Below are 112,888 nucleotides of genomic sequence, written 5' to 3'. Positions count from 1 at the left end.
CTCCTGCTCGTCATCGTCCTCGCCGCCGTCGCGTCCGCCTTCTGCTGGGTGGCGTCGCTCGTCAGCGGGGACACCTCCTGGGTGGACCGTCTGTGGTCGATCGTCCCCGTGGCGTACGTCTGGGTGTTCGCGGTGTCCGCGGTCGCGGACGACGCAGACGCGGGGCGCCTGATTCTGATGGCCGTCCTCGTGACCGCGTGGGGTGCGCGACTGACCTTCAACTTCGCGCGCAAGGGCGGCTACTCCGGCGTCGAGGACTACCGTTGGGCGATCCTGCGCGGGCGCATGTCGCCTGTACTGTTCCAGGTCTTCAACCTGCTGTTCATCGTGCTCTATCAGATGACACTGCTCGTGCTCATCACGCTGCCTGCGGCGATGGCGAGGACTCATCCGGCTCCGCTGACGGCGGCCGATGTGATCATCACCGTGCTCTTCGTCGGTTTTCTCCTCGGCGAGAGCGTCGCCGATCAGCAGCAGTGGGACTTCCACCGGGCGAAGGCACGCGGTACTGCGGACGGCTTCCTCACGACGGGCCTGTTCGCCTACAGTCGGCATCCGAACTTCTTCTTCGAGCAGGCGCAGTGGTGGGCGTTCTACGCGTTCGGTGCCACCGCCGCCGTCGCCTCCGGAGGCGGCGTGTGGGGCGGCGTGATCAACCCGACGATCGTCGGCGCGATCCTGCTGACGCTCCTGTTCGTGGGATCGACCGTGTTCACCGAGTCGATCTCGGCCGAGAAGTACCCCGCCTACGCGCAGTATCAGCGCACGACCTCGATGCTGGTGCCACTGCCGCGCCGCCGAGACGGCGCGCGCGTCAGCTGAGCCGGCCGTCCGACTCGCGCAGGTAGCACTCCGCACACATCGACTCGTAGGTGACCTTCTCGTGGGAGAGCTCGTCGATGGCGACCTGATCGCCGTCGAAGACGAATCGTCCTCCGACCAGGCGCGCATTGAACAGCGCCTTGCGCCCACAGCGGCAGATCGTCTTGAGCTCTTCGAGGCTGTGGGCGAGCTCCAGAAGCCGGGCCGAGCCGGGGAAGGCGCGCGTCTGGAAGTCGGTGCGGATGCCGTACGCGAGGGCGGGGATGCCGTCATCGACGACGATCCGCAGCAGGTCGTCGACCTGGGCCGGTGTGAGAAACTGCGCCTCGTCGATGAGAAGACATGCCACCCGTCCGTCGTAACGAGCTGCGTGCTCTACGACGAGGGCGCGCAGATCGGCATCCGGAGCGATGAGGAAGTCGACCTGGCGCTCCACGCCGAGTCGGCTGGAGATCTGATCGGCGCCCTTCGTGTCGATCTCGGGCTTGGCCAGCAGAACGTGCTGCCCGCGCTCTTCGTAGTTGAAGGCCGCCTGCAGCAGAGCCGTCGACTTGCCGGAGTTCATCGCTCCGTAGCGGAAGTACAGCTTCGCCATGCGCGTGCCGCCCCGATCCGGCTCAGCGGTTGATGCCAAGCACGCCGGCCGTGGCGTCGAGCGACGCGTCCGCGGCGGCGGGGTTGCCGTTGAGGGTCGACCCGTAGCTCGGGATGAGCGCCTTCAGTTCGGGCTCCCAGGCGGAGATACGGTCGGGGAAACACGTCTTCAACAGGCCCAGCATGATGGATGCCGCCGTCGAGGCGCCCGGGGAGGCTCCCAGCAGACCGGCGATCGATCCGTCGGCGGAGGTGACGACCTCGGTGCCGAACTGCAGGACGCCACCCTTCTGCGGATCCTTCTTCATGACCTGTGCACGCTGGCCGGCCTGCAGCAGCTCCCAGTCCTCCGCCTTCGCGGTGGGCATGAACTCGCGAAGCGAGTCGACCTTGCGCTTGTGGCTCTTGAGCAGTTCGCTGACGAGGTACTTGATCAGCCCCGGATTGTCGACGGCGACCTTCAGCATCGGACCGATGTTGCCCGGACGCACCTGCGCGACGATGTCCGTGATACGGCCGTTCTTCAAGAACTTGGGGCTGAACGTCGCGAACGGCCCGAACAGCAACGACGTCTCGCCGTCGACCACGCGGGTGTCGAGGTGCGGCACCGACATGGGCGGCGCCCCCACCGAGGCCTGCGAGTACACCTTGGCCTTGTGCTGCGCGACGACGGCCGGATTGGAGGTCTTCAGCCACTGCCCGCCGATGGGGAAGACGCCGTATCCGGAGATCTCCGGAATGCGCGAGGACTGCAGCAGCTTGATCGCCCAGCCGCCCGCTCCCACGAACACGAAACGCGCCGACAGGCTCCCCGGGGTGCGCCCGAGCGTGTGACGATAAGACACGTTCCATGTGCCGTCGGCGTTCTTGCGGAGCTTTCGCACCTCACGATTGGTGACGACGTCGACGCCCTGGTCGGCGAGGTGAGAGAACAGCTGTCGCGTGAGCGCGCCGAAATCCACATCGGTGCCGGCGGGCACCCGCGTGGCCGCGAAAGGCTCGTCGGACTTCTTGCGCTTCTGCATGAGCAGCGGCGCCCACTGGTTGATGACGCGGGAGTCCTCGGAATACTCGATGCCCTCGAACAGCGGCTGCGTGCGCAGCGCCTCGTAGCGCTTCTTGAGGTAGGCGACGTCCTTCTCCCCGCGCACGAACGTCATGTGCGGGGTCGCGTTGATGAAGGTGGACGGCGCATCGAGGATGCCGCGTTCGATGAGGCTCGCCCAGAGCTGGCGGCTCTGCTGGAACTGCTCGTTGATCGAGATCGCCTTAGCGGGGTCGACGGAGCCGTCCTTGGCCTCGGGCATGTAGTTGAGCTCACAGAGCGCCGCGTGCCCCGTGCCGGCATTGTTCCAGGCGTTCGAGGACTCCTCGGCGACGTCGCTGAGGCGCTCGAGCACCACGATCTTCCAGTCCGGCTGCAGCTGCTTCAGCAGGGTTCCGAGGGTGGCACTCATGATGCCACCGCCGATCAGGACGACGTCGACGGGTTCACTCACAATCACCCAGTCTAGGCGCCGTTTTCTCCGGCCTCCGCGACTCGCGGCATCCCCCGCCGTCAACTCTTGCGGTTCTTTCACCCCGCTCAACTCCGCGAGAAGCGAGTTCCGCACCGAGACACGCGCCGTCCGACGGTTCTTCGGTGCGCGGACCGTGTCTCGCAGTCAGGCGGTCTCGCGGTGGGCGGTGCTCGGACCGCCGTCAGGCGGCGGGGGCGGCCAGACGCGCCGCGACGATCTCGGCGATCTGCACGGCGTTGAGCGCGGCGCCCTTGCGCAGGTTGTCGTTGCTGATGAACAGCACGAGACCCTTGCCCTCGGGGGCGGACTGGTCGGCGCGGATGCGGCCGACGTAGCTGGGGTCGTTGCCGGCCGCCTGCAGCGGCGTCGGCACCTCCTCGAGCACGACGCCGGGAGCGGATGCCAGGATCTCGCGCGCCTGCTCGGGCGTGATGTCGTCGCGGAACTCCGCGTGGATCGACAGCGAATGGCCGGTGAAGACGGGAACGCGCACGCACGTGCCGGCGACGCGAAGGTCGGGCAGCTCGAGGATCTTGCGGCTCTCGTTGCGGAGCTTCTTCTCCTCGTCGGTCTCGTTGTCGCCGTCGTCGACGAGGTTTCCCGCGAACGGGATCACGTCGAACGCGATGGGCGCGACGTACTTCTCCGGCTGCGGGAAGTCGACGGCCGACCCGTCATGGACGAGGTCGAGCGTGTGTCCCTGGGCCAGCACGCCCTCGACCTGGCCGAGGAGCTCCTGCGCCCCCGCCAGACCCGAGCCCGAGACGGCCTGGTAGGTGCTGACGATCAGGCGCTCGAGGCCGGCCGCGGCATCCAGCGGCTTGAGCACGGGCATGGCCGCCATCGTCGTGCAGTTCGGGTTGGCGATGATGCCCTTCGGCGGGTTCACCGTCGCGTGCGGGTTGACCTCGCTCACCACGAGCGGAACCTCGGGGTCCATGCGCCACGCGCTGGAGTTGTCGATGACGACGGCACCGGCCTCGGCGAAGCGCGGGGCGTGCGCGCGGGAGCCGGTGGCGCCGGCGCTGAACAGCGCGATGTCGATGCCCGCCGGGTCGGCGGTGGCGACGTCCTCGATGATGACCGTCTGTCCGCCGAACTCGACCGCCGTGCCCGCCGAACGGGCCGTCGCGAACAGGCGCAGCTCGCGGATCGGGAACGCACGCTCCGCGAGAATCTCGCGCATGACCGTGCCGACCTGTCCGGTGGCGCCGACGACGGCGACAGAGAGTCCTGAGTCAGAGATGCGGGTCATGAGGGATCCTTGCAGCGTGAGAGGGGTTGAGTGATTCTATCGCCGGCCGGAAACAGGCGAACCGCCGACGTCAGGCAGATCCCTGCCAGATCCGCCTCTGTTGGGCCGATCGCCTGCGCGCGGCAGCGGCGGGCGAGAGGCGACGACGGCGAGAGGAGGTCAGCGACCGGTGCCGGCGTAGACCGTGGCCTCGGTGTCGCTGTCGAGCCCGAAGGCGGTGTGGACCACGCGGGCGGCCTGAGCGAGTTCGTCACCGCGGAGCACGACCGAGATGCGGATCTCGGACGTCGAGATCATCTCGATGTTCACCCCCGCCGTCGACAACGCCTCGAACAGCGTCGCGGACACACCGGAGTGGGTGCGCATGCCGGCGCCGACGACGGACAGCTTGCCGATCTGATCGTCGTGCACGAGGCTCTCGAAGCCGATGCCCGCCTGCTCGGCGGCAAGCGCCCGCAGGGCGGTCGCGGCATCCGACTTGGGCAGCGTGAAGGAGATGTCGGTGCGACCGGTCGCTGCTCCCGACACGTTCTGGACGATCATGTCGACGTTGGCGCCCGACTTGGCGATGACGGTGAAGATCTCCGCCGCCTTGCCGGGAACGTCGGGCACGCCGATGACCGTGATCTTGGCCTGGCCGAGGTCGGTGGCGACACCGGCGACGATGGGCTCTTCCATGGAGGACTCCTCTGTGCTGTCGGGAGCGAGGCTATCGGGAACGCTCATGCCCGGGCCGAGCACGAACGTGCCTCGTCCGGAGCTGAACGTCGAGCGGGCGTTGATCATCACGCCGTGGCGACGCGCGTACTCGACGGCGCGGATGTACAGCACCTTGGCACCGTTGGCGGCGAGCTCGAGCATCTCCTCCGCGGAGATGACATCGAGCTTGCGGGCCTTCGGCACGACGCGGGGGTCGGCGGTGAAGATGCCGTCGACGTCGCTGTAGATCTCGCAGACGTCGGCGTCGAGCGCCGCGGCGAGCGCGACGGCGGTCGTGTCGGAGCCGCCGCGGCCGAGCGTGGTGATGTCGCGGGTGTCGCGGTTGAAGCCCTGGAAGCCGGCGACGATGACGATGGCTCCCTCGTCGAGCGCCTCGCGCAGGCGCACCGGGGTCACGTCGACGATGCGAGCCGAGCCGTGATCGGCGGTGGTGATCATGCCCGCCTGGCTGCCGGTGAACGAACGCGCCTCGAAGCCCATCGAGTGGATCGCCATCGCCAGCAGCGCCATCGAGATGCGCTCGCCGGAGCTCAGCAGGATGTCGAGCTCGCGGGGTGCGGGGATCGGTGCGACCTGCGAGGCGAGGTCGATCAGCTCGTCGGTCGTGTCGCCCATCGCGCTCACCGCCACGACGACGTCGTGCCCGGCGCGGCGCGCGTCGACGATGCGCTTGGCGACCCGCTTGATGCTCTCGGCGTCGGCGACGGACGAGCCGCCGTACTTCTGGACGATCAGCGCCACGTGTGGAACTCCTGAAGACATGTCGACGGGCACTCGGATGCCGCGCCCACCTCCCCATCCTAGGGATCGGCGCATGCTCCCCGAGCCATGTGACGACGGCCCCGGCGTGCAGCGCCTGCGCACGAACTCCGCAGAATGCCGCGAACTCCGCAGCCCAACGACGCGTGGGATGCGGAGTACGTGATCTTCTGCGGAGTTCGTGACTGCCGCCTCGCAAGCTCGGTCATCGTCTTCTCGATGACGCGCGTGGAGGTCGGGTCCAGCGCCGAGCGCGGCGCGTCCATCAGCAGCACACGCCGCCGGGCGCGCGCAGGCAGCCCTTGAGCTCGCGCCAGAGCCCGGCCTTGGTGAGGCACGTCTCGACGAGCTCGTCCTTCTCGCTGCGGCTGGATCGGATGCCGGCGAGCTTGAGCCCCGCAACGACGTTGTCGCAGATCGACAACGCGGGGAGAGGATTGGGCTCTGGAAGACCACGCCGACCTTCTTGCGGGCGTCCACGAGACGGTGTCCGGCGTCGTAGACGTCGTCGTGGTCCGGCAGCACCTGACCGGCGAGGGATGCCGAGGGCACCAGCGCGTGGATGCGGTTGAGGATGCGCAGCAACGTCGATTTGTCGATCTGGCGGACGAGGAGTAGCGCCTCAGGTGGCCGACACCCACCGTCGGCAGGGCGAGGGTGCGGCGGGCCGGTTCGTCGGCGCCGCGGTCAGATGCTCCGGCGCCCCTCGAAGGCGCGACCGAGGGTGACTTCGTCGGCGTACTCGAGGTCGCCGCCGACCGGAAGACCGGACGCCAGCCGCGTCACGCGGATCTCGAGGGTGTGCAGCAGCCGGCTGAGGTAGGTCGCGGTGGCCTCGCCTTCGAGGTTCGGGTTGGTCGCGAGGATGACTTCCTGCACCGTGCCGTCGGCGAGGCGCTGCATCAGCTGCGTGATGCGCAGGTCGTCGGGCCCGATGCCGGCGATCGGGCTGATGGCACCGCCGAGCACGTGGTAGAGCCCCCGGAACTCCCGCGTCCGCTCGATGGCCGAGACATCCTTGGCATCCTCGACCACGCAGATGAAGGTCTGATCGCGGCGGGGGTCGCGACAGATCGCACACCGCTCCTGCTCGCTCACGTTGCCGCAGATCTCGCAGAAGCGCACGCGCTCGCGCAGCTCGCCGAGCAGCTGCGACAGCCGCGCGACATCGAACGTCGGCGTCTGAAGGATGTGGAACGCGATGCGCTGCGCGGACTTCGGCCCGATGCCGGGAAGGCGGCCGAACTCGTCGATGAGGTCTTGGACGATGCCGTCGTACATGGCTTAGTTGAACCTCGTCGGGGGCGTGTACGGCTCTTCGCGCACGAATGCGGCCCCCAGCACCTGCCGCACGACGGCCTCACCGACGCGCTCGATGCCACCGGGACGGGGCACGCGGGGCGGCGCAGGGCGTTCGACCGCGACGGGAGCGCGCGGCGGCAGCGGAGCGTCCTCGAGCGGCGGCGGGAACTCCTCTTCGTCGGGAGCGTCGTCGTCGGTGTGCGTGTACTCCACCGAGGCGGGCAGAACGGCGCCGTCCCGGGGGATCGTCAGCGTGCGCACCGTCTCGGCGGTGGCGTCCTCGGGCTCGTCGTCGACCGCCAGCCCGACCGCCGCCGGAGCAGGGGCGAGGAGTGCAGATGCCGCCGGTGCACCCGGAGCAGGATCGTTCGGCGCCGAAGCGCGCGGCGCGGGGTCGCTCGGAATCCGCGCCACCGCCCACTCCGTCACCGGAGCGGCTGCGGAGGACGCGACGGTAGGCGTCGACCGCGGCCGCTCGCCGCCGCCGGCGCGAGCAGACCCGGAGGGGCCGTCGTCGGTGCGCCGCCCGTCGTCCGACGCCGCCGCACCGCCCGAGGCCGACGGACCCGCGGCCGCATCGGCATCGAAACGCGCCACGTACTTCACACGGATGCCGAGAACGTCGCGGATCGCACCGCGCAGGTCTTCGCTGGGGCCCTTGCCGGCCGCGAGCTTCTTGAACGCGGCGACATCCGCCTGCGTGCGGAAGCTCAACGTCAGCACGTCGTCGGCGAACGCGACCGGGGTGGCATCGACGGCGATCATCCACGACGACCGGCTCACCGGCTCGAGGCGCTGGAGGATCTCGGGCCACGCGTCACGAACCTGCGCGAGGGTGACCGGACCGCTCGGCGCGACCGGGGCGGACGCGGGCGATGCGGGCGTGGGCTCGGGATCGACGACAGCCGGCGCGGGGTCCGGGCGTTTCGACTCGCTCGCTGCGCTCGCTCGCTCAATGACCGGAGTCGTCGGCGCCTCGGGGGCGGGCGCGGCGGGGGCGGCAACGACCGGGGCGGGAGCAGCGACAGCCGGGGCGGGAGCAGCGACAGCCGGGGCGGGGGCGGCAACGACCGGGGCGGGAGCAGCGACAGCCGGGGCGGGAGCAGCGACAGCCGGGGCGGGGGCGGCAACGACCGGGGCGGGAGCAGCGACAGCCGGGGCGGTGTGCGCGAGCACTCGCGCCACGAGCAGCTCGAGCTGCAGACGGGGAGAGGTCGCCCCGCTCATGTCGTCGAGGGTGCCGACGACGAGGTCGGCGATGCGGGAAAGGCGATCGGTGCCGAACGCCGAGGCCTGACGGCCCATCCTCTCGAGCTCGTCGGCGGGGATGCCGCGCAGCACCGCTCCGGCGCCCTCGCCCGTGGCGGCCACGATGATGAGGTCGCGCAACCGCTCGAGGAGGTCGTCGACGAACCGCCGGGGATCCTGTCCGGTCTGCACGACCCGATCGATCGCGGCGAACGCCGCGGCGGCGTCGTGCGCCGCGAAAGCCGTGACCACTTCGTCGAGCAGCGCCCCATGGGTGTACCCGAGCAGCGCGACGGCGCGCTCGTATCGCACGGTCGCGCCCTTCTCGCCGTCGACCGGATCGGAGCCGGCGATGAGCTGATCGAGTAGCGACAGCGTGTCGCGGGGCGACCCGCCGCCGGCCCGCACCACCAGCGGGAGAACACCGGCCTCGGTCTGCACCCCTTCCTGGACGCAGAGCTGTTCGACGTACTCGAGCATCGCCGCGGGGGCGACGAGGCGGAACGGATAGTGGTGGGTGCGCGAGCGGATCGTGCCGATGACCTTCTCGGGCTCGGTGGTCGCGAAGATGAACTTCACGTGCTCGGGGGGCTCTTCGACGAGCTTGAGCAGCGCGTTGAACCCCTGAGCCGTCACCATGTGCGCTTCATCCAGGATGAAGATCTTGAAGCGGTCGCGCGCGGGGGCGAAGATCGCGCGCTCGCGCAGATCGCGGGCGTCGTCGACGCCGTTGTGGGATGCCGCGTCGATCTCGACCACGTCGAGCGAACCCCCGCCGCCGCGGCTGAGCTCGACACAGCTATCGCAGACGCCGCAGGGCGTGTCGGTCGGACCGGCAGCGCAGTTCAAGCAGCGCGCGAGGATGCGGGCCGACGTCGTCTTGCCACAGCCGCGAGGACCGCTGAAGAGGTAGGCGTGGCCGACACGATCGCTGCGCAACGCCGTCATGAGCGGTTCGGTGACCTGCGCCTGCCCGATCATCTCGCCGAACGTCTCGGGACGATAGCGGCGGTACAGGGCGGTGGTCACCAGAACAGACTACGGCGTGCCCCCGACATGCGGCACGAGAAGCGCGGCGCACGGGAACAACGGCGCCGCCGCCGCGTTGTGATCGGCATGCACGCCGCCACCCCTCCCCGGACGGTCGACGTGCTCGTCATCGGCGCCGGGCAGGCCGGACTGTCGGCCGCGTACCACCTGCGTCGCCGCGGATTCGTCCCCGCCGACGACCCGAGCGTGGCCGGCGCGCCGACCTTCGTCGTCCTCGACGCGGAGACGGCTCCGGGCGGCGCATGGCAGCATCGCTGGCGCTCGCTGCGCATGGCGACCGTCAACGGCATCCACGAACTGCCCGGATTCCCCGTCCCGCCGGCCGATCCGGCGTCCGCGAGCGTCGACGTGCTCCCGGCCTACTTCGCCGACTTCGAGAGCCGGTTCGACCTGCGCGTACGACGTCCCGTCGTCGTCGTCGCCGTTCGCCGGGCCGACGACGATCCGCACGGTGCGCTGCGGGTCGAGACCGATCACGGCGTCTGGCTCGCGGGCCACGTCATCAATGCCACCGGAACCTGGCGCCGCCCGTTCTGGCCCCACTATCCGGGGCAGGAGACGTTCACGGGACGCCAGCTGCACGTGCACGACTACGTGTCGGCGGCGGAGTTCGCCGGGCGCCGCGTCGTGATCGTCGGCGCCGGGATCTCGGCCGTGCAGCTGCTCGAGGAGATCTCCCGGGTGACCGACACCTTCTGGGTGACGCGCACGGAGGTGCGGTGGGATGCCGCGGAGTTCGACACCGCGGCGCGGGTCGCCGCGATCGCGGGGGTCGAGGAGCGCGTGCGCCGCGGCGAGGCGCCCGGCAGCGTGATCTCGGTGACGGGACAGCACTGGACGCCCTGGGCGCGCACGGCGCAGGAGCGGGGCGTTCTGGTGCGCCATCCGATGTTCGAGCGCATCGAGGAGCACGGCGTGCGGATGCCGGACGGCTCGTTCGAGCCCGCGGACGTCATCCTGTGGGCGACCGGCTTCCGTGCCGACATCGCCCACCTCGCGCCCCTCGGGCTGCGCACGCCCGCCGGCGGGATCCGCGTCGCGAACGGCCGCTCCCTCGACGAGCCGCGGCTGTTCCTCATCGGCTATGGCCCGTCGCAGTCCACCGTCGGCGCCATCCGCGCCGGCCGCGACGCCGTACGGGCGATCGTGGCCGAGCGCGGCTGAGAGGTGCCACCCGCCCCGGGCGCTACGCGAGCAGGGGCTCGAGGGCCATCAACGCGACCGACGCCGCCATCGCGCCGTACTGCGCGCGGTCCAGTCGCGAAGGTGAACGCATCGCCACGGCGATCGATCCGGCGACATAGGCGGCCGCCAGCACGGCAGCGATGACGCCGAGCCCCACGACCCCGGTCCCGTGGTGGTGGCCCGCCGGCGCACCGGCTCCGCCCGTTCCCGTCATGGCAAGCAGCAGCGCCGCCATCACGACGAGGCCGCTCGCGGCGTGCGCCCCCATCGCGGCACCGCCGAGGCCTCCGCCGGCACCGGCGACGGCGGTGACCGCGCGACGGGGTGCGGCGGCCATCGGCATCCCGACGGGGCCGCGGGCGCGGCCGCGCACCGCTCCGAGGACGATGGCCGTCAGCAGCAGCACCGCGCACCACCACACGGGCGAGACGACCTGCCCGATCGCGGTGTCGGCCATCGCCGCCATCATGATCACCGCGGCGGACAGTTCGAGCGCGCGGGCCCGCCGCCGGTCGGCCGCAAGGCAGCACAGACCGACGGCGGCGGGCGCGAGGGACACGAGATGGAGGTTCACGGCACCATCAGTGGTGGTGGTGGTCGTGACCGTGACCGTGGTCGTGACCGTGTGCGAGCGACGGGGCGCAGTGGGCGGACTGCGGTGCGGGCACGTGCAGGGCGGGGTTGCGCTCGAAGAAGTTGTACGGCTTGAGCGTGAACTTCGCGTAGTCCATCGGCATGACGGGCCAGTCCTCGTTGCGCGGGAAATGCGTGAGACCGAAGGTGTGCCACAGCACGAGGTCCTCGCCCACGAGGGGCTCGTCACCGGAGATGAAGTCGGGGATGCCGGCCCCACCGGGGTGCTGGTTCACGAAGTCGCCCGCGGCGTAGCGCTCGTCGGGGTCGTACTTCGTCACGAACAGGTTCTTCGTCGCGAACGTGGCGCGCGCCGCGATCGACGAGTCGTCGGCCGCGAGCAGCACCGGCGTCTCCGTCGGGAACAGCACGTACGACGTCGGCTGGCCGAGCGAGGTCGTCCGCTCCGTCGACGCGATCTGCCACACACGATTGACCGCACCGTCGGCGACCCGCCCGGATGCCAGCTCCGAGACGATCGGCGTCACCTTCTTCGTGAAGGCGTTGCCCGCAGGGTTGGTCGCGGAGATCGGCAGGCGCACCGCATCGATCTCGTTGACGACGTTCGCCAGCCCGTCCACCGTCATGTCCAGTCGCGCGGAGAAGAGGTGCTGGTGGTACGGCGCCCCCAGTCCGGGCGCGACCTGCGACGCGAACGGGTACTCTTCGCCCGGATAGGCGGACGTGAAGAGGATGCCGGTCAGCTTCGCCTCGCACTCGATGGTGCCGTCGAGGTAGAGGTACCAGAAGAAGCCGTAGTCGTAGTTGCCGACGGTGGTGAAGAACGAGATGACCAGCCGGCGCTGACGCCGCACCTCGCTGGATCCGGTGAAGATGTCGGTGTGCTTCCACAGGGTGCCGAAGTCCTCCTCGTGCATGCACACTGCATTGCGGACGGTGCGCGGCGCCCCCAGCTCGTCGGAGAGCACGGCATCCACGTACGTGATGTCGCCGACGCAGTCGCAGCCCAGTTCGAGCTCGTTCGTGTACCGGCCGAACAGGTACTCGCCGGTGTCGAAGTAGTTCTGCCAGAAGCGGTTGGGGGCGGGGTCGGCGTAGGGGACGACCATCTCGCTGATCGAGCCGCGGTACATGACGGGCCGATCCTGGAAGCTCAGCTGACGCAGGATGAGTCCTTCGCGCGTGTCGAACCCGATGCGCAGGTCCCAGTCGCCCCAGGTGACGTGCTCGTCCTCGACGGTGAAGCTCGCACCCTCCGGCTGGGTGATGACGATGGGCTTCAGCCCCTCCAGCGGCGCGCCCTGCAGTTCGGGGTCGTCGAAGTTGCCGCTCGTCTCGGGGATCGCGAACCCGGGGTTGCCGACGATCTCGATGACGCGGCGCGCAGCGACGTCGATGTACGCCGTGAGACCGTCGACCGGGTGCGCCCAGGGGTGATCCTTGGGGTGGTCCTGACGGAACGCGAACGTGCGGAGGATGCGCCGGCCCTCCTCCGCAGGGTAGCCGTAGTGACCGGCGGACAGCGGCACGAGCACCACGTCGTCGACCGTGAGGCCGCGCGCGGCGAGCGCCGCCACCCAGCCCTCGTCCGCGTTCGCGATGATGCCGACCTCTTCGAACTCGGCGTCGAGGATGGGGAGCTGTCCGCCCGTGCCGTCGAGCACCGTCTCACGCAGGATCCGTCCGCTGTGCAGAGAGACGATCAGATCGCTCGAGCGCGTCGTCGTGAGGTCGAGCAGCTGAACCCGTGCCCGCCGCTCGGGGAGGCTGCCGCCCTGCTCCCAGGCCAGGATCTCCCCCTTGGCCGGCTCCTCCAGGCCGACGTAGGCGAAGCGGAGTCGGTCGGTCGTGGAGGGCAGCGCGAGCACGACGGCACGGACGGCGTCGATCTCGGCCGCGGTGAGGGAGGACAGCGGGTGGGCGGGCGCCGCGGGAGCCGTGAAGCCCGGCGCGGCGAGGTCGGTGAGGGTCATGATGATCTCCGTGGTCATTCGGGTCAGCCGGCGATGGCGTCGGTGAGCTTGGCGTAGGCGAGCGGTCGGCGCGCACGGATCCAGCGGGCCTGCACGTAGCCGGCCGCGGGGAACACGAGCACGAGGGCGAGCAGGAACCAGCTGACGCCCCCGAAGGCGGGCGCGCCGTCGGCGTCGACGTCGCCGACCATGATCGGGAAGTACGCGACGATCAGCGCGGCCGACAGGACGAGCCCGACGAACCCGAGCGCGGGGGCGAGGATGGTGTTCCACAGCCGGCGATCGGTGCGCGTGCGTGCGAAGTAGACGATCACGGCCACCGACGTCAGCGCCATGAGGATCGCGATGGCGAGCGTCGCCACGCCCGCGAACCAGGTGAACACCTGCAGCACCGGGTCCAGCTGGAAGAGCGCGAAGGCGGCGATGAGCACGACCGAGGTGCCCGTCTGCACGAGCGAGGAGACGTGGGGCGACAGGTGGTGGTGGTGCACGCCCGACAACCGCTCGGGCAGCACGCCCGCAGCCGCCATCGAGTGCTGGTACCGCGTGAGGACGTTGTGGAAGGAGAGCACGCAGGCGAACATCGACGTGATCAGCAGCACGTTGGTGATGATCTCGCCCGCCGCCCCGAGGTACGTCGCCATCGTGCGGAGGATGAGGCTGCCCGGGTCGGCCGCCGCCGCGTCGACGATGCCGCTCGACCCCCACGCCATAACGAGGCCCCACGAGGCGACTGTGTAGAAGATGCCGATGCCGATGACGGCCATGTAGGTCGCTCGCGGGATCGTGCGGTCCGGATCGCGTGCCTCGTCGCGGAAGATCGCGGTCGCCTCGAAGCCGATGAAGGCGGCGATGGCGAACATGAGGCCCACGCCCGGCGACCCGCTCGCGACCTGGGCCGGGTCGAACGGGGCCAGGCTCAGCCCTTCGGGCGCGCGGAACAGGACGACCGCGACGAGCACCGCGACGACGCCCACCTCGGCGATCAGGAGCACGGCGAGCACCTTGCTCGACAGGTCGATGTGCCGGTAGCCGAGGATCCCGACGAGCCCGACGACGAGGAGGGCGAACAGCCACCACGGCAAGGACACGCCGGCGTACGTCTGCACCGTGTAGGAGAGGATGTACCCGATGTAGCCGTACACCGAGACCTGGATGGTCGTGTACGTCAGCATCGCGATCCACGCCGCCGCGAGGCCGGTCGAGCGCCCCAGACCGTAGCCGACGTAGGTGAAGAAGGCACCCGGGCGCGGGATGTGACGCGACATCGCCGCAAGGCCCACCGAGAACAGCAGCAGGATCACGGCGCTGACGGCGTACAGCGCGGGAAAGCCTACCCCGTTGCCGAGCAGGATGCCGAGCGGGGCCGCGCCGCCGATCACGGTCAGCGGCGATGCCGCGGCCACCACCATGAAGACGATCGCGGTGGCGCCGAGCGAGCCCGCGAGGGCGCGCGGGGCGCCGGCCGCGGAGGCGGGGGCGCCGGGGGAATCGAGTTTCGTCATGGGACCTCTCCTGAATCGGACCGGGAAAAACCGATGAGCCGATGCTCGCTCGGCCGCGTCACACGCCCGTCTCCGCCAGATGAAACCTCTCGGCATCCGAAACGGGACCGCCCCGGGCGGCTGTCTCATTCGCAGAAACGGCCGCGAAACACCGCGGACCTGCCGAGGCAACGCCCCCGTCCTAACATCGGCGGGCGAGGAGGAACCATGACCGCACTGGAGCGCGCGATCCGCAGTCCCGCGCCGGTGCGCGCCTTCGGCGGCAGGTCGCCTCTGGACGGCCTCGACCGGCGCAGCGTGGGTTTCGTCGACGTGATGGCGCAGTCCGTCGCCGCCGTGGCCCCCGCGGCCGCGGCCACGACGGTGACGGTCATCGTCGCGGGGGTCTCCCCGGGGTCGGTGATCGCCTCCGTGCTGATCGCCGGCGTGCTCAGCCTGCTCGTCGCGTCCACCGTGGGACAGTTCGCGCGGCGGCTGGCGGCATCGGGCGCCCTCTACACGTACGCCGCCCGTGGACTCGGCCCGGTCGGCGGCCTGGCCACGGGCGCCGCCGCGATCGTCGGCTACGCGGCCGTCGCGATGTTCGCACTGCTCGGTGGCGCCTACTACACGGCACTGCTGCTGCGTCCGCTGTGGCCCGGCATCGACCGACCGCTCGGCATCGCCGTGGTCCTGCTGGCGGAGGCGGCCCTGCTGACCCTGCTCCTCGTCCGCGGCATCCGGATCTCGGCGCGGGTGGCGCTCGTCGTGGAGACGGCATCCGTCGTGCTCATCGTGGTCCTGCTCGTCGCGCTGTCGACGCGGATCGGGCCGGTCGATCCCGCCGTGTTCCTGCCCACCGGTCCGGACGACTCCCCGCTGGGGGTGGGCGCCGGCGCGCTGATCGCGCTCACGGCGTACGTGGGGTTCGAGAGCGCCGCGACCCTCGGCGTCGAGGCGCGCTCTCCGCTGAAGTCGATCCCTCGGGCCGTGCGGGCGACGGTGGTCATCTCACTGCTTCTGTATCTGCTGTCGGCGCTCGCCCAGGTGGCCGGTTTCGCCGCCGTGGGCCGAGATTTCGCAGCGAGCGCCTCCCCGCTCAACGACCTCGCCGACACCTTCGGCATGGGGGCGTGGGCGAACGTGGCCGACCTCGGCATCACGGCCTCTTTCCTCGCCTGCGCGATCGGGTCAACGACGGCGCTCGCGCGGGTGGTCTTCGCGATGGGCCGCGACGACGTCATGCCCCGCGTCGCGGGGCGCACCCATCCCCGATTCGGAACGCCCATCGGCGCGATCGCGATCGTGCTGCCGCTCGTGATCGGCGTGCCCCTCTGCCTGGTGGTGGCCGGAGTGGATCTGCGTTCGGCGATGCACCTCACCATCGCCGTGGGCGGCATCGGCTACATCGTCTCGTACGTGTTCGCCTGCATCGCCGCCCCGCTGTTCCTCCATCGCATCGGAGAGCTGACGGCCGGGGTGGTGATCGTCTCGGCGAGTGCCACGGCGGCGCTGGTGTCCGCGGTCGCGGCGTTCGCCGCCGCGGACCTCGCCGCGGGAGGCGCGGCCATGTGGGTCGCGATCGCGGTGGCGTCGGCGTCCGCGGCCCTCATCGCCTGGCGACGGCGGCGCCCACTGGGCGTGCTGGGCGCCTACGACGTCCCCGTGGCCGATGCGGTCCTCGGCGGAGTGCCCCGAGATGATCGGGATGGCTGACGCGCGCGCATCCCGTCCGCAGGCGGCGCTCTCGGCGCGGCAGCCCCGCGCGATCCACAGCGCTCTCACGGTCCTCGAAGCCGTCGCCGAGCTGGGTGCTGGCGTGACAGCCCGCGAGCTCTCCGAGCGCCTCGGCCTGCCGCGGGCGACGACGTACCGCCTGCTCAACCTCCTGGTCGAAGACGAGTACCTGGTGCGCACGCCCGATCTGTCCGGGTTCACACTGGGCGCGAAGGTGGCCCAGCTGGCCGCGGCCGCCGCACCCTCGCACGTGCCGGCGCGCCTGCCGACGCTCGCGCGGGATCTCGTCGCCGACGCGCGGCTGTCGGTGCGCGGCGGCGTCCACGTGGCCGCGTACGACGATCGGCGCCTGCAGCTTCTGGACGAGGACCCCGACTTCCCGTTCAGCGACCCCGCCCGCCTCGCCCGGGAGCCGGAGCGCTTCGCCCTGGGCGTGCTCATGCTCGTCGCGGTCGGCGACAACGGCCCCGCGGCCTCCGCCGGCGCGGCCGAGCTCGCGCAGTCCGGCGGCATCCGCCGGGTCGACATGACGTCGCCGGGCTACGGCTGCCTCGCGGTCCCGCTGCGGCGCAGCGACGGGGGCATCGCCGGCGGGCTCGCCTTCTCCGGCCCGCGCCACCGCGTGCTCGACGGCGACGACCTGCTCGCGCGCCTGCGACGCGTCGCCGACGGCGTCGCCCCCTACGTCACATGAGCGCGATGGGCACGCCGCCGCGCCCCGCCGTGCGGGGGCGGCTCAGGAGTCGACGCCGAAGTTCCCGTCATCCCCCGCCACCGTGCCCACGATGGGGATGCTCCCGGTGACCACCGGGATCGAGGTGGTCAACGTGGGGACGGATGCCGACATCAGCGTGCCGTCCTCGCGGAGGGCGCCGCCGATGTCGCTGATCGTGGGACGACCCGACAGCTCCGGCCCCTGACCGCGCAGCGGCACCGTCAGCGTCGACTCCGGGGCCACGACGAACGCCTCGCCGCGCACCGAGAAGGAGACCGGCTCGCCGGCCCCGGCATCCACCCTCAGCTGCTCCGCCGTGATCTCGATCTTCAGCGGCGTGCCCTGCCAGTGCAGGGTGAACGCCAGCGACGGCCAGTCCTTGGGCAGACGCGGATCGAAGCTCAACTCGCCGTAGTGATCGCGCATGCCGCCGAAGCCGGCGACCAGAGCGGTCCACACGCCCCCCGCCGAGGCCACGTGCACGCCATCGGAGGCGTTGTGGTGGAGGTCGCCGAGGTCGACGAAGATCGACTGCGAGAAGTACTCGAGCGCCAGGTCCTGGTACCCGACCTCGGCCGCAAGAATCGCCTGCACGACCGCCGACAGCGTCGAGTCGCCGGTGGTCAGCGGGTCGTAGTACTCGAAGTCGGCGAGCTTCTCCTCGTCGGAGAAGTGGTTTCCCTGCAGGTACAGCGCCAGCACGACGTCGGCCTGCTTGAGCACCTGGTAGCGGTAGATCACCAGCGGGTGGAAGTGCAGCAGCAGCGGACGTTGCTCGGGCGGGGTGTTCTCCAGGTCCCACACCTCGCGCTCGAGGAACACCTCATCCTGCGGATGGATGCCGAGGCCCTCGCTGTACGGAATGTGCATCGCCTCCGCGGCGGCATCCCACGCGTCGCCCTCGGCGGGGTCGAACGAGAGCCGCTCGACCATCTGCGCGTAGTACTCCGGGGCGTCCTCTGCCATCTCGCGCACCACACGCGCCGCGAAACGCAGGTTGAAGCGCGCCATCACGTTGGTGAAAAGGTTGTCGTTGACGACCGTCGTGTACTCGTCGGGTCCCGTGACGCCGTGGATGTGGAACACCTCGGGCTGGCCGTCCTCGGTGTAGCGCCAGAACCCGAGGGTGGCCCACAGTCGGGCCGTCTCGACGGCGATGTCCACGCCCTCGCGGTAGAGGAACTCGTCGTCGCCCGTCGCGCGCACGTACTTGGCGAGGGCGAAGCTGACGTCCGCGTTGATGTGGTACTGCGCGGTGCCGGCGGCGTAGTAGGCCGAGGCCTCCTCGCCGCTGATCGTGCGCCAGGGGAAGAGGGCGCCCGCCTCGTTCAGCTGCGCCGCGCGGCGCCGCGCCGCCGGCAGCATGAGATAGCGCATGCGCAGCGCGTTGCGTGCCCAGATCGGCGTCGTGTACATCAGGAACGGGAGCACGTAGATCTCGGTGTCCCAGAAGTAGTGACCGCTGTAGCCCGAGCCCGAGACGCCCTTGGCGGGAACGCCCTGACCGTCGGCGCGGGCCGCCGCCTGCGCGAGCTGGAACAGGCACCACCTGCTCGCCTGCTGCAGGTCGTCGTGACCCGCGATGACGACGTCCGAGCGCTCCCAGAACGCGTCCATCCACTCGCGCTGTCGCGTGAACTGGTGGGCGATGCCCTCCGCGCGGACGCGATCGAGGGCACGGCGGCCTCGGTCGACGAGCTCGCGCGCCGGCACCCCGCGGGAGGTGTGATAGCTGACCAGCGTGGTCACCGTGGTCGGCACGCCGGCCTTCGCCTGCACGCGGTACACGTTCTTGGCGATATCCGGCTCGACCAGCGTGCGCGACGAGTACTCGTTCTCCGTCTCGACCACATGGTCGGCCACGACCGCCATCGTCATCCCGGACGCGGTCACGCGATACGCGAGGGCGGCACGGTCGCCGTCCTGCCAGTACTCCTCGGGCTGGAGCACACGGTCCTCGATCTTCTCCGCCTTGCGCGGATCGAAGCCCTTCGCCGTCCCGCGCCCGGGAGCAGACCCGCCGTACACGTCTTCGCCGTCCTGACGGTTGAGGATCTGGCAGCTCACCGTCACCGGGGCGTCGCTGTTGAGCACCGTCACGGTGACGCGCATGACCGCGAGATGCCGCTCCTCGAAGGAGACCATCCGCTCGAAGTCGAGCACGACGTCCTTGCCGCTCGGCGTCACCCAGCGGACGTGGCGGGTGAGCACGCCGGCGCGCATGTCCAGAGCCCGCTCGTACTCGCGGATGTCGGCGACATCGAACGACAGAGGCTCGTCGTCGACGTAGACGCGCATGATCTTGGCGTCCGGGGCGTTGATGATCGTCTGCCCGACCTCGGCGAAGCCGTAGGCCTGCTCGGCGTGACGGATCGGGAAGATCTCGTGGAAGCCGTTGATGAACGTGCCGTGCTCGTGGGCGTGGCGTCCCTCGGGCTGATTGCCGCGCAGGCCCAGATAGCCGTTGCCGAGCGCGAACAGCGTCTCGGTGACCCCGACGTCGTCGAGCGAGAAACGCGTCTCCACGAGGCGCCACGGGTCGATCGGAAAACGGTCGCGATCCATGCTGTCCATCCTTCCGGTGAAGGGACCGGTCATCGGGTGACGAAAGCGGAGAGGTCGTCGACGACGAGCGTCGCGCCGAGGTCGAGGAGCGCCTGGGCGCCGGCGCCACGGTCGACGCCCACGACGATCCCGAAGCCGGCGGCCGCCGCCGACGCGACGCCGGAGTGGGCGTCTTCGACCGCGGCGCTGCGGGCGGGATCGACGCCGAGCATGCGGGCACCGGCCGCGAACATGTCGGGGGCGGGCTTGGAGCGCAGCCCCTCTCGCGCCGAGACCACCCCATCGACGACGACGGCGAAGAACTCACGGATGCCGGCGATCGTCAGCACCTCTTCGGCGTTCTTCGAGCTCGACACGACGCCGATCGGAGTCCCCGCGGCGCGCAGCTGCTCGATCAGCGCGAGAGAGCCCGGATACGGGGCGATGCCGTCGGTGCGCAGCACGCGGGCGAACACCTCGTTCTTGCGGTTGCCGATGCCGCAGACCGTGTCGGCGGTGATCGGGTCGGACGGGTCCCCCCACGGCACTTCCACGTCGCGCGAGCGCAGGAGGCTCGCGACGCCGTCGTAGCGCTGCTTTCCGTCGAGGTAGCGGAAGTAGTCGTCCTCCGTGTACGGCGGCTCGATCCCCCACGCGGTGAACAGCTCGGTGAACATCGACTGCCACGCGTGCATGTGCACGTCGGCCGTCGGTGTCAGCACACCGTCCAGGTCGAAGAGCACGCCGTCGAGTGCGCGCAGGTCGGGAAGCTCGGGAAGCTCGGCTGTCACGGGTTCAGCGTAGTGGCCCGGTGTGACCCGCGCGTCACGAAGCGACGACGGCGAGCGTCTGCCGGGCGATCTCCAGCTCTTCGTTCGTGGGGACCACGAGGACGGTGACCGAGGAGTCGTCGGCGGAGATGGTGCGGATGCCGCGCTCACGCGCCTCGTTGCGCGTCGGATCGAGACGGATGCCGAGGAATCCCAGCGTCGCCATCGCCTCCACCCGCACGAGAGGGGAGTTCTCTCCCACCCCGGCGGTGAACGAGATGACATCCACGCCGCCGAGCTGTGCGATGTAGGCGCCGATATAGGCACGCAGTCGGTGGATGTAGACGTCGAAGGCGAGCATGGCCGCCCCCGCACCCTCGGCGCGGCGCTCCTCGATGTCACGCATGTCCGACACGCCGGCCAGCCCCAGCACACCGCTGCGCTTGTTGAGGAACTCGTCCAGCTCCCCGGGGCTCATGTCCTCGCGACGGGCGAGCACGAGCAGCACCGAGGGGTCGAGGTCGCCGGAGCGGGTGCCCATGACCAGGCCTTCCAGGGGGGTGAGGCCCATGGAGGTGTCGACGGAGTGCCCACCGTCGATCGCGGTGATGGAGGCGCCGTTGCCCAGGTGCAGCACGAGCTGCTTGAGCTCTCGCAGAGGCCGTCCCACATACGCCGCGGCGGCCTCGCTGACGAACTTATGACTGGTGCCGTGGAAGCCGTAGCGGCGGATGCGGTGCTTGCGCGCGATCGTCTGGTCGATCGCATAGGTGTACGCCGCCGGCGGGAGCGTCTGGTGGAAGGCCGTGTCGAACACGGCGACGTGCGGCAGGGCAGGGAACGCGGCGCGCGCGGCGCGGACGCCCTGCAGCGCCCCGGGGTTGTGCAGGGGGGCGAGCACCGACAGCTCGTCGATGTTGATCTCGACCAGATCGTCGATCAGCGTCGGGCGGAAGAAGCGGGCGCCGCCCTGGACGACGCGGTGCCCCACCGCGGACGGCGGGGTCTCGACCAGCGACGGACCGTACTCCTCGAACGCGTCGAGCATCACGCGGAAGCCGGCGGTGTGGTCGGGGATCGGCAGTTCGCGCGAGTGATCGGCATCCCCCACCTTGTGACGAGCCGAGCCGCTCTCCTGGCCGATCCGCTCGACGAGCCCCGACGCGAGCGCCGTCTGGGACTCGACGTCGACGAGCTGATATTTGAACGACGAGGAGCCGCTGTTGATGACGAGGACGACGGTCATGCGTTGATTCCCTGCTGCTGGTTCTGCGCCTGGATCGCGGTGATGGCGATCGTGTTGACGATGTCTTCGACCAGCGCTCCGCGCGACAGGTCGTTGATGGGCTTGTTGAGTCCCTGGAGCACCGGTCCCATGGCGATGGCTCCGGCGGAGCGCTGCACCGCCTTGTAGGTGTTGTTGCCGGTGTTGAGGTCGGGGAAGACGAACACCGTCGCCCGGCCCGCGACCGCGGAGTCGGGCATCTTCGCCTTGGCGACGGCGGCGTCGGCCGCCGCGTCGTACTGGATCGGTCCTTCGACGAGCAGCTCGGGTGCGCGCTCGCGGACGAAGGCCGTAGCCTCGCGCACCTTGTCGACGTCCTCACCCGATCCGGACTCGCCGGTGGAGTAGGAGAGCATCGCGATGCGGGGCTCGATGCCGAACTGACGTGCCGTGGCGGCCGACGAAATCGCGATGTCGGAGAGCTGTGCGGCGGTCGGGTCGGGGATCACGGCGCAGTCGCCGTAGACGAGCACGCGGTCGGCGAGCGCCATGAGGAACACGCTGGAGACGACCGAGACGCCCGGGCGGGTCTTGATGATCTCGAACGCGGGCCGGATGGTGTGCGCCGTCGTGTGGGCGGCGCCGGAGACCATGCCGTCGGCGAGACCCAGGTGCACCATCATGGTGCCGAAGTACGACACGTCGGTGATGGTGTCGGCCGCCTTCTCGTAGGTGATGCCCTTGTGCTTGCGCAGCTCCGCGTACTCCTCGGCGAAGCGGTGCACGATCTGCGGGTCGAACGGGCTCAGCACCTGCGCGGCGCTCAGGTCGAGACCGAGCTCGACGGCGCGGCCGCGCACCTCCGCTTCGTCGCCGAGGATCGTCAGGTCCGCGATGCCGCGGGCAAGCACGGTCGCCGCGGCCCGCAGCACCCGATCATCGCCGCCCTCGGGGAGCACGATGCGCTTGCGGCCGGTGCGGGCATGCTCCAGGAGCTGGTACTCGAACATGAGCGGCGTCACCACGGTGGAGTGCGCGAGTCCCAGAGCACGCGTGAACTCGTCGGTGTCGACGTGCTGCTCGAACAGGGCCAGCGCCGTGTCGTAGCGACGCTGCGAGCCGGCGGCGAGGCGGCCGCGCGTGCTCATGACCCGGACGGCCGTGTCGTAGGTGTCCAGGTCGGTCTGGATGATCGGCAGCGGCGAGTCGAGCCCCACCATGAGGTCCTGCACGGCCGGCGGCAGCGGGAACGGTCCGTTGAGGATGATGCCCGCGATCGAGGGGAATGTGCCCGACGAGTTGGCCAGCAGCAGTCCGAGCAGCACTTCGGTGCGATCGGCCGGGACGATCACGATGGCACCCTCGGTGAGCCGCGGAAGGATGTTGTTGAGGGACATTCCCGCGACGACCACGTCGAGCACTTCGCGCACGAGCAGCTCCTCATCGCCGCGCAGGAGCGTGCCGCCGAGCGCGAGCATGATGTCTCGCACGGCGGGCGCGACAAGGAAGACGTCCTCGGGGATGGACCACACCGCGACCTCGGCTTCGCGGTTGCCGTCGACCGCGGGCAGGCCGCGCACCACGTCGCCGATCGCGGCGTTGATCTCGTCGAGGTGCGCCGGGTCGGCGCGGTTGGTGATGACGGCGAACAGCTCGGCGCGCTGGTGCGTGATGTCGGTGAGGGCGAGCTCGGTCAGCTGTGCCAGCTGCTGCGGCGTGCGCGGCACGCTCACCCCGAGGCGATCGCCCTGGTCGGCCCGGCCGTTGAGCACGACGAGCACCGGCGCGCCCAGGTTCGCCGCGATGCGGGCGTTGTAGCCGAGCTCGCTCGTGGAGCCGACGTCGGTGAAGTCGCTGCCGACGACAACGACCGCGTCGCACTTCGCCTCGACCGCCTTGAACCGCTCCACGATGCGCGAGAGCGCGGCATCCGGATCGCGTCGCACGTCGTCGTAGGTGACACCGACCGCCTCGTCGTAGTCGAGGTCGACGCCGATGTGATCGAGGAGCATCTCGAGCACGTAGTCGCGTTCGTCGATCGAACGGGCGATGGCCCGGAACACGCCCACCCGGGGGGTGGATCGGGTCAGTGCGTCGAGCACTCCGAGGACGATGGTCGATTTGCCGGACAGTCCCTCGGTGGAGGTGATGTAGATGCTCTGCGCCACGGGTTCCAGCCTAGGTGGGGGTCGCTGGAGGCCGGGAGGGATCTGCCGGAGAAAACCTTCCGCCGGGACGGAAGCAGCGATCCGGACGGGTGGCGCACGCCGACGCACGCGCCGAAAGCCCCCGGGCAAAAGAAAGACTCTCCGCGAACCCGGCAGAGCCTGGTTACCCTTGCTACGTTTCCGTCCTGGGGGAGTTGGCCTGGGTGCCGCCTCGCGGAGAGCTGTATGCGAGTTTACCCGACGACGGGCTCCCGCCTCGCCAGTCGGGTTAGCATCGAGCGAGCACCGCCGCTGAGACAGGGAGACGCATGCCCGACCACCCGCTCACCGCCGAATCGTTCGCTCGCGCGGCCGAGGCCGTCGAGTCCTCCATCACGCGCGTCATCGACGGCAAGCCGGATGCCGTGCGCGCCGCGCTCGTCTGCCTCCTCGCCGAAGGACACCTCCTCATCGAGGATGTGCCCGGCGTCGGCAAGACGATGCTGGCGCGGGCGCTGGCGGCATCCGTCGACGCGAGCGTACGCCGCATCCAGTTCACGCCCGACCTCCTCCCGGGCGATGTGACGGGGGTGAGCGTCTACAACCCGGTCGATCGCGAGTTCGAGTTCAAGCCGGGTGCCGTCTTCGCGCAGATCGTCATCGCCGACGAGATCAACCGGGCCTCTCCCAAGACGCAGTCGGCGCTTCTGGAGGCGATGGAGGAGCATCAGGTCACCGTCGACGGCACCAGCCACGCCCTGGCCGACCCGTTCCTGGTCGTCGCGACCCAGAACCCGCTCGAGATGGAGGGCACCTACGCCCTGCCCGAGGCGCAGCGCGACCGCTTCATGATGCGGATCTCGATGGGCTATCCGGATGCCGAGAGCGAAGTCCTCATGCTGCGTCAGCGCGAGCACGTCAACCCTCTCGACGCGCTCAGGCCCGTGCTCGGCGCCGCCGACGTGCGGGCGCTCATCGCCTGGGTGCGCGGAGTGCACGTCTCCCCCGCCGTCGAGGAATACGCCGTGGGCCTGTCGCGGGCGACACGGGAGCACCCCGACCTGCGCCTCGGGGCGAGCCCCCGAGCCACCCTGCAGCTCGTGCGCGCCGCGAAGGTGCGCGCGGCGCTCGACGGCCGAGAGTTCGTCATCCCGGACGACGTGGCGGCGCTCGTCGAGCCCGTCTTCGCCCATCGACTGATCGCCTCGCGCGGCACCGCATCGTCTCGGGGTCGCTCCGGCTCCGAGACGATCGGCACCGTGCTGCGCGCGATCGTCGGCGCCGTGAGCGTTCCGCTCGCGACCCGCTGATCGAGAGCACGCGATGCCCCGCTGGCCCCTGCTGTCCCGTCTGCCGCTGACGCTGCGCGGCGTGGGCACACTGGTGCTCGCGGGCGTGTGCGGCGCGCTCGCCCAGCGCTTCGGCATCGCCGAGCTCGCCTACGTCGGCGCGCTGCTGGCGGCAGCCGTGGTCGTCAGCGCCGCCACCCTGTACCTGCTCCCGAGCTCGGCGCGGGTGACCCGCGCCTTCTCTCCCGACGTCGCCGCCACCGGCAGCGAGGTGCGGGTGCGGCTCACCGTCGAGATCCGCGCCTCGCTGCCCTCCAGCCAGGCGCGGTGGCGAGACGCCGTGCCCGACGGCGTGATCCCGGCATCCGTTGTCGACTCGGCGCCGGAGGGCATGCTCCCCGCGACCGGCTCGGCGATGGCGGGCCCGTCGCGGGTCGAGGTGGACTATGCCGTGCGGGCCGAGCGCCGTGGCCTTCGCCGCGTGGGGCCGCTGGCACTCGTGACGACCGATCCGTTCGGCTTCACGCGACGCCGGCGCACGGTCGGCGACACCTCGCCGCTGGTGATCGTGCCGGAGATCGTCGACCTCGACGAACTGCATGATCTCCCCGGTGACGCTGGCGGGAGCACCCGCAGCGTGACCGATCGGATGGGCCAGGGCGCCGACAACCTCATCCCGCGCACGTATGCGCCCGGCGACTCGATGCGACGCATCCACTGGCGCGCCAGCGCCCACCGCGACGAGCTGATGGTGCGCCAGGAGGAGCAGGAGACCACTCCCGAAGCCGTGGTCGTGCTCGATCGCGGCGCGGCGCGCTGGTCACCGGCCGCCGGACGCGCGGCGGGCGCGGACCCCGCCTTCGAGACGGCGGTCTCCGCCTGCGTCTCGGCGACGGCGCGACTGGTCCGCGAAGGCTACCTCGTCACCGTCATCGACGCCGACGGCGCCGTACTGTGCGACCCGATCGAGGGCGCCGACACGGCGGGCGTCGAACATCTCGCCGTCGCCCTCGCCACCATCACCGCGCGGCGCGATCTCCCCCTCGACGCGCTCGCCCGGTTGTTCAGCGGGATCGCGGCCGGTCCCGTCATCGTCGTCACCGGTGGCCTGGCGGCTGCGGATGTCGTCGCGCTCGCGCCCGTGCCGCACCACAGCACGATGCCGATCCTCCTCCTCGTGTCGGAGGCACAGGAGGTGGAGGCACGGGAGGTGGTGGCGGCCACCGCCGACACCGGGTGGCGCGTCGGCGCGCTGACCGCGGGCGGCGACGTCGCGGCCGCCTGGAGCGACGCCCTGGCGTCGCGCGAGACCCGGAGCGTGCACCGTGCCGCCTCGTGAGCGACGCCGCCGCGGAGAGCTGCGCCTCGCACTGGCGCTGTGGCTCGGCATCCTGAGCACTCTCGTGCCGCTCACCCGCGTCGTGCAGAGCGGCTCGTGGCTGTGGGGCGCGATCGCCCTTCCGTTCGCGCTGCTGGCGCTCGGCTACGGCCTGCGCCGACTGCGCCTGCCGGTCATCGTCGTCACGATCGTCGAGCTCGCCGCGTGGACCGGGGCGGTCACTGCCGTCTTCTTCCCGGCGAACGCGCTGCTGGGTGTGATCCCGACCGGCGGCGTCGTCGAGGCGCTGCCTCGGATGATCACCGCGGCATCCGCTCTCATCACGGACGGTGTCGCTCCCCTGACGCCGACGCGGCCGCTCGTGTTCCTCATCGTCGCATCGCTCGGGCTTCTGACCGTCGCCCTCGATCACGTCGTCGTCACGGCGCGGATGCCGCTTCTGGCCAGCATCGCCCTGGTCGCCGTCTGGCTCATCCCCGCCATCGCCGTGCCGGCCGGGGTCGACATCGTGGCGTTCGTGGTGCTCGCGGCATCCGTGCTGCTGCTCATCCGCGCCGAGACCCGCACCCGCGAGGCGCGTACCGCCGGCGCATCCGCGCGCACGGTCAACGCGGGAGGGGTGACGGTCGTCGCCACCGCGATCGGCGCCGTCGCGATCATCGCCGCTCTCGCCGTCGGCCCCACGCTGCAGGCGTCGGTGCCCGCGGCGGGGTTCGGCACCTCCACGATGATCGATCCGTCGCTCGATCTCGGCAAGGACCTGCGCCGTCAGGACGGTGCGACCGTGCTCACCCTGCGCACCGACGGCACCCGTGTGCCGTACCTGCGCGTGGCGACGCTGTCGCTGTTCGACGGCACGGTCTGGCAGCCCGACCGCACGAGCACCGTCGATCTGAGCGCGGCACCGCTCGAGCCCGTCGATGTGTCCCCGGACATCGCGCTCACCCCGACGCGCACGACGGTCTCGATCAAGAACCTGGCGTCCGCCTACGCGCCCGTCCCCTACCCGGCCACCGAGGTCGACGGATTGGCCGGCGCGTGGCAGTTCGCCCCGTACAACCGCACCGTCGCCGGCGCGGCCGGGGCGACGCAGGGCCAGGAGTACACCGTCGTCTCCGACATCGCCCAGCCGACGCTCGAGCAGATCCGCGCGTCGTCGGCGGGAGGCGCGGGTGTGAGCCTCGACGTGGACTCCCTCCCCGCCGGCAGCCCGCCGATCATCGCGCAGCTCGCCCGTCAGGTCACCGCGCAGGCAGACACCGACTACGACAAGCTCATCGCGCTGCAGGATTGGTTCCGCGGTCCGGAGTTCACGTACTCGCTCGACGCGCCCGTGCAGGAGGGCTTCGACGGGCAGGGCGTCGACGCCGTGGCCGCCTTCCTCCAGGCCAAGAGCGGATACTGCGTGCACTTCGCGGGCGCCTTCGCCCTCATGGCACGCAGCCTCGGCATGCCGACCCGCATCGTCGTCGGGTTCCTCCCGGGCTCGTTCACCGGCCAGGTCGTCGACGGTCAGCGCGTCATCGACGTGACGGGTCGCCAGCTGCACGCGTGGCCGGAGGTCTCCTTCCGCGGCATCGGCTGGGTCCCGTTCGAGCCGACCAAGAGCCTCGGCACCGAGACGCGCTTCGACAGCGCCGCCTCGGCCCCGACCGCGGCGCCGACGACGTCGCCCCGTCCAGAGACGACCTCCGCGGCCACGACCGCCCCGCCGGCCGACGTGAACGACTCGCAGCAGGGGGCGCAGACGGATGCCGCGGGCTCCGGGCCCACCCTGATGGACCTCCGTCCGCTCCTCACCGTTCTGGGCGGCGTCGTCGTGGTCGCCGCACTGCCGGGACTGGCCGGGGCGGTCCGGCGGCTGATGCTGCGCCGGCGCGCAACGGTCGCCGCCGCCTGGCGACTCGTGCAGGACACCGCGATCGATGCGGGACTTCCCGTGCCCTCGTCGCGCTCTCCGCGTGCTTTCGGCGCCTTCCTCGTGGCATCGGGCAGCGCGCCCGCGGAGGAGATGTCGCGGCTCGTGGCCGCCGTCGAGCGTGCGAACTACGCGGCGGACGCCGCGAGCGGGGGCCCGGATGCCGCGGCGATGAGCGCCGCCCTCGGCATCCGATCCGCCATGCTCGCGGCGATGCCGGCGGCGCGGCGGGCGCGCACGCTGGCGCTGCCGTGGTCGCTGGTGGTGCGGCCGGGCTCGGGATTCGCCGATCGCGGCGCGGCGGTCTGAACCGGCGCGCCGCGATCCGGCGTCAGCTGCGCGACAGCGCGGGGGCCTGCTCGTCCACGTCGTCGGCGGAGTCGTCGGCGAACGGCTCGCCGTCGCGCGGAGCGTCGTACAGCTCGCGGTTCAGGATGCCCTCGCGCTTCGCGACGATCGTCGGCACCAGGGCCTGGCCCGCGACGTTGACCGCGGTGCGGCCCATGTCGAGGATCGGGTCGATCGCGAGCAGCAGCCCGACGCCCTCCAGCGGCAGGCCGAGCGTGGAGAGGGTCAGCGTGAGCATGACCGTCGCGCCGGTGGTGCCGGCCGTGGCCGCGGAGCCCACGACCGAAACGAGGGCGATCAGCAGGTACGACACGATGTTCAGCTCGATGCCGAAGAACTGGGCGACGAAGATCGCGGCGATCGCCGGGTAGATGGCGGCGCAGCCGTCCATCTTGGTCGTGGCGCCCAGCGGCACCGCGAACGAGGCGTACTCGCGCGGCACGCCGAGGTTGCGCTCGGTCACGCGCTGGGTCAGCGGCAGGGTGCCGATCGACGAGCGCGAGACGAAGCCGAGCTGCACGGCCGGCCAGACGCCGGAGAAGTACTGCTTGATCGACAGGCCGTGGCTCTTGACGAGGATCGGGTAGACGACGAACAGCACCAGCACGAGTCCGGCGTACACGGCCACGACGAACCAGACGAGCGTGAGCAGCTTGTCGGTGCCGTACTGCACGACCGCCGAGGCGATGAGACCGAGCGTGCCGAGGGGCGCGATGCGGATGATCCACCAGAGCACCCGCTGCACGATCTTCAGCGACGACTGCGTGAACGAGACGAACGGCTCGGCGCGCTTGCCGACCTTGAGCGCCGCGATGCCGACGGCGACCGAGATGACGATGACCTGCAGCACGTTGAAGCCGACGGTCGAGGTGATCGCACCGGTCGACTCGCTCGCCGAGCTCGACACGGTGAGGCCGAGCACGTTCTGCGGGATCAGGCCTTTGAGGAAGTTCCACCACGTGCCGACGGTGTAGGGGGCGCCGGTCGTGAGCTGGTCGTGCGCGACGCGGTTGCCGGGCTGGATCGTGATGCCCAGGACGATGCCGATCGTCACCGCGATGAGAGCCGTGATCCCGAACCACAGCAGCGTCTGACCCGCCAGGCGGGCGGCGTTGGTGACGTTTCGCAGCTGAGTGATGCTGGCCACGACCGCGAGGAAGATGAGCGGGACGACGGCCGCCTTCAGCAGCGTGACATAGGACGAGCCGATGGTCGACAGGGTCGCGGCCAGGCCGTTGGGATTGCCCGCGGCATCCGGACCCAGATTCAGGGCGAGGATGCCGAGCAGGATGCCGGCGATCAGCGCGACCGTGATCTGGAAGCCGAACGACCGGTAGAAGGGCTTCTTCGGCTGGGGCGGACTCGCGGCGGGCGCGGTGGTGGAGGTGGAACTCATGAGGGGGGATATCTCCTGTTTCGGCGGATGCCGGGTGGAACTTCGCAGGGTGTCGACGTTACGTCGCGGCCGGCGCACTCGCGAGTCACGATGACGCACGATGACGCGGGTGACACGCGAGCGCGGACCGCCCGTCAGCCCAACGACGGCGATGACCGGTGCATTCCCGGCGGTCGGGATTCGGTTCCCGCTCCCCTCGAGAGCCGCAGCTTCTCAGCTCAGACTGGCGATGAGTTCCTGCACGCGCCCCTTGATGTCGTCACGCACCCCGCGGACGACCTCGACGGGCTGGCCCGCCGGGTCGGTCAGCTGCCAGTCCTCGTAGCGCTTTCCGGGAAAGATCGGGCAGGCGTCGCCGCAGCCCATCGTGATGACGACATCGGCCTGGCGCACGGCATCCGTGGTCAGAATCTGCGGTGTCGCCGAGGACAGATCGATGCCTTCTTCGGCCATCACGGCCACGGCGGCCGGGTTGACCGCGTTGCCCGGCTCACTGCCGGCCGAGAACACATCGATGCGGTCCCCGGCGAGCGCGCGGAGGTAGCCCGCGGCCATCTGCGAGCGGCCTGCGTTGTGCACGCAGACGAAGAGGACGGCGGGCTTGGTGGAGTCGGTCATGGCATTCCTCGTTCGGGTGTCAGGAAAGGGCGGATGCGGTCGGGATGATCGAGACGGGCTGAGGCGGCGGCGCGCAGCAGGCGCCGCCCAGTGAGACGCCTGAGGCGTCGAAGAGCCCGGCACCGCCGCACACGCCAGTATCGGGCAATATCAGCTCGACACGCCGCGCGGCCTCATGATCGCCCGCCACGTCGGCCACGACGCTGCGCACCTGCTCGTACCCGGTGAGCGCGAGAAAGGTCGGCGCGCGGCCGTACGACTTCGCACCGACGATGAAGAAACCCGGTTCGGGGTGGGCGAGGTCGGCGGCGCCGGTGGCGGCGACCGAGCCGCACGAGTGCACGTTGGGATCCACCTCGCCGGCCACGCGAACGGGAGCCTGCAACGTCGGGTCGAGCTCCAGGCGCAGCTCCGACAGGAACGACAGGTCGGGGCGGAAGCCGGTGAGAACGACGACCCGGTCGGCCGCGAGGCGACGGCCATCCTCTGCCACGAGGACGACACCGTCACCGTCCGCCGCGACGCGCTCGACACGGAACCCCGTCACGAGCGACACCAGACCGGCATCCACGAACTCCTTCGCACGGATGCCGAGGGCTCCGCGCGCGGGCAGCTCGTCTGCCTCGCCACCTCCGAAGGCGTTCCCCGCGCTCGCACGCCGCAGCGCCCAGGTCACCCTGGTGGACGGGTCGCGGCGCGCCATTCGCGCCAGCGCCAGCACGGCGGTGATGGCGGAGTGTCCGGAGCCGACGACGACGGTGCGTCGGCCCTCGAAGCCGGAGCGGTCGCGGAAGTCGGGGATGCGGTAGGTGAGCCGGTCGGCCGCCGCGCGCTCGCCGAGGGCGGGCAGGCCGTCCGCACCGGCGGGGTTGGGCGCACCCCACGTGCCCGAGGCGTCGATGACGGCGCGTGCCGTGAGGCGATATTCGCCGCCCTCGCTCGGCTGGACGTGCACCGTGAAGGGCTGGTCGCCACGACCCGCATCGACGAGGCGGTCGCGTCCCAAGCGGGAGACGCCGATGACGCGCGCGCCATAGCGAACGCGGTCGCCGAGCACGTCGGCCAGGGGCGCGAGATAGCGGCTGATCCACTGTGCGCCGGTCGGATAACCGGTCGACGGCGCCGTCCACCCGGTGGTCTCCAGCAGCCGGGCACCCGCGGCGTCGACGATCTCGGACCAGTCGGAGAACAGCCGCACATGCCCCCACTCGGCCACGGCGGCGGCGGGCGTCGCACCGGCCTCCAGCACGACGACCGGCATCCCGCGTTCGATGAGATGGGCGGCAGCGGCGAGGCCCTGGGGCCCGGCGCCGATCACGACGACGGGCAGCGTGTCATCCACCGGGCTCCTCCTTCGTATCGACACCTGTCGATGGATAAAGATTCCGGCATGCATCGACAGATGTCAATACGAGGTGCACAATCGAAGGATGCCGACGCTGCTGCCCCTCCTGACGACCACCGCCGACGGGTGCAGCTCAGCCGCGCCCGCGAACGCGCTGACGGCGGAGGAGGCAGAGACCCTCGCTCGCACCTTCAAAGCGCTCGGCGACCCCACGCGGGTGCGCCTGCTGTCGCTGATCGCGGCGTCACAGGGCGGTGAAGCCTGCATCTGCGACCTCACCGAGCCGGTCGGCCTCTCCCAGCCGACCGTCTCCCACCACATGAAGCTTCTCGTGGATGCCGGACTCGCCACGCGTGAGCAGCGCGGCCGCTGGGCCTACTTCCGGGTCGTCACCGACGCCCTCGACCAGGCCGCGAGCGCCCTCCGCCCGTGAACGCTGTCGACATCCGCCCGATGCGGCCCGAGGACTGGCCGGAGGTCGAGGCGATCTATCGCGAAGGACTCGCCACGGGCAACGCCAGCTTCGAGGCGGAGCCGCCCACCTGGGACGCCTTCGACGCCGGCAAGCTGGGCGTCGGCCGGTTGGTCGCCGTCGACGCCGACGGCGGCGTCACGGGATGGGTCGCGGCATCCGCCGTCTCGACCCGCGCGGTGTACCGCGGCATCGTCGAACACTCCGTGTACGTCGCCGCCCGGGTTCGCGGGGGCGGCGTGGGACGGGCGCTGCTTGCCGCGTTCGTCGAGGCGATGGATGCCGCCGGAGCGTGGACCGTGCAGTCGAGCATCTTCCCGGACAACCACGCGAGCCTCGCTCTTCACGAACGGGCGGGTTTCCGCCGCGTCGGTCACCGGGAGCGCATCGCGCTCATGACCTACGGACCGTGGGCGGGTCAGTGGCGCGACACGATCCTGGTGGAACGGCGTCGCCCCGACGGAGCGCCGTAACGCGAGAACCCCGCCCAGGCTTTCGCGTGGACGGGGTTCTCGGTTGAGCGGAAGTGACAGGATTTGAACCTGCGAGGCGAGTTACCCCGCCTACATGGATTCCAGCCATGCTCCTTAGGCCGCTCGGACACACTTCCGTTGACGATCCTATCAGCCGCCGCGAAGCGCCGATGTCGCGTCCGAGGTCACGGCGCCCTGCTTCGGGGCGCAAACGGTGGCCACGACGTCGCGCAGACCGCAGATCGCGCCACCGATCCGCCGGCAACCCCGACCGGCGACCCGATCGGGGTCGCAAACCGCGGTCACGACGTCGCGCAGACCGCAGATCGCGCCACCGTTTCGGGCCCGCGCCGCCGCGGGCACACGGCGCCCGGTTCAGATCGGCAACGGCACGCGCCGGGTCTGGGCGCCCAGGTCCCACGGCTCGGTCCAGCCGAGCCGGTCGAACAGCGCGTCGAGCACCATCGCGGTGAAGCCCCACACGAGGTGGCCCTGCACCTCGAAAGCCGGCCCGCGCCACGTCTGTCCGTCACGCTCGATGACGGTCACCCCGCGGTTGCGCGGGTCGAGCAGGTCGGCCACCGGGGCGCGGAACACGGCGGCTGACTCGGCGTCGTCGACGACGCGGACGGGAGACGGATGCCGCCACCACCCCAGCACCGGGGTGACGAGGTGACCGGAGAACTCCAGAGGTACGGGCGGCAGCGCACCCAGAACCTCGACGCCGGCGGGATCGAGCCCCGTCTCCTCCTCGGCCTCGCGCAGCGCGGCCGCGATGGGCCCGGAATCGCCGGGATCGAGCCGTCCCCCCGGGAAGGCGACCTGACCCGGGTGAGCGCGAAGCGTGGTCGCACGCTCCAGCAGCAGCACGTCGAGATCGCGCGAGACCGCGGCATCCTGCGCCGTGTGTGCGCTCGGTACGGCATCGAGCACACCGAACAGAATCAGCACCGCGGCGGCGCGCGGCGAGACGGCTGCGGGCAGGTGCCGCAGCGGCACTGTCCAGTCCCGGCCATCGCGAGCCAGAGCGGTCAGCTCGGCGCGTGCCCCGACGACGGGAACGGCGGAGTCGGAGGGCACCCGTTCAGGCTACGACGCGCCGACCGCTACGGCGACGCACGGAACTCACCCGAAGCGAAAGGGAACGGGAAGACGATCGCGTATGGCCCGGCGGGGTCCGGCACCGGAACCAAGGCGAGCCACGTCAGCGACACGACCGTCGCGACGACGAAGAGCACGACGACGCCCGTGGCCGCGCGCCCGAGAATCCGCCGCGCATCGTCGTCGGATGCCGCGTGATGAACAACACGCTTCAGCGAGATGAGCACGATGACGGCGGCCGCGACGAAGACGAGAGGGCTCGGACTCATGATGAGTTCCGTGCACGCGGCCGGCCCCGAGGGCTGACCGATGCACGACTGCTTCTGACCGCGCACGAACATGCCGTAGCCGCACGCGAGAAGCACCGACAGCAGGATGAGTCGGCGCACGCGCTCGACGAGGACGACGCCGGGGAGCGTACTGCTCTCGACGAGGGGAACGGCCGTGGCTGCCATGAACACCTCCGTGGTCTTCCCGCCAGCCTGCCGCCCGGGAGGGGGCCGGTCAAGGCCGCGACCCTCAGTAGGGTGGTCTCCCGTGACCTCGCCTGCACCGCGGATCGGCATCGTCGTCGCCGACGCCGCCTTCTACTCCGACGAAGACCCCGACCACGACACCCCGGTCCTCCTCGATGCACTCCGTGCTCGCGGCGCGGCGGCCGAGCCCGTCGTCTGGCACGACGACACCGTCGATCTCGCCGCCTTCGATCTGCTCGCGGTCCGCTCCCCGTGGGACTATCCCGAACGCCCCGCCGAGTTCCAGGCATGGCTCGAGCGCGCGGCGGCATCCACCCGCGTCGTCAACGCTCCGGCGACGATGCGCTGGAACCTCGACAAGCACTACCTCTCCGACCTGGAGGGCGCCGGCATCCGCGTGGTGCCGACCGCGTACGCGACGAGCGTCGATGACGTCCGCGCGGCGCTGGCCGCGCACGCCCGGGTCGTCGTGAAGCCGGCGGTATCGGCGGGGGCACGCGACACCGGTCTCTTCGACGCCGACGACGAGCGGGCGCTCGAACTGGCGACACGGATCATCGAGGCCGGCGACACCGCGATGATCCAGCCCGAGGTGCCTGAGCTGTCACGCGGGTGGGAGAAGGCGCTCTACCTGATCGACGGACGCTTCACGCACGCTATCTCCAAGGGTGCTCTGCTGGAGGTGGGCGGCGGACTCATCGGGGGTGTCTACGAGGAGCATCCCGAGCAGGTGCCCGCCTACGACGACGAGATCGCCTTCGCCACCGCCGTCGTACAGGCCGTGCAGACGGTCACCGGCGGCCCGCTCCCCCTCTACGCCCGCGTCGACACGGTGCGCTCGCGCGCATACGGGCTGGCGCTGCTGGAGGTCGAACTCGTCGAGCCCGCCCTCAACCTCCATGTCGCGCCGCACGCGACGGATGCCGTCGTCGACGCACTGCTCACCGCGGCAACGGGCTGAGCGACCTAGCGGCGCCGGCGCCGACCGCGCGGCAGGAGGCTGACGGCCAGCGGCAAGAGCGACGCGATCATCATCGCGACGCCGAACGCCTCGTCGGTCATTCGCAGCAGGATGCCGCCGATGAGCAGGATGCCGAAGACCACCGCCGCCAGTCCCCGTTGAGCGATCCGCTCCAGGCGGTCCAGTCGGCGTTCGAGGCGCGACATGTCGACCGACACCGTCCCCTCCTCGAACCCGGTGATGAGGCCGTCGAGACGGCCGGGCAGGCGCCAGGCGGTGGTGGCGACCTCGGAGATCTGAGCGAGCGCGTCTCTGAGCACGTTGCCGCCCTCATCGCGCAGCACCTGGCCGGCGAACGGCTCGACGCTCTCCCAGATGTTGTACTCGGGCTCCAGCGTGCTGCACACGCCCGAGGTGAGCGAGATCGCGCGCACGATCAGGAGGAAGTTCTCCGGCAGCTGGAACGGCAGGTTCCGCACGACATCGCCGAACTCCTCCGCGAAGTCGCGGAACTCGCGCGGGTCGACCTCGCGCAGCTGCGCGAACCCCATGCCGCCGAAGCGGGCGAACAGCTTCGCGTACGCGCGCTCGAGCTCGCGGGTGTCGGCGCCGGGCAGAAGAGCGCCCACGTCGAGAATGCCCTGCACCAGCCGCTTGCTGTCGCGGGCCGCGACCGCCAGCAGCACGGTGCGAAGCCCCGATCGCAGCCGATCGTCGACCGTGCCCATCATGCCGAAGTCGATGAAGGTCAGCGTCCACGCCGGAGCCGCGGGATCGGCACCGGCCGGTCGCGGCGTCACGAACACGTTGCCCGGGTGCGGATCGGCGTGGAAGAAGCCCGTCCGGAACAGCTGGGTGAACATCGTCGTGGCGAAGGTCTCGGCCACCTGGACGGGATCGATGCCGGCCGCGCGCAGCCCCGCGACGTCGGAGATCTTGATCGCGGTGACGTCCTGCAGTGTCAGCACCTTGCGCGTCGAGCGCTCCCATACGACCTCCGGCACCGCGATGGCGGGGTCATCCGCCATGTCGGCGGCGAAGCGCTCCGCGTTCTGCGCCTCGTGGAGGTAGTCGATCTCCTCCCGCGATGTCGCGGCGAACTCCTCTGCCAGTGCGGGCGCATCGACGCGGTCCGAGACCAGCCGCACGCGGCTCAGCCACCCGGCGACCCGGCGGAGGGCCGCCAGGTCGACGTCGACGATCTCGTCGATCCCGGGGCGCTGCACCTTCACGACGACGGCGCCGAAGCCGCTCAGCGTCGCATCGGCCGGGGTCAGTCGTGCCCGGTGGGCCTGCCCGAGGGATGCCGCGGCCACCGGCGTCTCGTCGAACCAGGCATACGCGCGCTCCAGCGGCATCCCGAGCTGCGTCTCGGCGGCGGCACGGATGTCGGCGAACGGCACCGGCGGCACCTCGTCCTGCAGCCCTTCGAGTTCTTTCGTGATCTCCGGCGGCAGCACGTCCAGACGCGACGACATGAACTGGCCAACCTTGATCATGAGACCGCCGAGGTCGACGGCGAGCGCGTGGAAGCGACGGGCGATGCGCTGCAACCGCGCGCTGCGCGACCGCTCGGCGAGGCGCCCGAAGCCCACGCGCGGCAGGAACAGGTCGTACCACCAGGTCTGCGCCAGCGACAGTGCGGCGAAGCGGAGGATGCGCCGGTACCGCGCGCGTGAGCCCGACTGCACCGCAGATCAGCCCTGGGCGAGCAGCGCGTAGACGCGTCGGCGTGCCTCGTCGAGGATCTCGACGGCGCTCTGCACCTGCTCCGGCGTGCCGGTGCGCCCGACCTGCCCGACGGCCTGGGCGAGCGCGAAGCCGGCCTTGGGCAGGGCGCTCATGCGGCCACCGTCGCGCTGGCCTGGGGTCTCCCAGGGTGCCGGACGGTCGGCGGAGGCCTCTGCCTCGGCGCGGCCGACGTCGGTGAGCGCGTAGGTCTTGCGGCCGTTCGCCTCGTCGGCGACGATCAGGCCCTCGTCAGCGAGCATCTGCAGCGTCGGATACACCGAGCCGGCACTGGGCTTCCAGGCGCCGTCGCTGCGCTGCTCGATCTCCTGGATGATCTGGTAGCCGTGCATCGGCTGCTCGACGAGCAGGGCCAGCACCGCCGCGCGTACGTCACCGCGTCCCATGCGGGGTCCGGTGCGCTGTTCGAAGGATGCGCGGAGATTCTCCATCGCGTCCCACATGCCCGCCGACCCGGCCGCGAAGGGGCCGGAGCCGAACCCGCGTCCGCCGAAGCCCGGACCGGAGAATGAACCGTTCATGATGCCTCCCGAAATCGCGCCGACCACTCGGCGATAGTGAACGATATATCGTTCACCTGTGTTCGCGCCGTGAGTTCGCGCGTCCTCAGCCGAGGAACTCGGCGGGGTCGAACTCCTCGATGGGGATGACGCGCACGCGCGGCAGCTGGGCGTCGAAGGCGTGCACGTCGTACTCGAGATCGAAGAACTCGATGCCGGGAACGGCGGCGAACTCGCTGCTGCGGAACTCGTGGAACCCGATCAGCCCGACGCGGCGGTCATCGTCGACGAGGGTTGCGAGGTCGTCGACGAAGTCGCGGTCGTGACTGACGAGGACGACGTCGCCGCTGCGATCCTCGAGAGCCCGGAGCGTCCGCTGGATGGCGAGGTCGACGACCTTCGCATCGGCCGGACCCGACAGCGGCACCGGGGTGTAGCCGAGCGCCAGCAGCGCCTGCACGAACGGCATGGGCAGATGCGTCGACGCGTTGAGGAAGAAGAGGCCGCGTACCGGCTGCTGCCAGCGCTCCTCGATGAAGCTCAGCAGGCGATCCCACCGGGGGCGCTCATCGGGCTGCGGGCGACGGCCCAGGATCGATCCGCCGAGCGTGGCATCGATGTTCTCGCCGTCGACGAGGATCCAGCTGGTGCGATCCGTCACGTTGCCTCCCTCGGCATCCGCGCGCACCTACCCGGGCCGCGCCCTTCGACGCTAGCAGGGGCGCGCAGACTCACCCGTCGTTGCGGGCGAACATCCGCTGCAGCACGAAGAAGACGATCACCGCGACGACCAGCACCACGACGAGCTTCGCCACGAACCACAGCACGCTGAAGATGACGTTGACGATCACCCAGGCGATCGCGATCGCCACGACCACGCCGACGATGCTCCAGAGAGTGCTCTTGCTCATGCCTCCAGCGTACGGGCGCCCGCGCGGATGCCGCCCCTCACCCGGCCGCCAGCGCGTGCGTGATCGGCGTCGAACCGGCGTTGAAGCTCACGGTGCGCCCCCGCGTCGCGGGCTCGTCGACCGTGGCCGCGAGCACCGCGGCGACGTCGGCGCGCGACACCGACGTGCCCGACGGGGCAGCGGTCTCGATCAGCCCGGTGGGGTCATCGTCGGTCAGGGTCGACGGAGCGAGGATCGTGTGCTCGACACTGCTGGCGCGCAGATGCGCATCCGCGGCGGCCTTCGCCTCGGCGTAGGCGAAGAAGTCGTTGCCGGGGTCGACGCTGTGGTCGGGCCCGGCACCGAAGTACGACACCATGACGAACCTGTCGACGTTCGCCGCCGCGGCAGCGTCGATCGTGCGGATCGCCGCGTCGCGGTCGACGGCGTACGTGCGTGCCGCATCGCCGCCGCCGGCACCCGCCGACCAGACGACGACGTCGAAACCGCGGACGAGGTCGGTCAGCTGCGCGAGGTCGAGACTCGCGACGTCGGCCACCACGGGATGCGCACCCGCCGTCATCACGTCGTCGACGTGGTCCGCGGTGCGGATGACCGCGCTGACCTCGTGGCCGGCCCGAGCGAGCAGCGGCTCGGCCTTCAGCGCCACCTTGCCGTGTCCGCCGATGATGAGGATGCGTGCCATGGCTCCAGCGTACGCGGCGCCGCCTACGCTGGAACCATGACCGCCACGACTGCCCTCGTCCTCGTCGCCAACGCTGCAGACGGCTCCCTCTCGACCTTCCGTCTCACCGACGGCGCACTGGAGCGCATCGCCGTGACCGACGGACTGACGGGGTGCTCCACGTTCGCCGTGGATGCCGCGCGCGACCTCGTCTACGCGGCGGTCAAGGGCGATCCCGCCGGCATCGTCACCCTCTCGCTCGATCGCACGAGCGGTGAGCTCACCCCCCTCTCGCGCCGCGATCTGCCCGCCGGCGGCATGAACTACCTCGCCCTCACGCGAGATGGATCGGCACTGCTGGGAGCGAGCTACGGCGGCGGCTACGGCATCCTCTCCCCCGTCACCGACGGCACCGTCGGCGAGCCGGTGTCGGAGATCTCCTACCCGAATCTGCACTCCGTGCTGCCCAGCGCCGACGGCCGTTTCGCCTACTTCGTCTCGCTCGGGGCCGACCTCGTCGCCCAGTACGCGATCGCCGACGAGCTCGCCCTCGTCCCGCTGGAGCCCGCGACCGCGGCGGCTCCGGCCGGCAGCGGCCCGCGCCATCTGCTCGTGAACGAGGCGCAGGATGCCGTCTACGTCATGACCGAGTTCTCCGGCGAGGTGCTGCACTACACCCGCGACACGGCCGCCGGCACACTCGCGCTCGTGGGCGCGGCATCCGCGTTCGACCGCTCCAAGGATCTCGGCCACAGCGAGTTCGGCGCCGATCCTCTCGCGCACCACTACATCTGGGGCGCCGACCTGCACGCCGGCGCCGACGGACGCGTGCTGTGGGCGTCGGAGCGCACGGAGAGCACGCTGGCGGCGGTTCCCGTCGCCGCCGACGGCAGCCTCTCGGATGCCGCGACCTTCACCGTCACCGAGCAGCAGCCCCGCGGCTTCGCCACGAGCGCCGACGGCCGTTACCTCGTGGCCGCCGGCGAGAAGTCGACGACGGTATCGCTGTATGCCGTGGACGGCGAGCGCCTGGAACTGCTGCAGCGGGCCGAGACGGGCAGCGGCGCCAACTGGGTGCGCTTCGTCGACTGACGCCCTCTCGTCCGTCCCGCCTCGCCGCATCCGCCGCCCGATAGCGACCGGAGCGGACGGATGGACCGGGTCAGAGGCCGACCATGTCCGCGCTGCGCTCCCACAGGCGCGCGGCGATGACCGGGTCGGCGGCCAGCGGCGAGGTTCGCGCGAGGCGGTTGGCGACGTAGTATCCACCGCGCTCCCAGTCCAGACCCGGCTTGCCCAGTGCGAGCCAGGCCAGCCGCGCCCCGCCGACATCGGTCGAGGTCAGCAGCCGGCTCGTCACCGGACTGGTGTACAGGAAGCGCCACGGTCCCTTCGCCGTCGAGGCGAAACTGCTGCCGATCACGCCGGGGTGGAAGGCGGCCGCGGCGACACCGTCGTCGCCCCAGCGCCGCACGATCTCCCTCGTGAACAGGATGTTCGCGAGCTTCGCGTTGCCGTATGCCGAGCTCGCAGAGTATCGCCGCTGGGCGTTGAGGTCGTCGATGTCGAAGCGCGAGAAACGTCGGGCGGCGACGCTCGAGGTCTGGATGACCGAGGCGCCCGCGCCGACGAGGCGATCGCGCAGCAGATTCGTGAGCAGGAAGGCCGCCAGATGGTTCGTCTGGAAGGTCGCCTCGAAGCCATCGACGGTGACCGTACGATCGCCGAAGATGCCGCCGGCGTTGTTCGCGAGCACATCGATGCGCGGGTAGCTCGCCCGCAGTTCGTCGGCGAGCGCACGCACCTGGGCGAGCACGGCGAAGTCCGCGACGTGGAAGGTCACGCCGAGTTCATCGGCGACCTGCCGCGTGCGCCGCGGGTCGCGCCCCACGATCACGACCCGCTGCCCGGCAAGGGTCAGCTGCCGGGCAGCGGCGGCCCCGATGCCGCTGCTGGCTCCGGTGATCACGATCGTGCGGGGCTCGTTCTCGGTCATCCCGGGAGTCTACGTCCGCCGACGAAGGGTCCTGCCGGGCCGCCCCCTGCATGACCGCGACCCGACAGGAGTGCAGGGGTCAGGGCGAGGGGATGCCGCCGTTGACGTTGAGCGTCTCGCCGATGACGTAGCTGGACTCGGCCGACGCGAGGAAGACGTAGGCGGGCGCGAGTTCGGCGGGCTGGCCCATGCGTCCGAGCGGCGTGTCCTCGCCGAAGTGCTCCAGCTTTTCCTGCGGCTGACCGTCGGTGGGCTGCAGCGCGGTCCAGATCGGCCCGGGCGCGACGGCGTTGACGCGGATGCCGCGCGGTGCGACCTGCTGGGCGAGCGCCTTCGTGAACGCGTTGATCGTGGCCTTCGTCGATGCGTAGTCGACGAGCACGCCCGAGGGCTTGTACGCCTGGATGGAGGTCGTGTTGATGATCGCGGACCCGGGCGCGAGATGCGCCAACGCGGCCTTGGTGATCCAGAACATCGCGTAGACGTTGGTCTTGAAAGTGGCGTCGAACTGCTCGTCGCTCAACGTCGCGAGGTCTTCGTTGAAGATCTGCTTGCCGCCGTTGTTGACGAGGATGTCGAGTCCGCCGAGGCCGTCGACGGTCTTCGCGACCAGTTCGCGGCAGTAGGCGGCATCCGTCAGGTCACCGGGGAAGGTGAGGGCGGTGACGCCGGCGTCGCGGATGAGCCCGGCGATGCGCTGCGCATCCTCCTCCTCTTCCGGGAGGTAGGAGATCGCGACGTCGGCGCCCTCGCGCGCGAACGCGATCGCGGTGGCGGCGCCGATGCCGGAGTCGCCGCCGGTGATGAGGGCGCGGCGACCGCGGAGGCGACCGGTGCCGCGGTAGGTGTCCTCGCCGAGATCGGCGCGGGGCGTGAGGTTGGCATCGAGGCCGGGCTCCGGCATCCGCTGCTTCTGCGGCTCGATGTCGGCGTAGAGGGCGGCCGGATCGCTGAAGGTGTACTGGTCGCGGGTCATCCCGGCAGTCTCGGCGACGAGGCGCCGCCGCACAGGTGGATTGACAGCGCTGTCGAGCAGTGTTAGCGGACGCGGGCGCGTTCGTCCGTCCCGTCGCGTCGCCATGCCTCCTCCGCAGCGACATCTGCGGCCGGATGAGCGGGAACGGCGCGGTGACGGCGCCCGATCGCGATGTTCACGACGCCCAGCGACAACACGACCGCCGCAGCCGCCGCGGGCACGGCCATCGCGACGCCCAGCGAGACCTCTTCGGCGATCCAGCCGGTCGCCGCCGCGGCGAGCGCCTGCGCGAGCGTGAGGGCGGAGCTGAGCAGCGTCATGGTCGTCGCCGATCGTCCGCGGGGAGCGCGCTCACCTGCGAGGGAGAACAGCGTGACGAGAGTCGGCCCGACGCCGAGCCCCATGACGAGCAGCCAGCCGGCAACCACGCCGAGGCTCGACGATGTCGCATACCCGAGGGATGCCGCGGTCAGCACTCCTGCGAAGACGAGCCAGCGGTGGCGTAGGGCGAAGCGCGCGGGCAGCAGCACGACGCCGAGGGCGAGCACCGCGGAGCCGATACCCATGAGCCCGTAGAGCAGGCCCGCCTGCGCCTCGTCGCCCGCGGCGCGCGCGAAGGCGGTCAGCGACGTCAACGCCGAGCCGAAGAACATCCCCACGCCGAACGTCGCCGCCACGAGCACGAGCATCGACGGCGTCAGCACGGCGCGGAAGGCAGCCCGCTCGGCCGCGGCCTCGGCGCGACTCTCCAGCAGGCGCGCGGTGGGGTGCAGCGCGAAGGCGAGGACGAAGCCGAAGCTGAGTGCGGCGGCCACCGCGATGGGCGCCCACGGCGCCATGAGGGCCGCGAGGATGCCGACGAGGAACGGACCGATGACGAAGGCCGTCTCGTCGGCAGCCGACTCGTAGGACATCAGACGCGCGGTCGTCTTCGTGCGGCGCTCGGGAGCGATGCGCGCGGCGACGATCGCCAGCAGTCGACTGCGCGACATGGCCGCCGCCTGCGGCCCGGTCAGCCCGATCGCCAGAGCCGCCGCCAGGATCACGCCCGGGGGCGTGTCTGCGGTCGCGACCAGCGGGAACAGCGCGAGCAGGATGCCGTTGGCGAGGCCCACCGGGACGAGCACGCGCCGCTGGCCGTGCCGGTCGACGAGGTCGCCCATGACGGGACCGGCGATGACGACGCCGATGCCGACAGCGGCCGAGGTGAGTCCGCCGAAGCCGACCGAGTCGGTCGCGTGGACGACGAGCATGAGCACGCCGACGGTCATCATCGCGAAGGGCAGCCGGGCAACGAAGGCGATCGGCCAGTACGTCCAGCCGGTGTGCGCGATCAGCGATGAACGACCGCTGACGGTCGTGGGGTGGTGCACGGGGTTCCTCCGGGACATGGGCTCGTTGTTCACGTGCCGCCTTGCCCTCCGAACGAATCCGGGGCCGGGTGCCGTCCGCGACGTCGCGGTCGGATGGCTGGGTGGAGCAGGTAGATGCACTTCGCGCTCCGCGAGGGAGCACGACACTCGAGTGTACCGGATGGATATCTCCGGTGGTCTGACCACACTGCAAATCGGCGTAGCATCGAACAGTCCCCGACCGCCAGCGACAACGGCGCCGCATCCTCACAGATGGGCACCCGCGCATGTCAGTCGCTACCTCCTCCCTGCCGATTCCGGTCACTGGGGCCATACGTCGTGCACGCGTGGCGCCATGGCTGCGCGTGAGCGCCGCGGTCTTCGCCGTGGCGTGGGGCGGCAACGAGTTCACGCCACTGCTGGTCACCTACCGGCTGGACCAGCACCTCAGCGCTCTGACCGTCAACCTCCTCCTCGGCGCGTATGTCCTCGGCATCGTGCCGGCCCTGCTCATCGGCGGCCCCCTCTCGGATCGGTTCGGCCGCCGGGCCCTCGCGCTGCCCGCGCCCGTCCTCGCTCTCACCGGGTCTGCGGTGCTCGCGGCCGGGGGCGGCTCGGCCGCGCAACTGTTCGTCGGCCGGGTCTTCTCCGGCCTCGCACTCGGTCTCGTGATGGCCGTGGGGACGGCGTGGATCAAGGAGCTCTCGACGGCCCCGTTCGACACCGACGCCGATGCCGGAGCCGGCGCGCGGCGCGCGGCGCTGGTGCTGACGGTCGGGTTCGCGCTGGGAGCGGCGGTCGCGGCCGCCATCGCCCAGTCGGGAACGGCTCCGGAAGTGCTGCCCTACCTCGTCAACGTCGTGCTGTGTGCACTCGCGCTCACGCTCATGTGGTCGGCGCCCGAGACGCGCACGCGCGCCGCGCACCCGGGTCGACTGCGCGACGACCTCCGGATCCCGGCCGCCGCTCACCGGCGGTTCCTGTTCGTCGTCGCCCCCCTCGCCCCGTGGGTGTTCGGCACGGCGGCGAGCGCCTACGCGATCCTGCCCGTGCTCTTCTCCGCCCAGGTGCCAGGCTTCGAGGTCGGGTTCGCGGGCCTGCTGTGCCTCATCGCGCTCGGCTGCGGCGTGGCCGCTCAGAGCCTCGTCCGGCGCATCGATCGGGCCGGCAGCGCGCGGACGATCGTCACCTCATTCGCGGCAACAACCATCGGGCTGGCCTTGGCGGCGGGAGCTGCGGTGAGCATGTCGCTGCCCGTCGCGATCATCGCCGCCGCAGCGCTCGGCACGGCCTACGGGTTCCTGCTGGTGACCGGACTGCAGGAGGTGCAGCGCATCGCCGGCCCCGACGATCTGGCAGGTTTGACCGCCGTCTACTACTCGCTCAGCTACCTCGGCTTCTTCGTGCCAGCGGTCCTCGCCTCGCTCAGCCCGATGATCGGCTATCCGCTGCTGTTCGGCGCAGGCGCCGTGTTCGCCCTCGTCAATCTGCTGGCGACGTCGGCGGCGCACCGCCGCTACTGAGGTCGACGGCGCTCAGGAGGAGAAGAACGCCCCCGCCGCACGGGTGAGGGCGAACAGGTCGGCCGTGCCGGCGAGCTCGCGCGCGGAGTGCATCGAGAGGATGGGAATGCCGACGTCGACAGTGCGGATGCCGAGACGCGTCGCCGTGATGGGGCCGATCGTCGATCCGCACGGCACGGCGTTGTTCGAGACGAACTCCTGGGAGAGCACGCCCGCGGCGTCGCACCAGCCGTGCCAGGCGGCCGCGCCGACGGCATCCGTCGCGTAGCGCTGATTCGCGTTGATCTTCAGGATCGGACCACTGCCGAGGACGGGCTGGACGACGGGGTCGTGCTTGTCGGGATAGTTCGGGTGCACGGAGTGACCGACGTCGCTGGAGACGCACCAGGATGCCGCCAACGCACGCAACTGCTCGTCCCGGTCGGCCCCGAGCCCGCGCTGCACCCGCTCGATCACGTCCGACAGGAACGGGCCGGCGGCGCCGGAGCGCGTCGCCGAGCCGACTTCCTCGTGGTCGAAGACCGCGAGCATCGGGATGTGCGCGGTGTCGGACGGCGCGGCGACGAGGGCGGTGACGCCGGCGTGCACCGACGCGAGGTCGTCGAGACGGCCGCTGGCGAAGAAGACATCGTCCTTGCCGAAGACAGCACCGCGGGTGGCATCGGCGGTCACGATGTCATAGCCGCGGATGCACCCGGCGTCGACGCCGGCGGCGGCTGCGAGCTCGGCGAGCAGATCGGCGGACGCGGCATCACCAAGTCCCCAGACGGGCTGGGTCTGGGTCTGCTTGTTCAGAGCGAGGTGGTCATTGGCCTCGCGGTCGAGGTGGATCGCGAGCTGCGGCAGCCGCAGCAACGGCCCGGTCGCGGCCAGCACGGCCGAGCCGTCATCGAGCACGAGGCGTCCGGCGAGGCGCAGCTCGCGATCGAGCCAGGAGTTCAGCAGCGGGCCGCCGTAGATCTCGACGCCGGCTTGCAGCCAGCCGAGGCGTCCGGTGGTCGGCTTGGGCTTGAGCTTCAGCGCCGGGGAGTCGCTGTGCGCGCCGAAGACGTGGATGCCGGTGCGCGCGCCTGCCCCGCGGGGCAGCACCCAGGCGATGACGGCACCGTCGCGCACGACGACGTAGCGCCCACCCGGAACGAGCGGCCAGCCCTCTTCCTCGGCGAGCGAGGTGAACCCGGCAACCTCGAGGCGGCGTGCGACCTCCGCGGCCGCGTGGAAGCTCGAAGGGGACGCGGCGACGAAGTCGGCGAGGTCGTCGGCGTGGGCACGGACGGCAGCGGAGGCGGGCATGTTCTCAGCGTAGTTCGGGCCCTGTGCTCACGCCGCGCGGCGCCGCGTCAGTGCGCGCTGGACGAGCAGGGCGATCAGGCGCCACCCCAGCAGGAACACCGCCAGCACGATGCCCGCGACGATGACGAAAGAGACGGCGATGCCCTGACCGGACACCACGCGCAACAGCATGCCACCCGCGACGGTCACCGCCCACACCGGCAGACCCGTGCGCGCCACCGCACGCGGCGCCCTCCAGGCCCGCGCGATCAGCCAGCCGAGCAGCAGAGCCGCCAGGAACGGCCACGCCGTGATCGCAAGCCCCGTCCACACGTCGGAATCGTGGCTCGCACGCCCGACGGCCGCGAAAGTCACGACCAGCGCGGCGTCGAGGACGAAGGAGAGGAGAACGGAGGCGGATCGCGACATGCCTTCCATCCTCCTCCCGTCGCGCGGCGGTCTCGGGCAGCGCGTGGGAATGCCGGCGCGGACACCGGGCGTTGCCACCGACATGACAACAGTAGGAATCATCGGAGCAGGACACATCGGCAGCGCACTCGCGGAGGGCCTCGTCAACCGCGGCTACGAGGTCGTCATCAGCAACTCGCGAGGACCCGAGACCCTTGCGGACCTCGTCGCCCGACTCGGTGCGACGGCGCGCGCGGCGACCCCCGCCGAAGCCGCGGAGGCGGCGGACTGGGCGATCGTCACCGTGCCGCTGAAGGCGATCGACGACATCCCGGCCGCCCCTTTGGCCGGCAAGATCGTCCTCGACACGAACAACTACTACTGGGAGCGCGACGGGCACATCGTCGCACTCGACGACAAGCAGACGACCACGACGCAGATGGTGCAGGAGCACCTCGCCGGCGCGCACGTCGTGAAGGCGTTCAACCACATCCCCGCCGCCGCCATCCTCACCGACGGCGCCCCGGCCGGCACCCCCGGTCGCCGGGCTCTCGCCATCGCGAGCGACCATGCGGATGCCGCAGCCCTCGCGAGCGCCGTCTACGACGAGTTCGGCTTCGACACGGTCGACATCGGATCGGTCGCCGAGAGCTGGCGCGTCGAGCGCGACCAGCCCGCCTACGTCGTCCGCCAGGACGCCGACGAGCTGCGCGCGAACCTGGCCCGCGCGACGCGCTGAGGCACGTCCTCAGCGCGCGACGATCTCGTCAGCGTTGTCGGCGATCCAGGCCATCAGCGGCAACACTCGCTGCATGAGCTCGTCTCCGCGAGCAGTGAGGGCATACTCGACCCGCGGCGGTACCTCGGGGTAGGCGGTACGGACCACCAGCCCGTCGGCCTCGAGGGTGCGCAGCGTCGACGCGAGCATCTTTTCGCTGATGCCATCGACCGCTCGTCGCAGCTGACCCCACCGAGCCGTGCCCTCGCTGAGCGCCACCAGCACGAGGATGCCCCACTTGCTCATCACGTGATCCAGCACGGTGCGAGTGGGGCAGTTCTCGGTGAAGACCTGGTCGTGATGTGTCCGTATTTCCGCGAGACTTACCGCCATGTAGGTACCTTACCAAAAGGTGGGTACCTGATCTCAGGAATGCATGGGATGCCGGGCACGGTTCTTCTCCTCGGACCCCAACGAAAGGACCTCCCATGACCATTCTCGTCACCGGTGCCAGCGGGCACCTCGGCCACCTCGTCATCGACGCACTGCTGTCTCGCGGCGCCACGGCATCCGACATCGTCGCCGGCGCGCGCACCCTCTCCGCGATCGACGACCTCGCCGCGCGCGGCGTGCGCACCGTGCACCTGGACTACAACGACCCCGCCACGATCACGGCTGCTCTCGACGGCGTCGACACGGTGCTGCTGATCTCCGGCTCGGAGGCGGGCCGCCGCTACGCCGGTCACAAGAACGTCATCGACGCGGCAGTCGCCGCCGGCGTCTCGAAGTTCGTCTACACGAGTGTGTCGAAGGCCACGAGCTTCGACTGGCCGCTGGGCGCCGAGCACAAGGCCACCGAAGAGGCACTCGTCGCGAGCGGGCTGCCCACCGTGATCCTGCGCAACGACTGGTACACCGAGAACTACGTCGGCGACGTGCAGCGCGCCGCCGAGTCCGGCGTCATCGCAGCCTCGGTCGCCGACGGCCGGGTCGCCCCCGCCGCCCGCGCCGACTACGCCGAAGCCGCCGCGGTGGTGCTCCTGGAAGACGGACACATCGGTCGGGTCTACGAGCTCGCCGGCGACGCGAGCCTCGGCTACGCCGACCTCGCCGCCGCCGCGGGCGAGGCCCTCGGACGGGACGTCGCCTATGTGCCGGTCTCGCGTGAGGACTTCGTCGCCGCGCTGCAGGGCTCGGGTCTCGACGCCGGGACCGCCGAGTTCGTGGCCAGCATGGAGGACGGTATCCGCGGCGGTGTCCTCGCCGACACCGACGGCACGCTGTCGCGCCTCATCGGCCGCCCGACGACCCCGGTCGTCGACACGTTCCGCGCCGCGCTGGCGGGCTGAACCGAAGGCTCGAGGCGATCGGCCGCGCTCAGACCGGGCGCCCGATCGCCTCGAGCCACCGCAGCCACACCTCGCTGAGGGTGGGGTAGGCCGGCACGGCATGCCACAGCCGGGCCAGCGACACCTCGCCGACGATCGCGATCGTGGCGGCCTGCAGAAGCTCCGCCGTGTCGGCCCCGACGAAGGTCGCGCCCACGAGCACGTCGCGGTCGGTGTCGACCACCGCCCGTGCCTGCCCGCGATAGTGGGCGGCGCGGGTACTCGCTCCCGCGATGTTCGCGAGGTCGCAATCGACGACCCGCACCGCGAGCCCCTCCTTCTGCGCCTGCGCGGCCGTCATACCGACGGCAGCGACCTCGGGCGAGGTGAACACCACCTGGGGGACGGCGACATGATCGGCCGTGGCGACGTGGGCACCCCACGGCTGGTCATCCACCGCGGCCCCGCGCGCCCGCGCCGCGATGACGTCGCCAGCCGCCCGCGCCTGGTACTTGCCCTGGTGCGTGAGCAGTGCCCGGTGATTGACGTCGCCGACGGCGTACAGCCAGTCGCTGCCGTGGACTCGCATCGTGTCGTCGACGTCGAGCCACGAGCCGGGCTCGAGGCCTGCGGTCTCCAGCCCGACGTCGCCCGTCCGCGGCACGCGTCCCGTCGCGACGAGGATCTCGGATGCCGTGACCGCTCCGTCTGCGAGCGTCACCGTGACGGTGCCGGTGGCGGCATCCCGCGACACCGCCTGGATCTCGGCGCCGGTGCGCACCTCGACACCGGCCGCGCGCAGATCTGCGGTCACCGCATCGCCGGCGAAGGGCTCCATCCCCCTCAGCAGGCCGGAGCGGGCGAGGACGGTGACGGCGCAGCCGAACGACGCGTAGGCGGTCGCCATCTCACAGGCGACGACGCCGCCGCCGAGGATGACCAGCGACGCGGGCACCTGCTGTGCGCCCGTCGCTTCGCGCGAGGTCCACGGATCGACATCGGCAAGCCCGGGAATGTCCGGCAGCAGCGCCGCCGATCCGGTGCAGACGGCGACGGCGTGGCGGGCGCGCAGGACGACGGCATCCGTCCCGCCCCGGCGCACCGTGACCTCGCGCTGCGCGCTCAGGCGCCCGTGGCCGCGAACGAGAGCGATGCCGGCGCCGTCGAGCCACTCGACCTGACCGGAGTCGTTCCAGTCATGCACGATCTCATCGCGACGGCGAAGCACCGCCGCCACGTCGACGGGTCCCGACGGCGCAGCGGACAGAGCGCCGGGGGCATCGGCGGCGTCGGCGCGGGCGGCGCCCGCCCGCAGCAGCACCTTGGACGGCATGCACGCCCAATAGCTGCACTCACCCCCCACGAGCTCGGACTCGACGATCGCGACCGTCAGCCCTCCCTGCACGGCCCGGTCGGCGACGTTCTCGCCCACCGGCCCGGCACCGATCACGATGAGGTCGTACTCTGCGGATTCCATCCCTCACGCATACCCGACTGTGACGCCAGATTCCAGCCCCTGTCACGGTGTCGGAGGGATGTGGTTGGGTGGATCATCCGAACCGGAGGACGTATGGCGATCGAGTTCCGCTCCGTCACGAAGCGCTTCGCTGACGGCACCACCGCTGTGGACGAGTTCAGCCTCGTCCTCCCCGCCCACAAGACCACCGTGTTCGTGGGCTCCTCGGGCTGCGGCAAGACGACGCTGCTGCGGATGATCAATCGGCTCATCGAGCCGACCAGCGGCGAGATCACGATCGACGGAGAGCCGATCCGCGATCGGAATCCCGTTCAGTTGCGCCGCGGCATCGGCTACGTGCTGCAGAACGCCGGACTGCTTCCGCATTTCAGCGTCGTCGACAACGTCGCCACGGTTCCGATCCTCAACGGCACGCCGAAGAAGCAGGCGCGACAGCGTGCGCTCGAGCTGCTGGACATCGTCGGGCTCGATCGTGCTCTCGCCGACCGCTACCCGCGCCAGCTCTCCGGCGGGCAGCAGCAGCGTGTCGGCGTCGCCCGCGGTCTCGCCGCCGACCCCAACATCCTGCTGATGGACGAGCCGTTCGGCGCCGTCGATCCGATCGTCCGCAAGGAACTGCAGGCCGAGACCATCCGACTGCAGCGCGACCTCGACAAGACCGTCGTGTTCGTGACGCACGACATCGACGAGGCCTTCCTGCTGGGCGATCAGGTCGTCATCCTCGAAAAGGGCGCCCACATCGCTCAGGTCGGCACCCCCGACGAGATCATCGCCGCGCCCGCCAGCGACTTCGTCGCCGAGTTCGTCGGCGTCGAGCGGGGCTCGCGCGCGCTCACCGCGAAGAAGACCGCGCACGGCACCGTGCTCGTGGATGCCGCGGGCCGCGCACAGGGCGTGCTGGTCGACGGGGCACCATGAACTGGGTCGTCAACAACCTCGATCTGATCGGCGGGCTGACCCTCGCGCATCTGCGCGAGAGCGCGATCGCGATCGTCGCCGCCTTCGTCATCGCGCTCCCGCTCGGCTGGGTCGCGTGGCGCTACACGGCCTTGCGGGGCTCGGTGCTCACCACGATCGGCCTGCTGTACACGATCCCTTCGCTGGGGCTGTTCGCGCTGCTCTGGGCGGTCTTCGGCATCCCCTACCTCTCGGAGAACAACCTCATCATCGCGCTGACCGTCTACGGCGTCGCGATCATGACACGCTCCGTCACCGATGGCCTCGACTCCGTCGACGCCGCCACCCGCGACGCCGCCATCGCCGTCGGCTACGGGCCCTGGCGACGGTTCTGGACCGTCGACCTGCCGCTGGCGGGACCGGTACTGCTCGCGGGTCTGCGCGTCACCGCCACCTCCACGATCGCGCTGGCGACGGTCGGCATCCTCATCGGCGTCGAGAACCTCGGGTACCTGTTCACCAACGGCCTGCAGCGGCGGATCATCCCCGAGGTGCTCGCGGGCGTGGTGATCGTGGTGCTGATCGCCCTCCTCTTCGACCTGTTGCTCGTCCTGGCGGGCCGCCTGCTCATGCCCTGGGCGCCGCGCCGCGACGGCAGTCGGGCCGAGCGTCGCGCGCTGCGGCGCTTCGCGTCGGAGGGGGTCGCATGAACCTCTTCGTCGACGCCTTCGCGTGGATCTTCTCCCCCGACCGCCTCACCGGCTCGCTTCCCCTGCCCGAGGCGATCGCTCAGCATCTCGCGTTCACCTTCGGCTCGGTGCTCCTCGCCGCGCTCATCGCCATTCCGGCCGGCTGGGCGATCGGCCACACCGGACGCGGACGGGAGTTCGCCGTCGCCCTGTCCGGAGCGGCGCGCGCGATCCCGACGCTCGGTCTGGTCGTGCTGCTGTATCTGCTGGTGGGCGTCGTCTACAAGAGCCAGGCCGCCGTCGTGGCCTTCGTCATCCTGGCGATCCCCTCCATCCTCGCCGGTGCGTACGCGGGCTTCGAGGCGATCGACCGCTCCACGATCTCCGCCGCACGGGCGGTCGGCATGACCGGCCGCCAGATCCTGTGGAAGGTCGAGGTCCCGCTCGGGCTGCCGCTGCTGATCGGCGGCATCCGTTCCGCGACCCTCCAGGTCGTCGCCACCGTGACGATCGCCACCTACGTGGGACTCGGCGGCCTCGGCTTCTACATCATCCAGGGCATCCAGCTGCGCGACACCGCGCAGATCCTCGGCGCCTCCCTCCTCGTCGTCGCGCTCGCGCTCGTGCTCGACGGCGTCTTCGCGCTGCTGCAGCGCATCGTCGTGCCCCGCGGCGTCGCCGGCCGCTCCGCCCGGCCGCGGGCGGCGACCCGGGCTGCCACGGCATCCTGACTTCCTCTCCACAGCACCCAACGAAAGGCACCCCTCATGTCCGCACTGCGCACCTCCCGCTTCGGAGCGCGCCTGGCCCTGGCGGCCACGGCGCTCACCGTCACCGCCCTCGCCCTCACCGGCTGCGGCTCCAGCAGCTCACTCGAGCAGCCCGCCGCCACCGGCGGTGCGACCGGCTCGTCCGAGACCATCACGATCGGCTCGCAGGCGTACTACTCGAACGAGATCATCGCCGAGATCTACGCCCAGGCCCTGGAAGGGGCCGGCTTCACGGTCGAGCGGAAGTTCAACATCGGTCAGCGCGACGCGATCATCCCGTCGCTGCAGAACGGCACGGTCTCGCTGACGCCGGAGTACACCGGCAATCTGCTGCAGTACTTCGACAAGAACACCACCGCCACCACGACGGAGGACGTCTACGCGGCGCTGAAGAAGGCCCTGCCGGAGGGCCTGAGCGTCCTCGACCAGGCCTCGGCGACCGACCAGGACTCGTACAACGTGACGGCGGCGTTCGCCGCGGAGCACAACCTCAAGACGATCGCCGACCTCGCCACGGTGCCCAACCTCGTGCTCGGTGGCGCGCCCGAGCTCGAGCAGCGCCCGTACGGCCCCACCGGCCTGAAGGACAAGTACGGCGTCACCGTGACCTTCAGCGCGACCGCGGACACGACGGTCGACGAACTGGTGGCAGGACGCATCCAGCTCGCCAACGTCTACAGCGCTGAACCCGATATCAAGACAAAGAACCTCGTCACGCTCGAAGACCCGAAGGGTCTCTTCCTCGCCTCGCACGTCGTGCCGCTCGTGAACAGCTCCTTCCCCTCCGACGCGGCGGACGTCATCAACGCGGTGGACGCGAAGCTCACCCCCGAGGGTCTCGTCGCGCTGAATGTCGAGTCCAAGGTCGACCAGAAGTCGACGAAGGACGTCGCCGCCGCCTGGCTGAAGGCCAACGGCCTGGGCTGAGCCGTCGCACGACGTTTCGGATCGTCTGCGTTTCGACTCGTCTGCGTTTCGACTCGTCGCTACGCTCCTCGCTCAACGACCGGGTACAAACCCCCGGTCGTTGAGCGCGGGCAGCGAGTCGAAACGCCGCACCCGCGGTCGCGGCTCAGAACGAGCGCAGGCTCGCGCGCAGGCCGCCGTCCGACAGCTCGTCGCGCAGGATGCCGCGGCGACGCAGCACCGGTACGAGCTCGTCGAGCGTGCGGTGGATCGTCACCGGGTGCAGGTCGCCCCACAGCAGCACCCCGTCGTTGCCCCACTCGCCGAGTTCCTCGATCATGTCGGCGAACTCTTCAGCAGTTCCGACGAAGCCGCTGCGATCCGAGATGCGCCCGGCTCGCGAGAGGGCGGTCAAGTGGGCGCGAAGGGGCGCCGTCGCGGCATCCCGATCTCCGATCAGCCGGCGGATCGAGCCCTGCGAGACGTGCTCGGCGAACAGTCCCTCCGGCAGCGGGGCGTCCAGATCGAGCACGGTCAGGTCGGTCTCCAGGTCGCTGGACTGCCGTTGCGCGATCACGCGCAACACCGCATCGTCGGGGTGGGCCGATGCCGCCACGACGCGGTCGGCTTCCTCCGGCGAGGAGACGATGACCGGCTGGATCGCGAACATGATCGTGATGTCCGAGGGCGAGCGCCCGCGCTCGAGCGCGGCGGCGTGGATCTTGGCCCGGTAGGCGCGCACGCTCTGCTCGGTGAGAGGCGCCAGGGCGAGCTGGATGTCGGAGTTCGCGCCCGCGAAGCCGAGACCCCGTCCCGAACCGCCGGGTGAGGCGATGACGGGTTCGCCGCGCCGGAACGGCACGGCATTGAGTGGGCCGTCGAAAGCGAAGTACTCGCCGCGGTGTCGCACCGGATCCAGTTTCGTGCCGTCGGCGTAGACGCCGGTGGCCGCATCGCGCACCAGCGCCCCCTCACCCCACGAGTTCCAGAGGGCGCGGATGCCGTCGAGCCACTCCTCCGCGCGATCGTAGGCCGCGTCATGGCTCAGCTGTGGAGCGTCACCGAAGTGGCGGGCGCTTCCGGTGTCGGTCACGACGTTGAGGCCGAGCCGGTCGCCGCTCAGATGCTGCAGCGTCGCGAACTGGCGGGCGGCCGTGTAGGGAAGGTACGCGGCGGGGTTGACCGTCGGGATGACGCCGAGGCGTGTCGTCGCCTGGAAGAGGGAGGGAGCCAGCAGCAGCGGGTCGAGCTTCGGACCGCCGAAGGCGTGCCGCACCCGCAGGTCGATGGTGTCGGGCGAGCCGAGCGACGGCGCGTCCTCGATGAGCACGAACTCGAAGCCGGCGCGTTCGAGCTCTCGTGCGGACTGCTGGTAAAGGTCGGGACGCGTCCAGTCCCAGTTCCAGTCCAGGTACGGATGCCCCCAGCCATGCGGCCCGAAGCCGCGCGCCAGGAACCAGCCGAAGTGCTGCAACCGGCTCACGCGAGCACCGCGACGGGAACGTCGCTGGCGACCGACAGCGCCTGGGCGAGGTCGTCGATCAGGTCGTGGACGTCTTCGATGCCGATCGAAACCCGCAGCGTTCCGGGGTGCACGCCGACCGCGGTGCGCTCGGCATCGGTGAGCGCCGCGTGCGAGGTGGATGCCGGGTGCAGCACGAGCGAACGGACATCGCCGAGATGCGTCATGTGCGTGAAAACGTCGAGGGCCTCGACGAACCGGCGCGCCGTCTGGGCGTCACCCTGGAGTGTGAAGCTGAACACGGATCCGAACCCGTCGGCGAGATCGCGCTGGGCGAGTTCATGATCGCGATGCGAAGCGAGACCGACGTAGTCGACCGAGGCGATCTCCGGGCGGCTCTCCAGCCACTGGGCGAGGGCCTGGGCGTTGGCGCTCTGGCGCTCGACGCGCAGGCTGAGCGTCTCGATGCCCTGCCCGATCAGAAAGGCATTCAGCGGCGAGGGCGTGGGCCCGAATCGCGGGGCGACCGACTCACGGGCATAGGCGATGCGCGCGTCCTGCCCCACCCGCTCGAAGAGGCTCGGCGCGCCGCCGCGACCCGGCGCGAGCAGATGCGGGTACTGATGCGCGACCGTGGCGGCGTCGATCCGGCCGCTGTCGACGATCGCGCCGCCGAGCACACTGCCGTGGCCCGCGAGGAACTTGCTCGCCGAGTGGACGACGACGTCGGCGCCGAGTTCGAGTGGCCGGACGAGGTACGGAGTGGCGAAGGTGTTGTCGATGACCAGAACGATCCCGTGCCGATGCGCGAGCGCGGCGAGCGCCGGAATGTCGACGAGTCGATTGCTCGCGTTGGAGATCGATTCCGCGAACAGCGCACGGGTCGTCGGGAGGATGGCGGCCTCCCACGCGGAGAGGTCGTCGATCTCGCTGACGAAGTCGGTCGTCACGCCCAAGCGCGGCAGGTTTTCGCGCAGCAGCCCGCGCGTGCCCTCGTAGATGTGCGTCGAGGCGACGATGTGCTGGCCCGCCTCGAGCAGCGAGAGCAGCGCGACCGTCGTGGCCGCCTGTCCGCTGGCCAGCAGCAGCGCCTGCGAGCCGCCTTCCAACGCGGCCAAGGTGTGCTCGACCGCGTCGATCGTGGGGTTGCCGATGCGCGTGTACGCGTAGCCCTCTCCGCGACCGAAATGCGCGGCGGCGTCATCGTACTCGCCGAACTCGAAGCCGGCGGTGAGATAGATCGGTGTCGCACGGGCCGCCGCGATCGCGCCGTCGTCTCGCCGCGGCCGGTCGTGCAGCTGCCGTGTGGTGAATGCTCGCCTGCTCACCGGGTCCTCCTGTCGACATCGACGGATCGGGCGTCGATGACCGACCCATCGTCGCGGTCGAGCGCGGTCGAGGACCAATCGCGTTTCGTCGTGTGACGCCCACTCAGGCCGACGCCGCTGCCGCCCGCGACAGCGCGCGCAGCGCGAGGAAGGTCACCCACCGGGAGGGCTCACCGACCGGCACATCGAGGGGGAACCACACCTCCCCGGGAAAGAGATACCCCTGGAGCCATCGACCATCGCTCTGACGTGCGCGACGCACGATCTCGAGGGTGTCCGCGGCACGCAGATCGAGCGGGATGCCGTCGTGCGCCGCTGCGGCGGTGACATGATCGGCCGCCTTCAGCGCGCTGAAGGGCGCACGGTAGGGATAGACGAGCAGGTCCGTCCACGGTCCGACCTGTGCGCCCGTGGAGAGTCGGGTGCGCAGCCGCCGGGCGAGCAGGTACTCCTCGCCTCGTCGCCGCGAGGCCGCCACCGAGCTGTCACCGGTCAGTTCCTCATACGCCAGCAGACCGCGCACCGCGTTGATCGTCGAATGGAACGAGGAGCGCACCGAACCATCAACCCACTCGCAGTTCCAGCCGCCGTCTTCCAACTGATGGGCCGCGAACCATGCGGCCAGCGGTGTCATGTCGCGCCCCAGCCACGCTCCATTCGCCAACGTCATCGCGTTGATGCAGACATCGACTTCGCCGTCCCAGTACGGCAGGTCGTCGTACTCCCAGCGGGCACTCACAGCGAGCCGGTCCGCCGTGTCACCGAGCGCGGCCGCATCCATCCCCCACTCGCGCAACGTCGTCAGTGTCCAGGTCGTCGCGGTATACGGCTGACCGGGCATCTCATCCTGCGCATCGAAATCGAAACCCCCGGGAAAGAAGGCGCCGCCCGCCCACTGTCCGTCGGGGTCCTGATACGAGAGCAGGCGCGCGCCGTCGCCCTCGAGGGGGATTCGGGCACGCGTCGCGCGCCACACCTCCGCGGGTTCATCCAGGAGGTCGCGTTCGACCTGCCATCGCAGCGTGGGGTCCGAATCGAGCAGCCAGTCCCGAACGGTCTCGTCGATCATGCGCACACCCCTCCCTCGCCAGACCCGCGCGCCTCACCGCGCCCGTTGGACGGGAACACCGAGCCAGTCGGCCAGATCACCGATCTCGGCATCCACCATCTCGCGCTCCTCGGGTTCGAGCTCGATGAACTCGTGCACGGCAGTCACCACGAGGTTCTCCTTCTTCTTGTCCAGCTCGGCGTCCAAGAGGCCGACGAAGCGATCGCCCACGAGGATCGGGTGCGCGAAGTACCCGTAGCGACGCTGGGACTTGGGTTTGAACTGTTCGAGGATGAACTCGAACTCGAACAGCTCTGTCAACCTCGGGCGATCGAACAGCATGCCGTCGTAGGGGTTGAGGATCGCCACGCGACCGCCGGCATCGTCGTCGAGTGCGGCGAGGGCGGCCGGATCCACCCGCCACGACCACGCCGAACCCTCGACCGTGGCGGGTTCCCCCGCCATCCCCACCGGCGTCCACCGGGACTTCTGTCGGGCGATCCCGGCTGCCTGCAACCGTCGCTCCTGCAACACGTGCGCGGCCTCGTCGGGATCGATCACGGGCACCTCGGCGTACACCCGCTCGCCGAGGTCCCACACCCGCTGTCGCCCCTGACGGCCGACGACCGCCGCCTCGCCGACGTAGGAGAGAAGATCGAGCATCCGCGGCACCTGGTTCGAGCCGTACCAGCCGGCCTCGTCCTTGTGCGCGACCTGGCTCGTGTCGTCGATCTGGCCGGCCAGCAGCGGGCCGTCGGCCCGCAGGCGTGCGATGACCTCGGCACGGAAGCGCGCATTCGCCTCCAACCACCCGGCCGCCTGCGCGCGGAACACCCGCGCGCGCATGCCGGCGAGCAACGCGGGCTTCAGGGATGCCGCGTGGAACTGTCCGTCGAACTCGAAGAGCGCCTGGTCGTCCTCGACCGCCTTCGTCAGTTGGCCGGGCTCGTAGCCCCACCCGATCCGGCTGAAGGGGATTGTCTGCTCGGCGGGCGCGATCGTCGCCGTCGGATCGATCTTGATCGATCCGAGCTGCTCACCGACTTCGACGATGTCGCCCGGGCGGTCGGCGTCGAGCAGCTGCGCCCGCACCGCGATGCGACGTGCCTGCTCCCGACTCAGGTGATGCATGCCGCGAGCGTACTCGCCACCGCAGACACGCGCCGCCCGTCATCCCGCCGCGGCAGGCGCGAGCGCGCTGTCGACGGCGACGCGCTCATCGAACACGAAGCAGTCGCCGCGGTAGTGCGCCTGGCCCTGCGCGGCGAACCACCCCAGGATGCCGCCGTCGAGCTGCCAGGCCTCCACCCCCTCCTCGCGGAGGACCAGCGCCGCCTTCTCGCAGCGGATGCCGCCGGTGCAGTAGCTGACCACCGTCTTGTCCTGCAGCTCGTCCCTGTGCGCGGCGACGGCATCCGGAAACTGGGTGAACCGCTGCAGGCGCCAGTCCACGGCTCCCTCAAAGGCGCCGTCGTCGACCTCGAACGCGTTGCGCGTGTCGAGCATGACGACCTCGCGGCCCGCGTCGTCGTGCCCCTGATCGAGCCAACGGCGCAGCGTCTCCGGTGAGACGGCCGGAGCGCGACCCTGCGCCGGACGGATCGTCGGGCGGTCCATCCGGATGATCTCCCGCTTGAGCTTGACCAGCATCTTGCGGAACGGCTGCGCGGACGACCAGCTCTCCGTGGCCCGCAGCGCCGCGAACCGGGGGTCTGTGCGCAGTTCGTCGAGATAGGCGCGCAACGGCTCTGCCGCACCCGCCAGGAAGAGGTTGATCCCTTCCTCGGCGAGGATGATCGTCCCGGTCAGTCCCGCCACGACCGCCCGCTCCCGCAGCGGCCCGCGCAACTGCGCGGCATCCGTCAGCGGGGTGAACAGGTAGGCGGAGACGTTGAGCACGGCGGGAGCGGCAGACACCGTTCGAGCCTACGGCGCGCTCACATGTCGGCCGGAGTCCACTCCGAGACCTCGTCGAGCTCGGCGACCTCGTCGGCCGTGAGCTGCACGCGACCGCCGTCGAGGAGGTCGGCGACCTGCGACAGCTCCGACGCCGATGCGATCGGGGCGACGACGGTCGGCTTCGCGCGCAGCCAGCCGAGGGCGGTCGCGGCGATCGAGACGTCGTGGGCCTTGCCGATGCGCTCGAGCACCTGGATGATCTGCAGGCCCTGCGGGGTGGCGTAGACCGCGGCGCCCTGCGCGCGCGGCGTGTCGTGGGCCGCGGCATCCGTCGAACGGTACTTGCCCGTCAGGAACCCCTTCGCCAGCGAGAAGTAGGGCACCAGCGACAGGCCGAACTCCTCGGCGACCGGCACGATGTCGTCTTCGGTCTCGCGGTGCACGAGGTTGTAGTGGGGCTGGATGGCGACGGGCTCGGCGACACCCAGCTCGCGCGCGATGCGCACCCACTCGCGGATGCGGTCGGCGGAGTAGTTCGACACGGCGGTGTAGCGGACGAGACCGTCGGACACGAGCTGGCCGAAGGCTGCGACCGTCTCCTCCAGGGGCGTGTCGGCGTCGTCGAAGTGCGCGTAGTACAGGTCGATCGACTCGACGCCCAGCCGCTCCAGCGACGCCTCCGCGGCGGCACGGACGGTGGATGCCGCGAGTCCTCTGAACTGCGGATGCTGGCTGACCTTGGTGGCCACGGTGACGTCGGTGTGGCCGCGCTCGGCGAGCCAGGCGCCGATGATCGTCTCGCTCTCGCCGCCGCTGTGGCCGGGGGCCCACGCGCTGTAGGAGTCGGCGGTGTCGATGAAGGTGCCGCCACCGGCGTGGAACGCGTCGAGGATCCGGAAGGACTCCTCGCGGTCGGCCGTCCAGCCGAACACGTTGCCGCCGAGGGCGAGGGGGAAGACGTCGATGTCGGTGTGCGCGATGCGGGTCATGCTTCGATCCAACCACCGGCGTGACGGACGTGTTCCCCGCATTCCGATCTGTTGCAGGGCCTGACGCGCACCCGGGAGGGGTGAGTATCGGCAACGGCCCCCGGCCGCGCGCCGCGGGGACCGCCGCGATGCGCGACAGGCGAGAGACGCGTCCGAGAAACCGCGCGCGGCGCGAGAAACCACCCCCAGGTGGGTTTCTCGCGGCGCCGTTGGTTTCTCGCCCGCGGCTCAGGCGTCCTTCGGGCGGCCGCGACATCCATTCAGTGGAATGGATGCGGGAAGCGTAGCGTTGTCGTCATCATGCAACGTTTCGGAACCCTCTCCTTTGGCCACTACGGCCCCCTCGGCGGTGGTCGCGAGCTGACCGCCGGCGACATGCTGCACCAGGCGATCGATCTCGCCCAGGGCATGGACGACCTCGGCGTCAACGGGGTCGCCGTGCGGGTGCACCACTTCGCACGGCAGCAGGCAGCCCCGATGCCGCTCTTGGCGGCGATGGCCGCGAAGACGAAGCGGATCGAGGTCGGCACCGGCGTCATCGACATGCGCTACGAGAACCCGCTGTACCTCGCGGAGGAGGCGGCCGCGGTCGACCTCATCTCCGACGGTCGGCTGGCTCTCGGCGTCAGCCGCGGTTCACCCGAGACGGTCGTGCGCGGCTACGAGAAGTTCGGCTACTCGGCATCCGACCCGCGCGGTGCCGACCTCGCACGCGAGCACATGGACCTGTTCCTCCGCGCGATCGACGGCGAGGGTCTGGCCGAGCGCGACGCCAACTCGCCCTTCGGCGGCGGCCACGGAATGCAGCGCATCGAGCCGCACGCACCGGGTCTGCGCTCGCGCGTCTGGTGGGGCGCGGGCTCGCGCGACACGGCCGAGTGGGCGGGACGCACGGGACTGAACCTGATGTCCTCGACCCTCGTCACCGAGGCCGACGGACGCCCGTTCGACATCCTGCAGGCCGAGCAGATCGACCGCTTCCGCGCCGCGTGGGCCGAGGCGGGCCACGCCGGCACGCCGCGGGTCTCGGTGAGCCGGTCCGTCTTCCCCATCACGACCGCGGAGGACGAGCTGTACTTCGGCCACAGCCAGGAGGGCGACGGCATCGGCTACATCGACGGCTTCCGCTCGACCTTCGGCAAGACGTATGCCGCCGCGCCCGACGTGCTCGTCGAGCAGCTGCTCCAGGATGCCGCGGTCATGTCCGCCGACACCCTGATGCTCACGATCCCCAGCCAGCTGGGCGTGGAGTTCAACCTGCGCATCATCGAGTCGTTCGCACGGCACGTCGCGCCCGCCCTCGGCTGGCAGTCGACGCTCGCGCCGGCCTGACCTCTCTCGCGCAGGGGTTTCGATCGCGCAGATTCGGAGATGCGCACCGGATGCGGACCGCGGATGCCGCGGCATCCGCATCCGGTGCGCAGATCCGAATCTGATGGGCGCGCGGACAGGGCCGGGGCGACCTTGCGCCGAGGCTGACGATGACCGACGCTGGTCGTCATGAGCCGCGTGCGCCTGGACCTGAACATCTCTATCGATGGCTTCGCAACGACCACCGATCAGACCCCGGAGAACCCCTTCGGCGAGGACTGGGGGCGCCTGACCCGCGACTACACGGCGACGCGGACGTTCCGGCAGCGCGTCCTGCACGACGACACGGGCGCGGGGACCACCGGCGTCGACGACGAGTACGCGCAGCGCTACTTCGCCGACCTCGGCGCCGAGATCATGGGCGCGGGCATGTTCGGCCTGCACGAACACGGCGACGATCCTCAGTGGCGGGGCTGGTGGGGCGACGAGCCGCCCCGTATCGGCGGAGGCGGAACGACCGCGCGCTCCTTCCTCGATGCCGGGCTGGTCGACGACCTGCATGTGGCCGTCGTGCCGATCGTCCTCGGCCGGGGCATCCGCCTCTGGGACGACCTGCGCGGCCTGGAGAACGGGTATGAGGTCCGCGCCGAGGCGGCCGAAAGCGGCGTGACCCACCTCACGTTCCGCCGCTGAGGGATCGGAAGGCAGCCGCAGATGCGCCGGGCGATCGCCGTCATCGCACTACTCACGCTCGTGGCGAGCCTCGCCGCGTGCGCGCGCCTTCGGGTGGATCCACCCGCGCCCTCCCCTGCCACAGCAGGCGCCCCCGTCGGCAAGTCGGAGCATCAGCTCACCGTCGACGGCCAGGAGCGGTCGTATCGGCTGTACGTGCCCGCTCATCCCTCCGCGCCGGCCGCACTCGTCGTCATGCTGCACGGCGGCTACGGGTCGGCTCAGCAGGCCGAGGCGTCGTACGGATGGGACCGGATCGCCGACGAGCACGGCGTCGTCATCCTCTACCCCAACGGCGACGGCCGGGCCTGGAATGCAGGTGGGGGATGCTGCGGCTCGTCCGCCCGCGACGGCACCGACGACGTGGCGTTCATCGCCGCGGCGGTTGCCGATGTGCAGAAGCAGGTTTCGATCGACGCCGGGGCCGTCTTCGCCGCCGGCATGTCCAACGGCGCGATGATGGCCTACCGACTCGCGTGCGAGACGACGCTCTTCGCCGCGATCGGCCCCGTGTCCGGAACGATGCCGGTCGGGCTGGAGTGCACCGCTCCCGCCCCGATCTCGGTGATGGCCGTGCACGGTGTGGACGACACCCGTGTGCTCTACGACGGGGGCGCGTCCACCGTCGGCACCGCGCGGATCGATGCCACCGCGCAACGGGATGTGCACGCGCTCTGGGCACGGGCGGCCTCGTGCGAAGAGGATGTCACCACCTCGGCGCCGCCGCTGACCACCGAGACCGCCGCCTGCCCCGACTCCCGCACGGTACAGCTCGTCAGCATCGCCGGGTACGGCCACGAATGGCCCTCACCCGACGGCGGATCCACGCCACAGGGCGAGCAGGTCTACCGGGGATGGGATGCCACCGCGCAGCTGTGGTCGTTCTTCGACACGCACCGACGACCGGCATCCGGCTGAGCGGAGACGAACGATGAAGACGAACGATGAAGGCGACCGTCTCATCCCCCCAGACCGACAGTCGCCTTCATCGTATCGCTGCCCGGCTTCGGGCGCCGGATCGCTTAGTCATGACGCTACGTCTTCGAGCCGCAGACGCCCAGTGAATATGGCCAATCTTGCGCCAACCTGCACATTCGGTTGAATAGAGCGCTCTTGCGGCCTCGCGAGCCGCTCGGAGCGCACGGATCTTGCGCAAGTCTTGAGGACGTCGATCTTGACGCGAAGTCAACAGCTCGCTACCGCGTCTGACCGACCGAGAGTCCGAGAACGGGATAGAGCACGGTGAAGCCCTCGACCAGACCGAGCTTCAACGCGTCCCCGGTGTGCCCGACGCCCGGGATATCGTAGCGGGTGACGGCCATCCCCGCCTTCCGCGCGGCCGCAGCGAGGGTGTCGGCGTGCGCCATGTATGCGGGGTCGGCGGATCCCGCCGTGAACACCGCCGTCATCCCGGCGTACGTCCCGGCCGGAGCGGCCGCCAGGATGTTCACGGGCTTGGAGGCTTCGAACGCCTCGCTGCTGCCGCCGTAGACGGTCTTGGTGATGTTGGCGACCTGCTCGGATCCCGGGAAGGGCTCTCCCGAGATGTCGAGGATGTTCTTCCACATCGCGGGGTAGTCGGCCCCGAAGGAGATCGCGCACCCTCCTCCGTTGGAGTATCCGGCGATGGTCCAGAAGGCGGGGTCGTTGATGATGCGCAGGTGCGCCTTCGCCCACGCGACGACGTCCTGCGTCACATAGGTGCGCGCCCGGCCGAAGGCCGCAGAGTCGGCGCACGCGGTGTCGGCATTGGCGGAGCCGACTTGATCGGCGACGATCACGATGGGCGCCAGGCCGTGGTTGCGGGCGGCGAACTCGTCCAGCACGTCGCTGATCGCGGTCGGGTCGGGGTTTCCGGGATGGCCCATCATCATGATGACCAGCGGCAGGGCCGGCGCGTTCGGAACGAGCGCGGCGGGAGGCAGGTAGATGCCCACGGGGCGGGCGGCGAAGCCGGATGCCGTGGCAGGAATGACCTGCGTGCCGCGTGACCCCTTGGCCGGCATTCCGGCGGGCGGCACGAAGGACTGCGCGAGCGGAACGGTCGGAACATCGGTTGTGGGTCCGACGTCGGGCAGATGGAGCGGGTCGTAGCCCGACACACCGAAGAGCGTCGCCAAGGTCGGGTTCAACCCGAAACCGGCGTTGATGCCGATCGCCGCGGCGACGAGAAACACCAGGACGGCGAGAGCGGACACGATCCGCCGCCACCACCGCGCACCCACCAGCGCGCCGAGCGCGAACCCGGAGGCAGCCAGGACACCGGCCGCCCACGGCACGACGAATCCCGGCAGGGGCGCCGGGCCGAACAGCTGCATCCGGTCGACGACGTGCACGAGCGCCACGCCCAGCCCGGCTCCGGCGAGCGCACCCCCCGCTGCCCACAGCATGGCGCGCCTGTTCCAACGACGCACGAGCACGATCAGAAGGAACGCTCCCGCGATCGTGTAGACGATGATCGGGACAGCTCCGTCGATGATCGGCAACTGCCAGATCTGCATGCACCGACTCTATGGGCAGATACCTCGGTCGACGCTGAGTGTGGCGCGCACGCGTTCCGCGTCGGCGCAGATCAGCCGGCGAGGCTGACCGAGCGCCGACGGCGCAACAGCCCCGCCCCCAGGAGCACCGACATCACCGCCGCCAGCGCAACCGGAGCGAAGGCCGCACCGTCGTCGCCCGTCGAGGCCAGAACAGCGGCACCGACGGTGATCTCGGTCCAGCCCAGCACGGTTCCCGCGGCATCCGTGACCACGATGCGATGTACGCCCGCCGCCGTGCCCGCCGGGATGATCGCCGTCACGGTACGGGCGGCAGTCACGGTGGCAGAGCCGAGATCGGTGGGCGTCGAGAACATCCAGATGTGCACGCGCTCGCCGGACACCGCCGCAGGCACGGTGATCGTCACCCCCTGTCCGGTCACCGCGGATGCCGGGGCCTGCAGCCCGCCGCGCGTCGCCGTCGTCAGCTCTGCCGCGGAGGGGGCCGCACCGGCGGTCGGCACGAGCGTGGCCGATGGTGTGGGCGTCGCAGACGGCTGACCGGTGGGCTGCGGCGTCCCTGTGGGCGCCGGGGTGCCCGTCGGATTCGGGGTCGGCGAGGCGTCGCTGCAGGTCAGCGTTCCGCTGCGCAGCGAGAATCCGTCGGTGCGGGCGTCGTCCACGTAGAAGGTGGGCGTGACACCGTCGAGGCACGCCTCCCCGAGGGCGAACCCCTCGTTCGCGACGTTCGATGTCTGCGCGGGGCGCGCGTAGATATGCGCCTGCTGGAATGTTCCGGCCGATGGCCCCGCCCCGGCGATCGCGTACGTCGCGATCCGTCCGTCGCAGGCATCGTCGCAGACGATCCAGAGCTGGTCGCGAGCGAACTGCACCTCCGCGACGACGGGGAACGGCGAGGCGATCGTCGCGATCCGCGCGAACGAGCCGTCAGCGGCGAGAGCGTAGGCGTAGACCGCGGCAGTGCCCTCGACACCGACGAAGAACAGCCCGTCGCCGTGGCCCGGATAGCGGGCGGGGTCGTACGCCGCGCCGGTGGTGCCGTCCAGGAATCCGCGGGCGCTCAGCCATGCGTCCGGAATCCAGGTCAGCCCTTCGATGCCGGAGTTGGCGCCGATACCGGGGAAGTCGGCGGCGAGGTTCCACTCGGCCGTGGCCGTGAGCTCGCTCGCCTCGTCCGACGGCTGGTAGCGCAGCACCGCGGGGCGGCTCACCTTGTTGTTGTCGTTGTCGCGCTCGCTGCCCACATAGACGGCGTCGCCGACGGCGGTGACCGCCTCGGCATCCACCCGCCCCGACCCGGTCGGATAGTGCAGCGCCTTGCCGTCCGCCCATCCCGGCGCCTGTGCCCACGCGTCGCCGTGGGCGAGGAGCCGGTGCAGGCGTCCGCGGCCGTTCTCGACGGCCCAGAGCGTGCCACCCGCGACGTCGAGTCCGCTGAGGTTCGCGTCGGGGTACTCGTTCTTCTGATCGAGCACGCGCACGCTGGCGCCTCCCGGCCAAACCTCGGTCGCGGGCGGGTCTCCGGCACACGTGTTGGCGGTTCCCGGAGTGGATGCCGAGGTATCGGCGAGCGCACCGGTTGCATCGGGACAGCGCCCCCACGTGGTGCTGGCGTGTGCCGTCCACGAGGTCGCGTCGATCTCGGTGGTGCCGTCGCGGTCGAAGAGGTGCACGGCATCAGCGCTCCCGAGTCCGAAACCGAACGCCGACTTCTGCAGGACGAGGTAGCCCTGAGGCGCGATCGTCGTCCCCGCCGGGATCGTGTAGCGGTTCTTCGTGGTCTCGGAGTCGGTGACGACCATGCCCGCGACCGAGATCTCAGCGTGGGAGCGGTTGACGAGCTCGATCCAGTCGTCGGGGCTTCCACCACTGGACTCGACCTCGTTGATCGCCACCGGCACACCGCACGCGTTGGCCGCACCCTTGGTCGCCGCGACCGTCTCCCGCAGCTCGCCCGTGCCGTCGGGGCAGCGACCGAGCGTCGTCACCGCGTGCGCCGTCCATGCCGCCTCTGCGATGAGCGTCGTGCGATCCGGTGCGAACAGGCGCACCTTGTCGGCGCTGCCGAGTCCGAACGGGAACCCGGGCGCGGAGCCGACGCTCTTCTGCACGATCAGGAACCCGCGCGCCGGCAGGATCGACCCCGACGGCAGCTCGTAGCGATGATCGGAGGCATCGCCGTCGTCGCGCACCTCGTAGCCGGTGAGGTCGATCGCGGCATCCGTCGTGTTGAAGAGCTCGAACCAGTCGTCGGGATCACCGCCGTTGGACTCGACCTCGTTCACGGCCACGGCACCGGACGGCGGCAGCGCGCTCGTCGGCGAGGGGCTGGGTGTCGAGGTCGGGGTGGGTGTCGGGGTGGGCGAGGCTGCGGCGCAGATGTTGGTCGCGCCCGGCGTCGCGGTCGTGGTCTGCGTGAACGCGCCGAGGCCGTCGGGGCAACGCCCGTAGGTCACCGTGGCGTGAGCCGTCCACCCGTAGGAGTCGACGAGCGTCGTGCCGTCGGGGCGGAACAGCCGCGCCGCGTCCGCCTTGCCGAGTCCGAACGTCATCGCCGGTTTGGTGAACACGTAGAAGGCGCCGGGCGCGAGGGTCGTTCCCACCGGAATCGCATCGGTACGGGTGTCGTCGTCGTCCTTGACGATCCATCCGGAGATGTCGACCGCCGCCGCTGAGGTGTTGACCAGCTCGATCCAGTCGGGACTCTTGCCGTCGTCGGACTCGATCTCATTGATGACCACGCCCTCGGTCGTCGCAACGGCCGCAGCCGGCAGGGCGACGGCGATGCCCGCCGACAGGCAGGCGAGCGCGGCGGTCAGCAGGGCGGTCACGCGAAGGCGCGAGGGCGAGGAGGACAAGTCGGCTCCAGACTCGAGACGAACGCTCGATGAGGGGGTCGGCGGGGCCCCTGTGACGGCGGCACTGCCGACGGTTGCGGGTGCGGAAGAACGCCGGATCGACGGCAGGTGAACGGATGCCGACGCGCAGCGATACGGCACGAGCACCCCTTTCCGCAGGGCCGGAAGAAACCCCCGCAGATCGGGGGTGGCGCGCACGACCGACACCGTGAATAATATGAGGTATGACCACAGGTCGCCCGGTTGGGTACAGCGCCATTTCCAGTTATTCACGTGTCGAGATCCTGCACCTCGTCCAGGAGCAGCCGCGTCGAACGATCACCGAGATCGTCGAGGCGACGGGCCTGCACCCGAACACCGTGCGCGAGCATCTGCAACGTCTGATCGACGAGGGCTACGTCGTGTCGGCGGCGGAGCACCGCACCACCCGCGGTCGCCCGCGTGTGCTCTACAGCGCGGCCGACGGCATCCTGGCCTCCAGTGCCATCCAGCGCCGCAAGGTGCGCGCCGCCGCCGAACGGGGCGACCTGATGCGCCGAGTGCTGCCGGGAGCCGCGCCCGAGCTCGACACCGAAGCCCTCCATCAGGTGGACGCCCTCGTCGAGGACCTCATCGACGCCGGCTTCGATCCCCTCGTCGATGAGCGCGAGCTGACCGTCGACCTCACCCCCTGCGCACACGCCTCTTCCCAGGCCGAGCATCGCGAAGTGCTGTGCCGCGTGCACCTGGGTCTCATGCAGAGCGTGCTCAGCGCCGCCGGCGGGCCGCTCGCCGTCGATGACATGCGCCCCTCCTGCGACCCGCGCGAGTGCGTCGTCCAGCTGATGTTCGCCGGCGCCACGGCCTGATCAGAACCCGATTCTTTTTCACGGCCCAGGGCGCCCGGGGCTGGGAAATCCTTGTGTAGCTTCAGTCTCGAAGAAGACTCCCGCCCTCGGAAGGATGACGATGGACTTCCTGGATCCGCTGCTGCTCGCCCGCTGGCAGTTCGGCCTGACCACCCTGTACCACTTCATCTTCGTGCCGCTCACGCTCGGCATGTCGCTGTTCGTCGCCATCTTCCAGACCATGTGGCACCGCACCGGCGATGTGAAGTGGCTGCACCTGACGCGCTTCTTCGGGAAGATCTTCCTGATCAACTTCGCGATGGGCATCGTCACCGGCATCGTGCAGGAGTTCCAGTTCGGCATGAACTGGTCGAGCTACTCCCGCTTCGTCGGCGACGTGTTCGGCGCCCCGCTGGCCTTCGAGGGCCTCATGGCCTTCTTCTTCGAGGCGACGTTCATCGGCCTGTGGATCTTCGGGTGGAACAAGCTCCCCCGCCGCATCCACCTGCTCACCATCTGGATGACGGTCGTCGGCACCTGGCTGTCGGCGTACTTCATCCTCGCGGCCAACGCGTTCATGCAGAACCCGAAGGGCTACCAGATGTCCGCCTCGGGTCACCGCGCCGAAATGGCCGACTTCTGGCAGGTGCTGACCAACCCGGTCGCGCTGACGCAGTTCCCTCACACCATCTCCGCGGCGCTCATGTTCTCCGCCGGTGTCGTGATCGCGGCATCCGCCTGGCACCTCGCCCGCAAGCAGAACATCGAGATGCTGCGCCCGGCGCTGAAGTTCGGCCTCTGGGCGATGATCATCGGCTTCGTCGCGGTCTTCCTCTCCGGTGACCAGCTGGGCCTGGTCATGGTCCAGACGCAGCCCATGAAGATGGCCGCCGCCGAGGCGATGTTCAACTCGGCGTGCGGAGCCAATGCCTCCTTCTCGATCTTCTCGATCGGCACCCCCGACGGCACCGGTGAAGTGTGGTCGCTGCGCGTTCCGTACGTGCTCGCGTTCCTGTCGACGCACGACTTCAACGGCTGCGTCGAGGGCATCAACGACCTCAACCAGCTCTACACGACGCAGCTGTTCCCGCAGTTCGCCGACCAGGTGAACGGCAACTTCGCGCCCGTCCTGTGGGTCACGTACTGGGCCTTCCGCTGGATGATGGGCTTCGGCCTGCTCTCCACCGCGATCGCTGCTGCGGGCCTCTGGGTCACCCGCAAGAACGCGAAGCGCCCGGTCGCGGGCTGGATGTGGCGGCTCGCCGTCTGGCAGGCGCCGCTGGCCCTGCTCGGCATCCTCGTCGGGTGGATCTTCACCGAGATGGGACGTCAACCCTGGATCGTGTTCGGTCTGATGCTCACGCAGGACGGCGTCTCGCCGAACGTGCCCGGCTGGACCGTGCTGATCTCGCTGATCGCCTTCACCGCGATCTACGCGATCCTCGCGGTCGTCGAGTTCGGCCTCATCGTCAAGACGGTCAAGGAGGGTCCGCAGCCCCTGCCCGGACCCGATGACCCCGACCCGTCCGATGTCCCGGTCGATCAGACCCCGTCCACGGTGTACTAGGAGCTGACATGGACCTCGCCTACCTCTGGTTCTTCATCGTCGGAGTGCTGTTCGTCGGCTACTTCGTGCTCGACGGCTTCGACTTCGGTGTCGGCATGTCGCTGCCCTTCCTCGGCAAGGACGAGGTGTCGCGACGCCAGGTGATCAACACGATCGGACCGATCTGGGACCTCAACGAGACCTGGGTCATCGTCGCGGGCGCCTGCCTGTTCGCGGCCTTCCCGGAGTGGTATGCCACGCTGTTCAGCGGCTTCTATCTCCCCCTGCTGCTCATCCTGCTCGCGCTGATCGCCCGCGGCGTCTCGTTCGAATACCGCCACCAGCGTGACGACCTGCGGTGGAAGCGTCGCTTCGACTGGATGATCGTGGTCGGCTCGGCACTGCCTGCCCTGCTGTGGGGCGTCGCAGTCGCGAACATCGTGCAGGGCGTGCCGATCGACGCCGACAAGAACTTCACCGGCTCGCTCTTCACGCTGCTGAATCCCTACGGCCTCTGGGTCGGCGTGACGACGCTGCTGCTGTTCTTCCTGCACGGCGTCTACTTCGTGGGCCTCAAGACCGACGGCCAGGTGCACCACGACGCGCAGGCGCTCGGCAAGAAGCTCGCGATCCCGACCGTGATCTTCGCGGCCGGAACCGTGGTGTGGACGATCTTCCTCGCCGCCGGTCGCGGCGCCCCGCTGCTGTGGGCGGTCATCGCCTGCGGCGTGATCGCGGCGGTCGCCCTGCTGCTGTCGGTGTGGTTCAACATCGCCGACCGCGACGGCAAGGCGTTCGCGGCCGGAGCGGTCACGATCGTGTTCGCCGTGCTGACTCTGTGGCTCGCACTGTTCCCCTACGTCATGCCGTCGACGACCGATGACGCCTTCAGCCTGACCATCTCGAATGCGTCCAGCACGCCGATGACGCTGCAGATCATGTCGTGGGCCGCGCTCATCTTCCTGCCGCTCGTGCTCGCCTACCAGGCGTGGACGTACTGGATCTTCCGCAAGCGGATCACCCGCACGACGATCGAGAAGGCGGAACTGACCGCAGCCCACTGAGGCCGCTTCACCGGCCCCGGCGCTCGCCCCACGGGTGAGGACCGGGGCCGGTGTCCGTTTATGAGGCAGGATCGAACAATGGCAACCGAAGCCGACCAGGGCCGCACGCGGGTGCGGCCCGTCGACCCGCGACTGGTGCGCTACGCGTCGGCGTCGCGGGCGTTCTTCGCCGCGATCGCCGTGATCGGCGCGTTGCAGACCGCCGTCGTCGTCGCGTTCGCCTGGCTCCTGACACGCGTGATCACGCGCGCCATCGACGGGATGCCGTGGGCCGAGCTGACCACGCTGCTGACCGCACTGGCGGCCGTCATCACCGCCCGTGCGCTGCTGCTGTGGGCACGCGAAGCCCTCTCGGCGCGTGCAGCCGCGCGCGTACAGGCGCAGCTGCGGGCGCAGCTCGTGGATGCCGTCGGCATCCTGGGCCCGGGATGGCTGGCAGGCCGCAACAGCGCGCAGCTCGCGGTGACCGCGGGGCGCGGCCTCGAAGCGTTGGACGCGTACTTCGGACGCTATCTGCCACAGCTCGTGCTCACCGTGATCGCGACCCCGGTGCTGGTCGCCGTGATGTGGTGGCAGGACTGGATCTCCGGGCTCACGGTGCTGCTCACTCTCCCCCTGATCCCGCTGTTCATGGTGCTGATCGGCCTCGCGACGCGCACGGTGCAGCAGAAGCAGTGGCGCACGCTGGGGCGCCTGGCCGCCCGCTTCGCCGATACGGTCCAGGGCCTGTCGACGCTCAAGGTCTTCGGCCGTCAGCATCGCGCCGTGCGGTCGATCGAGAAAGTCACCGACACCTACCGCGTCGAGACGATGCGGGTGCTGCGCGTGTCGTTCCTGTCGGGTTTCGCCCTCGAGCTGCTGGCGTCGATCTCGGTCGCGATCGTGGCCGTGTCGATCGGCTTCCGCCTGGTCGACGGGTCACTGGCGCTCGCCGTCGGCCTGTTCGTGCTGCTGCTGGCGCCCGAGGCCTACCTTCCGCTGCGCCAGGTCGGCGTGCAGTTCCATGCCGCTGCAGAAGGCGTGGCCGCGACCGACGACGTCTTCGCGGTGCTCGACGAGGCCCGCGAGCTCGCCGCCCATGCGCAGCGCGCGCCGCGGACGGCCGACGCCGCGACGGTGGGCGCCGGCCCGGGACGACTCGTGCTCACCGGACTGCGCGTCCGGCGCGGCGACCTGCTCCTGCCCTCCGTCGACCTCGTCGCGGAGCCCGGCACCGTCACGCTCATCGAAGGGCCGAGCGGCGCGGGCAAGTCGAGCGTGTTCGCGGCCCTCCGCGGCGCGGTCACCTTCGACGGGCGCGCCGAGCTGGACGGCACGCCGGTGAACGCGCTCTCCCCCGCGACGTGGCTGGCCTGGGCCGGGCAGCATCCGGGACTGATCTCCGGCACCATCGCAGACAATGTCGCGCTGGGCGACGATGAGACTGCCGCGGCATCGCGGGGCCCCCTGGTCGCACGCGCGCTGGAGCTCGCCCAGGCGGGCGCGCTCGATCCCGACCAGCAGCTCGGGGTGCAGGGCGCGGGATTGTCCGGCGGACAGGCCCAGCGCGTCGCCGTGGCGCGCGCCGTCTTCCGTCACCTTCGCGCTCGCGCCGCCGTGATCGCCCTCGACGAGCCGAGTTCCGCACTGGATGCCGCGACGGAGGCGGCCCTGTGGCGCGGCATCCGGGATCTCGCCGATGGCGGAGCGACGGTGCTTCTCATCTCTCACCGGCGCAGCGCGCGGGAGATCGCCGACCGCGTCGTGACGCTGTCGGCGACACCGGCGGGGGTCGGAGCATGACCACGACGACGGACGTGCTGCGGCGGGCGATGCCGTCGTTGCGCCGATTCTGGCCGGGCGCCGCGTCGGGCTTCCTCTCGGAGGCGTCGGCGGTCGCCCTGCTCGCCTGCAGCGCGTGGCTCATCGTGCGCGCCAGCGAGCAGCCTCCGGTGATGTACCTGTCGGCCGCCGTCGTGGGCGTGCGCGCCTTCGCTCTCAGCCGGGCCGCCTTCCGCTACACCGAGCGACTCGCGAGCCACGATGCGGCGCTGCGCCAGCTCGCGGTGACGCGCACCGACCTGGTACGCAGGCTCATTCCGCTCGCCCCCGACGGACTGACCCGCACGCGGCGCGGCTCGGTGCTCGGCGCTCTCGTCGACGACGTGGACGAGCTGCAGAACCTGCCGCTGCGCGTCGTGCTGCCGCTCGTGTCGTCGGCGACGGTGGCCCTCGGCGCCGTCGTGCTCGTCGGGATCGTCTGGTGGCCGGCGGCGCTCACCCTGCTCGCGTGCCTCCTCGTGGCGGCGGTCGTTGCGGTCGGCTGGGGATGGGTGGCCGGATCTCGCGCCGAACGTTCCATCGCGCCGTTGCGCGCACGCCTCGCCGACGCCGTGCTCGATCATCTCGCGAGCTTGGACGTTCTCGCCGCGTACGGAGCCGACGCGCACAGTGCGCAGCGCATCGCCGCGGCGGATGTCGCGTTGCGGCGGGCGGTGACCCGCCGGGCGGGTGCGCAGGCGGGCTCGACGGCCGTCGTGTCGGTGCTGGCTGGCGCGGCCTCCGTCTTCGCCGTGCTGGCCGCCGTTCCGGCGCTCGGCGACGGGACGATCACCGCTCCTGCCTTCGCCGTCGCGGTGCTCGTGCCGATGGCCGTGTTCGAGGTCTTCGCCGCGGTGCCGGCGGCAGCGTCTTCATGGCGACAGGTGCGCGCCGCGGCCGCACGCATCGCCGAGGCCGTGCCGGACGAGGCACCGGCGGGCATCCCGCTCGAGGTCGCCCGCGACGCCGATGCGCACGCACGAACGGACGCCGCTCTCGGCGCTGGCCTCGTTCTGCAGGGCGTCGCGGCGCGCTGGCCGGGAGCCGCAGAGGATGCCCTGCACGCGTTGGATCTGACGGTCGCCCCGGGCGAGCGGATCCTGGTCGTGGGCTCCAGCGGCGCCGGCAAGACCACGGCGGCGCACGTCCTCGTGCGCTTCTTGGAGACGACCGCCGGCCGCTACACGATCGGCGGGGTCGATGTGCACGACCTCGACCCCGACACCGTCCGCGAGACGGTCGGGCTCTGCGAACAGCAGCCGATGCTCTTCGACGAGGACATCCGGCAGAACCTCCTCTTCGCCCGCGACACGGCCACGGATGCCGAGCTGGAGGCGGTGCTGCAGCGGGTGGGCCTGGGCGACTGGCTCGCCGAGCGCGGCGGCCTGGATGCGCGCGTCGGCGAGCGCGGAGCCCTCGTGTCGGGCGGGCAGGCCCAGCGGATCGCGCTAGCACGGGCGCTGCTGCACGGCTTCCCCGTGCTGGTGCTCGACGAGCCGACCGCCGGCGTCGACGCGGACGCCTCCGACGCCCTCCTGACCGACCTGCTCGGTGCCGTCGGACCCGACCGCGCCGTCGTGCTGATCTCGCACGTCGACGTCCCCGCCGAGCTCGTCGACCGCACGGTGCGGCTGACCGGCGGACGCATCGAAGCCTGAGCTCAGCCGCCGATCGCGTTCATCCCGCGCGCCGGCTGCAGGAACGACGGATCGTCGATCGCGTGGCCGGGAAGCTTGCCGGCGATGCAGTCGTGCAGCAGCGCGTCGAGCGCGACATCGTCGGCGCCGGCGCGCAGCAGCGGCATAAGGTCGTACTCGTCGTTGGAGAACAGGCAGTTGCGCAGCTGACCGTCCGCGGTGAGCCGCAGGCGGTCGCATGCGCCGCAGAACGGGGCGGTGACCGAGGCGATCACGCCGACAGCGGCGGGTCCGCCATCGAGCAGGAAACGCTCCGCAGGCGCTCCCCCGCGACCCGGAACGGGCTCGAGGCTCCAGCGTTCCGAGAGCGCTGAGAGGATCTCGTCGCGGGTCACCATGCGGGCGCGATCCCATGTGTGACCGGCATCCAGAGGCATCTGTTCGATGAAGCGCATCTCGGCGCCGTGATCGAGCGCGAAGGCGACGAGGTCGACGAGCTCGTGGTCGTTGACGCCACGCATGGCGACCGCGTTGAGCTTGAGCGGGCGAAGGCCCGATGCGGATGCCGCGGCGATGCCCTCCACGACATCGTCGAGGCGGTCGCGTCGGGTGAGCTCGCGGAAGCGGTCGCGGTCGAGAGTGTCGATCGAGATGTTGAGGCGGTCAAGCCCGGCATCGATGAGGTCGGGCAGCACCTCGCCCAGGCGGATGCCGTTCGTCGTGAGGGCGACCTCGACGGGGCCGTCGGGACCGGCGATCGCGGCGATACGCCGCACGACGTCGACGATGTCGGCGCGCAGCAGTGGCTCGCCGCCCGTCAGCCGGAAGGTCGTGATCCCGGATACCGCCGCCAACCGCGCGACCCGCACGATCTCATCGGTCGAGAGGATGCTGGTGCGCGCGAGCCACTCGTTGCCCTGCTCGGGCATGCAGTAGGTGCACCGCAGCGAGCACCGGTCGGTCAGCGAGATCCGCAGGTCACGGTGCACGCGACCGAAACGGTCGACGAGCGGGGCGCCCGGGGCCGTCGGCCGCGCTGACGCGGCGCGTCCCGTGCGCAGCATGAGCGGGACGGCGGGCATGCACCGAGGCTACCCGGCTGTGCGCGGGCGGAGGCCGAATAGCGGATTCTCTTGCCAGTTTCGTACTTTTGTTCTATAGTGGAGGGAAGAACAACCCGTCGCATGCCCCCTGGCGGCGGGGCGATCGGCCCTGACGCGCCGATGTGCCTGCAGGTCTCTAGGGGGTGAATCATGCTCGCGGTATCCGATGCTCGTCCGGTCGAGTCGGTCGGGTCCGCGGGTTCGGCGTGGCCGGCGTTGGACGGGCTGGTCGATGGCGTCGTCGATACGCGTCGTCGCGCGGCGGCGGCGCAGGCGGCAGAAGCCCGGTTGCTGGCGGCTGCGGTGGATCTGGTTGCGGATCGGGTCGAACTGTTGCGGCAGGAAGCACAGCAACTGGGGCGGGCACGCGTGCGCTCATCCGACGCGGACCTACCGCTCCGAGAGGTCGCATTGGAGCTCGCGATGGCGCTGCGGGTGTCGGATCGGGGTGTGCAGCGGCGCATGTCGGAAGCGTTCCTGCTGCGTGAGCACTTCCCCACCACCTTGAAGGTGTGGGAGGACGGCGGCATTGATGCGGCGCACGCGTGGGCGATCAGTCGCATCGGGATGCTGCTTCGCACGCCCGACGATCGTGCCCGTTTCGAAGCCCTCGCCCTGGAGGCCGCACGGACGGAGTCTCCGACGCGGATGACGGCGGCGGTGAAAGTCATCGCTGCGACCATCGACCCCGACGCGTTCACCGACGCCACCGACCGCGCGTACGAGACCCGCTCGGTCCGACTGTTCGACCTGGATGACGGGATGGCACGCCTGATCGCCGACCTTCCCGCACCCCTCGCCTACGCGATCCACGACGCCCTCACCAGCCGCGCCTGCCACGTCCTCGACCACCCCGAAGGCGCCGCCGACGGCGCGGCCGCGAGCGGCGGTGGTGAAGGTGATGCAGACAGTGGAGATGGTGGTGACAACGACGGGCAGAGCGTCGTCACTGGGACGGCGCGCACTACCAGCGATATTGGCAACGCCGACACCGACCCAGCATCCTGCGGTGGTGCGATCTGCGTGCAGGAGAAGGATCACCGCTCGCTCGCGCAGGTGCGCGCTGACATCCTGAGCGACCTGCTGCTCACCGCCACTCCCACCACCACAGCCACCGGGGCGGGGCTGGAGACGGTGACCGCGCAGATTCAGTTGACGATCCCCGCACTCACTCTCGCCGGCGCCCCGGACGCAGGTCCAGCGATCCTGACCGGGTACGGACCGATCCAGCCCGCCCTCGCCCGAAGACTCACCGGGCTCGCACCCGGGTGGGATCGGGTGTTCACAGACCCCATCGCCGGCATCCCGGTCGCGGTCGACCGGTACCGGCCGTCCGCGGGCCTTCGCCGCTACCTGAGCGCACGGGATGAACGATGCCGCACGCCCGGATGCACCCGCCCCGCACACCGATGCGACCAGGACCACACCACCGCCGCCGCGATCGGCGGAGCGACCGCACACGATAACCTCGCCCACCTGTGCCGACGACACCACACGCTCAAACACCACACCACCTGGCGAGTACGGCACCTCGGAGGCGGAACCCTGCAATGGACCTCCCCCACCGGACGACACTACGAAGACCACCCGCCCAGCCGCGTCCGATTCGTCCCCGACACCACCACACCGGCACCTGGCGGGGGCGAGCCGCCACCGTTCTGAGAGGATCGACGGATGAGCGAGAGCCTCGATGCCGAGTTGGACCGCATCTTCGCGGCGCGAGATCGCGATGCGATGGCGCCGACGATCGCGGCGCTCGAGGAGATCCACGCCCGGCATCCCGATCACGCGCGTGTCCTGTACGAGCTCGCTGGGGCGCATGACACCGCCGGTGACGAAAGCGCGGCCTCGGCTCTGTATCCGCGCGCGCTCGACGCCGGTCTGACCGGCGACATCCGCCGCCGATGCCTGCTCCAGTACGCCAGCACGCTGCGAAACCTCGATCGGTTCGACGAGTCCCTCCGGGTGTTCGCCGACGCTCGCGACGAGTTCCCCGAAGCGGTCTCACTGGCCGTGTTCGAGGCCCTCAGCCTTCATGCTGCCGGCCAGGTCCACGCGGCCTTCGCCGAGCTGCTCGATGTCGTCGCCGCGCACGCGCCGGAGACGGAGCTGGATCGCTACCGCGCATCGCTGCGCGCAAACGCGGACTACCTGCGAGATCTGGACGTCGCCGCAGACGGCGGGGCGTGACAGCACGCCGCCGTCGACGCGCACTCAGCTCGCGACGATCCGCACGTCCGCGGCATCCACCGACAGGCGCACCGCGTCGCCTTCCGCCGTCTCCGCGGCGAGCATCTGCGCGACGGTGAGCTCGCAGACGACCGGCGGTGACGCCGTGTACACGCGGGCGCCCGCGGGCGTCGCCTCGATGCGTTCCACGCGCGCCGTCCACGTCGCGGTGCCGGAGGCCCGCACCGGCTCGGTGGCGCCGGCCCCCGCGGCCTCGCCCTCCGATGCCCCGGACCCTTCGCTCTCAAGGCGTACGGCACCGATCGGGATGAGCGCCACCGCGTCCCCGTCGCGCACCCCCGCAGCTCGCAGGCGCAGCACCCCGACCGCCCACACGCCGTCCTCCACACGCCCGTCCACCCGATTGACGCCGGCGAGGGCGGCGACGAAATCCGTGGCCGGGGCCGTGAGCACCTCACGCACCGGGCCCTGCTGAGTCACCCGCCCCGCTTCGAGCACGACGAGGCGATCCGCGACGGCGACGGCGTCGACCACGTCGTGCGTCACGAAGACCGTCGTGCACCCCGCCGCGCGCACACGCTCGGCGAGCGTGCGGCGGATGTCCGCAACCGTCACCGGATCGAGCGCCGTGAACGGCTCGTCCAGCAGAAGCACCCGCGGCTCGGTGGCCAGTGCGCGCGCCAGCGCGACCCGCTGTTGCTGTCCGCCGGACAGCTCCGCCGGACGACGATGCCCGATCCCGGAGAGGCCCACCTCAGCGAGCGCCCGCTCGGCACGCGAGCGCCGCTCGACCCGCCCGGCCGCGCGCCCCTCCCCCGCGGACACGCGCACGCCGAAGGCGACGTTGTCCCGCGCGGACAGATGGGGGAACAGGTGCGGATCCTGCCCCAGCAGCACGACCCCGCGGCGCTGCGGCGCGAGCTGCACGCGCGGCGACGACACGACCTCGCCGGCGACGTGCACACGGCCCTCGGTGATCGCCAGCAGCCCGGCGATCACCGAGACGAGGGTGGACTTGCCCGCACCACTCGGGCCCATGACGGCGACGATCTCCCCCGCGGATGCCGAGATCTCGGCATCCAGGACGAACCCCTCGCGCCGCACGACGACGTGCGCCTCGAGCGCCGCGCCGCTCACCGGGTCGCTCCCGGGCGCCATGCCCGCACCGCGAGAAGCACCGCCAGCGCGGTCACGAGCAGCAGCAGCGACAGCGCCACCGCGGTGCCCTGCGACACCCCGGCCCCGTTGAACGCGGTGTAGATCGCCAGCGGCATCGTCTGCGTCACCCCCGGCGCATTGCCGGCGAACAGCGCCGTCGCGCCGAACTCCCCGATCGCGCGCGCGAAGCACAGCACGGTGCCGGCGATGAGGCCGGGAGCCGCCAGCGGCAGCGTGATACGCCACAGGATGCGCCAGCGCCCCGCACCGAGCGCCGCCGCCGCCTGCTCGTAGCCCGTGCCCGTCGCACGGAGGGCTCCTTCGACGGCGAGCACGAGGAACGGCAGCGCGACGAAGGTCTGCGCGATCACGACGGCCGCGGTCGTGAAAGGCAGGCGCACGCCGACGACGGCGAGCCACTGCCCGAGCCAGCCGTTGCGTCCGAGCAGGAACAGCAGTGCCACCCCGCCGACCATCGGCGGCAGCACGAGCGGGACCGTGACGAACGCCCGCAGCACTCCCGCCAGGCGCGGACCCGACCGCGCGATCCAAAGTGCCAGCGGGATGCCGAGAACGATGCAGACGAGGGTCGCGAGCGCGCCGGTCACGAGTGACAGCCCGAGCGCCGACACCGCTGCCGGCGACGTGATGTCTCCCCAGAGCGTCGCCCCGTCGACGCGCCCGACGAGCGCGGTCAGCGGCACGACGAGCACCGCCAGCCCCAGCACGGCCGGCACCCCCAGCGCGAGCGGGACGAATCCCCGCGGCTGCCCGTGCCGCCCCGGCGCGATGACCGTCATGGCGTACCGAAGCCGAGGTCGGTGAGGGTGGCGCGTGCGGCATCGGAGCGCACGAAGTCCACGAAGGCCCGCGCGGCCGGAGAATTCGCAGCGTTGTCCAGGGCGACGATCGGGTACGTGTTGACCACGGCATCGGCGCCGGGCGTCGCCACGGTCTGAACGTCGGCGGTCGTCGTGGCGTCGGTCACGTACACGAGCCCGGCATCCGCCTCGCCGCTGGCCACTTTCGTGAGGACGGCGGTCACGTTCTGCTCGTAGCTGTCGACGGATGCCGTCACGCCCGCCTTCTGCAGCAGCGTCTGCGAGGCCGCGCCGCACGGCACGTCGGCCGCACACAGCACGACCCGCAGGGACGGGTTGGCGAGGTCGGCGAGCCCCTGCACGCCGGCCGGATTTCCGGAGGGGACGATGAGGGTGAGGACGTTCGTCGCGAACGGCTGCGGCGAGGAGGCGAGCCCGGCGGCGACGACCTTCTGCATGTTCTTCTCGTCGGCGGAGGCGAAGACGTCGGCGGGGGCGCCCTCGATCAGCTGGGTCGCCAGCGTCGACGAGCCGTCGTAGCTGATGGGACGGATCGTCACACCCGGGTGCGCCGCCTGGAACTGATCGGCGAGCCGGGTGAAGGCCGCCTTCAGCGACGCCGCGGCGAAGACGGTCAGCTCGCCGGACATGCTGTCCGACGACGCCGTCCCCGAGGCGGCTCGGCCGGCATCCGCCGATCCCGCACCGGCGCTGCAGCCGGCGAGCGCCATGGCCGTGGCGATGAAGGCGGCGAGGACGTACCGCGATCGCGTGCGCATCAGCTCTCCTTCGGAGTCTCGACGATGACGGAGGTGGCTTTGATGACCGCCACGGCCAGCGCACCGGGCTCGAGCCCCAGGTCGCGGACCGCCTCGGCCGACATCAACGAGACGACGCGGTGCGGGCCGGATTGGATGTCGACCTGCGCCATCACTCCGTCCTGCTGCACGCGCGTGACGAGCCCCACGAATCGGTTGCGTGCGCTGGAGAGGACATCCGCGGGGTCTGCGGCGGCGTGGGCGAGTGCGACCGCACGGGCGGCGAGCGCATCGCCGGGGATCTCGACCGGCGAGGCCCCCGTTGTCGGAAGAATGCTCTGATCGACCCACCGACGGAGGGTGTCGTCGCTCACGCCGAGCAGACGCGCGGCCTCGGTGACACGGTATGAACGCATACCGCCGACGATAGCGCGCATCTGCGGACAGAAGGCCGCCTCAGAGGACGCATTTGCGGATTTCGACAGCGGGAGGCGCTTGTGGCGCACGGCCCCGCGGACGGGCACGGCGGATACGCTGGCACCGTGCCGCTGCCTCCTCTCGTCGACCCCGCTCCCGACCTCAGCCCCGCCGAACGCGCACGCACGCAGCGCCACCTCGTGCTGAACGGCGTGGGCGATCTCGGTCAGCGCCGACTCGCGGCCGCGCATGTCGCCGTCGTGGGCGCCGGCGGGCTCGGCTCCCCCGTCGTCATGGCACTGGCCGCGGCCGGCATCGGCACCCTGACGGTCATCGACGACGACGTCGTCGACCTCAGCAACCTCCAGCGGCAGCTTCTTCACCGACACGCCGACATCGGCGCGCACAAGACCGCATCGGCGGAGCGCGTCGCTGCCGACCTGTCCCCCGAGACGGTGGTCATCCCCGTCGCCGAACGCCTCACGACCGAGAACGCGCAGGACCTGCTCCACGGCGCCGATCTCGTCGTGGACGGCAGCGACACGTTCGAGACCCGGGCAGCGGTCGCCGCCGCCTGCGAGAGTCTCGGCATCCCGCTCGTCTGGGGCGTGCTGCAGGAGTTCCACGCACAGGTCACGGTGTTCTGGAACGCACCACCGGCCGGGACCGACCCGGTCGTGCTGTCCGACCTGCATCCCGCCGACGAGGTCGGCACGCCGCCCACCTGCGCCGAGGTCGGCGTGCTCGGAGCCCTCTGCCTGCAGGTGGGCGGCATCCTCGCCGTCGAGGCGATCAAGCTCATCGTGGGCACCGGTGAGCCGCTGCTGGGCCGCGTGCTCGTGATCGACGCCCTGCGCGGGACGCAGACCGAGGTCGCGCTGCGCGGGGCTGCTCCCGCCGCTACGACGACGCCGCAGCCGATCGACGCTCCCGCCGCGGCGGCCCCCGCGGCGATCCGCGAGCTGACGGCGAGCGAGATGCTCGCCGCTCAGGAGGCCGGCGCCACCCTCCTCGATGTGCGCGAACCGTGGGAGACGCAGACCGGCGTCGTCGCCGGCTCCGTCCTGATCCCCCTCGGCGATCTCCTGGACGATCCGGCGCAGATCGACGACGAGCACGTCGTCGTCATCTGTGCGCACGGCATCCGCGCCCGCCATGCTGCCGACGCCCTCCGGGCCCGCGGCGTCGACGCCGACATCCTCGTGGGCGGTCTCGCCGCGTGGCAGCAGTCATGAGCGCCGGCGCGCCGCTGCGCACCGTCGAGGAGCAGCTCGGCGACGTGCTCGCCGCCGTGCGTCCACTGCCCACCGCGCGGGTCGCACTGGCGGAGGCGACCGGCGCGACACTGCGCGAGCCGGTGCGCGCCGCCCTCGACATCCCCGTCTTCGACAACTCGGCCATGGACGGCTTCGCCGTGCGCTTCGCCGACGTCGCGCACGCGAGCCCCGCAGCTCCCGTCATCCTCCGCGTCGTCGCGGACCTGCCGGCGGGCACCGCCGACGATCCACCGCTCGCTGCGGGCGAGGCAGCGCGCATCATGACGGGCTCGCCCGTGCCCTCGGATGCCGACGCCATCGTCCCCTTCGAAGACACCGCCGGCGGGCTCTCCGACTCCCTGCAGACCGCGACGGTCCAGCGCGCCCCGCGCTCAGCCGGAGCGTTCGTCCGCCGCGCGGGCGATGACCTCCGCTCCGGCGACGTGGTCCTGGAGGCGGGCATGATGCTCGGACCTCTCCAGGTCGCTGCGGCGACCGCCGCGGGACGCACACACGCGGTCGTTTCGGCCCGGCCCCGCGTCGCCATCGTCTCGACGGGCAGCGAGCTCGCCCCGGCCGGAACACCACTGCGACGCGGGCAGATCCCCGAATCCAACGGCGTCCTGCTCGCGGGGCTCGCGGCGGCTGCCGGCGCCGACGTGATCGCTCAGGTCTGCGTGGACGACGAGGGCGGCGCTCTCCGCGACGCGGTGGCGGGGCTGCTGGCGGCATCCGTCGACGCGGTGATCTTCTCCGGCGGCGTCAGCGCCGGCGCCTTCGAAGTGGTGCGCACCGAGCTGGCGGCGGCCATGACCTTCAGCCGCGTCGCGATGCAGCCTGGCAAACCGCAGGGCTTCGGCACGCTGCCCACGCCCACGGGCGTGGCGTTGCTGTTCGGCCTGCCGGGAAACCCCGTCAGCGCGGCCGTCTCGTTCGAGGTGTTCGTCCGTCCCGCCCTGCTGGCGATGCAGGGGCGACGGGTGATCCGGCGCCCCCGGCTCACCCTGCCCGCCGCGACGTCGTGGCGCACCCCGGAGGGACGGCGGCAGTATCTGCCCGCGGTCATCGACACCGCGGGCGACCGCTGGAGCGTACGACCGGCGACGGCGGGCGGATCGGGATCGCACCTCGCGGGCGGCCTCGGGCTCGCGCGTGCCCTCGCCGTCGTCCCCGCCGACGTCGCCGAGGTGCACGAGGGCGACCCGGTCATGGTGCACCTGCTGGAAGGATGGGACGCATGAGCTTCACCCACCTGGACGGCGCCGGTCACGCCCGCATGGTCGATGTGACCGAGAAGCAGCCGACGGTGCGCGCTGCGACCGCCGCTGCGCTCGTCCGCTGCGCGCCCGCCGTCGTCGCCGCGCTCCGCGACGGAGCGGTGCCGAAGGGCGATGTGCTCGCCGTCGCACGCATCGCGGGCATCCAAGCCGCCAAACGCACGCCCGAGCTGCTTCCGCTCGCCCATGTGATCGGGGTCCACGGCGCGAGCGTGGACCTGTCCATCACCGACGACGGCGTCGAGATCACCGCGACCGTCCGCACCGCCGACCGCACCGGGGTGGAGATGGAAGCGCTGACGGCGGCCTCCGTCGCGGCCCTGACGATCGTCGACATGGTGAAGGGCATGGACAAGGCCACCGCCATCGAGAACGTCCGCCTCATCGCCAAGACCGGCGGCAAGTCGGGCGACTGGGTGCGGGAGTCCTGATGCCGCGGGTCCGTTACTTCGCCGCCGCCGCCGAGTTCGCCGGGCGCGACGAGGAAGCGCGAACCGAAACCGATCTCGACGGCCTGCGCGCCGCGCTCACGCGGGAGTCTCCGGCACTCGGGCGGATCCTCCCCCGCTGCGCCGTGCTCGTCGACGGACGCCGCACCGACGGCTCGGCGCCGCTCGGCGCCGATACCCTCGTCGACGTGCTGCCGCCGTTCGCCGGCGGCTGAGCGCTCAGCCGCCGATCCCCTTCCACGCCGCGGCCCCGTCGGCCGTCAGCTGACGCTTCCACACCGGCAGCTCGCGCTTGATCGCCTCGATGATGGCGCGGCACACCTCGAACGCCTCGGCGCGGTGGGGCGTCGAGACGGCGATGACGACGGCGGCCTCGCCGACCTCGACGCGCCCGACGCGATGGCTCACGGCGACGGTCGCGCGCGTGTCGCCGATGGCGGTCAGCGCGATGTCGTGCAGCGTCGCCTCGGCATCCGGGTGCGAGGAGTATTCCAGCGCGAGGACGGCCGTTGCGGCGTCGGGGTCGTGATCGCGCACCGTTCCGATGAAGCTCGTGACGGCCCCCGCCCGGGGGTCGTCGACGGCGGCGAGGTGCGCGGCGGCATCCAGCGGCTCCTCGGTGATGCGGGCGATGCGAACGGCAGCCATCAGTGATCTCCTCCGTCGAGCTGGTGCACCACATGACCGGCGACCGAGAGGATGACAGGCATCCCGGAGGTCACGGCCGCCGGCGACCCGGGCAGGTTGACGATCAGGGCACGCCCCGCGGTGCCGGCGCGACCGCGAGAGAGCATGCCGGCCGGCTTCTCGGCCACGCTGCGACGGCGAAGCTCCTCGGGGATGCCGTCGAGCGCGCGCTCGATGACGCGATCCGTACCCTCGGGCGTCTCGTCTCGTTTGGCGACGCCGGTCCCCCCGGTCGTGACGACGAGGCGCGCACCGTCGGCCAGGGCGGCGCGCAGCGCGGACTCGACGCTGTCGGCGCCGTCGGCGATGATGCGCGCGTCGGCGCACTCCCACCCCGCCTCGCGCAGCGCGGCGACGGCCAGCGGCCCCGCCGTGTCGGCGCGCGCACCCGCAGCCGACCGATCCGAGACGGTGATCACGACGGCGAGGCTGCCCACGCCCCCACCCTACGCCCCCGCCCCCTTTCCCCCGTCTCGTCGCCGAGCCGCCACCTTCCGCGCGAGCCGCCCTGTTTCGGCGCGACATATCGTGGCGGGTCGGCGAAAACGTGGCGGCTCGGCGAAGAGGCGGGAGGGGCGCTACAGGAGCATGCCGAAGGCGGCGACGTCGGCGGGAGCGTCCAGGCGCGTGAAGCCCAGACGCGCGTAGAACGCGATGGCACCGGCGTTGGTGCCGGCGGCGACCAGGTGCACGCCCCGAACCTCTGCGGCGCGAAGTCGCTCCAAGAGCGCGGCGATCAGCCGGCGCCCCCACCCCTGCCCCTGAAGTTCGGGAAGCAGATCGATGTGCAGATGCGCGGGGAAGGACTCTGCGAAAGGCTCGGCGCCCGGATGGCGCCCGTAGGCGTACGCCAGCACGGAGTCCTGTCGCGTGGCGGGCTCGCCGACCGGCTTCGGCCAGCGCTGCGCGAAGCGCGGCCACCACTCGCTCAGGAACCACTCCTCGAATGCGTCGGTGTCGTCGGTGGCGACGGCGTAGCCCGCGACCCGCCCATCGTCCGTCTCGACGACCACGGCGAGTTCGGGGTGGCGCGCGACGTACGGCAACACGAACACCGCCCCCCAGATGTCGTCGTCGTCCAGGATGCCGGTGGCATCGCTGCCGGCATCGCCGGTGCGCAGGCAGATGTCGGCGAGGGCGGGCTCGTCGCCGGGGCGAAAAGAACGCAGGAAGGGCACGGGGCGAGTCTAGGTCGCAGCCTCCGCGCGCTCGGCGGCATCGGTGTGTTCGGCCGCCGCGGTGATGCGGTTGGCCATCCCCCGGAAGATGAAGCCGTGGAAGGGCAGCACGGCCAGCCAGTACAGCCGCCCCGACAGGCCGGAGGGGAAGAACACCGCCCGCTGGCGGTAGACAGCGCCGCCGTCCGGTCCCGGCTCGCAGCCGAGGTCGAGCCATGCGAGTCCCGGGACCTTCATCTCGGCACGCAGGCGCAGCAGCTGCTGCGGCTCCACCTTCTCGACCCGCCAGAAATCGATGACGTCGCCGACGGCGACGCGGCTGCGGTTTCGCCGGCCGCGCACGAGCCCTACGCCTCCGACGACCCGGTCCATCCAGCCGCGCAGCGCCCACAGCAGGGGCGCGGAGTACCAGCCGTTCTCGCCGCCGATCCCCTCGATGACCTCCCAGAGCCGCGCGGGGCTCGCGGTCGTCGTCGCCGTGCGCACGTCGGTGAAGACGGTGCGCCCCGACCAGTCCGGATCGGACGGCAGCGGATCCGACGGCACGCCGCTGACCTCGGCATCCTGCCAGCTCGTCTCCACACTGTCGGCCGCGACGCGACCCAGGGCCAGCGCCACGGCCCGACGATAGGGCGTGAGACCACCCGCGGGCGGCGGGATGATGGCGTCGATGTCGTGGTCGTCCATGACGCACTCGTTCTGCAGTGAGGCGATGAGCGGGCGGGCGATCGAGCGCGGCACCGGTGTCACGACGTTCACCCAGTGCGACGCCAACCCGGGTGTGAGCACCGGAAGGGGCGCGATGGGCCGCTGCGGCAGGCCCGCTTCGACCGCGTAGCCGTTCATCATCTGTCCGTAGCGCAGCACATCGGGGCCGCCGATGTCGACGGCGCGGTTCACGTCGGCGGCGACGCGTGCAGCCCCCAGCAGGTAGTACATGACGTCGCGGACGGCGATCGGCTGGATGAAGTTGCGCACCCACTTGGGGGCGGGCATGTACGGCAGCACCTCGGTGAGGTGGCGGATCATCTCGAACGACGCCGACCCCGACCCGATCACGACCCCGGCCTGCAGCACCAGCGTCGGCACACCGCTGGCGAGGAACACCTCCCCCACCTCGACGCGGGAGCGCAGGTGCGGGCTCAGCGGCACGCCTTCCGGGTGCAGTCCGCCGAGGTAGACCAGACGAGCGACGGATGCCGCGGCCGCCGCCGTGGCGACGGCGCGCGCGGCCTCGAGGTCGGCCTGCTCGAACCCGGCGCCGGCCGACATCGAGTGGATCAGGTAGTAGAGGACGTCCACGTCGGCGCAGGCCTGCGCGAGCGCCGGCTCGTCGACGGCGGAGCCGACCATGACCTCGACCTCTTCACCCCAGGAGAAGGCGCTCAGGCGGGCCGCATCGCGCACGAGCACGCGGACGCGATAGCCCGCGGCGATCAGCCTCGGCACGAGCCTCCCGCCGATGTAGCCGGTCGCGCCGAGCACGAGCGCCCGCGGCGCCGTGACGTCCGCGCGGGGTACGGCGCGCAGCTCCTCTTCCCGACCGGTGGGGCTCGACAGCTCGCTCATGTGTGTCACGCTAGACGGCTGCTGCGCGCGGCGCATCCCCTTGCGCACGGGGTCGCCGCGCGCAAGGACGAGCGTCAGCGGCGGCCGGTGCCGAAGAGCCCCCGGATGACGGAGTTCAGGATCGTCTGGGTCGACTTCGAGTTCAACACCTGCTCGATGGGCGATTTCTGTGACGCGCGGGAGGTGCGCGTCGTCCGCGTCGAGCCGCCGGTGGAGCGCAGGATCCGGTCGTACTCCTTCTGTCGCTCGCGCTCGGCGGCGGCATCCGCCTTCGCCTGTGCGGCCCGCTGCTTCTCCTGCTCCTTCGCCGCCTGCTCCTGCACCTTGGCCTGTGCGGCCGCGGCGTCCGCCTCCGCGGCGGCGTTCATCTTCGCGGTGAGGATCTCGCGCGCCGACTCGCGATCGATCGGCGTGCCGTAGCGGGCCAGCAGCGGCGAGGCGTGCACGGCTCGCTCGATGTCCGGGTCGGGGGTGGGCGACATGAGGCCCTGCGGCGCGCGCAGTCGCGTCCAGGCGACCGGGGTCGGCGCACCCTTCTCGTTCATGACGGTGACGATCGCCTCTCCGGTGCCGAGCTCCTGCAGCACCCGTTCGAGGTCGTAGCCGCTCGTCGGATACGTGCCCACGGTCGCGCGCAGGGCCTTCGCGTCGTCGGGGGTGAAGGCACGGAGGGCATGCTGCACGCGCGAACCGAGCTGGCCGAGCACGTCGGAGGGCACGTCCTTCGGCGTCTGCGTGACGAAGAAGACGCCGACGCCCTTGGACCGGATGAGGCGGACGGTCTGCGTGATCGCGGCCAAGAACGCCTTGGACGCATCGCGGAACAAGAGGTGGGCCTCGTCGAAGAAGAACACGAGCTTCGGCTTGTCGAGGTCGCCCACTTCGGGGAGGATCTCGAACAGCTCGGCCAGCAGGTACATGAGGAAGGTCGAGAAGAGCGCCGGCTTGTCGGCGACGCCGGGCACCTCCAGCAGCGAGATCACCCCGCGTCCGTCCGGAGCGGTGCGCAGGATGTCGCGCACGTCGAACTCGGGCTCGCCGAAGAAGACGTCGGCGCCGTCGTCGGCGAAGGTGATGAGCTTGCGCAGGATCACGCCGGCCGTCGCCGACGACAGCCCGCCGAGCTCCTTGAGCTCGTCCTTGCCCTCGTCGCTCGTGAGCCACGTGAGCACGGCGCGCAGGTCGGACAGGTCGACCAGGGCCAGTCCGTTCGCGTCGGCGTAGTGGAAGACGAGTCCGAGGCTGGACTCCTGGGTCTCGTTGAGGCCGAGCACCTTGCTCAGCAGCAGCGGCCCGAACCCCGAGACGGTCGCGCGCACCGGCACGCCCTTGCCGACGCCCCCGAGGGCGAAGTACTCGGTGACGGATGCCGCGGGCGCCCACTCCTGTCCGATCGCCGCCGTCCGCGCGAGCAGCTTCTCGCTCGGCGCGCCCGGCGTCGCCACGCCCGACAGATCGCCCTTCATGTCGGCGGCGAAGACCGCAACGCCCTTCGCGGCGAGCTGTTCGGCGAGCCCCTGCAGCGTGCGGGTCTTGCCGGTGCCGGTGGCTCCCGCGACGAGGCCATGTCGGTTCATCATGGCCAGCGGGATGCGGATCTGCGCCGACGGCACCGGCTCGGTGTTCATCAGGGCACCGAGATCGAGGGTCAGGCCCTCGAAGGCGTACCCCTTCGCGATCGCGGCGACCTGGTCGCCGTCGAGAGGTCCGGATGCCGCGGCATCCGGTGCCGCCGCGGCATCCGCAGCCGGAGCGGCCGGCGGGGCCTGCTCCTCGGGAGGAGATATCGCCTCGGGAGGTGCAGAGGCGGCCTCGGCATCCTCCGGAGCGGAAATCTCCTCCGCGGGCGCAGGGCCGGCGGCGCGCGCGGCCTGGGCGGCGGCGAGCGCGGCTTTGGCCTGGGCGAGCTTCAACGCGGCCTCGGCCGCCTCTGCCTCGGCCTGAAGTCGGGCAAGTTCTGCGTCATCGACAGCGCTCATGGCGCTCAGCCTAGCGAGCGCAGCCGCTCGTTCTCGCGCTCGAGCATCCGCGCGCAGACCACCGCGATCACGAGGGTCGCGCCGATGCCGACGAGCGTTCCGCCGACGGTGTCGCTGAGCCAGTGAGCGTGCACCTGGGTGCGACTGAACGCCATCGCGAACACCCAGGCGCCGCCGACGACGGCGACCCACACCCGCGGGAAGAGGATGACGGCGATCGTCGCGACGGTCGCGGCGTTGGCGGTATGTCCGGAAGGGAACGAGCCGTGGTCGGAGAAGACGATCATGTCCTCGGGGCGCGCACGGCCGAACAGCGCCTTCAGCAGCTGGACGAGGGCGACGCTGCCGAGCGAGGCGACCACGACGAAGAGGGCGCCGCGCGGCCGGCGCAGCCAGAGCATCAGCGCCACGCCGCCGAGCGGGACGACGAAGGTCGCGAACCATCCGCCGCCGAGGAAGTTCATCGCGAGGGCGGCGCCGTCGAGAAAGGCGAAGCGGTCGACGAAGACGTTCCACCATTCGTCGACGTTCACGTCGGCTTCGACCACCACCTGGATGCCGAGCCACACCGTGATCGCGATCAGCAGCACGCCCACGACGAGCCGCTGCAGCATGACCGTGGTGACGTCATCGTCCAAGGGTGCTCTCATCGCCCCATTGTGCCCGACGCCCGCGGCTCAGGGGGCGAGCCGCTCCACGGTCCACGGTCGCACGATCGCCCAGAGCGAGATCGCGCCGATGAGCGCGCATCCCACCATGACCGACGCCATCGTCGTCGCCGTGATCCCGGCATCGCGCGCGACCCATCCGACGATCGGGGAGATGAGCCCCGCGACGCCGAAGTTCGTCGCCCCGAGGATGGATGCCGCCGTCCCGGCGGCCTTGCCGTGGCGATCGAGCGCGAGCACCTGCACGCAGGGGAACGTGAAGCCGCACGCCGTCATGAACACGAACAGCGGCACCATGGTCCCCCACAGGCCCCATCCGAGCTGGTCGCACACGATGATCGCGATCGCGGCGACCACGAGCACGCCGGTCGACACCGACAGCACCCACTGCGGACCGAACCGGGCAGCCAGGCGGGCGGCCACCTGCACACCGACGACCAGGCCGAGGGAGTTGGCGGCGAACAGCAGCCCGTACTGCTGGGCGTCGAAGCCGTAGGTCTCCTGGAAGAGGAACGACGAGGAGGACAGATACGAGAAAAGCCCACTGAAGGACATGCCCCCGATGATGAGCACGCCGACGAACACGCGGTCGCTGAAGACGGCGCGGTAGCGCTGCAGCACGGTGGTCGCTCCCCGCTCCTTCCGCCGTGCGGCGGGCAGCGTCTCGGGGATGAGCCAGATCGCCGCCACGAGCATGACGGCACCGTAGACGGCGAGGACGACGAAGATGCCCCGCCACGGCATGACGGTCAACAGGGCCGAGCCGATGAGGGGCGCGACCACGGGGGCCGCGCCCGAGACGAGCGCGAGCCGGCTCAGCATGACGACGAGGCGGCGTCCGCCGAACAGGTCGCGAACGATCGCCATCGCGACCACGCCGCCGGCGGCAGCGCCGACGCCCATGAACACGCGGGCGATCGCCAGGAGCGTCAGATCCGGCGCCAGCGCCGCGGCGACACTCGCCACCACGTGCAGGGCGGTGACCGCGAGCAGCGGCATGCGGCGCCCGACCTTGTCGCTGAGCGGGCCGACGATCAGCTGACCGAGCGCGAAGCCGACTATCGTGCCGGTCAGGGTGAGCTGGATCGCCGCGGCGGACGTACGGAAGTCGGCCTGCAGGGTCGGGAACGCGGGGAGGTAGAGGTCGATCGTGAACGGCCCCAGCGCCGTGAGGGCACCCAGAAGGATGATGTAGACCACGCGGCGTGCCGTCGAGATCGCGTCACCGGGATGCAGGACGACCGGAGCGGTGGCAGGGTGCGAGCCGAGAGTGCGGATGGCACCCGTGGCGGTGCGCCCTGGGCCGGACGGGACGCGGGTCGGAGCGGTTCGGGGGGCGGATTCTTCGCGCACGGGGTCCAGACGAGTGAAAGCGGAGGGAGCGGTCGCCGAGAGCGGATCGGCGCGCGACCACAACGACAGGGAGGGCTCGAAACGATTCGAGCAGACTTCGATCCTAACCTTTTCCCCAGCCTCAGAGTCATGCAGCCGCATACGATCGACATGCTGCCCCTGCGGGAGCGGCCCCCGACCGCGAATCGAGCCGAGGACCCATGACCCCCACTCCGTCCGACAAGAAGCGCACGAGCGGCAACCCCGCCACGCGCGCGAACCTCGAGCTGACCGTCAAGCAGCAACGCGAGCTCCAGAAGCAGGAGAAGCTCGCCGAGTACCAGCGTCAGCTCGCGCGCCGGCGGCGCAGCCGTCTCACGTGGTGGATCGTCGGGGCCACGGCTGCCGTCGCCATCGTCGCGGTCGTCGCGGCATCCATCGCCTTCGCGCCGAAGCCGGTCACCTACCAGGCCGGTGGCACCGGTGCCGCCATCGACGGTGTCGAGACGTTCACGAACACGACGCAGCACGTCGCCGGCACCGTGGACTACCCGCAGAATCCCCCCGCGGGCGGCCCGCACAACCAGTACTGGCTGAACTGCGGCATCTACGACCAGCCCCAGCAGAACGAGTACGCCGTGCACTCGCTCGAGCACGGTGCCGTGTGGGTCACGTACGACAAGACGCGGGTCAGCGCCGCCGATCTCGATGCGTTGACGGCGCAGCTGCCGTCGTCGTACGTGATCCTCTCGCCGTACGAGGGCCTTCCCACGCCGATCGTGCTCAGCGCGTGGAACGCGCAGCTGAAGCTCGACAGTGCGGCCGACCCCCGCATCCCGTCGTTCTTCGAGGAGTACTGGCGCAACCAGAACGTCCCCGAGCCGACCTCATCCTGCAGTGGTGCGGTCGACGGGCCGGGCAAGCAGTCGTGACCGCGCCCGAGCCGGCGAACGGGCGCGCCCTCCCCCCGTGGTGGGCGGTGCTCCTGGTCGCGCTCGCCGTCGCCGCGCTCGCGTTCGCGATCGGCCGCTTCTCCACCTTCGCCGCGGCCGGGGCTGCGGCGGCACCCACCTCCGACTCCCCCGAGGCCGGGTTCGCCCGCGACATGCAGCTGCACCACGGGCAGGCGGTCGAGATGGCGATGGACATCTACCGCACGACGCAGAACGACGGTGTGCGGGTCCTGGCCTACGACATCGCGACGACGCAGTCGGCACAGAAGGGCGAGTTCTACGACTGGCTCGTCAAGTGGGGCCTGCCGCAGAGCGGCGGTCCACTCATGGCGTGGATGGATGCCGCGGGCACCTCCCACCCGCACGGCGGCGGCGCGGCGCGTCCGACCGACGCGGAGCTGATGACGCAGATGGGAATGGCGAGCGCCGATGAGATCGCGGCGATGCGGGCGCAGTCCGGCACCACCGCCGACTGCACGTTCCTCGGCCTCATGATCCGCCACCACGAGGGTGCACTGCCGATGGCGCAGGCGCTGTTGCAGCTCGGACACGAGCCCCGTGCGCTCGCGGTCGCTCAGGGCGTCATCGCGACGCAGTCCGCCGAGATCGACCTGATGACCTCGCTGCGCGCCGGACTCGGCTGCACGACCTGACGCGCGGACGCCGTCCGTTCACGCGCAGGCGGGGCACGCCGTTGCCCGGCCGCGCTCTGCGCCCGTATGCGTGTGGGCGGCAATGACCTCACCGGCGCACACCGTCCATGCGGTGCGCGTGAACCCAATCTCCTCGGGCGCACCGACGAAGGGATCGCGATCGGCCACCGCGAGATCGGCGGCGGCACCGACACGGATCCGTCCGGCCGCGCCGTCGCCGATCAGCTCGTGCGAGCCACTCGTGTAAGCGGCGAGCGCCGCGCTCAGCGGCAGCTCCTCACCGGCACCGAGGGGCGCGGCATCCGCGACACCGACCTCGCGACGCGTGACGGCGACACCGATGGCCTCCCACGGGTCGGGGGTCGAGACCGGCCAGTCCGAGCCCATCGCCAGGGTCGCACCCGCGCGGCGAAGGGAGCCGAAGGGAAACTGCCATCCGCTGCGCGTGGCTCCGAGCAGCGGCTCGGTGACCGTGCGCATGACGTCGTTGCGGCAGGCCCAGAGCGCTTGCGCGTTCACGGTGGCGCCGGTCGCCGCGAAGCGGGGGACGTCGTGCGGGTTCACGACCTGCAGATGAGCGATGTGATTGCGCACACCGGTCGGGGCGGTGCCGGCGGCGGCGAACGCATCGAGCGCCTGGGTCACGGCCGCATCGCCGATCGCATGCACATGGACGGCGATACCGGCGGCGTTCAGCGCAGCGACGACGCTGCGGACGAGCTCATCGGGGAAGTAGCGCAGGCCCGCGGAGCCGTCGGGATAGCCGTCCTGAAGCGCGGCGGTCTTCGATTCGATGATCCCGTCCAGCATCAGCTTGGCGGTGCGGGTGGAAAAGCCCGTGGCCTGCCCCGCGTCGGCCCGCGCCCGCACGCCGGCGACGAAGGCGTCGACGGCATCCATGGTCAGGTCACGAGGCACCCAGATCGCGCCGGTGGGCCGACCGCGAAGGCCCGCGGCGAGCGCGAGATGGTACGCATCGGTGAAGTCGGGGATGCTGCCGAACGACGCCAGAGCGGCCTCCTGCCAGCCGGTGACGCCGAGGGAGATCAGGTGGTCGGCGGCGGCACGGATGCCGGGCGCCAGCGCGGCGGGGCTCGGCTCGGGCGCCACACGTCCGACGAGGTCGACCGCGCCTTCGCGCAGCGTCCCCTGCGGTTCGCCGTCCGCACCGCGGACGATGCGCCCGTCCGGCGGGTCGGGCGTCGTGCGATCGATGCCCGCGAGGGCGAGCGCGCGCGAGTTCGCCCAGCCGCTGTGTCGGTCGCTGTCCAGCAGGAGCACCGGCCGGTCGGGCACGACGGCGTCGAGAGCCTCCCGCGAGGGCGTACCGCCTGCGAACCACTCGGCGCGCCACCCGCCGCCGCGCACCCACGCCTGCGGGTCGATCAGCGAGGCGGCGTGCGCGCGGATCCGGTCCAGGCAGGCCGCCTCCGACCCGGCGTCGTCGAGGCTGCAGTCCAGCGCCTCGAGCGCGACGAGCCCCAGGTGCACGTGGGCATCGGCGAACGACGGCGCGATCACGCCGCCCGCGGCATCCACCTCATCGGCACCCGGCACCACCGTGCGCGCGGCGGCGAGCGATCCCACCCCGACGATCGTTCCGTCACGAACGGCGACGGCCTGCGCCGGGATGAGCCGCTCCCCGTCGAACACCGGTCCGCCGGTGACGATGAGCGCCGTCATGATCCGGCTCGCAGGACGGGGCGAAAGAAGCGATTCGCCGGTGGTGCCCATACCGCCACGAGCACCGCCGCGTAGACCACGATCTGGCCGATGGACCAGCCGTCCCAGTCGTGGTCGACGGCGAGACTCCACAGCTGCAGGCCGACGAGTGCGACCGCGAGGACGCTGATGAAAAGACGCGACAGGCCGCTGCCGCGTCCGAGCCCGGCGGCCGCGGCCACCGACAGCAGCCCGAAGAGGATGATGCCGGCACCGATCAGCGAGACGCTCATCACCAGTGATCCGGGAACGTCGTAGCGGGTGAGCAGGAAGAGGATTCCGAACATCGCGTTCGCCAGGCCGCCGACGTACACGAGCACCACGGCGATGGTCACCGGCACCGGCCGCGACACCTCCCGGGTGTGCGAGGTGGCGTGCGGCGCGGCATCACGCAGCGCACGCGCGACGTAGCGGCGCTGCACGGCCCGAACGATCTCGATCAGCACGATGGCGCCGATGCAGCCGGCCGTCACGACCAGCGCCGTCGTCTGGCCGGGATCGACCAGCAGGAAGAACTGGCGCGACAAGGCCACCGAGAAGATCACGACGAGGGCGATGAACATCGCGCCCACGACGGCCCCCTTGAACCGGTTGAGCGGGCGGCTGAGCACCGCGAGGATCCAGATGCCCACGACGGCGAGAATGATCGTCGCGCCCGTGCGCACCTCGTCGACCGGCGTCCCGGCGCCGCGCACGATGAGGGTGTACAGGGTGAGGGTGAGCGCGACGACCACGCCCGTCGGAATCGCGAAGCTCAGCGAACGGCGCAGGAACCCCGGGATGTAGCGCTGCGCGTTGGGCATGAGCGCGAGGAAGAAGGCGGGGATGCCGATGGTGAGCCCGTCGGTGATCGACAGCTGGCGGGGCAGGAACGGGAACTCCAGCACGAGCACACCGAACAGGATCGCCAGCAGCGTGGCATACGTCGTCTTGGTCAAGAACAGCATCGAGACCCGCTCGATGTTGGCGATGACCTGCCGCCCCTCGGCGACGACGTCGGGCAGGTGCGAGAACCGCCCGTCGAGCAGCACGAGGCGCGCGACCGCCTTCGTCGCCGCCGCACCCGAGTTCATGGCGATGCCGATGTCGGCGGTCTTGATCGCCAGCGCGTCGTTCACGCCGTCGCCCGTCATCGCCACGGTGTGCCCGCGGGACTGAAGGGCGAGGACCATGCGCTTCTTCTGATCCGGCGTGACACGGCCGAAGACGGTGTGCTCCTCGAGCACCGCGGCGAGCGCCGCATCGTCGTCGGGGAGTGCGCGGGCGTCGTAGCCCTCCGCGGCATCCACACCCACCTCGCGCGCGATCGCCGCCACGGTGCGCGGATTGTCGCCGGAGATGATGCGGATGCCCACGCCCTGGGCGCGGAAGTACTCGAGCGTCTGCGCGGCGTCGGCGCGCACCTTCTCGCGGAAGGTCAGCACGGCGACGGCCGCGAGCTCGTCCGGCAGACGCTCCGCGTCGACGTCGGCCGCCGTGAGCGGCCGCGACGAGAAGGCGAGCACGAGCGTGCGGCGGCCGGTCGAGGCGCGCTCGATCACGGCGGCTCCGAGCGCGTCTGCGATGTCGGTCGCGGCGGCACCGAACACCATCTCGGGTGCACCGAGCACCCACGTGCCCGCCGGATCGCCGTCGTCGTCGAACGCCACGGCGCTCCACTTGCGCGCGGACGAGAACCCGATGCTCTCCCGAGCGACACGCGGCCGGTCCGCCGCCTCGGGAGCGAACGGCTCGCGGAGGGTGCGCGCCGTCGCGTTCGCATCCGGAGTGTTCCCGAACCAGCCGAGCGTCCGCCGCCAGCCGGCGACCTCGTCGAGCAGGTGGGCGTCGTCGTAGGTGATCTCCCCCTCGGTCAGGGTGCCGGTCTTGTCGAGGCAGATCACGTCGACCCGGGCGAGGCCCTCCACCGCAGGCAGCTCGTTGACGAGCACCTGTCGCGCGGCCAGGCGTGCCGCTCCCACCGCGAAGGTGATCGAGGTCATCAGCACCAGCCCGAGCGGGATCATCGCCGTCAGCGACGCGATCGTGTTGACGACCGCCTGCACCCAGCTGCCGCTCTCCCACGCGGCCCGCCATCCGCCGGCGACCTGCATCTGGGCGTTGAGCACGAGCAGACCGATCGGCCCGATCGCCCAGCCGACCCAGGTCAGCACGCGGTTGATCGAATCGCGCAGCTCCGAGCCCACGAGAGAGAAGCGCTTCGCCTCGTCGGCGAACGCATTCGCGTAGGCGTCGACGCCTACGCGGACGACCTGCGCATCGCCCTCCCCGCCGACGACGATCGACCCCGACAGCGCCTCGTCGCCGGGGTGCTTGTCGACGGCATCCGACTCGCCCGTCAGCATCGACTCATCGATCTGCAAGCCTCGCGATCGCACGATGCGCGCGTCGGCCGGCACCTGGTCTCCGGCACGCAGCACGAGGATGTCGGCGAGCACGACGGCCGATTGCGCGACGTCCTGCTCCGTGCCGTCCCGGCGCACGCGCGCCTGCGCGGCGTTCAGCAACGCGAGCTTGTCGAGAGCGGACTTCGCACGGAACTCCTGCACCGAGCCGATGACCGCGTTGGCGACGGCGGCGAAGCCGAAGAGAGCGTCCTGCCAGCGTCCGAGCGCGAAAAGGATGCCGAAGCACGCGAAGACGATGCCGTTGAACAGTGTGAAGACGTTGGCGCGGATGATGCTCAGCGCACTGCGACTCGTCTCGGCGCGGTAGGCGTTGGACCGGCCGTCCGCTGTCCGCACGTCGACCTCGGCGGCGCGCAGTCCGACCGCGGGATCGACCTCCTCGATCGGCGAGGGCGCCGATGAGGCGAGACTGGTCATGGCATCACACTAAAGGAGCGGCGCGGCTCGTGTGCCCACGAGTTCCGCGCCGCTCCCCAAAGGCCCAGCCGATAATCAGCCCTTCGTCGCACCCGCCAGAAGCCCACGTACGAAGAAGCGCTGCAGGGCGAAGAACACGACCAGCGGCACGATGATCGAGATGAACGTTCCGGCCGCCTGCAGGAACCACTGGTCGCCCCACGTGCCCGACAGCGAGTTCAACGACTGGGTGATCGGCAGCGACGAGGACGGCGCGAAGATCGTCGCCACCAGGAGGTCGTTCCACACCCAGATGAACTCGAGCACGGCGAAGGACGCCAGCGCCGGCGCGGCGAGCGGCAGGATCATCCGGAAGAAGATCTGCCCGTGGCCGGCACCATCCACCCGCGCCGCCTCGATGACCTCGCTGGGAATCTCCGCGATGAAGTTGTGCAGCAGGAACACCGCGAGCGGCAAAGCGAAGATCGTGTGCGCGATCCACACCGTCGCGAAGCTGTGCTCCAGCCCCCGCAGGTCCAGAGCCGGGAACACCGTGATGTCGCCGATCGTCATGCCGCGCGAGAACAGGCTCAGCAGCGGCACGAGGGCCATCTGCAGCGGCACGATCTGCAGCGCGAAGACCGCGATGAAGGCGAGGTTGCGGCCCTTGAAGTCGATCCACGCGAAGGCGTAGGCCAGCAGCGAGGCGACCGCCAGGGCGAAGAAGACGACGGGGATCGTGATCGCCAGCGAGTTGAGGAACGACTCCCCCAGCGTCAGCGCGGTGCCGCCGGAGGTCAGCGCCTTCTGGTAGTTCTCCAGCGTGAACGACGGGTCGGTGAACACCGTCCACCAGCCGGTGCTCTGCACGTCCGATCCGGGGCGGAACGATGTGACGAGCAGGCCGAACGTGGGGATGGTCCAGAAGATCGCGATGATCAGTGCCGCGATCGTCGCACCCTTGGAGGTCAGGCGCTTGCGGGCCATGGCCTCGTGCTTGCGCGTGTCGCGGGAGACCTGTCGGGCCGAGCGGGTGTCGGTGACGGGCTCGATGATGTCGACTCCGGTGCTCATCGGATCTCCCTCTGCTTGCGGATCTGGATGATGTTGAACACGATCAGCGGCGTGACGAAGATGAACAACACGACGGCCAGCGCTGCGGCGTGCCCGTAGCTCTGGAACCGCTGCTGCTGGTTGACCATCTCGAACGCGAGCACCGAGGTGTTGGCGCGACCGCCGGTCATGACCGCGACGATGTCGTAGATCTTCAGCGCCGCGATGGCGATGGTGGTCACCACGACGACGATCGAGGAGCGGATGCCGGGTACGGTCACGTTCTTGAACCGCTCCCACGCGTTCGCACCGTCCAGCTCCGCGGCCTCGACCTGCTCCGTGGGCACGGCCTTGATCGCGGCGGACAGGATGACCATCGCCAGTCCCGTCTGGCTCCAGATGAAGACGACCATCAGCAGCAGGCTGTTGATCAGCGGGGTGACGCTGAGCCAGGCGACCGGGTCGCCGCCGAACGCCGTGATGATGGCGTTCAGCAGGCCCAGCTGATCGCCCTGGCGGTAGTCGTACATGAACTTCCAGATGATGCCGGCGCCGACGAACGAGATCGCGAAGGGCATGAAGATCAGCACCTTCAGGAATCGCTCTCCCGCCGCGCGGTCGATGAACACCGCGTAGGCGAGACCGACGATCGTGGCGATGGTGGGGCAGATCAGCACCCAGATGACGGTGTTGATGACCGACCAGGTTCCCTCGGGCTGCGTGAAGACCCACACGTAGTTGTCGAAGCCGACGAACTCGGCGCCGGTCTTGTCGAAGAACGACTGCACGAACGTGGCGATGAACGGGTAGATGAGTCCGATCAGCAGCAGCACCGCCGCGGGAGCGGCGAAGAGCACGAGCTGGAAGAGATAGCCGGCGCCCTTGCGCGCACGGTAGTCGAGCACGAAAAGCGCGGCTCCCGAGACGAGGGCGATGCCGAGCACGTAGATGAAGGCGTTCGCGTACGGACGCAGCAGCAGCAGGGCGAGGACCGGGATCGCGAAGCAGGCCACGAGGCGGATCCAGAAGTACAGGCGCCCGGGTCGGGGTGCGTACTCGATCAGCAGCAGCAGCACACCGACCACGGCCGCGAACACCGCGAGGATGATGGGGATCTGCACGATCGGGCCCATCACGCCGAGCCACTGGAAGAAGGCGGTGAGCGAGACCCCGGGGATGACGATCTTCGCGGGGTCGTCCACGGGGGCGCTCAGCAGGAGCAGCACCACCAGGGCGAGAAGAATGACGAGTGCGCCGGTAGCGATACCGGCGGTGACGCGAGGAGAGAAGGCGCGGCGCGGACCGGAGTCAGGCGTCAGCCCGTTCGTCTTGTCTCTCGCGGGCGCGGCGGTGGGTGCGGACATCGATGAGCCTCCGTGTGCTTCGGTGGACGCGGAATAGGAGCGAGACGGGGCGCGGGAGCCACGGGCGGGATGCCGAGGCTACGGCATCCCGCCCGCGGTGTCACGCGGCAGGTGTGACTAGTTGTTGTAGCCGGCCTGGATGTCGCTGAGGACCGTGGCCTGGTCCTTGCCGTCGATCCAGTCGACCATGCCCTTCCAGAACGAGCCGGAGCCGACCGTGGCGGGCATGAGGTCCGACGCATCGAAGCGGACCGTGGTGTTCGGGTCCTGCAGCAGCTTCATCGCCTCGGTGAGGAACTCGCTCGAGGCCTTGCTCGGGTCCGCCTTGAGGTTGGCCGAGATGGCGCCGCCTTCGCTGACGCGGGCGTTGGCGAAATCGGCGCTGGACATGAACTCGAGCACCTTCTGCGTGGCCTCGCTGTCGGAGAAGCCGGCGACGAACTCGCCACCGACCTCGATCGTGGCCGCGCCCTCCTTGTAGCCGGGGAGCACGAACGCGTAGACGTCGCCGTCGGGGGCGACCTTGGGGGTCTGCCCTGATGCCGTCTTCACGGTCAGGAAGTTGGCCGTGAGGAACGACGCCTGGTGGGTCATCGGGCAGGAGCCGTCCGCCACCTTCGCCGCGACATCACCGAAAGCGGTGCTGTTGATGCTCTTGACGTCGCCGTAGCCGGCGTTGACGTAGGCCGGGTTCAGCAGGATGTCTCCGACCGCGGTGAACGCGTCGGCGATCGGCTTGTCCGTGAACTTCACGGTGCCGTCGACCCACTGGTCGTAGACGTCGGGACCGGACTGGCGCAGGACGAGGTCCTCGATCCAGTCGGTTCCCGGCCAGCCGGATGCGCCGCCCGACTCGAACCCGGCGCACCACGGCGCCGCCCCGGTCTTCTCCTGGATCGTCTTGGTCAGCGTGAGCAGCTCGTCCCACGTCTTCGGGATCTCGACGCCCCACTCCTTGAACTTCGCCGGGGAGTACCAGACGTAGCCCTTGATGTTGGCGAGCATCGGCGCCGAGTAGAACGTGCCGTCGAAGGTGCCGTACTTCTTCCAGTCCGGCGACCAGTTGGCGTCGACGTTGTCTTCGACGGCCTTCGGCGCCGCCTTCACGTCACCCGTGCCGACGAGGGTCTTCAGCAGACCCGGCTGCGGCACGATCGCGATGTCGGGTGCGTCGCCACCCGTCACCTTCGTGACGATGTTGGCCTCGAAGCTCTTGTCGCCGGTGTACTGCACCGTGATCCCGCTCGTCTTGCTCCAGTCGTCGAAGACCTTCTGGAGGGCGTCGGCCTCGGAGCCGGTGATACCGCCGGAGATGCGAACCGTCCCCCCAGCCGCCCCCGTGCCGCTGGCGCTGCCGCCGCTGCTGCCGCCCTCGGCGCAGCCCGCGAGTGCGAACGCCGCCACGCCCATGACGGCAAGAGGCGCAATCCAGCGCCGCCGTGACATCCCCATGTGATTCCTCCTCATTGAGTGCTCGGATGATTCCTGGTGCACACGGCCCCGTTCCGGAACCGATTCCAGGCCAAGCTATTGGACCCGCTCCCACGGCACAACCCGAGGATTGTCACAACCCGATAACAACCACTACCGCGCGGCATCCCGCGACACGAAGATGAGAGCAACCGGTTCCATACTGAGCCGTGAGAAGTCAGCGAACATGGCTCGAGGAGGAGCACCGATGGCCGGCATCGCCGAAGTCGCCGCCCACGCAGGCGTATCGAAAGCGACCGCCAGCCGCGCTCTGAGCGGCGCCGGGTACGTGTCGGAGGCGACGAAGTCGCGCGTGCGGGCGGCCGCAGCCGAACTCGGATACGTGCCGTCCGCGGGAGCGGTGGGACTGGCGACGGGACGCACCCAGAACATCGGCGTCGTCATGCCGTACGTCAACCGATGGTTCTTCGCGGAGGTGCTCGAAGGCATCCAGCAGGCGCTGCTGGAGCGCGGCCTCGATCTCACCCTCTACGACGCCAAGCCGGGCACCGAGGGCCGCGCCCGGATCTTCGACGACTTCCTCGCGCGCAAGAGGTTCGACGGTCTCATCGCCGTCGGACTCGAACCGGTCGATCACGAACTGGAGCGTCTGACCCGCATCGATCGGCCCATCGTCAGCGTCGTCGGCTCCAGCGAGCTGACCAGCGTCGTCGCCGTGGACGACGACTACGCGGCGCGGCGGGCGACGGAGCACCTGATCGCTCTCGGACATCGCGACATCGCGTTCGTCGGCGGCGCTCCCCAGAGCCACTGGGCGCACGTCGACCAGGAGCGCTTGTCGGGCTACCAGAACGCCATGACCGAGGCCGGGCTGGCGAGCTTCATCCGGCACGCGCACTCCGAGGTGACGCTGCCCGGCGGCTACGCCGCCGCCGCCGACCTGCTGAGCGATACCCGCCGGCGCCCCACCGCCATCGTCGGGGTGTGCGACGAAGTGGCGATCGGCGCCATCATCGCCGCACGCCGTCTCGGCATCCAGGTGCCGGCCGCGCTCAGCGTCGCGGGCATCGACGATCACGAGTTCGCCGAGATGTTCTCGCTCACCACCCTGCAGCAGGTGCCGCGGGAGCAGGGGCGCGCAGCGGTGAGTGTCTTGCTCGCCGAGATCGCGGAGCCGGGGCGCGCGCGCACCGAGCTGCGCATCCCGGCGCGGCTGGTCGTGCGCGCCTCCACGGCAGGCATCGTCCCGGCCGAGAACGGCGCCTGAGCGCGGAGAACGCGGAAGGCCCCCGGGAGATCCCGGGGGCCTTCGCTGCAGTTCTTCGAGAAGAGCTGATTACTTCAGGGTCACCGTCGCGCCGGCTTCCTCGAGGGCAGCCTTCGCCTTCTCGGCGGTCTCCTTGTTCGCGCCCTCGAGCACGGCCTTGGGGGCACCGTCGACGACGGCCTTGGCCTCGCCGAGGCCCAGCGAGGTGAGCTCGCGGACCGTCTTGATGACCTGGATCTTCTTGTCGCCAGCGGCCTCGAGGATGACGTCGAAGGAGTCCTTCTCCTCGACCTCTTCCGCGCCACCCGCGCCACCCGCAGCGCCGGCAACGGCGACGGGGGCAGCAGCGGTGACGTCGAACTTCTCCTCGAACGCCTTCACGAACTCGCTGAGCTCGACGAGGGTCAGGCCGGCAAACTGCTCGAGCAGCTCCTCAGTGGTGAGCTTCGCCATGATGTATCTCCTAGATAGGTGGGGTGTGGGGAAAGAGCTCGCCGGTCGCTTACGCGGCCTCGGCGGTCTCCAGCTTTTCGCGAAGCGCGTCGATGGTGGCCGCAGCCTTGCCCATCGTCGCCTTCATCATGCCCGCCGCCTTCGCCAGCAGAACCTCGCGGCTCTCCAGGGAGGCGTACTTGTTGATCTCGTCGGCGCTCAGGGCGTTGCCCTCGAAGATGCCGCCCTTGATCACCAGAAGCGGGTTGGCCTTGGCGAAGTCACGCAGAGCCTTGGCGGTGGCGACGAAGTCACCGTGCACGAACGCGACGGCCGAGGGACCCTTCAGGTCCTCGTCCAGCGCCGTGATCCCCGCGTTGTTCGCGGCGATCTTGGTCAGCGTGTTCTTCACCACGGCGTAGCTCGCGTCCTGACGGATGCTGTTGCGCAGCTGCTTGAGCTGGGCGACCGTCAGACCGCGGTACTCGGTCAGCAGAACGGCAGTCGAGTCCTCGAAGTTCTTCGTGAGCTCGGCGACCGATGCATCCTTCTGCGCCATGGTCACTCCTTGATGTGGATGTGACACCCCGCGGTGGCGGAGCGTCGGCCGTGACCGCGGCTCTCGTGAACGTCGCACGCAACGCAAAAAAGCTCCGGCGCAAGCGCACGGAGCTTCGAATCGGTTTCCCGGAGACTGTCTGTGACACCTGCGCGGGCCCCTGCGGTGCAGAGCTTCGTCGGCATCCGCTTGCGCGCACACCGAGACCAGCGGTCTTTGGCTTCGTCCAGCATACGTGAGCCGACCGGACGCGCCAAATCGGCGGCGGCTCGGGTGTCGCGCCCGACGACGTCGACGGCGCGGGATAGCCTCGATGACATGACTCCGGAAGCTCTCGCGCGCCTCGCGCCGGAGCTGGCAGAGCGGATCGTCGCCGATTCCCGCGACCGTGTCGGCTGGATGCGCGCCCGCTCGCGGGGCATCACGGCGACCGACGTCGCGCAGCTGACGAGTCCCGCGGCCATCGCCCGCGCGGCGGATGCCAAGCTCGGCGCCGGCCGCGGCTTCTCCGGCAACGCCTTCACCGACCACGGGCGCCGCCGCGAGCCCGAGATCGCGGCATGGGTCGCGGCGACCCACGGCATCCACCCGTCGTCGGCGCTCTTCCACGCGGTCGTGGAGAAGCGCCACCTCGCCACCCCCGACGGCATCACCGTCGACGCGGACGGTCGCGTGACGCTCGCCGAGATCAAGACCACGAACAAGACGTGGAAGTCGATCCCGCGCACCTACCTTCGCCAGGTCTGGTGGCAGCAGCACGTTCTGGGCGCGGAGCGCACGCTCGTCGTCTGGGAGGAGCACGACGGATTCGTGCCCGTCGGGGATGAGCCCCGCTGCGCCTGGGTCGATCGCGACGAGCGCGAGATCGGCAACCTCGTGCGCCTGGCCACGGAGTTGATCGACGAACTCTACCGCCGCACGATGCGGCGCCGGACGAGCGTGGAGTCCGCGGTGGATGCCGTCGCATCCCGCCCGCGGGAGCCGTACCGCGCTCTGGCTCTGAGCGACTGATCCCGACGGATTCGATCCCCGCGGGAATAGTTGACGTAGGTCAACGTTGATCTTATAGTTGACCCAGCTCAACCGTTGATCTACGTCAACCACTTCGCCACTCTCGGCGCCTCCTCCGCACTGCAGCACCCTTAGGAACTCCCTCCATGTCAGAAACGCTCACCGCCGGCACCGCGCCGCGCATGAATCATCGACAGGTCCTCGAAGCCCTGTCGGGACTGCTGTTGGGCATGTTCGTCTCCATGCTCGCCTCGACCGTCGTGTCGAGCTCCCTGCCGGTGATCATCCACGACCTCGACGGGAACCAGGCCGCCTTCACCTGGGTCGTCACGGCAACCCTCCTCACGACCGCCATCTCCACCCCGATCTGGGGAAAGCTCGCCGACCTCACCAACCGCAAGGTGCTGTACCAGCTCGCGATCGTGATCTTCGTGCTCGCGACCGCAGCCGCCGGTTTCTCCCAGACCCCCGAGATGCTCATCGGATTCCGCGCGGTGCAGGGCATCGGCGCCGGTGGACTCGCCGCTCTCAGCCAGGTTCTGATGGCCGACATCATCAGCCCGCGTGAACGCGGCCGTTACATGGGCCTGTTCGGCGCCGTGATGGCGCTCGCTACGATCGGCGGCCCGCTGCTCGGCGGCCTCATCACGGATGCCTGGGGGTGGCGCTGGAACTTCTTCGTCGCCCTCCCCGTCGCCGTCGTCGCGCTCATCCTCGTGCAGGCGACGCTGCACGTTCCGGCGCGCGCCAAGAAGAAGACGACCATCGACTATCTCGGCATCATCCTGCTGTCGACGGCGGTCTCGCTGCTGCTGGTCTGGGTGACCAACGCCGGTACGACCACCACCGGTGACTGGTGGGATCTCGGCAACAACGACTGGTGGAGCCTGACCACCGTGTTGATGGTCGGTGGAGCCATTCTCGCGGCCCTGCTGTTCGTCATCGTGGAGCTGCGTTCGCGCGAGCCACTCGTCCCGCTGACCCTGTTCCGCAACCGCACCTTCACGCTGTCGGTCATCGCCTCGATCGCCACCGGCATCGCGATGTTCGGTGCGTCGGTGTTCCTCAGCCAGTACATGCAGCTGGCCCGCGGCGCGACGCCCACCGAGGCGGGCCTGATGACCATCCCGATGATCGCCGGCCTGCTCGTCGCCTCGGTCGGGGTGGGAACGCTCGTCACCCGCTACGGCAAGTGGAAGCCATACCTCATCGTCGGCGCGGTGCTGCTGATCGCCGGCTCTTACCTGCTGTCGACGATCCACTACGACACGAACTTCGCGATCGTCTCGGTGTACATGTTCCTGCTCGGCGCCGGCGTCGGCATGACGATGCAGAACCTCGTTCTCGTCGTGCAGAACACCACCCGTCCCGAGGAGATCGGCGTGGCGAGCTCCGGCGTCACCTTCTTCCGCAGCCTCGGCGGCACGATCGGCGTCTCGGTGATGGGCGCCGCTCTCGCGGCGCGTGTGGTCGATCTCGTCGCCGAGCGCAAGGAGGACATCACCGCCGCGATCATGGGGCTCGGCGACCAGGCGCAGTACTGGGCGCAGCAGCTGCAGACAGGCTCGCTGCCGAAGGTGTCGGCCATGCCCGATACGCTTCGAATCGTGTTCGAGGACATCTACGCCAACGGCATCTCCCACTCGTTCCTGATCGCCGTGCCCTTCGCGGTGCTCTCGCTCGTCGCCATCGTGTTCCTGCCCAACAAGCCGCTCACGACGATGACGACGGTCGAGCGCATGCAGGCCAGCGAGGCCGACCTCGCCACCGTCTCCGTTCCCGAGGCGATGGAGACGCTCACCGCGACCGGCTCCGTGCGCACGGTGTCGGCGGGAAATCGAAACGATGGCTGAGACGACCGAAGACTCCAGCTCCCGCACCGCCGCGGTGCGGGATCTGGAGTCCGAGTTCGGTGAGCTGATCACCCGCTTCCAGCGGGTGATCAGCGAGATCGCGAACCGTGTGAGCCCGGGACTTCTGCCCGGCGCCTACAAGGTGTTCACGACGATCGCGCGCCGCGACGGCGTGACGCTGTCGTCGCTGTCCGACCTGCTGATGATGGACAAGGGTCAGCTGAGCCGGACGATCCGCGAGCTCGAGTCGCTGGGGCTCATCTCGCGTTCGCCCGACCCGGCCGACGGCCGTTCGAGCCTGCTCGCCCCGACGCCGGAGGGACTGGCCCGCCTCGAGGCGGCACGCGCGCCGCAGCAGGGGCTGCTGCTCGATGCGATCGTGGATTGGCCGCTCGATGACATCCACGCCCTCACCCGCCTGCTGCGGGCCCTGGGCGAGAGCGTCACGCGCCGCTGAACGCTCTGCCCTCGGCGGCGTCGAGGAGATTAGTCGCCTGGTAGCACCCGCGTAACACGGTCGAGACATCCCCGGGGTTGACTGTCTTCACGGGGGCACCGCGCCGCCGCGGCAGCACGTGCAGCCAACGCCGACACGCACGGGAAGGAGCGACCAGATGGTCTCTCACCGTCTCACCAGATTCCGGCCGCTGCGACCGGCATCCGCGAAGGATGCCGCCAGACAGGCCGCCGTTCCCGAGACTCCCGCGCACATGCGCGCGATCGTCTTCGACGAGCCCGGCGCCGCCGACGTGCTCCGGGAGGTCACCGTGCCGGTGCCGACACCGGTGCTGAGCGAACTGCTGGTGCGGGTCGTCGCCGCCGGCGTCAATCCGATCGACGCCAAGACGCGCTCCGGCGCCGGCGTGTACGGCGCCCTCACCGAGCATCCCCGCAGTCTCGGCTTCGACTTCAGTGGTGTCGTCGTCTCGGCCCCGTACGAGTCGCACCCGCTGCCTCCCGGAACGGAGGTGTTCGGGATGACGGCCTTCCCCCGCTCCCCCGGCTCCTACGCCGACTACGCCGTCGTTCCCACTCTGGCCGTCGCGCGCAAGCCCACCGCGCTCTCGCACGTCGAGGCGGCCGCCGTTCCGCTGGCGGCGCTGACGGCCTGGGGACTGGTCGTCGAGACCGCGCACGCCCACGAGGGCCAACGGGTACTCATCCACGCCGGTGGAGGCGGAGTGGGCCACTTCGCTGTGCAGCTCGCGTCGTACTTCGGAGCGCAGGTGATCGCGACCGGATCGGCCGCAAACCTGCCCTGGCTGCGCGAGCTCGGCGCCTCGGTCGTCGTCGACTACGCCACCACACGTTTCGAGGACGTCGTCGGCACGGTGGATGTCGTGATCGACCTGGTCGGCAACGTCCACGACGATACCGGCACACGATCACTGTCCGTCCTGCGCCCCGGAGGGCTGTACGTCATCGTGCCCACCGGCGCGTGGCCGGACTACGCGGATGCCGCGGAGGCGGCCGGGGTGCGGGCCACCTCGTACAAGGTCGTGCCCGACGGCAGCGTGCTCGCGACCCTGGCCCGTCTGCTCGACTCGGGAGCGATCCGCGTCTTCGTTGACCGCGTCTTCGATCTCGGTGAGGCCGAGGCTGCGCATCGCGAGATCGAACGCGGCCACACGCGCGGGAAGATCGTGCTCTCGGTCAGCGACTGCTGACCGGATCGGTCCGCTCCGCCGGAGCGAGCACCCGGCGCCCTTCCTCGACGATCTCCTCCGCCACGGCATCCAGGAGCACCGAGCGCAGATTCCACTGCTGCCAGTACAGCGGCACCCGCACGGGCGCACCCTCCAGAGGGACGAGCGTGCCGGCATCCAGCGCCTGCTGCGACTGCAGCCGTGGCAGCAGCGCCCATCCCAGGCCCAGCTGCACCGCCGCGGCGAAGTCATGCGAGGCGGGCACCCGGTGCCGCGGCGGTTCCGCCGGATCGACGCCACGGGCGCGCAGCCATCGTGTCTGCAGGTCGTCGCGTCGATCGAAGTCGATGAGCGGCGCGTCACGCAAGCCTGCGGCAGCATCGGATGCCGCCGTGTCGAGCCACCGATCGCGGAAGGCGGGAGTGGCGACGGCCTCGTAGACGAGCTCACCGAGGGGCACCACGCGGCATCCGGCGACCGGGTGGGCGCGCGAGGTCACGGCGCCGGTCACCGTTCCGGACTCGAGGAGCGCGGCGGTGAAGTCCTGGTCGTCGCGGTGAAGGTCGAAGACGACCGGATGCCGTTCGGCCAGCCGCGTCAGCGGCGGCAGGAACCACGTGGAGAGCGAGTCGGCGTTGACGGCGAGCGGCATGCGCACCGGTGCGGCGTCGTCACCCAGCGCCCGCGCCGCGTCGGCCTCCAGCAGCGAAAGCTGACGCGCGTAGCGTACGACGGGACGCGCGGCATCCGTCACCTGCACCGGCTTGCTGCGCACGAGCAGGACGCGTCCGAGGATCTCCTCGAGTGTCTTGATGCGCTGGCTGATCGCAGACGGAGTGACGTGCAGACGTCGCGCGGCGCCGTCGAGAGTGCCCTCGTCCAGCACCGTCACGAGGGTGTGCGCGAGCTCGGCCGGAATGCGGATCATCAGCTCAGCTTATGCGGATGCAGAATCATGATCTGGGCTTGCGTGTCCGCTCGGTCTACGCTCGCGTGCGTGCTCTCCTCTGCGCTGGCCGGCCTCGGCCTCGGCCTGTCCCTCATCGTCGCCATCGGCGCGCAGAACCTGTTCGTGCTGCGCCAGGGAATCCGCCGCCAGCACGTCACCGCGGTCGTGGTCGTCTGCACGCTCTCCGATGCACTGCTGATCATGCTGGGCGTCTCCGGCGTCGGCGCGGCCGTGCAGGCGGTCCCGGGCCTGATCGACGTCGTTCGGTGGGCCGGTGCGCTCTTCCTCGCGGGCTACGCGTTCGTCGCCGCCCGTCGAGCTCTGCGCGGATCGCCGGCCGGCCTCACGGGCGAGGGCCCGGCATCCGAGGTCTCCCGCCGTGGGTCGGTCGTCCTGACCTGCCTGGCCCTCACCTGGCTCAACCCGCACGTCTATCTCGATACGGTGTTCCTCCTCGGCGCGGTCGCCAACACGCACGGCTCGACGAGATGGGCCTTCGCCGCCGGCGCCGTCACGGCCTCGGTCGCCTGGTTCTGCGCCCTCGGCTTCGGCGCACGCCGCCTGGGCCGACGACTGGCGACACCGCGCGCCTGGCGGGTGCTGGACGGCGCGATCGCGGTCGTCATGCTGGCGCTTGCGGTCAGCCTCGTCCTGCCGCGTTGAACACCCCTAGGCCGTGTTGCCAGAGACCTTCGGGGGCCTCGTGGGTGAGTCTTGATGCGTGTCTCGTGACGTGATCTCGGATGAAGCGTGGGCTGTGATCGGTCCGCCGTTCCCGACTGTCATGTCGACGGGACGACCCCCTGTCGACCGACGTACGGTGGCCGAAGCGACGGCGCGGCGGTTCCGCACGGCGCGAGAGGCAGGCCACGGTCGCGGCCGGACCGCGTGCTCGCGGACAAGGGGTCGCGATGCGCTCAGACGAGATCGCACGGAACTACCACTCCGATCTCTGCCTCGATGCCACACTCCACGGGCTCGCCAGCAGCGTTCACTGAACATCGACGTCGACGACTTCGCCCTCGCTCGTGAGCTTCAATCGCGCCAAGTGATATCGCCACCCCTCGTCGTGTTCCACAGGCAACGAGTACGGAGTCCGAGCGCGGGAGAATCCTGACTCGGTGAGCGTGACGAAGGTCCCCTGCCCGTGCGCTTCGAGCTCTATCACGACCTCGAGAGGATGATCCCAGCTCTGCTCGCTCCAGCTGAATCCGAGAACATGCGGCGCGTCGCATCGCGTGACACTCCCCGTCGCGCTCATCTGACGGTCTCCCTCGACCCAGGTTTCGACGAGCGGCGAGCCGACGGCGGCCTCGAAGCGCATCTCAGGCCACCATGCGCCTCGTCCAGCCGTCAGGTATCGCCAGACAACCTCGACGGCGGCATCAATGTCTGCCACCACCTTCACCGAATCCTGAAGCACATGGCCAAGCTATCGCTCCGACCGAGGCGTTTAGCAGCCCGTTCTCGCGGGCGCTGACCGTCCGGAAGCCGGCATTGCCCATGGACGAGTCCGGGGTGTTCGAGGACCGCGCCGCGTTGCGATAGCGGTTGCAGTACGACGCATGGCAGAGGTAGCTCCCCCCGCGGAGCACTCGTGCGCTGCCCTGCTCCGGGCCGCGCGGATCCTCCCGCGGCGAACGACGGTACGTGTCGGCCGAGAACCAATCCGCGCACCACTCCCAGACGTTGCCCACGGGTTGCCACAGGCCGTAGCCGTTCGGGGCGAAGGAACGCACCGGCGCGGTGGCGACCCACCCGTCTTCGGCCGTGTTGACGCTCGGGAACTCCCCCTGCCAGATGTTCGCGCGCCATCCGCCGTCGTCGACCGCGGCGTCGCCCCACGGGTACGTCGCACCGTCGAGGCCGCCGCGCGCGGCGTACTCCCATTCCGCCTCGGTGGGCAGGCGCCGTCCCGCCCAGGCACAGTAGGCCTGGGCATCGTTCCAGCTCACGTGGACCACGGGGTGGTCGCCGAGGCCGTCGACCGACGAGAGCGGGCCGCCGGGGTGCGACCAGTCCGCGCCGCGGACGGCGCGCCACCACGGCGTTCCGCCCAGGGGCGCCGACACGTCGGCGTCCGCCGCGGCCACGAGCGAATGGAACACCGCGGACGAGCCGAAGACCTCGGCCTCGGTGCGATAGCCAGTGTCCTCGACGAAGCGTGCGAATGCCGCGACGGTGACCGTGGTGGCGTCGATCTCGAACGCGGCCAGGTCGACGCGGTGACGCGGCACCTCGCCATCGAGCCGATTGCGCTCCCCCGAGGCGTCGCCCATCACGAAGGTGCCGGCCGACACGGAAACCTGCGCGATCGGGTGATCGGCGCTCCCCGCCGCCGCTCGGACGGACAGCAGGCGCGCCACCGGCACCCCATCACGCGAGGGAGCCCCGCAGCCGCAGCCGCAGCCGGAAGAGGGGTCGTCGTCGGTCGGCACCCCTCGACGCTACCGTCTGAGGCGGGGCGCGGGCAGGATGGACCGATGACACGGGTTCATCTGATCGCCTCGGGCGGCGTGCAGGGCGTCGGCTTCCGCTTCACCATGCAGACGGTGGCGACCCGCGCGGGCGCCACGGGATGGGTGCGCAACCGCGCCGACGGCACGGTCGAGGCCGAGATCGAAGGCACGCCCGACGCGGTCGCCGCCATCGTGGAGTGGGCGCGAACGGGCCCGCGCGGCGGGTGGGTCGATCAGCTGCGCGTCACGGAGAGACCCGAGGAGGGCTCGAGCGTCTTCGAGATCCGCCGCGATGGGTGAGCGCGAGACGACGATGGGGCCCCACCCGAAGGTGGAGCCCCATCGTGACGTCGATCCGAGAATCAGACGAGGGAGTTGACGTCCAGCGGGATGCCGGGACCGAAGGTGGTCGACACGGCGCCCTTCTGGATGTAGCGGCCCTTCGAGCTCGACGGCTTCAGACGCACGATCTCCTCGACCGCCGCGGTGAAGTTCTCCTCCAGCTGCTCGGCCGTGAACGAGGCCTTGCCGACGACGAAGTGCACGTTGGCGTGCTTGTCGACGCGGAACTCGATCTTGCCGCCCTTGATCTCCTCCACGGCCTTGGCCGGGTTGGGGGTCACGGTGCCGGTCTTGGGGTTCGGCATGAGGCCACGGGGACCGAGGACCTTACCGAGGCGACCGACCTGGCCCATGAGCTCGGGCGTGGAGACAGCCGCGTCGAACGCGGTCCAGCCGCCGGCGACCTTCTCGATGAGCTCGGCGCCGCCGACCTCGTCCGCGCCTGCGGCGATGGCGGCCTCGGCGGCCGGGCCCGTCGCGAACACGATGACTCGGGCGGTCTTGCCCGTGCCGTGCGGCAGGATGACCGTGCCGCGGACCATCTGGTCCGCCTTGCGCGGGTCGACCGCGAGCTTGAGGGCGACCTCGACGGTCGAGTCGAACTTCTTCGACCCCGTCTCCTTCGCGAGCTTCACGGCCTCGGTGGACGTGTAGAACTTGTCGCGGTCGATCTTCGCCGCGGCTGCTTCGTAAACCTTGGACTTAGCCATTGTGCGTTCCCCCTCAGTCCTCGACCGTGATGCCCATGGAGCGGGCGGTGCCGGCGATGATCAGCGAGGCGGCCTCGATGTCGTTCGCGTTCAGGTCGGGCATCTTCGTCTCGGCGATCTGACGGACCTGGTCCTTGGTGAGCTTCGCGACCTTGACGGTGTGCGGGGTCTTGGAGCCCTTCTGCACGCCGGCGGCCTTCTTGATGAGCTCCGCGGCGGGCGGGGTCTTCAGGATGAACGTGAAGCTGCGGTCCTCGTAGACGGTGATCTCCACGGGGATGACGTTGCCGCGCTGCGACTCCGTCGCGGCGTTGTACGCC

At 70.5% G+C, this 112,888-nt stretch carries 104 protein-coding genes, 1 tRNA gene and 1 other RNA gene (2 of these 106 only partly in view); 41 read left to right on the top strand and 65 right to left on the bottom strand.

The genetic code is table 11. The features are described 5' to 3' along the window. Positions 1-822 carry the 3' portion of a DUF1295 domain-containing protein gene (locus HMPREF1529_RS08165; RefSeq protein WP_016464452.1) on the top strand. 9 nt of this gene lie to the left of the window's left edge, so only the last 822 of its 831 coding nucleotides appear in the window; its start codon lies beyond the left edge, outside the window; the stop codon is at positions 820-822. Here the strand turns inward: HMPREF1529_RS08165 and HMPREF1529_RS08160 are convergent. From HMPREF1529_RS08160 to HMPREF1529_RS08130, 7 genes are all read right to left on the bottom strand, one after another. Then, positions 815-1,417, bottom strand: a complete 603-nt coding sequence (locus HMPREF1529_RS08160) for a thymidine kinase (RefSeq protein ID WP_016464451.1) — start codon at positions 1,415-1,417, stop codon at positions 815-817. The genes HMPREF1529_RS08165 and HMPREF1529_RS08160 overlap by 8 nt on opposite strands. Positions 1,418-1,439: 22 nt before the next feature. Beyond that, a complete protein-coding gene (locus HMPREF1529_RS08155) occupies positions 1,440-2,915 on the bottom strand; it encodes a malate:quinone oxidoreductase (RefSeq protein WP_036282824.1) in 1,476 nt (491 codons plus the stop codon). A 202-nt stretch (positions 2,916-3,117) separates the two neighbouring features. Then, positions 3,118-4,191, bottom strand: coding sequence for an aspartate-semialdehyde dehydrogenase (locus HMPREF1529_RS08150; RefSeq protein ID WP_016464449.1), 1,074 nt, complete (start codon positions 4,189-4,191; stop codon positions 3,118-3,120). 159 nt (positions 4,192-4,350) lie between these two features. Beyond that, on the bottom strand, positions 4,351-5,652 hold the full coding sequence (locus HMPREF1529_RS08145; protein ID WP_016464448.1) for an aspartate kinase: 1,302 nt from the start codon (positions 5,650-5,652) through the stop codon (positions 4,351-4,353). A 283-nt stretch (positions 5,653-5,935) separates the two neighbouring features. Then, complete coding sequence (locus HMPREF1529_RS16085) at positions 5,936-6,094, bottom strand: hypothetical protein (protein WP_198013030.1); 159 nt, start codon at positions 6,092-6,094, stop codon at positions 5,936-5,938. A 263-nt stretch (positions 6,095-6,357) separates the two neighbouring features. Continuing rightward, positions 6,358-6,951: a recombination mediator RecR gene (recR, locus tag HMPREF1529_RS08135; protein ID WP_016464447.1), complete on the bottom strand. Its 594-nt coding sequence runs from the start codon at positions 6,949-6,951 to the stop codon at positions 6,358-6,360. A 3-nt stretch (positions 6,952-6,954) separates the two neighbouring features. Then, on the bottom strand, positions 6,955-9,249 hold the full coding sequence (locus HMPREF1529_RS08130; protein WP_016464446.1) for a DNA polymerase III subunit gamma and tau: 2,295 nt from the start codon (positions 9,247-9,249) through the stop codon (positions 6,955-6,957). Between the two features lie 87 nt (positions 9,250-9,336). Between HMPREF1529_RS08130 and HMPREF1529_RS08125 the strand changes: the two genes are divergently transcribed. After that, positions 9,337-10,434, top strand: a complete 1,098-nt coding sequence (locus HMPREF1529_RS08125) for an NAD(P)-binding domain-containing protein (protein ID WP_016464445.1) — start codon at positions 9,337-9,339, stop codon at positions 10,432-10,434. A 22-nt stretch (positions 10,435-10,456) separates the two neighbouring features. On the opposite strand, the gene HMPREF1529_RS08120 is transcribed toward HMPREF1529_RS08125, so the two are convergent. The 3 genes from HMPREF1529_RS08120 to HMPREF1529_RS08110 are packed head-to-tail and all read right to left on the bottom strand — an operon-like array spanning position 10,457 to position 14,527. Then, positions 10,457-11,014 (bottom strand): hypothetical protein, encoded by a 558-nt coding sequence (locus HMPREF1529_RS08120; protein WP_232212083.1) that lies wholly within the window; start codon positions 11,012-11,014, stop codon positions 10,457-10,459. Between the two features lie 22 nt (positions 11,015-11,036). After that, the gene (locus HMPREF1529_RS08115; RefSeq protein WP_016464443.1) at positions 11,037-13,040 is read right to left on the bottom strand and encodes a primary-amine oxidase; all 2,004 of its coding nucleotides are present in this window, start codon (positions 13,038-13,040) and stop codon (positions 11,037-11,039) included. 5 nt (positions 13,041-13,045) lie between these two features. Further along, on the bottom strand, positions 13,046-14,527 hold the full coding sequence (locus HMPREF1529_RS08110) for an APC family permease (RefSeq protein ID WP_016464442.1): 1,482 nt from the start codon (positions 14,525-14,527) through the stop codon (positions 13,046-13,048). Between the two features lie 207 nt (positions 14,528-14,734). Between HMPREF1529_RS08110 and HMPREF1529_RS08105 the strand changes: the two genes are divergently transcribed. Both HMPREF1529_RS08105 and HMPREF1529_RS08100 read left to right on the top strand, forming a co-directional pair. Beyond that, positions 14,735-16,222 carry an APC family permease gene (locus tag HMPREF1529_RS08105; protein ID WP_016464441.1) on the top strand — a complete coding sequence of 496 codons (1,488 nt, stop codon included), beginning with the start codon at positions 14,735-14,737 and terminating at the stop codon, positions 16,220-16,222. After that, on the top strand, positions 16,215-16,937 hold the full coding sequence (locus HMPREF1529_RS08100; protein ID WP_036282822.1) for a helix-turn-helix domain-containing protein: 723 nt from the start codon (positions 16,215-16,217) through the stop codon (positions 16,935-16,937). Before HMPREF1529_RS08105 ends, HMPREF1529_RS08100 begins: the two co-directional genes overlap by 8 nt. Before the next feature lie 42 nt (positions 16,938-16,979). On the opposite strand, the gene HMPREF1529_RS08095 is transcribed toward HMPREF1529_RS08100, so the two are convergent. The 5 genes from HMPREF1529_RS08095 to ffs form a co-directional block, all read right to left on the bottom strand. Beyond that, positions 16,980-19,523, bottom strand: a complete 2,544-nt coding sequence (locus HMPREF1529_RS08095; RefSeq protein WP_016464439.1) for a glycoside hydrolase family 65 protein — start codon at positions 19,521-19,523, stop codon at positions 16,980-16,982. Between the two features lie 29 nt (positions 19,524-19,552). Further along, on the bottom strand, positions 19,553-20,293 hold the full coding sequence (locus HMPREF1529_RS08090; protein ID WP_016464438.1) for an HAD family hydrolase: 741 nt from the start codon (positions 20,291-20,293) through the stop codon (positions 19,553-19,555). A 34-nt stretch (positions 20,294-20,327) separates the two neighbouring features. Further along, on the bottom strand, positions 20,328-21,518 hold the full coding sequence (locus tag HMPREF1529_RS08085; RefSeq protein ID WP_016464437.1) for an acetate/propionate family kinase: 1,191 nt from the start codon (positions 21,516-21,518) through the stop codon (positions 20,328-20,330). Further along, positions 21,515-23,665 (bottom strand): phosphate acetyltransferase, encoded by a 2,151-nt coding sequence (gene pta / locus HMPREF1529_RS08080; RefSeq protein WP_016464436.1) that lies wholly within the window; start codon positions 23,663-23,665, stop codon positions 21,515-21,517. Before pta ends, HMPREF1529_RS08085 begins: the two co-directional genes overlap by 4 nt. A gap of 129 nt (positions 23,666-23,794) precedes the next feature. Further along, positions 23,795-23,891: signal recognition particle sRNA small type (gene ffs, locus HMPREF1529_RS15615), an RNA gene on the bottom strand. Positions 23,892-23,973: 82 nt separating this feature from the next. Between ffs and HMPREF1529_RS08075 the strand changes: the two genes are divergently transcribed. Genes HMPREF1529_RS08075 through HMPREF1529_RS08065 form a run of 3 tightly spaced genes read left to right on the top strand, consistent with a single transcriptional unit; the run spans position 23,974 to position 28,499 of the window. Next, the gene (locus HMPREF1529_RS08075; RefSeq protein WP_016464435.1) at positions 23,974-24,954 is read left to right on the top strand and encodes an AAA family ATPase; all 981 of its coding nucleotides are present in this window, start codon (positions 23,974-23,976) and stop codon (positions 24,952-24,954) included. A 13-nt stretch (positions 24,955-24,967) separates the two neighbouring features. Next, a complete protein-coding gene (locus HMPREF1529_RS08070) occupies positions 24,968-26,272 on the top strand; it encodes a DUF58 domain-containing protein (RefSeq protein ID WP_016464434.1) in 1,305 nt (434 codons plus the stop codon). After that, the gene (locus tag HMPREF1529_RS08065) at positions 26,259-28,499 is read left to right on the top strand and encodes a transglutaminase TgpA family protein (RefSeq protein WP_016464433.1); all 2,241 of its coding nucleotides are present in this window, start codon (positions 26,259-26,261) and stop codon (positions 28,497-28,499) included. The genes HMPREF1529_RS08070 and HMPREF1529_RS08065 overlap by 14 nt, the downstream gene beginning before the upstream one ends. 22 nt (positions 28,500-28,521) lie before the next feature. Here the strand turns inward: HMPREF1529_RS08065 and HMPREF1529_RS08060 are convergent, their stop codons facing one another. The 3 genes from HMPREF1529_RS08060 to HMPREF1529_RS08050 all read right to left on the bottom strand — a co-directional run bounded on the left by HMPREF1529_RS08060 (position 28,522) and on the right by HMPREF1529_RS08050 (position 31,894). Next, positions 28,522-29,934 (bottom strand): dicarboxylate/amino acid:cation symporter, encoded by a 1,413-nt coding sequence (locus HMPREF1529_RS08060; protein ID WP_016464432.1) that lies wholly within the window; start codon positions 29,932-29,934, stop codon positions 28,522-28,524. A gap of 213 nt (positions 29,935-30,147) precedes the next feature. Then, positions 30,148-30,552 carry an arsenate reductase ArsC gene (locus HMPREF1529_RS08055; RefSeq protein ID WP_005051312.1) on the bottom strand — a complete coding sequence of 135 codons (405 nt, stop codon included), beginning with the start codon at positions 30,550-30,552 and terminating at the stop codon, positions 30,148-30,150. Positions 30,553-30,571: 19 nt separating this feature from the next. Then, the gene (locus HMPREF1529_RS08050; protein ID WP_005051313.1) at positions 30,572-31,894 is read right to left on the bottom strand and encodes an NAD(P)-binding domain-containing protein; all 1,323 of its coding nucleotides are present in this window, start codon (positions 31,892-31,894) and stop codon (positions 30,572-30,574) included. Positions 31,895-31,982: 88 nt separating this feature from the next. On the opposite strand from HMPREF1529_RS08050, the gene HMPREF1529_RS08045 reads away from it, so the two are divergent. After that, positions 31,983-32,330, top strand: a complete 348-nt coding sequence (locus HMPREF1529_RS08045) for an ArsR/SmtB family transcription factor (RefSeq protein ID WP_005051314.1) — start codon at positions 31,983-31,985, stop codon at positions 32,328-32,330. Then, positions 32,327-32,842, top strand: a complete 516-nt coding sequence (locus HMPREF1529_RS08040) for a GNAT family N-acetyltransferase (RefSeq protein WP_016464431.1) — start codon at positions 32,327-32,329, stop codon at positions 32,840-32,842. Before HMPREF1529_RS08045 ends, HMPREF1529_RS08040 begins: the two co-directional genes overlap by 4 nt. Positions 32,843-32,890: 48 nt before the next feature. On the opposite strand, the gene HMPREF1529_RS08035 is transcribed toward HMPREF1529_RS08040, so the two are convergent. The 3 genes from HMPREF1529_RS08035 to HMPREF1529_RS08020 all read right to left on the bottom strand — a co-directional run bounded on the left by HMPREF1529_RS08035 (position 32,891) and on the right by HMPREF1529_RS08020 (position 34,398). After that, positions 32,891-32,979: transfer RNA gene (locus HMPREF1529_RS08035), tRNA-Ser, on the bottom strand. Between the two features lie 238 nt (positions 32,980-33,217). Further along, positions 33,218-33,922 (bottom strand): NUDIX hydrolase, encoded by a 705-nt coding sequence (locus tag HMPREF1529_RS08025; RefSeq protein ID WP_016464430.1) that lies wholly within the window; start codon positions 33,920-33,922, stop codon positions 33,218-33,220. Between the two features lie 26 nt (positions 33,923-33,948). After that, entirely contained in the window at positions 33,949-34,398 is a 450-nt protein-coding gene (locus HMPREF1529_RS08020; RefSeq protein ID WP_016464429.1) for a hypothetical protein, read from the bottom strand. 82 nt (positions 34,399-34,480) lie between these two features. Here HMPREF1529_RS08020 and HMPREF1529_RS08015 point away from each other — a divergent pair, with 82 nt between their 5' ends. Beyond that, a complete protein-coding gene (locus HMPREF1529_RS08015; protein ID WP_016464428.1) occupies positions 34,481-35,380 on the top strand; it encodes an ATP-grasp domain-containing protein in 900 nt (299 codons plus the stop codon). Between the two features lie 5 nt (positions 35,381-35,385). On the opposite strand, the gene HMPREF1529_RS08010 is transcribed toward HMPREF1529_RS08015, so the two are convergent. The 5 genes from HMPREF1529_RS08010 to HMPREF1529_RS07990 all read right to left on the bottom strand — a co-directional run bounded on the left by HMPREF1529_RS08010 (position 35,386) and on the right by HMPREF1529_RS07990 (position 39,225). Then, on the bottom strand, positions 35,386-37,071 hold the full coding sequence (locus HMPREF1529_RS08010) for an ABC1 kinase family protein (RefSeq protein ID WP_016464427.1): 1,686 nt from the start codon (positions 37,069-37,071) through the stop codon (positions 35,386-35,388). A gap of 6 nt (positions 37,072-37,077) precedes the next feature. After that, entirely contained in the window at positions 37,078-37,650 is a 573-nt protein-coding gene (locus HMPREF1529_RS08005) for a PadR family transcriptional regulator (protein ID WP_005051326.1), read from the bottom strand. A gap of 85 nt (positions 37,651-37,735) precedes the next feature. Then, entirely contained in the window at positions 37,736-38,290 is a 555-nt protein-coding gene (locus HMPREF1529_RS08000; protein WP_005051328.1) for an NYN domain-containing protein, read from the bottom strand. Between the two features lie 70 nt (positions 38,291-38,360). After that, entirely contained in the window at positions 38,361-38,540 is a 180-nt protein-coding gene (locus HMPREF1529_RS07995; RefSeq protein WP_005051330.1) for a hypothetical protein, read from the bottom strand. A 37-nt stretch (positions 38,541-38,577) separates the two neighbouring features. Continuing rightward, positions 38,578-39,225: an NAD(P)H-binding protein gene (locus tag HMPREF1529_RS07990; protein WP_005051333.1), complete on the bottom strand. Its 648-nt coding sequence runs from the start codon at positions 39,223-39,225 to the stop codon at positions 38,578-38,580. Between the two features lie 36 nt (positions 39,226-39,261). Between HMPREF1529_RS07990 and HMPREF1529_RS07985 the strand changes: the two genes are divergently transcribed. Beyond that, positions 39,262-40,296 carry a lactonase family protein gene (locus tag HMPREF1529_RS07985; protein ID WP_005051334.1) on the top strand — a complete coding sequence of 345 codons (1,035 nt, stop codon included), beginning with the start codon at positions 39,262-39,264 and terminating at the stop codon, positions 40,294-40,296. Between the two features lie 70 nt (positions 40,297-40,366). Here HMPREF1529_RS07985 and HMPREF1529_RS07980 read toward each other — a convergent pair whose 3' ends face one another. From HMPREF1529_RS07980 to HMPREF1529_RS07970, 3 genes are all read right to left on the bottom strand, one after another. Continuing rightward, entirely contained in the window at positions 40,367-41,200 is an 834-nt protein-coding gene (locus HMPREF1529_RS07980; RefSeq protein WP_016464426.1) for an SDR family NAD(P)-dependent oxidoreductase, read from the bottom strand. A gap of 79 nt (positions 41,201-41,279) precedes the next feature. Then, on the bottom strand, positions 41,280-42,176 hold the full coding sequence (locus HMPREF1529_RS07975) for an SDR family oxidoreductase (RefSeq protein WP_036282817.1): 897 nt from the start codon (positions 42,174-42,176) through the stop codon (positions 41,280-41,282). A gap of 62 nt (positions 42,177-42,238) precedes the next feature. Beyond that, complete coding sequence (locus tag HMPREF1529_RS07970; RefSeq protein ID WP_016464424.1) at positions 42,239-43,549, bottom strand: MFS transporter; 1,311 nt, start codon at positions 43,547-43,549, stop codon at positions 42,239-42,241. A 344-nt stretch (positions 43,550-43,893) separates the two neighbouring features. Between HMPREF1529_RS07970 and HMPREF1529_RS07965 the strand changes: the two genes are divergently transcribed. Beyond that, positions 43,894-45,051 carry an MFS transporter gene (locus HMPREF1529_RS07965; protein ID WP_232212081.1) on the top strand — a complete coding sequence of 386 codons (1,158 nt, stop codon included), beginning with the start codon at positions 43,894-43,896 and terminating at the stop codon, positions 45,049-45,051. A 12-nt stretch (positions 45,052-45,063) separates the two neighbouring features. Here HMPREF1529_RS07965 and HMPREF1529_RS07960 read toward each other — a convergent pair whose 3' ends face one another. Next, on the bottom strand, positions 45,064-46,344 hold the full coding sequence (locus tag HMPREF1529_RS07960) for a M18 family aminopeptidase (RefSeq protein WP_016464422.1): 1,281 nt from the start codon (positions 46,342-46,344) through the stop codon (positions 45,064-45,066). Positions 46,345-46,371: 27 nt separating this feature from the next. Then, complete coding sequence (locus HMPREF1529_RS07955; RefSeq protein WP_016464421.1) at positions 46,372-46,752, bottom strand: DUF3054 domain-containing protein; 381 nt, start codon at positions 46,750-46,752, stop codon at positions 46,372-46,374. Positions 46,753-46,801: 49 nt separating this feature from the next. Here HMPREF1529_RS07955 and HMPREF1529_RS07950 point away from each other — a divergent pair, with 49 nt between their 5' ends. Continuing rightward, on the top strand, positions 46,802-47,470 hold the full coding sequence (locus HMPREF1529_RS07950; protein ID WP_157533896.1) for an NADPH-dependent F420 reductase: 669 nt from the start codon (positions 46,802-46,804) through the stop codon (positions 47,468-47,470). Between the two features lie 9 nt (positions 47,471-47,479). Here the strand turns inward: HMPREF1529_RS07950 and HMPREF1529_RS07945 are convergent, their stop codons facing one another. Next, positions 47,480-47,842, bottom strand: coding sequence for a winged helix-turn-helix transcriptional regulator (locus HMPREF1529_RS07945; protein ID WP_005051350.1), 363 nt, complete (start codon positions 47,840-47,842; stop codon positions 47,480-47,482). 95 nt (positions 47,843-47,937) lie between these two features. Here HMPREF1529_RS07945 and HMPREF1529_RS07940 point away from each other — a divergent pair, with 95 nt between their 5' ends. Further along, on the top strand, positions 47,938-48,798 hold the full coding sequence (locus tag HMPREF1529_RS07940; protein ID WP_005051352.1) for an NmrA family NAD(P)-binding protein: 861 nt from the start codon (positions 47,938-47,940) through the stop codon (positions 48,796-48,798). 28 nt (positions 48,799-48,826) lie between these two features. Here HMPREF1529_RS07940 and HMPREF1529_RS07935 read toward each other — a convergent pair whose 3' ends face one another. Further along, positions 48,827-50,254 carry a dihydrolipoyl dehydrogenase family protein gene (locus tag HMPREF1529_RS07935; RefSeq protein ID WP_016464420.1) on the bottom strand — a complete coding sequence of 476 codons (1,428 nt, stop codon included), beginning with the start codon at positions 50,252-50,254 and terminating at the stop codon, positions 48,827-48,829. 93 nt (positions 50,255-50,347) lie between these two features. On the opposite strand from HMPREF1529_RS07935, the gene HMPREF1529_RS07930 reads away from it, so the two are divergent. Genes HMPREF1529_RS07930 through HMPREF1529_RS07915 form a run of 4 tightly spaced genes read left to right on the top strand, consistent with a single transcriptional unit; the run spans position 50,348 to position 53,537 of the window. Then, on the top strand, positions 50,348-51,172 hold the full coding sequence (locus HMPREF1529_RS07930) for an ABC transporter ATP-binding protein (protein ID WP_016464419.1): 825 nt from the start codon (positions 50,348-50,350) through the stop codon (positions 51,170-51,172). After that, entirely contained in the window at positions 51,169-51,861 is a 693-nt protein-coding gene (locus HMPREF1529_RS07925) for an ABC transporter permease (protein WP_005051359.1), read from the top strand. Before HMPREF1529_RS07930 ends, HMPREF1529_RS07925 begins: the two co-directional genes overlap by 4 nt. Beyond that, positions 51,858-52,571, top strand: coding sequence for an ABC transporter permease (locus tag HMPREF1529_RS07920; protein WP_016464418.1), 714 nt, complete (start codon positions 51,858-51,860; stop codon positions 52,569-52,571). The genes HMPREF1529_RS07925 and HMPREF1529_RS07920 overlap by 4 nt, the downstream gene beginning before the upstream one ends. 36 nt (positions 52,572-52,607) lie before the next feature. After that, positions 52,608-53,537: an ABC transporter substrate-binding protein gene (locus HMPREF1529_RS07915; RefSeq protein WP_016464417.1), complete on the top strand. Its 930-nt coding sequence runs from the start codon at positions 52,608-52,610 to the stop codon at positions 53,535-53,537. A gap of 145 nt (positions 53,538-53,682) precedes the next feature. On the opposite strand, the gene HMPREF1529_RS07910 is transcribed toward HMPREF1529_RS07915, so the two are convergent. The 6 genes from HMPREF1529_RS07910 to HMPREF1529_RS07885 all read right to left on the bottom strand — a co-directional run bounded on the left by HMPREF1529_RS07910 (position 53,683) and on the right by HMPREF1529_RS07885 (position 60,242). Beyond that, the gene (locus HMPREF1529_RS07910) at positions 53,683-54,999 is read right to left on the bottom strand and encodes an LLM class flavin-dependent oxidoreductase (RefSeq protein WP_016464416.1); all 1,317 of its coding nucleotides are present in this window, start codon (positions 54,997-54,999) and stop codon (positions 53,683-53,685) included. Continuing rightward, entirely contained in the window at positions 54,996-56,306 is a 1,311-nt protein-coding gene (locus tag HMPREF1529_RS07905) for an O-acetylhomoserine aminocarboxypropyltransferase/cysteine synthase family protein (protein ID WP_016464415.1), read from the bottom strand. Before HMPREF1529_RS07905 ends, HMPREF1529_RS07910 begins: the two co-directional genes overlap by 4 nt. A 103-nt stretch (positions 56,307-56,409) precedes the next feature. Then, positions 56,410-57,375: a hypothetical protein gene (locus HMPREF1529_RS07900; protein ID WP_016464414.1), complete on the bottom strand. Its 966-nt coding sequence runs from the start codon at positions 57,373-57,375 to the stop codon at positions 56,410-56,412. 33 nt (positions 57,376-57,408) lie between these two features. Next, a complete protein-coding gene (locus tag HMPREF1529_RS07895; RefSeq protein ID WP_016464413.1) occupies positions 57,409-58,485 on the bottom strand; it encodes a DNA glycosylase AlkZ-like family protein in 1,077 nt (358 codons plus the stop codon). A 39-nt stretch (positions 58,486-58,524) separates the two neighbouring features. Beyond that, on the bottom strand, positions 58,525-59,271 hold the full coding sequence (locus HMPREF1529_RS07890) for a sulfurtransferase (protein ID WP_005051374.1): 747 nt from the start codon (positions 59,269-59,271) through the stop codon (positions 58,525-58,527). A 20-nt stretch (positions 59,272-59,291) separates the two neighbouring features. Then, positions 59,292-60,242: an aldo/keto reductase gene (locus HMPREF1529_RS07885; protein ID WP_016464412.1), complete on the bottom strand. Its 951-nt coding sequence runs from the start codon at positions 60,240-60,242 to the stop codon at positions 59,292-59,294. A gap of 300 nt (positions 60,243-60,542) precedes the next feature. Here HMPREF1529_RS07885 and HMPREF1529_RS07880 point away from each other — a divergent pair, with 300 nt between their 5' ends. From HMPREF1529_RS07880 to HMPREF1529_RS07870, 3 genes are all read left to right on the top strand, one after another. Next, positions 60,543-61,574 carry an LLM class flavin-dependent oxidoreductase gene (locus tag HMPREF1529_RS07880; protein WP_016464411.1) on the top strand — a complete coding sequence of 344 codons (1,032 nt, stop codon included), beginning with the start codon at positions 60,543-60,545 and terminating at the stop codon, positions 61,572-61,574. A gap of 168 nt (positions 61,575-61,742) precedes the next feature. Beyond that, the gene (locus tag HMPREF1529_RS07875) at positions 61,743-62,246 is read left to right on the top strand and encodes a dihydrofolate reductase family protein (protein ID WP_016464410.1); all 504 of its coding nucleotides are present in this window, start codon (positions 61,743-61,745) and stop codon (positions 62,244-62,246) included. Positions 62,247-62,267: 21 nt separating this feature from the next. Continuing rightward, entirely contained in the window at positions 62,268-63,203 is a 936-nt protein-coding gene (locus tag HMPREF1529_RS07870; RefSeq protein ID WP_016464409.1) for an extracellular catalytic domain type 1 short-chain-length polyhydroxyalkanoate depolymerase, read from the top strand. Positions 63,204-63,481: 278 nt separating this feature from the next. Here the strand turns inward: HMPREF1529_RS07870 and HMPREF1529_RS07865 are convergent, their stop codons facing one another. Both HMPREF1529_RS07865 and HMPREF1529_RS07860 read right to left on the bottom strand, forming a co-directional pair. Next, positions 63,482-64,786 carry an alpha/beta hydrolase gene (locus HMPREF1529_RS07865; protein ID WP_016464408.1) on the bottom strand — a complete coding sequence of 435 codons (1,305 nt, stop codon included), beginning with the start codon at positions 64,784-64,786 and terminating at the stop codon, positions 63,482-63,484. Positions 64,787-64,857: 71 nt separating this feature from the next. Beyond that, a complete protein-coding gene (locus HMPREF1529_RS07860; protein ID WP_016464407.1) occupies positions 64,858-67,617 on the bottom strand; it encodes a lamin tail domain-containing protein in 2,760 nt (919 codons plus the stop codon). Positions 67,618-67,868: 251 nt separating this feature from the next. Here HMPREF1529_RS07860 and HMPREF1529_RS07855 point away from each other — a divergent pair, with 251 nt between their 5' ends. The 5 genes from HMPREF1529_RS07855 to cydC all read left to right on the top strand — a co-directional run bounded on the left by HMPREF1529_RS07855 (position 67,869) and on the right by cydC (position 74,539). After that, the gene (locus HMPREF1529_RS07855; protein WP_005051389.1) at positions 67,869-68,492 is read left to right on the top strand and encodes a helix-turn-helix transcriptional regulator; all 624 of its coding nucleotides are present in this window, start codon (positions 67,869-67,871) and stop codon (positions 68,490-68,492) included. A gap of 100 nt (positions 68,493-68,592) precedes the next feature. After that, positions 68,593-70,038 (top strand): cytochrome ubiquinol oxidase subunit I, encoded by a 1,446-nt coding sequence (locus HMPREF1529_RS07850; protein WP_005051393.1) that lies wholly within the window; start codon positions 68,593-68,595, stop codon positions 70,036-70,038. 8 nt (positions 70,039-70,046) lie between these two features. After that, on the top strand, positions 70,047-71,081 hold the full coding sequence (cydB, locus tag HMPREF1529_RS07845; protein ID WP_005051395.1) for a cytochrome d ubiquinol oxidase subunit II: 1,035 nt from the start codon (positions 70,047-70,049) through the stop codon (positions 71,079-71,081). A 78-nt stretch (positions 71,082-71,159) separates the two neighbouring features. Continuing rightward, entirely contained in the window at positions 71,160-72,863 is a 1,704-nt protein-coding gene (gene cydD, locus HMPREF1529_RS07840) for a thiol reductant ABC exporter subunit CydD (RefSeq protein WP_016464406.1), read from the top strand. Then, the gene (cydC, locus tag HMPREF1529_RS07835; protein WP_016464405.1) at positions 72,860-74,539 is read left to right on the top strand and encodes a thiol reductant ABC exporter subunit CydC; all 1,680 of its coding nucleotides are present in this window, start codon (positions 72,860-72,862) and stop codon (positions 74,537-74,539) included. Before cydD ends, cydC begins: the two co-directional genes overlap by 4 nt. A 2-nt stretch (positions 74,540-74,541) precedes the next feature. Here the strand turns inward: cydC and moaA are convergent, their stop codons facing one another. Beyond that, a complete protein-coding gene (moaA, locus tag HMPREF1529_RS07830) occupies positions 74,542-75,600 on the bottom strand; it encodes a GTP 3',8-cyclase MoaA (protein WP_016464404.1) in 1,059 nt (352 codons plus the stop codon). A 171-nt stretch (positions 75,601-75,771) separates the two neighbouring features. On the opposite strand from moaA, the gene HMPREF1529_RS07825 reads away from it, so the two are divergent. Both HMPREF1529_RS07825 and HMPREF1529_RS07820 read left to right on the top strand, forming a co-directional pair. Next, on the top strand, positions 75,772-77,283 hold the full coding sequence (locus HMPREF1529_RS07825; protein ID WP_016464403.1) for an HNH endonuclease signature motif containing protein: 1,512 nt from the start codon (positions 75,772-75,774) through the stop codon (positions 77,281-77,283). Between the two features lie 12 nt (positions 77,284-77,295). Beyond that, positions 77,296-77,811 carry a tetratricopeptide repeat protein gene (locus tag HMPREF1529_RS07820; protein WP_016464402.1) on the top strand — a complete coding sequence of 172 codons (516 nt, stop codon included), beginning with the start codon at positions 77,296-77,298 and terminating at the stop codon, positions 77,809-77,811. A gap of 24 nt (positions 77,812-77,835) precedes the next feature. Here HMPREF1529_RS07820 and HMPREF1529_RS07815 read toward each other — a convergent pair whose 3' ends face one another. Genes HMPREF1529_RS07815 through HMPREF1529_RS07800 form a run of 4 tightly spaced genes read right to left on the bottom strand, consistent with a single transcriptional unit; the run spans position 77,836 to position 80,964 of the window. Next, on the bottom strand, positions 77,836-78,969 hold the full coding sequence (locus HMPREF1529_RS07815) for a sulfate/molybdate ABC transporter ATP-binding protein (RefSeq protein WP_016464401.1): 1,134 nt from the start codon (positions 78,967-78,969) through the stop codon (positions 77,836-77,838). Further along, positions 78,945-79,769, bottom strand: coding sequence for an ABC transporter permease (locus tag HMPREF1529_RS07810; RefSeq protein WP_016464400.1), 825 nt, complete (start codon positions 79,767-79,769; stop codon positions 78,945-78,947). The genes HMPREF1529_RS07815 and HMPREF1529_RS07810 overlap by 25 nt, the downstream gene beginning before the upstream one ends. Then, positions 79,766-80,569 carry a molybdate ABC transporter substrate-binding protein gene (gene modA / locus HMPREF1529_RS07805; protein ID WP_016464399.1) on the bottom strand — a complete coding sequence of 268 codons (804 nt, stop codon included), beginning with the start codon at positions 80,567-80,569 and terminating at the stop codon, positions 79,766-79,768. Before modA ends, HMPREF1529_RS07810 begins: the two co-directional genes overlap by 4 nt. Next, complete coding sequence (locus HMPREF1529_RS07800) at positions 80,569-80,964, bottom strand: TOBE domain-containing protein (protein ID WP_036283080.1); 396 nt, start codon at positions 80,962-80,964, stop codon at positions 80,569-80,571. Before HMPREF1529_RS07800 ends, modA begins: the two co-directional genes overlap by 1 nt. A gap of 81 nt (positions 80,965-81,045) precedes the next feature. Between HMPREF1529_RS07800 and HMPREF1529_RS07795 the strand changes: the two genes are divergently transcribed. From HMPREF1529_RS07795 to HMPREF1529_RS07780, 4 genes are read left to right on the top strand one after another with little or no spacing between them, the layout of a single operon-like run. Beyond that, positions 81,046-82,200 (top strand): ThiF family adenylyltransferase, encoded by a 1,155-nt coding sequence (locus tag HMPREF1529_RS07795; RefSeq protein ID WP_016464398.1) that lies wholly within the window; start codon positions 81,046-81,048, stop codon positions 82,198-82,200. Next, a complete protein-coding gene (locus HMPREF1529_RS07790) occupies positions 82,197-83,462 on the top strand; it encodes a molybdopterin molybdotransferase MoeA (protein ID WP_016464397.1) in 1,266 nt (421 codons plus the stop codon). The genes HMPREF1529_RS07795 and HMPREF1529_RS07790 overlap by 4 nt, the downstream gene beginning before the upstream one ends. After that, the gene (gene moaC / locus HMPREF1529_RS07785; protein WP_005051425.1) at positions 83,459-83,929 is read left to right on the top strand and encodes a cyclic pyranopterin monophosphate synthase MoaC; all 471 of its coding nucleotides are present in this window, start codon (positions 83,459-83,461) and stop codon (positions 83,927-83,929) included. Before HMPREF1529_RS07790 ends, moaC begins: the two co-directional genes overlap by 4 nt. Then, entirely contained in the window at positions 83,929-84,162 is a 234-nt protein-coding gene (locus tag HMPREF1529_RS07780) for a MoaD/ThiS family protein (RefSeq protein WP_016464396.1), read from the top strand. The genes moaC and HMPREF1529_RS07780 overlap by 1 nt, the downstream gene beginning before the upstream one ends. Positions 84,163-84,166: 4 nt before the next feature. On the opposite strand, the gene HMPREF1529_RS07775 is transcribed toward HMPREF1529_RS07780, so the two are convergent. The 7 genes from HMPREF1529_RS07775 to HMPREF1529_RS07745 form a co-directional block, all read right to left on the bottom strand. Continuing rightward, entirely contained in the window at positions 84,167-84,595 is a 429-nt protein-coding gene (locus tag HMPREF1529_RS07775; RefSeq protein ID WP_005051429.1) for a molybdenum cofactor biosynthesis protein MoaE, read from the bottom strand. Next, positions 84,595-85,071, bottom strand: a complete 477-nt coding sequence (locus HMPREF1529_RS07770; RefSeq protein WP_016464395.1) for a MogA/MoaB family molybdenum cofactor biosynthesis protein — start codon at positions 85,069-85,071, stop codon at positions 84,595-84,597. Before HMPREF1529_RS07770 ends, HMPREF1529_RS07775 begins: the two co-directional genes overlap by 1 nt. A gap of 141 nt (positions 85,072-85,212) precedes the next feature. Further along, entirely contained in the window at positions 85,213-85,812 is a 600-nt protein-coding gene (locus tag HMPREF1529_RS07765; protein WP_016464394.1) for a GNAT family N-acetyltransferase, read from the bottom strand. 9 nt (positions 85,813-85,821) lie between these two features. After that, positions 85,822-87,381, bottom strand: a complete 1,560-nt coding sequence (locus HMPREF1529_RS07760; RefSeq protein WP_036282814.1) for an SDR family oxidoreductase — start codon at positions 87,379-87,381, stop codon at positions 85,822-85,824. Between the two features lie 74 nt (positions 87,382-87,455). Beyond that, a complete protein-coding gene (locus HMPREF1529_RS07755; RefSeq protein WP_016464392.1) occupies positions 87,456-89,360 on the bottom strand; it encodes a helicase HerA-like domain-containing protein in 1,905 nt (634 codons plus the stop codon). A gap of 5 nt (positions 89,361-89,365) precedes the next feature. Beyond that, on the bottom strand, positions 89,366-90,010 hold the full coding sequence (locus tag HMPREF1529_RS07750; RefSeq protein ID WP_016464391.1) for a phosphatase PAP2 family protein: 645 nt from the start codon (positions 90,008-90,010) through the stop codon (positions 89,366-89,368). A 27-nt stretch (positions 90,011-90,037) separates the two neighbouring features. Next, complete coding sequence (locus HMPREF1529_RS07745) at positions 90,038-91,522, bottom strand: multidrug effflux MFS transporter (protein WP_016464390.1); 1,485 nt, start codon at positions 91,520-91,522, stop codon at positions 90,038-90,040. Between the two features lie 59 nt (positions 91,523-91,581). On the opposite strand from HMPREF1529_RS07745, the gene HMPREF1529_RS07740 reads away from it, so the two are divergent. Beyond that, positions 91,582-92,292, top strand: a complete 711-nt coding sequence (locus HMPREF1529_RS07740) for a DUF3105 domain-containing protein (protein WP_016464389.1) — start codon at positions 91,582-91,584, stop codon at positions 92,290-92,292. Beyond that, positions 92,289-92,966, top strand: coding sequence for a DUF305 domain-containing protein (locus HMPREF1529_RS07735; RefSeq protein WP_016464388.1), 678 nt, complete (start codon positions 92,289-92,291; stop codon positions 92,964-92,966). The genes HMPREF1529_RS07740 and HMPREF1529_RS07735 overlap by 4 nt, the downstream gene beginning before the upstream one ends. An 18-nt stretch (positions 92,967-92,984) precedes the next feature. Here HMPREF1529_RS07735 and HMPREF1529_RS07730 read toward each other — a convergent pair whose 3' ends face one another. The 5 genes from HMPREF1529_RS07730 to HMPREF1529_RS07710 form a co-directional block, all read right to left on the bottom strand. Continuing rightward, positions 92,985-94,649 carry an amidohydrolase gene (locus HMPREF1529_RS07730; protein WP_016464387.1) on the bottom strand — a complete coding sequence of 555 codons (1,665 nt, stop codon included), beginning with the start codon at positions 94,647-94,649 and terminating at the stop codon, positions 92,985-92,987. Further along, positions 94,646-97,513, bottom strand: a complete 2,868-nt coding sequence (locus tag HMPREF1529_RS07725; RefSeq protein WP_016464386.1) for an HAD-IC family P-type ATPase — start codon at positions 97,511-97,513, stop codon at positions 94,646-94,648. Before HMPREF1529_RS07725 ends, HMPREF1529_RS07730 begins: the two co-directional genes overlap by 4 nt. A 75-nt stretch (positions 97,514-97,588) precedes the next feature. After that, positions 97,589-98,566, bottom strand: a complete 978-nt coding sequence (locus HMPREF1529_RS07720) for a carbohydrate ABC transporter permease (protein ID WP_005051451.1) — start codon at positions 98,564-98,566, stop codon at positions 97,589-97,591. Then, positions 98,563-99,909, bottom strand: coding sequence for a carbohydrate ABC transporter permease (locus tag HMPREF1529_RS07715; protein ID WP_005051454.1), 1,347 nt, complete (start codon positions 99,907-99,909; stop codon positions 98,563-98,565). The genes HMPREF1529_RS07720 and HMPREF1529_RS07715 overlap by 4 nt, the downstream gene beginning before the upstream one ends. A 117-nt stretch (positions 99,910-100,026) precedes the next feature. Further along, the gene (locus HMPREF1529_RS07710; RefSeq protein ID WP_016464385.1) at positions 100,027-101,361 is read right to left on the bottom strand and encodes an ABC transporter substrate-binding protein; all 1,335 of its coding nucleotides are present in this window, start codon (positions 101,359-101,361) and stop codon (positions 100,027-100,029) included. Between the two features lie 226 nt (positions 101,362-101,587). On the opposite strand from HMPREF1529_RS07710, the gene HMPREF1529_RS07705 reads away from it, so the two are divergent. Continuing rightward, entirely contained in the window at positions 101,588-102,607 is a 1,020-nt protein-coding gene (locus HMPREF1529_RS07705) for a LacI family DNA-binding transcriptional regulator (protein WP_016464384.1), read from the top strand. Positions 102,608-102,676: 69 nt separating this feature from the next. Here HMPREF1529_RS07705 and rplL read toward each other — a convergent pair whose 3' ends face one another. Both rplL and rplJ read right to left on the bottom strand, forming a co-directional pair. After that, entirely contained in the window at positions 102,677-103,060 is a 384-nt protein-coding gene (rplL, locus tag HMPREF1529_RS07700; RefSeq protein ID WP_005051460.1) for a 50S ribosomal protein L7/L12, read from the bottom strand. A 49-nt stretch (positions 103,061-103,109) separates the two neighbouring features. Next, a complete protein-coding gene (gene rplJ / locus HMPREF1529_RS07695) occupies positions 103,110-103,598 on the bottom strand; it encodes a 50S ribosomal protein L10 (RefSeq protein ID WP_005051470.1) in 489 nt (162 codons plus the stop codon). Between the two features lie 318 nt (positions 103,599-103,916). Here rplJ and HMPREF1529_RS07690 point away from each other — a divergent pair, with 318 nt between their 5' ends. From HMPREF1529_RS07690 to HMPREF1529_RS07675, 4 genes are all read left to right on the top strand, one after another. Continuing rightward, entirely contained in the window at positions 103,917-104,609 is a 693-nt protein-coding gene (locus HMPREF1529_RS07690) for a YqaJ viral recombinase family protein (protein WP_005051472.1), read from the top strand. Between the two features lie 146 nt (positions 104,610-104,755). After that, positions 104,756-106,462, top strand: coding sequence for an MDR family MFS transporter (locus HMPREF1529_RS07685; RefSeq protein WP_016464383.1), 1,707 nt, complete (start codon positions 104,756-104,758; stop codon positions 106,460-106,462). Continuing rightward, positions 106,455-106,919 (top strand): MarR family winged helix-turn-helix transcriptional regulator, encoded by a 465-nt coding sequence (locus HMPREF1529_RS07680; RefSeq protein WP_005051476.1) that lies wholly within the window; start codon positions 106,455-106,457, stop codon positions 106,917-106,919. Before HMPREF1529_RS07685 ends, HMPREF1529_RS07680 begins: the two co-directional genes overlap by 8 nt. Before the next feature lie 157 nt (positions 106,920-107,076). Next, positions 107,077-108,129: an NADP-dependent oxidoreductase gene (locus HMPREF1529_RS07675; RefSeq protein WP_016464382.1), complete on the top strand. Its 1,053-nt coding sequence runs from the start codon at positions 107,077-107,079 to the stop codon at positions 108,127-108,129. Here HMPREF1529_RS07675 and HMPREF1529_RS07670 read toward each other — a convergent pair. Further along, the gene (locus HMPREF1529_RS07670; protein WP_005051480.1) at positions 108,116-109,036 is read right to left on the bottom strand and encodes a LysR family transcriptional regulator ArgP; all 921 of its coding nucleotides are present in this window, start codon (positions 109,034-109,036) and stop codon (positions 108,116-108,118) included. The two genes, HMPREF1529_RS07675 and HMPREF1529_RS07670, sit on opposite strands and share 14 nt — an antisense overlap. Positions 109,037-109,063: 27 nt before the next feature. Between HMPREF1529_RS07670 and HMPREF1529_RS07665 the strand changes: the two genes are divergently transcribed. After that, positions 109,064-109,720, top strand: coding sequence for a LysE/ArgO family amino acid transporter (locus tag HMPREF1529_RS07665; RefSeq protein WP_016464381.1), 657 nt, complete (start codon positions 109,064-109,066; stop codon positions 109,718-109,720). 328 nt (positions 109,721-110,048) lie between these two features. Here the strand turns inward: HMPREF1529_RS07665 and HMPREF1529_RS07660 are convergent, their stop codons facing one another. After that, on the bottom strand, positions 110,049-110,456 hold the full coding sequence (locus tag HMPREF1529_RS07660) for an SRPBCC family protein (protein WP_232212080.1): 408 nt from the start codon (positions 110,454-110,456) through the stop codon (positions 110,049-110,051). Continuing rightward, positions 110,443-111,357, bottom strand: coding sequence for a formylglycine-generating enzyme family protein (locus tag HMPREF1529_RS07655; protein ID WP_005050016.1), 915 nt, complete (start codon positions 111,355-111,357; stop codon positions 110,443-110,445). The genes HMPREF1529_RS07660 and HMPREF1529_RS07655 overlap by 14 nt, the downstream gene beginning before the upstream one ends. A gap of 183 nt (positions 111,358-111,540) precedes the next feature. Between HMPREF1529_RS07655 and HMPREF1529_RS07650 the strand changes: the two genes are divergently transcribed. After that, the gene (locus HMPREF1529_RS07650; RefSeq protein WP_005050014.1) at positions 111,541-111,816 is read left to right on the top strand and encodes an acylphosphatase; all 276 of its coding nucleotides are present in this window, start codon (positions 111,541-111,543) and stop codon (positions 111,814-111,816) included. Between the two features lie 62 nt (positions 111,817-111,878). On the opposite strand, the gene rplA is transcribed toward HMPREF1529_RS07650, so the two are convergent. Continuing rightward, positions 111,879-112,568, bottom strand: a complete 690-nt coding sequence (gene rplA / locus HMPREF1529_RS07645) for a 50S ribosomal protein L1 (protein ID WP_005050012.1) — start codon at positions 112,566-112,568, stop codon at positions 111,879-111,881. Between the two features lie 13 nt (positions 112,569-112,581). Then, positions 112,582-112,888, bottom strand: partial view of a 50S ribosomal protein L11 gene (rplK, locus tag HMPREF1529_RS07640; protein WP_005050009.1) — the 3' portion only. It continues 125 nt past the right edge of the window; 307 of the gene's 432 nt are visible here — the last part of the coding sequence; its start codon lies beyond the right edge, outside the window; the stop codon is at positions 112,582-112,584.

The organism is Microbacterium sp. oral taxon 186 str. F0373 (assembly GCF_000411455.1).
GTDB lineage: Bacteria > Actinomycetota > Actinomycetes > Actinomycetales > Microbacteriaceae > Microbacterium.
The sequence above is the reverse complement of the archived record's forward strand: the minus strand, read 5'-3'. Positions and strand labels throughout refer to the sequence as shown.

Coding starts and splice junctions, on each gene's coding strand:
- cydB (WP_005051395.1), top strand. CDS start 70,047: ATGGACCTCGCCTACCTCTGGTTCTTCATCGTCGGAGTGCTGTTCGTC.
- HMPREF1529_RS07930 (WP_016464419.1), top strand. CDS start 50,348: ATGGCGATCGAGTTCCGCTCCGTCACGAAGCGCTTCGCTGACGGCACC.
- HMPREF1529_RS08115 (WP_016464443.1), bottom strand. CDS start 13,040: ATGACCACGGAGATCATCATGACCCTCACCGACCTCGCCGCGCCGGGC.
- HMPREF1529_RS07820 (WP_016464402.1), top strand. CDS start 77,296: ATGAGCGAGAGCCTCGATGCCGAGTTGGACCGCATCTTCGCGGCGCGA.
- HMPREF1529_RS08045 (WP_005051314.1), top strand. CDS start 31,983: ATGCCGACGCTGCTGCCCCTCCTGACGACCACCGCCGACGGGTGCAGC.
- HMPREF1529_RS07690 (WP_005051472.1), top strand. CDS start 103,917: ATGACTCCGGAAGCTCTCGCGCGCCTCGCGCCGGAGCTGGCAGAGCGG.
- HMPREF1529_RS07745 (WP_016464390.1), bottom strand. CDS start 91,522: ATGCGGCTGCATGACTCTGAGGCTGGGGAAAAGGTTAGGATCGAAGTC.
- HMPREF1529_RS07810 (WP_016464400.1), bottom strand. CDS start 79,769: ATGACGGTCATCGCGCCGGGGCGGCACGGGCAGCCGCGGGGATTCGTC.
- HMPREF1529_RS08070 (WP_016464434.1), top strand. CDS start 24,968: ATGCCCCGCTGGCCCCTGCTGTCCCGTCTGCCGCTGACGCTGCGCGGC.
- HMPREF1529_RS07920 (WP_016464418.1), top strand. CDS start 51,858: ATGAACCTCTTCGTCGACGCCTTCGCGTGGATCTTCTCCCCCGACCGC.
- HMPREF1529_RS07895 (WP_016464413.1), bottom strand. CDS start 58,485: ATGCATCACCTGAGTCGGGAGCAGGCACGTCGCATCGCGGTGCGGGCG.
- HMPREF1529_RS07780 (WP_016464396.1), top strand. CDS start 83,929: ATGCCGCGGGTCCGTTACTTCGCCGCCGCCGCCGAGTTCGCCGGGCGC.
- HMPREF1529_RS08085 (WP_016464437.1), bottom strand. CDS start 21,518: ATGACCGTCGTCCTCGTCATCAACAGCGGCTCCTCGTCGTTCAAATAT.
- HMPREF1529_RS07880 (WP_016464411.1), top strand. CDS start 60,543: ATGCAACGTTTCGGAACCCTCTCCTTTGGCCACTACGGCCCCCTCGGC.
- HMPREF1529_RS07800 (WP_036283080.1), bottom strand. CDS start 80,964: ATGCGTTCATACCGTGTCACCGAGGCCGCGCGTCTGCTCGGCGTGAGC.
- HMPREF1529_RS07730 (WP_016464387.1), bottom strand. CDS start 94,649: ATGACGGCGCTCATCGTCACCGGCGGACCGGTGTTCGACGGGGAGCGG.
- HMPREF1529_RS07775 (WP_005051429.1), bottom strand. CDS start 84,595: ATGGCTGCCGTTCGCATCGCCCGCATCACCGAGGAGCCGCTGGATGCC.
- HMPREF1529_RS07650 (WP_005050014.1), top strand. CDS start 111,541: ATGACACGGGTTCATCTGATCGCCTCGGGCGGCGTGCAGGGCGTCGGC.
- rplA (WP_005050012.1), bottom strand. CDS start 112,568: ATGGCTAAGTCCAAGGTTTACGAAGCAGCCGCGGCGAAGATCGACCGC.
- HMPREF1529_RS08055 (WP_005051312.1), bottom strand. CDS start 30,552: ATGACCGACTCCACCAAGCCCGCCGTCCTCTTCGTCTGCGTGCACAAC.
- rplL (WP_005051460.1), bottom strand. CDS start 103,060: ATGGCGAAGCTCACCACTGAGGAGCTGCTCGAGCAGTTTGCCGGCCTG.
- HMPREF1529_RS07705 (WP_016464384.1), top strand. CDS start 101,588: ATGGCCGGCATCGCCGAAGTCGCCGCCCACGCAGGCGTATCGAAAGCG.
- HMPREF1529_RS07720 (WP_005051451.1), bottom strand. CDS start 98,566: ATGAGCACCGGAGTCGACATCATCGAGCCCGTCACCGACACCCGCTCG.
- HMPREF1529_RS07760 (WP_036282814.1), bottom strand. CDS start 87,381: ATGAGCGAGCTGTCGAGCCCCACCGGTCGGGAAGAGGAGCTGCGCGCC.
- HMPREF1529_RS07940 (WP_005051352.1), top strand. CDS start 47,938: ATGACCATTCTCGTCACCGGTGCCAGCGGGCACCTCGGCCACCTCGTC.
- modA (WP_016464399.1), bottom strand. CDS start 80,569: ATGCGCACGCGATCGCGGTACGTCCTCGCCGCCTTCATCGCCACGGCC.
- HMPREF1529_RS07670 (WP_005051480.1), bottom strand. CDS start 109,036: ATGATCCGCATTCCGGCCGAGCTCGCGCACACCCTCGTGACGGTGCTG.
- HMPREF1529_RS07750 (WP_016464391.1), bottom strand. CDS start 90,010: ATGAGAGCACCCTTGGACGATGACGTCACCACGGTCATGCTGCAGCGG.
- HMPREF1529_RS08060 (WP_016464432.1), bottom strand. CDS start 29,934: ATGAGTTCCACCTCCACCACCGCGCCCGCCGCGAGTCCGCCCCAGCCG.
- HMPREF1529_RS07980 (WP_016464426.1), bottom strand. CDS start 41,200: ATGACCGAGAACGAGCCCCGCACGATCGTGATCACCGGAGCCAGCAGC.
- cydC (WP_016464405.1), top strand. CDS start 72,860: ATGACCACGACGACGGACGTGCTGCGGCGGGCGATGCCGTCGTTGCGC.
- HMPREF1529_RS07855 (WP_005051389.1), top strand. CDS start 67,869: ATGACCACAGGTCGCCCGGTTGGGTACAGCGCCATTTCCAGTTATTCA.
- HMPREF1529_RS07975 (WP_036282817.1), bottom strand. CDS start 42,176: ATGACCCGCGACCAGTACACCTTCAGCGATCCGGCCGCCCTCTACGCC.
- rplJ (WP_005051470.1), bottom strand. CDS start 103,598: ATGGCGCAGAAGGATGCATCGGTCGCCGAGCTCACGAAGAACTTCGAG.
- HMPREF1529_RS08105 (WP_016464441.1), top strand. CDS start 14,735: ATGACCGCACTGGAGCGCGCGATCCGCAGTCCCGCGCCGGTGCGCGCC.
- HMPREF1529_RS07755 (WP_016464392.1), bottom strand. CDS start 89,360: ATGAGCGCTGTCGATGACGCAGAACTTGCCCGACTTCAGGCCGAGGCA.
- moaC (WP_005051425.1), top strand. CDS start 83,459: ATGAGCTTCACCCACCTGGACGGCGCCGGTCACGCCCGCATGGTCGAT.
- cydD (WP_016464406.1), top strand. CDS start 71,160: ATGGCAACCGAAGCCGACCAGGGCCGCACGCGGGTGCGGCCCGTCGAC.
- HMPREF1529_RS07900 (WP_016464414.1), bottom strand. CDS start 57,375: ATGATCGACGAGACCGTTCGGGACTGGCTGCTCGATTCGGACCCCACG.
- HMPREF1529_RS07950 (WP_157533896.1), top strand. CDS start 46,802: ATGCCGGCGCGGACACCGGGCGTTGCCACCGACATGACAACAGTAGGA.
- HMPREF1529_RS07740 (WP_016464389.1), top strand. CDS start 91,582: ATGACCCCCACTCCGTCCGACAAGAAGCGCACGAGCGGCAACCCCGCC.
- HMPREF1529_RS07710 (WP_016464385.1), bottom strand. CDS start 101,361: ATGGGGATGTCACGGCGGCGCTGGATTGCGCCTCTTGCCGTCATGGGC.
- HMPREF1529_RS08020 (WP_016464429.1), bottom strand. CDS start 34,398: ATGGCAGCCACGGCCGTTCCCCTCGTCGAGAGCAGTACGCTCCCCGGC.
- HMPREF1529_RS08075 (WP_016464435.1), top strand. CDS start 23,974: ATGCCCGACCACCCGCTCACCGCCGAATCGTTCGCTCGCGCGGCCGAG.
- HMPREF1529_RS08095 (WP_016464439.1), bottom strand. CDS start 19,523: ATGGATCGCGACCGTTTTCCGATCGACCCGTGGCGCCTCGTGGAGACG.
- HMPREF1529_RS07925 (WP_005051359.1), top strand. CDS start 51,169: ATGAACTGGGTCGTCAACAACCTCGATCTGATCGGCGGGCTGACCCTC.
- HMPREF1529_RS07675 (WP_016464382.1), top strand. CDS start 107,077: ATGGTCTCTCACCGTCTCACCAGATTCCGGCCGCTGCGACCGGCATCC.
- HMPREF1529_RS07915 (WP_016464417.1), top strand. CDS start 52,608: ATGTCCGCACTGCGCACCTCCCGCTTCGGAGCGCGCCTGGCCCTGGCG.
- HMPREF1529_RS08100 (WP_036282822.1), top strand. CDS start 16,215: ATGGCTGACGCGCGCGCATCCCGTCCGCAGGCGGCGCTCTCGGCGCGG.
- HMPREF1529_RS07985 (WP_005051334.1), top strand. CDS start 39,262: ATGACCGCCACGACTGCCCTCGTCCTCGTCGCCAACGCTGCAGACGGC.
- HMPREF1529_RS07995 (WP_005051330.1), bottom strand. CDS start 38,540: ATGAGCAAGAGCACTCTCTGGAGCATCGTCGGCGTGGTCGTGGCGATC.
- HMPREF1529_RS08005 (WP_005051326.1), bottom strand. CDS start 37,650: ATGAACGGTTCATTCTCCGGTCCGGGCTTCGGCGGACGCGGGTTCGGC.
- HMPREF1529_RS07875 (WP_016464410.1), top strand. CDS start 61,743: ATGAGCCGCGTGCGCCTGGACCTGAACATCTCTATCGATGGCTTCGCA.
- HMPREF1529_RS07990 (WP_005051333.1), bottom strand. CDS start 39,225: ATGGCACGCATCCTCATCATCGGCGGACACGGCAAGGTGGCGCTGAAG.
- HMPREF1529_RS07850 (WP_005051393.1), top strand. CDS start 68,593: ATGGACTTCCTGGATCCGCTGCTGCTCGCCCGCTGGCAGTTCGGCCTG.
- HMPREF1529_RS07865 (WP_016464408.1), bottom strand. CDS start 64,786: ATGCAGATCTGGCAGTTGCCGATCATCGACGGAGCTGTCCCGATCATC.
- HMPREF1529_RS08125 (WP_016464445.1), top strand. CDS start 9,337: ATGCACGCCGCCACCCCTCCCCGGACGGTCGACGTGCTCGTCATCGGC.
- HMPREF1529_RS07885 (WP_016464412.1), bottom strand. CDS start 60,242: ATGACCCGCATCGCGCACACCGACATCGACGTCTTCCCCCTCGCCCTC.
- moaA (WP_016464404.1), bottom strand. CDS start 75,600: ATGCCCGCCGTCCCGCTCATGCTGCGCACGGGACGCGCCGCGTCAGCG.
- HMPREF1529_RS08150 (WP_016464449.1), bottom strand. CDS start 4,191: ATGACCCGCATCTCTGACTCAGGACTCTCTGTCGCCGTCGTCGGCGCC.
- HMPREF1529_RS08160 (WP_016464451.1), bottom strand. CDS start 1,417: ATGGCGAAGCTGTACTTCCGCTACGGAGCGATGAACTCCGGCAAGTCG.
- HMPREF1529_RS07685 (WP_016464383.1), top strand. CDS start 104,756: ATGTCAGAAACGCTCACCGCCGGCACCGCGCCGCGCATGAATCATCGA.
- HMPREF1529_RS07680 (WP_005051476.1), top strand. CDS start 106,455: ATGGCTGAGACGACCGAAGACTCCAGCTCCCGCACCGCCGCGGTGCGG.
- HMPREF1529_RS07725 (WP_016464386.1), bottom strand. CDS start 97,513: ATGACCAGTCTCGCCTCATCGGCGCCCTCGCCGATCGAGGAGGTCGAT.
- HMPREF1529_RS07825 (WP_016464403.1), top strand. CDS start 75,772: ATGCTCGCGGTATCCGATGCTCGTCCGGTCGAGTCGGTCGGGTCCGCG.
- HMPREF1529_RS07715 (WP_005051454.1), bottom strand. CDS start 99,909: ATGTCCGCACCCACCGCCGCGCCCGCGAGAGACAAGACGAACGGGCTG.
- HMPREF1529_RS07945 (WP_005051350.1), bottom strand. CDS start 47,842: ATGGCGGTAAGTCTCGCGGAAATACGGACACATCACGACCAGGTCTTC.
- recR (WP_016464447.1), bottom strand. CDS start 6,951: ATGTACGACGGCATCGTCCAAGACCTCATCGACGAGTTCGGCCGCCTT.
- HMPREF1529_RS07935 (WP_016464420.1), bottom strand. CDS start 50,254: ATGGAATCCGCAGAGTACGACCTCATCGTGATCGGTGCCGGGCCGGTG.
- HMPREF1529_RS07960 (WP_016464422.1), bottom strand. CDS start 46,344: ATGCCCGCCTCCGCTGCCGTCCGTGCCCACGCCGACGACCTCGCCGAC.
- HMPREF1529_RS08110 (WP_016464442.1), bottom strand. CDS start 14,527: ATGACGAAACTCGATTCCCCCGGCGCCCCCGCCTCCGCGGCCGGCGCC.
- HMPREF1529_RS07665 (WP_016464381.1), top strand. CDS start 109,064: ATGATCTGGGCTTGCGTGTCCGCTCGGTCTACGCTCGCGTGCGTGCTC.
- HMPREF1529_RS07955 (WP_016464421.1), bottom strand. CDS start 46,752: ATGTCGCGATCCGCCTCCGTTCTCCTCTCCTTCGTCCTCGACGCCGCG.
- HMPREF1529_RS07870 (WP_016464409.1), top strand. CDS start 62,268: ATGCGCCGGGCGATCGCCGTCATCGCACTACTCACGCTCGTGGCGAGC.
- HMPREF1529_RS07815 (WP_016464401.1), bottom strand. CDS start 78,969: ATGGCGCCCGGGAGCGACCCGGTGAGCGGCGCGGCGCTCGAGGCGCAC.
- HMPREF1529_RS07790 (WP_016464397.1), top strand. CDS start 82,197: ATGAGCGCCGGCGCGCCGCTGCGCACCGTCGAGGAGCAGCTCGGCGAC.